Below are 111,367 nucleotides of genomic sequence, written 5' to 3'. Positions count from 1 at the left end.
CCGACGACGACGGGGAGCGTGGCGACGCCGGCGGACGCGTCGCTTTCGACGTCGGGGACGTTCGGGATCTCGGCGTTGACGAACGTCGCGAGGAACAGGTAGCCGAACAGGACGCCGGCCGTCGGGGTGACCGGGGCGTTCGTGAACGCCATCGGCATCCCGACGATCGTGACGGACCAGGCGAGGGCGACGACGGCGGAGTTGACGATCAGGACCTCCTTGAGCCGCCGGACCCGGCTGCCGAGGGCGGCGAAGTAGTCGAGCGCGTACAGCACCCAGAACGCGCCGGGCAGCAGCGTCAGCCCGAACGCGAGGGGACCGCCGGTCACTGCGACCGCGACGGCGACGCCGTAGGCGAGCGCGCCGGCGACGTACAGGACGCGCTGATGACGGCGGACGAAGGCGGTGCGGTTCGGCGCGACCGCCGCGTCCGTCTCGAGGTCCGCGAGCCGGTCGTTGACGTACACCGCGAAGGTGACGAGGCCGACGACGAGCGGCGAGAGGTTCACCGGGAGCGACAGGACGATCATCACGAGCGCGACCTCGGCGGCCGCGACCAGCGCGAGATACGTCGAGCTGTACAACAGGGCGTTTCGAAGGCGCTCGAGCACGGTCCGGGCTCGAGCGACGGTCGAACGGTTCCGAAGCGCAGTCGGTCCAGTCGACCGTGACTGGGTGGATGGTTGGGATGCCATACCGGCCTCAAATATCGTCCAATTGATATTAACGGCACCGGGAACCTCTCGGGTTCCGGACCGGTTTGGCGGCGGCAGGAAGGGGCGTCGGCGGTGGTCTCAAGACGGCCGCGGTCGGATCGGGACGTGAACGGTGACGACCGTTCCCGTCGGGTCGGCGTCGGCGAACTCGACCCGACCGCCGACGATGTCGACGCCCCACGTGATCAGCGAGAGACCGAGCCCGCTTCCGTGGCGCAGCGGCGTTTCGGTTCCCTCCTCGAGGACCGCGAGCTCCTCGTCGTCGATTCCGGGGCCGTTGTCGGCGACGACGACGCGCACGGCGTCGTCGTCCGTCTCGATCTCCACGTCGATCCGGATGTGTGGGTCAGGGTCGACGTTGTGCTCCGCGGCGTTCTCGAGCAGGTCCTCGAAGACGACGGTCAGCAGTCCGTCGACGTAGACGTCCGACGGCACGCCGTCGTAGTCGACCGTGACGTCCGGCCGCGCATCCCGCGCCGACGCGATCCCGTCGCGCAGGATCGAGTCCAGCGAGAGCGGCCGCCGGTCGGTCCGGTCGCGGTCGAACAGATCGATGGCGCGGCGGACCTTCTCGCTGAGCTCCTCGATCTCCAGCGCGTGCCCCGCGATCCGGTCGGCGACCCGGCCGTCGTCATCGATCTCCTCCGCGTGGCCGAGGATGAGCTGCGTGGTCGTTCGGACGTTGTGCCTGAACACCCGGTTGAGCACGGTGAGCCGTCGTTGGCGTCGCAGGTGGTCGCTGACGTCGTGGAGGGTGATCGACCGGCCGATCGTGCGCCCGGTCCGGTCGACGATCGAACACTCCGAGACGTCGTAGGCGCGCGTGCCGTCGTCCTCCCGGAGCACCATTCGGTCGGTCGGTTCGGGCTCGTCGACGACCGCGGCGACCTGGGGGAAGGCGTCGGGGAACGCCCGTCCGAGAACGTCGTTCGGATCCGCCCGGAGGAACGCCGCTGCGCGGTCGTTCAGCTCCACGACGTAGCCGTTCGAATCGAGGACGATCGCGCCCTCCTCCATCCGGTCGAAGGCCAGCCGCCGCGCGTACCTGATCGGCGCGGGATTCGTCCCGAACAGGCGAAACCGGGTGAGCGCGCCGAGGTAGGCGACGCCGGAGACGGCGAAGCCGATCGGCGTGGGATCGACGCCGTAGGTCGGCAGGGCGTCGAGGAGATAGAGCGCGTTCGTCAGCCAGGGCACGACGAGCCCGACGATGAGCGCGACGCTCTGGGCGCGAAACGCGAGGACGTCGCTCGTGATCAGTTCGAGGAGCGGGATCGTCCCGAGCAGCCCGAGGAGGTAGGTGTACCCTGCGGCGATCCAGAACCACGGGCCGGGGGTCCGCTCGAGCATCGTCACGCCGTTGATATCGACCAGCGTGGAGCCGACGTACATCAGATCGTGGGCGACGTTCGTCGCTCCGATGACCGCGATACACAGGGGCACGATGGAGGCGACCGCGACGTACCGCGACTGGACGTACTCGTGGTGCCCCGAATACTCGAGCGAGAAGAACAGCCACGCGACGGGAATGACCGCGATCCCGACCCAGGAGACGTCGACCCAGAAGGCCTTCGCGGCGATCCCGGTCGCGTCGATCCGGAACAACAGGGTGACCGACCACCAGCACTGGCCGGCCAGCAGGACGGCCAGGGGAACCGATCCCGGGGTCGGCCGCTCGCGCCAGGCGATCAGTCCGCCCGTCATCCCGATCGCGACCGTGCAGATCAGCGCGGCCTTCAGGACCGTCAGGGGGATCACGGTGGCTCTGGGTAGTGGTGACACCAGCCGGTAATCAAGATTGTGGACCTGGACGGCAGTTCACGACGAAATCGGATCGCTGGACGACGTTCAGTACCGCCGGGACGGGCCCGACGTTCCAGTTCCTCGCGACGGGCCCGACGTGCCGGTCGATTCGTCCGGTCGACCGCCTCGGACCGCGAGCTCCCAGTCGAACACCCTTATACCGATCCCGCCCGCAGGTCCGGTATGAACGTTGTACCGGACACCAGTGCGGTCATCGACGGCCGCGTGTCCGAACGCGTCGCGGACGGAACCTACGAGGGGGCGACGGTCGTCGTCCCGGAGGCCGTGGTCGGCGAGCTGGAGTCGCAGGCGAACGACGGCCACGACCCCGGCTGGGACGGCCTCTCCGAGCTCCAGCGGCTCGCCGAGCTCGCCGACGAGGGGACGATCTCGCTGTCGTACGTCGGACGGCGCCCGCGGGCGGCCGAAACGAGCGCCGCGAGCGAGGGTGACGTCGACGCGATCATCCGTGACGTCGCCGAGGACCACGACGCGACGCTGCTGACGAGCGACGTCGTCCAGGCCGAGGTCGCGCGGGCGAAGGGGATCGACGTGGCGTACGTCGAGCCGGTCACGCGGGGCGTCGTCGAGGAGCTGCCGATAGCCGACTACTTCACCGAGGAGACGATGTCGGTCCACCTGAAGGCCGGCACCAGGCCGAAGGCCAAACGCGGGACCCTCGGCGAGATGCGCTACGAGACCATCGAGGAGGAGCCCACGAGCGAGGAGCGGATGAGCGAGTGGGCGACCGCGATCGTCAACCTCGCGCGGGGGTCGAACGACGGCTTCGTCGAGCTCTCCGAGGAGGGAATGGACATCGTCCAGTACCGAAACTACCGGATCGCCGTCGCCCGGCCGCCCTTCGCGGACGGCATCGAGATCACCGCGGTCCGGCCGATCGCCAAGACCGTGCTCGAGGACTACGAGTTCGCCGACGAGCTCCGCGAGCGGTTCCTCGAGTCGAAACGGGGGGTTCTCATCTCCGGATCGCCGGGTGCCGGGAAGTCGACGTTCGCACAGGCGGTCGCGGAGTTCCTCAACGACAGCGACTACGCGGTCAAGACGATGGAGAAGCCGCGTGACCTCCAGGTCGGTCCGGAGATCACCCAGTACGGCGCGCTCGGCGGGGACATGGCGAACACCGCCGACTCGCTGCTGCTCGTCCGGCCCGACTACACGATCTACGACGAGGTCCGGAAGACCGACGACTTCGAGGTCTTCGCCGATATGCGGATGGCCGGCGTCGGGATGGTCGGCGTCGTCCACGCCTCCCGCGCGATCGACGCGCTCCAGCGGCTCGTCGGGCGCGTCGAGCTCGGGATGATCCCCCAGATCGTCGACACCGTCGTCTACATCGAGGCCGGCAAGGTGCATACGGTCTACGACGTCGACACCGAGGTGAAGGTCCCCGAGGGGCTCACCGCCGAGGACCTCGCGCGCCCGGTCATCCGGGTTCGGGACTTCGAGACCGGCCGGGCCGACTACGAGATCTACACGTTCAACCGCCAGGTCGTGACGGTGCCGATCGGGGGCGAGGGCGAGGACGGAACCGAAAGCGGCGTCTCGCGGATCGCCAAACAGGAGATCGAACGCGAGATCCGGTCGGTCGCCCGGGGCCACGTCGACGTGGAGCTGCAGGGACGCGACACCGCGATCGTCTACGTCGAGGAGGACGACATCTCCTACGTGATCGGGAAGGGCGGCGGCCGGATCTCCGACATCGAGAACCGTCTCGGCATCGACATCGACGTCCGAACACACGACGAACGACCGAACGCGAGCGGCGACGGCGCCGGCGGAGCGGGCGGCGCTGGGACGGCTTCCGACGCCGGCGGAGCGGGCCCGCTGGGCGGCGATCGCGGGGCGGTCGTTCAGCCGGAAATCACCTCCCGACACGTCGTGATCCCCGTCGAGGAGGACGTCGGCGAGACGGTGGAGGTGCGCGCGGACGACGAGTACCTCTTCACCGCGACCGTCGGACGGGGCGGGGAGATCCAGGTCTCCCGCGGATCGGCGATCGCCGAGGAGCTCGAGGACGCGATCGACCGGAAGCGCACGATATCGGTCGTCCCGGCACGAGGCTGATTCGGGCGTTCACACCGGCGAGGCGCGTTCTCATCGGGCCGACCGAACCGTGCGGTCGCCCGACGTCGTCGATGGACGGACCGGAATCGTCGTGGCGGGGTTCGACGAACGACGTCACGAACGCCTCCGAAACGGCAACGCTTTTTTCGAGGTGGCGGGAAGGGTCCGCATATGTCAAACGAGCTGAAGCGTGGTTTGGAGGGCGTTCTCGTCGCCGAATCCGAGCTGAGCTACATCGACGGGGAGGCCGGCAAGCTCGGATACCGCGGCTACGCCATCGAGGACCTGGCGACGCAGGCCAGCTACGAGGAGGTGCTGTATCTCCTGTGGCACGGCGAGTTGCCGACGCGGGCGGAGCTGGAGGCGTTCAGCGAGAACCTCGCCGCGGAGCGATCCGTCGACGACGAGGTGCTCGCGGCGGTGGCGGATCTCGCCCGGTCGGGCGCCGATCCGATGGACGCGCTGCGGACGGCGGTCTCGATGCTGCCGACCTACGACCCCGAGGCGGACGCCGATGCCGAGGATCTGGCGGCCACCCGGCGCCAGGGCCGGCGCATCACGGCGAAGATCCCGACGATCCTCGCCGCCTTCGACCGCGTCCGGCGCGGCGAGGAGCCGCTCGATCCCGCCGATGACCTCGGCTACGCGGGGAACTTCCTGTACATGCTGACTGGCGCGCGGCCGGACGACGTCGCCGAGGAGACCTTCGACATGGCGTTGACGCTGCACGCCGACCACGGGCTCAACGCCTCGACGTTCGCCTCGATGGTCATCGCCTCGACGATGGCGGACATCTACTCGTCCGTCATCGGCGGGATCGGGGCCCTCTCGGGGCCGCTCCACGGCGGCGCGAACGAGGACGTCATGGAGATGCTCGAGGAGATCGACGAGAGCGGGACCGACCCCGTCGAGTGGGCGACGGCCGCCCGCGAGGAGGGACGGCGCATCCCGGGCTACGGCCACCGCGTCTACCGAGTGAAGGACCCGCGGGCCGAGATCCTCGAGCAGCGGCTTCGCGACCTCTCGGCGTCGAACGACGACACGAAGTGGCTCGATTACACGACCGCCATCGAGGAGTACCTCGCCGACCAGGGGCTCCTCGAGGAGGGGATCGCGCCCAACGTCGACTTCTACTCCGGCTCCGTCTACGACCACCTGGGGATCCCGACGGACATGTACACGCCCATCTTCGCGATGGCGCGGGCCGGCGGCTGGATCGCCCACGTCCTCGAGTACCAGACCGACAACCGCCTGATCCGCCCGCGCGCCCGATACACCGGGCCGACCGACGTCGAGTTCGTTCCGATCGACGAGCGGTAGGAAGCGCCGCGGTGGGTTTAAGCCCGTCACCCGCCCCTGCTACCGTATGCACCACGACTGTTCGTTCCTCGACGAGCTCGACCTCGAGGGGTCGGTCTCGCGGGGCAGCTCCGACCGGCGGAACCACGCGAGCGACTTCGGCACCCGGGAGGGACAGGCGGTCGAGCCGGACGCGGTGGCGTTTCCCGAATCGACCGCCGACGTTTCGGCCATCCTGGCGGCGGCGAACGAGCGCGGCGTCCCCGTGACGCCGTACGCGGCCGGAACCGGCCTGGAGGCGAACGCGACGCCCGTCCACGGCGGCGTCAGTCTCGACATAACCCGGATGGACGCCGTCCTCGATATCCGACCGGACGACCTGCAGATCGACGTCGAACCGGGCGTCATCGGCGAGGCGATCAACGAGGCGGTGGCGGGACGCGGGCTCTTCTTCCCGCCGCTTCCCTCCTCGGGGTCGATCTCGACGATCGGCGGAATGATCGCCACCGACGCCTCCGGCCAGCAGACGGTGAAGTACGGCGAGGTCGCCGACTGGGTGCTCGAGCTCGAGGTCGTCCGCGCCGACGGAACGGTGTTGACGGTCGGCAGCAAGGCGGCCAAGACCTCGAGCGGGTACAACCTGCTGAACCTCGTGATCGGCAGCGAGGGAACGCTCGGGGTCGTCACGCGGGCGACGCTCCAGCTTGCCGGTCGTCCCGAACAGATCAAGGGCGGGCGAGCCGTTTTCCCGACCCTCGAGGCCGCCACCGAGGCGATCTCGGACGTGATCACCTCGGGGGTCGACGTCGCCAAGCTCGAGCTGATCGACGAGCGGACCGCGCGGATGGTCAACGCCTACGCCGACGTCGAGCTGCCGGAACGGCCGATGACGTTCGTCGAGTTCCACGCGAACCACGGGATCGACGAGGAGATCGACTTCTACCGGGCGATCGTCGAGGCCCACGACGTCGCGGAGTTCGAGATCGCAAGCGGCGACGAGATGGCCGAGCTCTGGCGCGCCCGCGAGGAGATCGCCTACGCGAGCGAGGAGTACGACCCCGACCGCGAGATCGAGGGATCCGGCGACGTGACGGTCCCGATCGGGCGCTATCCGGAGATGATCGCGGCGGTCCAGTCGGTGGCCGAGTCGTACGATCTGTTCATTCCCTGCTTCGGCCACGCCGGCGACGGGAACCTCCATTACGGCGTGTTCGCGGACCACGACGATCCGGAGGAGGTCGAACGAGTGCGGGCCGCCCACGCCGAGATCGTCGACCGGGCGATCGAGCTCGGCGGGACGGCGACCGGCGAACACGGGATCGGCGTCGGGAAGCGGAAGTTCCTCGAGCGGGAGCATGGAGCGGCGGGCGTGGAGACGATGCGCGCGGTCAAGGAGGCGCTCGATCCGAACGGGATCTTGAATCCGGGGAAGGTGCTGCCGAACGCGAACGCTCAGGCGAGCGCATCGGCGACCGACGGCGGCACGAACGGTCGAACGAACCGGAAGTAGTACGGGCTCACGAAGCCCTCGATCAGCCCCGCGAGCAGCAGGAGGATTCCCACCCCGACGAGCACCCGGAAGGCGCGCTCGAGGTCGTCCGCGAGGGTGACGCGGGAGTCGGTCCCGCGCCAGGTCCGCCAGCCCGACCGGCCGAGCTGCAGGCCGACGGCGCCGGCGATGAACAGGGCCGGGATCTCGAGGAGTCCGTGCGGGATCACGAACGCCACGAGCTCGAGGAGGTCCGTCTCCAGCCGGAAGGCGATCCCGAAGACGAACCCGTTGAACCAGAGGGCGACGAGGGTCGGGACCGCGAGGACGACGCCGGCGAAGGCGGTCCCCAGCGCGACCGTCCAGTTGTTGGCGAAGAACTCCGCCGCGGCGGCGGGCGGGAGATGCCCCTCGAGGCGGGCCGCGATCGAGGCGGTGACCACGTCCTCGAACGGGCCGGCCGCCACCCACCCGAGCGCGAAGCTCGCGACGGCGACCGCGACGACCAGGGCGTGCGTCGGGAGGGTGGCCCGTACGAACCCGGTCATCTCCGACCAGCCGCGGCCGACGCCGGCACGGACCGACTCGCGGAGGGGAACGTCCGGCGGGGCGGCGGGGTCGACCGTCCCGCGCCATCGACCGAACAGGCCGGTCTTGACGAGGTCGAGCCCCGGGGCCACCACGAGCAGGCTCGCGAGGCCGACGAGGCTCGGGGCCTCCACCAGCGCGAGGGCGCCGCCCGCCGAGGCCACGACGAACAGCGCGGCGATCGCCACGGCGTAGTAGCCGAGCGCGTCGGCCGGGTTCGCCCGGATGTATCCGAGTCCGGCATCGACCCCGCCGAGCACGCCGACGTCGTCGACGACGATCGCGACCGGGGCGAACGCGAGGACGGCCCGGGTGCAGAGCACGATGACCGTCCAGCCGAGAAGCGCCGCGAGGGCCGCGAGCACGCCGAGCACCGGGTGGATGATCGAGGCGACCGCGACGGCGATCGCGGCGCCGAGGGTGGCGGCGACCCAGATCGCGACCTCGAGCAGGTACGCCCCGAGGACCGATGGCCAGTATGCGCGAACGCCGCCGATCCCGGCGAGCGTGCCCCGGTCGTCCCGCAGCCGGGCGAGACAGGCAGCGTACTGGCCGGCCGAGACGCCCGCCGAGAGGACGACCGAGAGCACGATCGTCGCCACCAGCGTCACGGCGACCACGCCGAGGACGACGGGATCGGCGACCGGATCGAGAACGGTGCCGAGGGAGTCGGTCCATCGCTGAAACGCGGCCGGGTCGGCTTCCGGGTCGGGCATCGATCCGAGATCCCCCTCCGCGAGCGCGGTCCGAACGCGTTCGATCCGACCGGTCATCTCGAGGTACGCGTAGGCGGCCACGAACCCGGCGGCCGTGACCGCGCGCGTGATGACCGGGATCGCGGTTCCGAGCACGTAGAAGGGCAGGAGGTCCGCGGGACGTCGCCGATAGGCGGCGACGGCGTCCGTCAGGGCGGTCGACAGATCCATATCGGGCGAACGGCGAGGGGATACTTAAAAGGAAGCGCCGGCTGCGAACGCCCCGACCCGGATGACGGCACGGCGACGACCGTCGGACGTCCGGATCGGGTCGCCGCAATCGTGCGGTTACACTTTCACCGTGCCAGCCTGACCTTTTTATAATCGGAACCGTACCCTACAGATGCACGTCACACGCGTGCATTCCCCCTTTCCCCATTTCCCCACATCCCCCAGGCCAGCCAGCGGCGCGTCGGCGATCGGACCCGAAACCATTAGCGGTCGCGGCGTCCAGATGGGGACGATGCTGTCGATCGACGACGTCCGTGCCGCCCGCGATCGGGTCGAGGAGGTCGCCCGGCGAACCCCCCTCGAGCGGTCGCGCACCTTCTCGGAGCTGACGGGCGCGGACGTCCACCTCAAGTTGGAGACGTTTCAGCGAACCGGCGCGTTCAAGATCCGCGGGGCGACCAACCGGATCGCCACCCTCTCGCCGGCCGAGCGCGAGGCGGGCGTGGTGACCGCGAGCGCGGGCAACCACGCGCAGGGGGTCGCGCTCGCGGCCACGCGCGCCGGCGTCGAGTCGACGATCGTGATGCCCGAGTACGCGCCGGTCTCGAAGGTGAAGGCCACCCGCGGGTACGGCGGGGAAGTCGTCCTCCACGGGATCGACTACCAGGAGGCGCAGGCGCGGGCCCACGAGATCGAAGCCGCGGAGGACCGGACGTACGTTCACGCCTTCAACGACGAGACGGTGATGGCCGGCCAGGGGACGATCGGCCTGGAGATCGCCGAGGACTGCCCCCAGGTCGACACCGTGGTCGTGCCGATCGGCGGCGGCGGGCTCATCGCGGGGATCGCCACGGCGGTTACCGCGGAGCTCGACGACGTCCGGGTCGTCGGGGTCCAGGCGGAGGGCGCCGCCTCGGCCGCCCGGTCGCTGGCGTCCGGCCGGGTCGAGACGATCGACAGCGTCGACACGATCGCCGACGGGATCGCGACGCGGTCGGTCGGCGAGATCCCCTTCGAGGTCATCCGGGAGCGCGTCGACGAGGTCGTGACCGTCTCGGACACGGAGATCGCCCACGCGCTCACGCTGCTTTTGGAGCGGTCGAAGGTCCTCGTCGAGGGGGCGGGCGCGGTGCCGCTGGCGGCCGTGCTCGCGGAGGCGTTCGCGTACGAGGACGACGAGACGATCGTGGCCGCGCTGTGCGGCGGGAACATCGACATGAACCGACTGACGACCGTCATCATGCGCGGGCTCATCGAGATGGGCCGGTATTTAAAGGTGAAGATGGCGCTGAAGGACCGGCCGGGCGAGCTGGAGCGCGTGGCGAGCATCGTCTCCGACCACGGCGCCAACGTCTACGCGGTCCACCACGACCGGACCTCCCGGGACGTCGCGGTCAACGCCGCGGACCTCGAGGTGGAGATGGAGACCCACGACGCCGAACACGCCGCGGAGATCGTCGCCAGTCTGGAGGCGGCCGGCTACGAGGTCGAGATCCTCGCCTGATGAGAGTCTCGCCTGATGAGAGTCTCGCCTGATGAGAGTCTCGCCTGATGAGAGTCTCGCCTGATGAGAGTCTCGCCTGATGAGAGTCTCGCCTGATGAGATCCACGGCGTTGAAGTCACGACCGAACGAACGGCGCGTGTGACCGACGACGACCGCGTCCCCGGAACGCCGGCCACGCCCGCCGCCCGCGCGAAGTCGGCGGCGCTGTGGGGGCTCGTCGGCGGGTTCACGTTCCTGGTCGCGATACAGGGCTACCGGCTGGTCAGCGCCGGTGGACTCCCGGTCGGGATCGGCGGCACGGTTCTCATCGCGGTCGCGGTCGCCGCGGTCGTGACCGGGATCGCCTACGCACTCGAGCACCGCCTGCGGGCGAAAAGAAGGGTTTAACAGTCGGACGGCAGTAGGACGATCCGAGCCGGGATGGCCGAGTGGCAAGGCGCACGCCTGGAAAGCGTGTTCCCTCACGGGATCGAGGGTTCAAATCCCTCTCCCGGCGTTTTCTTCCGCGAACGCGACCCGAACCGGTGAGAACGGCCGCCCGTGGCAGCCGGACGGCCGCAGGGGTCATTCCTCGCCGTCGCAGCCGTCACTTCTCGCCGTCGGTGATGTTCTCGAACAGTTCGGGATCGGTTCCGAACTTGAGCACGTTCGTCAACGCGTGGTTGCGGAGGTTGTTGATCACCTTGCCGTGTTCCTTGTAGAACTCGTGGATCCACTTGGACTCGGCCTCGCTGCTGGGGAACATCATCACGGCGCGCCACTGGTAGGCGCCGTCACACAGGAAGTAAAACAGGGTGCTCTTGTCCTCCCGAATGTGTTCCATCGCGTCGCGCCAGCCGTCCTCGAAGTGTTCGGGGTTGAACTGGAACTCGAACAGCGAGAAGCTGAAGTACGCCTCGTTCGGAAGGATCGCCTCCCGGAAGACGTTCGCGTCGCGCATGTTTCGGATCGACTTGCTCACGGTGACGTGTGAGACGTCGATTCCGTGTTCCTCCTCGAGGACGTCGGTCAGCTCCCGGGCCGACAGCTGGGGGTCCCGAGCCAGCTCGCGGAGGATCATCACGTCACGTTCCTTGAAGTCCCACTCCGGTTCGGTGTCGGTCATCTCACGTAGGGAGTGGCGAGGCCGGGAGGTGGAGAAGCTTTCGGTCGGATCGCCGTCCGGTTCGGCCGGTTCGGGGCCGCTTCCGGCAGTCGCCGCCGCGTTCTCGTCGGGACCGTCGCCGGCGGCGGCCTCGTCGGCGGCGTCCGAGGCCCCGTCCTCGGCGGTCATCGGCCGAACACCGCCCCGCCGACGGCGCCGCGATGGGATACCGAATGGTAATTCATACCATAAAATACGTTGAGGGTGGTAAATAATTTCCCGTTGATCGACCGGTGCGGTAATGGGTGGTCGAGCCGTGGATCCCGCCCCCGCCGAGCGCCGTCGTGGGGGAGCGGAGCGACGACAATAATTAACAATGTGTACGACGATGGGCCGGTATGAACGGTGACGGACCGCCCGCGAGGGTCGATCACGTCGGCATCGCCGTCGAGGACGTCGAGTCGGCGGAGCCGCTGTTGGCCGCGCTCGGCTGTGAGCGACTGATAGACGACGTCGTCGACGACCGGTTCCGATGGGCCTACTACGAGCTGGGCGACGGCTCGCGGATCGAGCTCATCGAGCCGGTCGCCGAGGAGTCGTTCCTGACGGACTTCCTCAACCGACACGGACCCGGCCTTCATCACGTGACGATCGAGGTCGCCGACATCGACGCGATGACCGCGACGCTCGAGGCGGCGGGCTTCGAGGTCGTCGACCGCGAGGAGTACGCGGAGTGGACGGAGGCGTTCGTCTCCCCGCGGAACCCGACCGGGACGCTGTTTCAGCTGATGGAGTACACCGCGGCCTACCCCGAGAACCGGGGATACGCGCCCGCGGACCTGTTCGTGGGCGACGACCGGCTCTCCCGGGAGTGACCGGCGAAGCGGATCCGGACGAGAGCGGCAGGTCGAGGACGCGATCGGAAACGACCGGGATCCGGTCGCGGAGTATAGATTGGAAAGAATTCCCGAAAGTTTAAATTACTATGTAAAATATGGTGTCCCGTTGGCGACGATCATCGTCAGACACTCACACTCACGTGCCGACGGCGGCACGAGGGGGGCCATCGCGCCGCGCGAGACGACGGCCGGCGGGGCCACGCGATCCGCGACTGCGCCGACGGACCGGCCCGCACCGCCGACGGACCGACCCGCACCGCCGACCCACACCACTCGGAAGTTCCACATCACCCACGAATCCAACACCCATGAAACGACCGCTACTCACCACGGACTACCTCGATCGTGCAGTCACGCTCTACGGCGACGACGTCGGCGTCATCGCCGAGGACGGCACCGAGTTCACCTACAACGAGCTGAACGACCGCATCAACCGGCTCTCGAACGCGCTGCTGGAGTGGGGCGTCGAGAAGGGCGACCGCGTGGCGCTTCTGTCCCCCAACTCCCACCGGTTCATCGAGACGCTGTACGCGACGATGCAGATCGGCGCGCTGTTCGTCCCGCTCAACTTCCGGCTGCAGCCGAACGAGTACGACTACCTCGTCGACGACAGCTCGCCCTCGGTGCTGATCGCGCATACGGGATTCACCGAGAAGGTCGACCACCTCAAGGAGACCACCGCCGAGGCGGGAACCTCGGTCGAGCAGTGGGTCGCCTACGACGGGGCCGCCGCCGGCGAGGGCTGGCACGGCTACGAGGACGTGCTCGCCGATCACTCCCCGGAGAAGCCGGATCGGCCGGATCTGTCGGAGGAGGACGACGCGACCATCCTCTACACGAGCGGCACCACCGGCGACCCGAAGGGGGTCGTCCACACCCACCGGATCCAGCACTACCACGCGCTGATCCACTCCCATCACGTCGAGTTCGAGGACGACGACACGCTGTTGTGGACCTCGCCGATGTTCCACATCAACGGCTGGGGACACATCTACGGCCTCACCGGGATCGGCGGCACCCACGTCATCCTCGAGCAGTTCGACCCCGGCACCGTCTTCGAGCGGATCGCCGACCACGACGTGAGTTACCTCGGCGGGGCGCCGACCGTGTTGAACATGCTCCTGGACTACTACGAGGACGCCGACGTTCCGTCGACCGGCGAGAAGCCGGTGCGCGTCGAGACGGCGGCGAGCCCGCCGCCGAAGAGCACGATCCGCGAGGTCGAGGACGAGCTCGGCTGGCGGATCATCCACGCCTACGGCGCCACCGAAACCGGACCGATCGTCACGACCAGCAACTCCCAGCGGAAGATCGAGCAGGGCGACAAGTACGACATCATCAACAAGCCCGGCTTCGCCACGCTCAACACGGAGATCCTCGTGGTCGACCAGCACGGCGAGCCGGTCCCGACCGACGACGAGACACAGGGCGAGGTCGTCGTTCGCGGCAACCAGGTGCTGGACCGCTACTGGAACAAGCCCGACGAGACCCACCGGGCGTTCCACGACCGGCGCGACGGCTGGTTCCACACGGGCGACATCGCCACCTGGGACGACAACCGGATGCTCACGATCGTCGACCGGAAGAAGGACGTCATCATCTCCGGCGGGGAGAACATCTCGACGATCGAGGTCCAGGACGTCATCTACGAGCACCCGGACGTGCAGGTCGCCGCGGTCATCGGCGTCCCCCACGAGAAGTGGGGCGAGACGCCGAAGGCGCTGGTCGTGACCGAGGAGGGGTCGGAGCTCGCCGAGGACGAGCTGATCGAGTTCACCCGCGAGCGGCTCGCTCACTACAAGTGCCCGACCAGCGTCGAGTTCCGCGACTCCCTCCCGCAGACCTCGACCGGGAAGATCCAGAAGTACGAGCTCCGGGAGGAGTTCTGGGACGACGAGGAGAAGAACGTCGGGTAGCGCGGCCGCACGCACCGTCGTCTTGCGTCGCGACGCCGCCGCGGTCAACGTGGATGGTTCGGGGATCGATTTCAGGTCCACCATCGGGACGACGACCATACCGGACGGAGAGTGACGAAAAGCGGTCCTAGCGGTCGTCGTCACGTGTGAGCCGAGCGCGACGGCGGTCGAACTCCTCGTCGTCGATCTCGCCACGGGCGTACCGCGCTTGGAGGACGGCGAGTGCGCTATCCGCGGCGGGGGCGTTCGATCGCGACCGGGATCCCAGCCAGTAGATGAGACCGAGCGGGACGGCGACGAGGAGCGTCATCCACAGGAGCCCGAACAGCATCATCCCCCAGCCCCATCCACTCCATCCGACCATATGGCCGCCGGTCCCCATTCCGTCGTGCCACCCCCACAGCAGTGCATCCGGAACGGTCGCGTGCGTCAGCGCCAGTCCGCCGAGGACGGCAAGAGCGAGTGCTCCGACGACGATGAGTCCCAGGGAACGAATCCCGCGTGCCTGAATTGGATTTTGCATGATCGTACTCCCAAAGAAGTTCGGCGTGGTTAGCCGAGGACGTATTCGAGGGCGGGGTAGCGCTCGACGAGCGCCACGCCGTCGATCTCGTACTGCTCGATGTACTGGTCGAGCCCGAGGATGCGGCCCGCGGCGAACGCGGCGACCGCGAGGAACACGAGCATATACGCGAAGTCCCCGTTGATGAACCCGTGACCCATGTCCCAGTTGCCGAAGTAGAACATGAGCATCATGAGCGCGCCGAAGAACGCCGCGAGGCGGACGAACGCACCCACGAGCAGGCCGAGGCCGATGAACAGCTCGCCCCACGGGACGGCCACGTTCGCGAACTCGACGAACCACGGCGTCGAGCCCATCCACGCGAACATCCCCGCCAGCGGGTTGCCGTTCGTCGCGGCGACGTTCGACAGATAGCCGCCGGCGGAGAACTCGCCGATGATCTTCGTGAATCCGGAGTACGCGAACGCGTATCCCATCATCAGACGGAGCGCGAGCACGAACCACGCGCTGAGGCTGTGAACCTTGCCGCCGACCGTCAGACCGCCGACTCTGCTCTCGAGCTGGTTCATGCCGGAGTCGAGTGTGGACATAATTATTTCACCTTCAACTATCAGTAGGCGGGGAGAGACGATATAATAGCGAGCCGGCGTTCCGAGTCGGAAAATCGGCAGGCTATATTACGCTCCCGTCGTGAGTAGCTGAGTGTGACCGAGGAGCCCGACCCGTCGGCGGTCTTCGCGACGCTCGACGACGAGTACGCCCGCGATATCCTCGTGGCGACGAAGACCGACCGGCTGTCCGCGAAGGAACTCAGCGAGGAATGCGACATGTCGCGCCCGACCGTCTCCCGGCGCGTGAACCGGCTCCTCGAACAGGGCCTCCTCGAAGAGTACACGCACGTCGATCCCGGTGGCCGGCACTACAGCGAGTACGAGGCGCGCCTCGAACGCGTCGAAGTCCTCCTCAACGTTGCGGGCTTCGACGTTCGGATCGACGTCCGGCCGGACCCCGCCGACCGGGTCACGTCCATCTTCGAGGAGATGCGGGGAGACTGACTCATGGAACACACCCTATTCGTCATCGGCAAACTGTTCACCACCGTATTAGCGCTGGTCATCGCGTACCAGGCCTATCGTGGCTACCAACGGAACCACACGCAGTTGCTCCTGTACGTCGCCGCCGGCTTCGCGCTCGTCGGGCTCGGCGGCCTCCTCGAGGGCGCGCTCTTCGAGGTCCTCCGGGTGTCGATCTTCGAAGCCGGATTCGTCGCGGCGCTCGTCACCGCAGCCGGGATGCTGTCCATTCTGTACGCCCTCTACGCCCCTAATCCCTGAACGGCACTGTTTTTGAAAGAAGGACGAACCGATGGAAGACCCGGTACCGGTCAGACCGGGACGAACCGGTAGAAGACCCGGTCCTGGTCGGTCGGACCGTCGATGTCGACGATCTTCAGCCGGACCGGATCGCCGATCTCGAGGTCCTCGTAACTCGCGTCGTCGATCCGCGCCGACAGCCGCACGTCGCCCAGATCGACGACGCCGGCGACGAACGGCGTGTCGTCGGTCATCCCGATCGCGGCGGTGCCGCGGACCTCGGTAAAGGAGTGCAGCGTCCCCTCGTGGGGAAGCGACGTGTACGAGAGGTCGTCGCTCAGACACTCGGGACAGACGATCCGGGGTGGGAAGTGGACCGCGCCGCAGTCGTCACACCGCGTCGTGGTGAGCTCGCCGTCCCGGAGGTTCCCGTAGAACTCGTGGATCCCGGTGTGCTCGGCGTCCTGGAGGTCGTAGAAGTCGAGCAGCCGCGGAAGCTCGACCTCGTTCGGGATCGAGACCGTCTCGCGGGGCGGATCGTCGCTGGAGGACCCGTCGTTGGAGGACCCGTCGTTGGACCGGTCGTCGCGCGTCATTGCGGATCCCTCCCGAGGGTCATCACGCTGTGAACCGACCCGCTGCCGCTCAGGTTGTGTATCAGGCCGGTCTCCGGGTCGCCCGCGACCGCGCGCTCGGCGGGCACGTCGCCGGTGAACTGGCGGTGGATCTCCAGCGCCTGGCAGACGCCGGTGGCGCCCAGCGGGTGGCCGCAGCCGAGCAGACCCCCGCGGGGGTTGACCGCGACGTCGCCGTCGAGCTCGCTGCGCCCCTCCTCGATGAAGGCGCCGCCCTCGCCCTCCGCAGCGAAGCCGAGCTGTTCGTACTCGATCACCTCGCTGATCGAGAAGCAGTCGTGGACCTCCGCGACGTCGATCTCCGCGAGCGGGTCCTCGATGCCGGCCTGGTCGTAGGCCTTCTCGGAAGCCTCCCGCGCCTGCGGCCAGGTCGTCATCGACGGCAGGTTGTTGATCGAGTTGCTCGAGAGACAGGACTGGCCGCTGCCGGTGATGTAGGCGGGCGTGTCGGTCACCTCGCGTGCCTTCTCCTCGCTGACGAGCAGGACGCCGGCGGCGCCGTCCGTGATGCCGCTGCAGTCGAGCAGGTTCAGCGGCGGCGCGATCGGGTACGACTCGAGCACGTCGTCGACGTCGACCGCGTCGCGGTACTGCGCGAAGTCGGTCGCGGCGGCGTGGGTCTTGTTCTTCGCGCTCACCATCGCGAGCTGCTCGCGGGTGGTCCCGTGTTCGTGCATGTGTCGCTGGGCGAACTGCGCGAAGTGGGAGGGGCCGTTGAGCCCGTTGACGCCGTCGAACTCCCGGTCGAGCACGTTCGTCATCGTCGACTGCATCTCGGGCATGTACTCCTTGCCGAGATTCATCTTCTCGACGCCGATCACCAGCGCGACGTCGATCTGACCGGCGGCGATCGCCAGCCACGCGTACCGGAGCGCCGCCTGACCGCTCGCACACGCGAGCTCCGTCCGGGAGATCATCTCCGCGTCGATCCCCAGCAGCTCCGCGACGAGCGGGGCGACGTGGCTCTGGAAGGCGAACCGCTCGGGCTGGACGGCGCCGACGAACAGCCCCTCGACGTCCGACCGGTCGATGCCGTCGACGTCGTCGAAGGTCGCCTTGCCGGCCTCCTGGGCGAGGTCCTTCCAGGTGGCCTCCCGTTCGCCCCACTCGGTCAGGCCGCCGCCGACGATCGCTGCGTTTCCGGACATGGTCACTGGAACTCCGGTTCGCGGTCGTTGCGGAAGGCGTCCACGCCCTCGATCACGTCGTCCGTCGTCGTCAGCAGGCCGAAGCCCTGGCTCTCCATCGCGAGGCCGGCCTCGAGGCTGGCGTTTTGCCCCTCGTTGATCACCTTCTTGGCGACCTTCAGCGCCGTCTTGGGCCCGGTCGCGATGTCATCGACGAACTCGCCGACGACGTCCTCGAACTCCTCGCCGGGGACGGCGCGGTTGAGGATGCCCCAGTCGGCCGCCCGCTCGGCGGAGATGTGGTTGCCGCGGAAGACGAGCTCCTTCGCGCGCGTTTCGCCGACGATCCGGGTGAGCCGCTGGGTGCCGCCGCCGCCGGGGATCAGCCCGAGGTCGATCTCGGGGCTCCCGAGCGTTGAACGCTCGGAGGCGATCCGGAGGTCACACGCCAGCGAGAGCTCGAGCCCGCCGCCCAGACAGAAGCCGTCGATCTTCGCGATCGTCGGGCGGGGGAACTCGTGGACGGTCTCGATCGACTCCTCGACGTCCATGATCTCGGTGGGCGCGTTCGTGAGGAAGCCGGTGATGTCGGCACCGGCGGAGAACTGGTCGCCGGCTCCCGAGAAGACCACGCAGGAGACGTCCTCGACGGGCGCGTCCTCGAGTGCGCGCTGGACCTCGGCGAACATCTCCTCGGAGAACGCGTTCAGCCGCTCGGGGCGGTCGAACTCGATCGAGAGCACGCCGCGGTCGTCGAGGTCGACGTTGAGGAACTGGTAGGGCCACTGACCGTGGTAGTCGTAGAAGCCGACGCCGGCGTCCTCGCCGGTCTTGCCCGCCTCGACGAGCTCGACGAGGTGGTCGGCCGGCTCGTAGCGCGCCTCGCCGTACTCCTCGTGGAGCGACCGGAGCTTCTCGAGGACGACGTCGAGGCCGATCCGGTCGCCGAGCCGGCAGACGCCGATCGGGAACCGGCCGCCGAGCCGGATGCCGAGGTCGACGTCCTCCGCGGTGGCGACGCCCTCGCCGATGAGCCTGGCGGCCTCGTTTATCATCCGCGCCTCGACGCGGAGGGTATCGAAGCCCTCGCGGTCGTGGAAGTCGTAGGTCGTCCCCTCGCCGTCCTCGTACTCGTAGAAGCCGGTGCCGGTCTTGCGGCCGAGTTCGTCGTTCTCGACCTTGCGCTCGATCGGCGGCGGCGCCTCGTACCGGGAGTCCTCACGGAAGTGGTAGCCGATGTCGATCCCGCTGTAGTCGGACAGCTCGAAGGGCCCCATCGGATAGCCGCGCCGGTAGACCATCGCCGCGTCGGCCCCCTCGATCGTGGTCGATCCCTCCTCGAGCATCCAGGCCGGCTCCTCCATAAAGGGTACGAGGACGTTGTTGACGACGAAGCCGTGGACGTCCTTCTTGACGTCGATGGGGGTCTTGCCGACCGAGTCGGCGTACTCGTGCATCGTCTCGATCGTCTCCGCGCTGGTCTCCTCGCCGTGGACGACCTCGATGAGGTCCATCCGGATGGGCGGGTTGAAGTAGTGCGTCCCGACGACCTGCTCGGGCCGGTCCGTCGCGGTCGCCATCTCGGTGATGGAGAGCCCCGAGGTGTTGCTCGCGAGGATGGCGTGGTCGGGGGCGTACTCGTCGACCTCGGCGAAGGTGTCCTTCTTGATCGACATCCGCTCGGGAACGGCCTCGATCACGAGGTCGGCGTCCGCGACGGCGTCCTCGAGGTCGGTAGTGCCCTCGACGCGCGCGAAGACGTCCTCGGCGGACTCGTCGATCCGTCCCTTCTCCGCGAGCTTCCCGAGACTCCACTCGATCTGTTCGAGCCCGTCCTCCACGAGCTCGTCCTCCAGGTCGCGGACGACGACGTCGTAGCCGCCGATCGCCGCGACCTCGGCGATACCGTGTCCCATACTGCCCGCGCCCAACACCGCGACGCGGTCGATAGTCTCGACGGTCATCATCCGTACTTCGTTAACACACGCCTTCAAACTTGTGGTTAAAATACACAGTATGAAATATATCCGCGTTTCTGGGATATACTGTTAAGCAGCTGCGGGCATACAGGATGCTATCGGTCGGCGCTTCAGCCCAACGAACCGACGCGAAAACCGACGTGGCCGGAGTCGACCGACCGATGACGTCACACCCCGAGATGCGTCTGCCGCAGCTCGTCGTCCTCGCGGAGCCGATCGGTCGTGACCTCCTCGACGAGCCGTCCCTCGTCCAGGATGTAGTGGCGATCCGCGATCGACATCGCGGTCGCGACGTTCTGTTCGACGATCAGGACCGTCACGCCGCGCTCCTCGTTGATGCGGGCGACGACGTCCTCGAGCCGTTCGACGATCTGCGGGGCGAGCCCCTCGCAGGGTTCATCGAGCAGCATCAACTCCGGGTTCGACACGAGCGCGCGGGCGATCGCGAGCATCTGCTGTTCGCCGCCGCTCATGTTCTTCGCGTGCCGGTCGCGCATCGCGTCGAGCTCGGGGAACAGATCGAACATCTCCTCGGCCGGAAGCGGGTCATCGGCCGACGAAGCGGCGATGTGGATGTTCTCGGCCACGGTCAATCTGGGGAACAGCTGTCGCTCCTCGGGGACGAAGCTGATCCCCAGGTCCGCCCGGTCGTAGCTGGCGGTCTCGAGGAGCTCGGTGTCGCGATAGCGGATCGACCCGCCGATGATCCGGGGCAGGTCCGCGCCCATGATCGCCCGCATCGTGGTCGTCTTGCCCGCCCCGTTGCGGCCGAGCAGTCCGACCGCCTCGCCCTCCTCGATCTCGAAGTCGACGCCGAAGAGGATCTGGCCGGTCTCGTATCCGGCCTCCAGATCCGACACGTCGAGGAGGCTCACGGCGATCCCTCCTCGTCGCGTTCGCCGAGGTACGCCTCCTGTACCTCGTCGTCGTCGCGGATCTCGGCGGGCGTGCCGGTCGTCAGTACCTCGCCACGGTGCAGAACCGTGATCCGGTCGCTTCGTGAGAGGACGATGTTCATGTCGTGTTCGATCAGCAGCAGCGTGAGCCCGAGCTCGGACTGGATGTCCTCGATGAGGTCGGCAGTGGTCTCCGTCTCCGCCGCGCCGAGCCCGCTCGTGGGCTCGTCGAGCAGGAGCACGCTCGGGTCGGTCGCAAGCGCCATCGCGATCCCCAGCCGGCGTTGGTCGCCGTGCGAGAGGTTCTTGGCGGTTTCGTCGGCCAGATCCTCGAGTTCGGTCAGCTCGAGGACCTCGCGGGCGCGCTCGGTCGCGACGTCGCGGCCGCGCCCGAGGAGGTCCAGCGAGAAGGCCCCCTGCTCGGCGGTCTGGGCGACGATCCGGACGTTCTCGTGGACGGTCTGTTCGGTGAACAGCTGGTTCGACTGGAACGACCGGACGAGCCCGTCGTGTGGTCGGGCGTGCTGGGGCGTCTCGGTGATCTCCTCGCCGTGGAGGTAGACGGATCCCGCGGTCGGCTCGAGCGCGTTCGTCAGGACGTTGAAGAACGTGGTCTTGCCCGCGCCGTTCGGACCGATGATGGCCCGGAGCTCGCCCTCCGGAACGGCGAGGTCGACCCCGCCGACCGCGGTGAGCTCGCCGAACCGCTTCGTGAGCCCGCGCGCGCCGAGGGCCGCCTCGGCCGGGTCGATCGACTCGCGGTCGGCCGTCGATGCGTCCGGGTCGGTCGTGGATGGGTCGGTCGTCGCTGAATCGGTCATTCACTGATCACCTCGGCGAGTCGGTCGCGGATGCGGTCGGCGATCGACCGGACGAATCCCCACAGTCCCCGCTGGGGCGAAAGCACGATCACGACCACGAACAGGAACCCGAAGAAGAACCGCCAGTAACCCAGGATCGGGCCGACGTCGACGGTCCCAACGAGCGGGATCGCCACCATCTCGAGGTTCGTGAGATATTCCCGGGCGAAGAACCAGGAGAACGCGCCGGCGATCGGCCCGAAGAAGTAGCTTATTCCCCCGAAGATCGACATCAGGATGACCTCCGCGCCGGTCATCATCCCGAAGTTCTCGAGTGACGCCCCGGAGTTCCGGATCACCAGCAGCGTGCCGGCGACCGCGGAGAAGACCCCGGAGAGGGTGAACGCCCAGGTCTGATACCGGGCGGTCGAGATCCCCATCGCCCGCGCGAGCTCCTCGTTGTCGCGGATGGCGACGAGGGTCCGGCCGAACGGGGACCGGACGATCTGCCAGAGCGCGAGCATCGCGATGACGAAGACCAGCGCGACGAAGTAGTAGAGCTCGAACTCGCCGCCGCCGAGCTGGACGACGCTTCGACCCCGGAAGCTCTCGATCCAGGCCGGCGTCGTGTCGGAGCGCAGCCCGTCCGCCCCGCCGGTCAGCCCGAACGGATCGGCGTTGACGACGAAGTGGATCGCCTCCGCGAACGCGAGCGTCAGCATCGCGAAATAGATCTCGCCGTAGCCGACGATGAGCCGGGCGATCCCGTAGGCGATCAGTCCGGCGACGATCACGCCGATCGGCGCGGCGACGAAGTACGGGAGATCGAAGTGCCGGATCCCGATCGCGACCCCGTAAATGCCCGTACCGAGGAAGATGGCGTGGCCGAACGAGAGCAGGCCGCTGTAGCCGTACAGGAGGTTGAACGCGGCCGCGAACAGCATCCATATCAGCATCGCCGAAGCGATGTAGCTGCTCCCCAACAGGGCGTCGTGGGCGATGACCGGCCGCAGCAGGACCACCAGCAGCAGGATCCCGATCGGAACGCGATAGCGGCTGAGAGCATTGCGCAGTCGGTCGCGACCGGCGGCTGCCGGTTCGCTCGCGTCGCTCATTCGAGTAACCCCTCCTCGCCGAAGAGGCCGCGCGGGCGAACGAGCAGGACGCCGATCATCACGAGGAACGGCATCAGCCCGCCGATCCCGGAGACGTAGAGCCATTCAAGCCCGGTCACGGTCGTGACCGCACGCAGCATCACCGGGGTCACGAAAACCGCGACGCCGATCAACAGTGCGCTCACGACGCTCCCGAAGATGCTCCCGAGCCCGCCGACGACGATGACGACGAACGCGAGGATCACGAAGTCCATCCCCATCCCCAGATCCATCCCGACCTCGGCACCCCGAAGCACGCCGCTGAGTCCGGCGATCGCCGTGCCGAGGAAGAAGACGATGGTGAAGCGCTTGGGAATGTCGATGCCGAGGAACTCGGCCATCTGCTGGTCCTGGAGTCCGGCCCGGATCGAGAGGCCGAAGTCGGTGCGGTACATCAACAGGAAGAGGCCGACGACGACGACCGCACCGACCGCAGCGGTGAACAGCCGCGTGGTCGCGATCTCGAGGAAGCCAACCTGCACTGAGGCACGCAACACGGCCGGGGGATCGAAGCTGAGGGGCGTGCCGCCCCACTGCGCGCGGGTCGCCTCCTCGAGCATCAGTTCGATCCCGAAGGTGGCAAGCAGGCCGATGAGCGGGTCCTCACCGTACAGCCGGCGGAGGACCGTCACCTCCATCAGCACGCCGATCAGTCCGACGCCGATCGGGACGGCGATCAGCGCGACCCAGAAGGGGAGCTCGAACAGCGCGACGACCTGATAGGCCCCGTAGGCCCCGATCATGAAGAGCGCGCCGTGTGCGAAGTTGACGACGCCGAGCAGCCCCAAGATCAGCGAGAGTCCCAACGCGATCATCATCAGGATCATCCCGTAGACGAGTCCGCCGACGAGGTTGCTGATGAACAGCCCCGGGCGGACGGCGAGAGTAACGATGACCACCGCGAGGAGCGCGAGTCCCGCGATCAGCCACGGGACCGAGGGGAGCTCGTCGGGCGTCGACGCGAGTGTAGCGGCCGACATCGATCCCTACAGCTCACACTCGGCGCTCGGTTCCCCGGCCGCCTCCTCGCCGGGCATCCGGTCGATGACCTCGAACCAACGGTTGGGGTCGGACTCCATGTCCTCGACCGCCCGCCCCGCGCTGGCGTAGACCGGCTGGACGAGCTGGTGGTCCGCGGCGCGCCAGTAGAGCGGTTCCTCGGCGGGCTGGAGCGCCTGGACGCGCTCGCTTTCGACCTCGTGGCCCTCCAGCTCGTTTTTGATCGCCTCGCCGTCGGTCGAGTCGGCCCGAACGGCGGCGCGCACGAGCTGGTCGACGGACGTGTAGCCCATGTAGTGTCGGACGTACGGCTCGTGTTCGGAGATCTCCCGGATCTCGGCGATCCAGTCCTGTGGAACGTCGAGGGAGGGCAGCCACCCCTGGCTGGCGACGTCGATCGCGGCGGCGGCCTCCTGGCTGACGCCCCAGAGGTTCACGTCCTCGAGCTGGTGCATCGCGATCGTGTAGTCCTGCTCGAGCCCGACGCTGAGCAGCTGGTTCATCGACGTGCGCTGGTCGAGCCCGGCGACCAGCAGCGCGATCCCGTCCGGGTTGGCCTCGTCGGCCGTGTTGAGGTAGGACGTGTAGTCGTCCGCCGGGAACGGAACGGCCGAGGAGCCGATGACGTTCGAGCCGTTCTCCTCGAGGATCTCCGTGAAGGCGGTCTCGGCGGTCTGTCCCCACGTGTAATCCGAGTAGAGGATGTACCAGTCGTCCGCCTGTTCGGCCATCTGGGGCGCGGCGACGGACGCCTGCATCGAGTTCCCGGAGTAGGTCGCGAACATGTACTCCGAACACTCCGCGCCGGTGATGTCGTCGGAGGCGCCGTGGGGACAGAACGGGACGCGATTGCTCGATCCCCACGACCCCATCGCGATCCCGACCGCGGAGGAGACGCCGCCGTAGGCGGCGTGGACGCCGTCCTCGACGACCATCCCCTCGAGGCGCGACACGGCGACCGACGGGTCGACCTCGGTGTCCGCGGTGACGAGGTCGATCGAGACGTCGAGCTCCTCCTCGAGGTGGCGGATCGCCAGTTGTCCGCCGTCCCGCTCGGCCTCGCCGTTGGGCGCGAACGCGCCGCTCAGGGCCGTCGGACAGCCGATCGTGATCTCGAGCGTGTCGCCCGTGCTCCCTGCCGTCGCGCCGTTGCCGTTGCCGCCACCGTTTCCGTTTCCACCGCCGTTGCCGTTACCGCCGCCGTTGCCGCCGCCATTGCCCATACATCCGGCGAATCCGAACGTTCCAGCCGCGGTTGCGGCCCCGCCGAGACGTCGCAGCACTTGTCGCCTGTTAGATCGTGACATTCTGAACGCCTATTCCGGATGCCACAATAAATAACTTTGGTAACTATATTCCGATTTGCGGACAGAGTGTTAACCGAAGGGGCGGGGAGCCCCGAATATCGAACGATCGTGCACTCGTTCGCGCCTCTCTACTTCCAACGAAACCATTGATCGCGATGGAACCGAACGACCGGTCAGGGATCCCGGACGGCGCGAGACGGCGATCATCCGAAGACACGGGGGCCAACCGGGAGAGCCGCATCGCCGGGAGCGCATCGCGCCTATCCATCACCGGTCGACCACCGGCCCGGGAAGACCGCTAACCGGCCCGGGAAGACCGCTACTCTCATTGCGTGCGCGGGCGGATCCGAGCGCGTGTACTGGCTCGAACTCGCCGGGGAGGAGGACGCGTTCGCGACCTACGAGGCCGACTGTCTGACGCCGGGCGCCGAGCTCCTCGCGCCCGGGATCGCTCGCGCCGGCCGAGTCGGCGAGGAGGTCAGGCGGCTCGCATACACGCGGGCCGCCCACCGGGCGATCGGTCGAAGCGACGCGACGGTCGAGGGGGCCGTCGCCGCGTTGCAAGCGGCGAGCCTCGACCGGACCGGCAGCGTCGCCGTTCGGGCACGCGACGTGCGCGGCACGGCCGACGTCTCGACCGAGCGCGCGGAGCGCGACCTCGGGCAGGTACTGGTCGACCGCGGGTTCACCGTCGACCTCGACGACCCGGACCACGTCCTGCGTGCGCTGTTCGCGGCCGGGGATCGCGCCGACCACCGGTCCGTGTCGGGCGCCGACGGGGAGTCGGCGGCGGTCTGTGCGCTGGGCTGGCGGACGGTCGTCGCCGACCGGGACTTCGCGCCCAAGCCGACGGACCGGCCGTTCTTCCAACCCGGGAGCATGGCCCCGGCCGACGCTCGAGCGTACGTGAACCTCGCCGGGGCCGGTCCGGGGCGGACGCTGCTCGATCCGATGTGCGGCACCGGCGGGATCCCGATCGAAGCGGGGCTCGTCGGCGCCCGCGTCGTGGCGGCGGACGCACAGCCGAAGATGGTCGCGGGGACGCGTCGGAACCTCGACGCGCTGTTGGGCGGCTCGGGAGCCGGAACCGGCGAGGCGGCCGCCGCGATCCCCGACTGGGACGTCCTTCGGGGGGACGCGACGCGGTCGCCGGTCGCCGACGACGCCGTCGACTGCGTCGTCTTCGATGCCCCGTACGGGCGACAGTCGAAGATCGAGCGCCACGATCTGGCCGATCTGGTGGCGGACGCGCTCGCCGAGGCGAACCGGACCAGCGACCGGGCGGTGCTGATCGCCGACCGCGACTGGCGCGCGGCGGCGACGGACGCCGGCTGGCGCGTCGCGGCCGGGTTCCGGCGGCGCGTCCACCGGTCGTTGACGCGACACGTGCTCGTGTTGACCGACGATCCGCCGACGGAAGCGTCCCGATAGTGAAACCCGACGCCGGAATTCCGGACGCCTCGGGTCGACTGCCGGGGCGTTTCACTTTCACCGACGATCCGGGGAACGATTAAGTGCGCTGGGTCACGTGGTGTAGACGATGACCGGGGACCCGGACGGGATGCTCTCGTGGGACGAGTCCGTCTTCCGCGACGAGCACGTCTTCGAGATCGATTACGTTCCGGAGACGTTCAACCACCGCGAGAGCCAGGTCGAGAGCCTGAAGTACGCGCTCCGGCCGGCCGCACGCGGGTCCCGACCGCTGAACACGATGGTCCGCGGTCCTCCCGGCACGGGAAAGACGACCGCGATCCAGAAGCTGTTCGGCGAGCTCGCCGCCCGGACCGACGTCCGGACCGCACACGTCAACTGCCAGGTCGACTCGACCCGGTACGCGGTCTTCTCGCGGCTCTTCGAGCACCTCTTCGAGTACGAGCCGCCCTCCTCGGGGATCTCCTTCAAGAAACTGTTCGGCCAGATAACCGACCGGCTGATCGACGAGGACGAGGTGCTCGTCGTGGCGCTGGACGACGTGAACTACCTGTTCTACGAGAACGAGGCCTCCGACACGCTCTACTCGATGCTGCGAGCCCACGAGACCCACTCGGGCGCGAAGATCGGCGTGATCGTGGTCTCCTCGGACCTCGGGCTCGACGTGATCGACGAGCTCGACGCGCGCGTCCAGTCGGTGTTCCGCCCGGAGGAGGTCTACTTCCCCGTCTACGACGTGACCGAGATCGCCGACATCCTCGGCGAACGTGCCGCCCGCGGGTTCCACGACGGCGTCCTCGACCGGCCGGAGCTCGAGCAGGTCGCGGAGCTGACCGCCGAGAACGGCGACCTCCGCGTCGGGATCGACCTCCTCCGGCGGGCGGGACTCAACGCCGAGATGCGCGCCTCGAAGACGATCGCGGCCGAGGACGTCGAGAGCGCCTACGAGAAGTCGAAGTTCGTTCACCTCTCGCGGTCGCTGCGGGGCCTCTCGGCCTCCGAGCGTGCGCTGGTCGAGGTGCTCGTCGAGCACGAGGGCGAGCGCGCCGGCGAGGTCTACGAGGCCTTCGAGGACGAAACGGGGCTCGGCTACACCCGCTATTCGGAGATCATCAACAAGCTCGACCAGCTCGGCGTCATCGAGGCCGAGTACGCCGGCGTCGAGGGACGCGGCCGGTCGCGGACCCTCACGCTGGCGTACGACGCCGAGGCGGTCCTCGACCGGCTGGAGTAAGCAACTCGCGACCCCGGCCGGAGTGACGACGCTTTTCTACGCGCGGGTCGAGAGCACGCGTATGAAGACGACCGGGGGCACGGACGCACAGAAGCGGCGCGCCGGCGAGTCGGCGGCGGCGGCGGTCGAGGACGGCGACGTCGTCGGGCTCGGGACGGGCTCGACGGCGGCGTACGCGATCCGAGCGATCGGGCGGGCGGTCGATTCCGGGCTGGACGTCCGCGGCGTACCGACCTCCTTCGGCGCACGGGCGCTCGCGCGCGATCACGGAGTCCCGATCGTCGAGTTGGACGCGGTCTGCGGGCCGGACAGTCCGGGGATCGACCTCGCGATCGACGGGGCCGACCAGGTCGTTCTCGGGGACGATAGCAACGACGGTACGATCGACGGGAGCGCGACCGACGGAAGTGCGACCGGCGAGGCCGAGACGGACGGCGCCGGCAACGCGTCCGGTGCGCTCATCAAGGGCGGCGGCGCCGCACACGCCCGGGAGAAGGTCGTCGACGCCGCCGCGGACCGGTTCCTCGTGGTCGTCGACCCTTCGAAGCGAACCGACGCCCTCGACGCCGACGTGCCGGTCGAGGTGCTTCCGGAGGCGCGGACGACCGCCGCCGCGGCGATCCGCGATGCCGGCGGGGAGCCGGCGCTGCGACGCGCCGAGCGCAAGGACGGGCCGGTCGTCACTGACAACGGAAACCTCGTCCTGGACTGTTCGTTCGGCCGAATCGCGGATCCGGACCAGCTGGCGGAAACGCTTGCGACCGTTCCCGGCGTGCTCGAGCACGGGATCTTCGTCGACCTCGCGGACGAGATTCACGTCGGAACCGCCGACGGCGTGACGGTTCGGTCCGTCTGACGCGGGACGGCGTGACAGTGCGATCCGGCTGACGCGGGACGGCGTGACGGTTCGATCCGGCTGCTGTGACGTCGCGGTCGCTCGCGGCGAGCCGGCTGCGAAAATACTGAAGGAAGGGGGACCGAGATTACAGGTCGCGCGGCTGGACCGTCTTCCGGTCGTTGGCTTCCGCGCGTCGCGCGGCGTCGGCGAGCAGCTCGTCGACTTCCTCGTCCAGCGCCTCGTAGAAGTCGGAGGCGACGTTCTTCTCATCCAGCGCGTCCTTGACCGCTGCTTTGACAATGAGGTCTGCCATGCGATCGGAGTTAGCCATCGATACTTAATAAGCGTTCCTGAATTCGCCCGATACGAGCCGCGTAAGGGCCGTTCACAGGATTCAAGAGCCTCCGGAATACACACGGTCGCGGATCGATCCGGGAGATCGGTTCCCACCGCCGCACGATCCCGACCGAACCGCCTCCGTCACGCCAGTTCGAGGCGATCGAGAGCACGCAGTTCCGCCGCGACCGAGCACGCAGGCCCGGCGCGACCGTGACCGACAACTACGAGCCGATCGGGGCCGCAACGGCGGATATGCGCGAGGTACTCGACGCGCTCGCGGCCGGCAAGATCGGCGTCCGGGAGGCGGAATCGCGGCTGGCCGGGTACGCGACGACCGATGCCGGGCGGTTCGACGCCGCCCGCGAGACGCGCCGCGGGATCCCCGAGGCGATCCTGGCGGAGGGAAAGACCGCGGCGGAGACTGGCGAGCTCGCACGGACCGCCGTCGAGACCGCGGGACGGGCGATCGTGACCCGGATCGAGACGTCCGTCGCCGAGTCGGTCGCCGCGACCGTGACCGAGGCGGTCCCCGACGCCGAGATCGACCACGACGAGCGAACGCGAACGCTCGTCGCCCGTGCGCCGGAGTTCGACCCGCCGGCGTTGGACGCTCGCGTGAGCGTCGTCACGGGCGGGACGAGCGACGCCCCCGTCGCCGGCGAGGCCGCGATCATCGCCCGCGAGGTGGGCGCCGACGTCGAGCTGATCGAGGACGTCGGGGTCGCCAGCCTCGTTCGGATCGTCGACCAGATCGACCGGGTTCGCGGCGCCGACGTCGTTATCGTCGCCGCCGGCCGGGAGGGCGCGCTCCCGACCGTGGTCGCCGGCCTCGTCGACGCGCCCGTGATCGCGTTGCCGGTCTCGACGGGCTACGGCGTCGGCGGGGAGGGGGAGGCGGCGCTCCACGGCGCGCTCCAGTCGTGTACGGTCGTGACCGCGGTGAACGTCGACGCCGGATTCGTCGCCGGCGCGCAGGCCGGGCTCATCGCGCGCGGCGTCGCGGCGGCACGCGGCGAGCGGACCGACGGAACGACCGGCGGTGGGACCGACGGAACGACCGGCGAGCGGGCCGACGGAACGACCGGCGACGAGACCGACGCCGGGAACGAGACCGAGCCGGCAGACCGATGAGCGACGGCGACGACGCCCAACCGACCGACGGCGACGACGGCCACCACGTGTACGTGCTCGAGTGTGCCGACGGTACCCTGTACACCGGCTACACGACCGACGTCGACCGGCGAGTCGCCGAACACGAGGCCGGCGAGGGTGCCAAATACACCCGCGGTCGGACGCCGGTCGATCTCCGGCACGTGGAGACGTTCGGGACGCGATCGGCGGCGATGTCCCGCGAGTACGCGATCAAGCAGCTGTCCCGCGTCGAGAAGGAGCGGCTTCTCGTGGACGGCGGAGGCGACGGAGGGGACGACGGAGAGCCGCCGCCGACGTCGAAGCAGTCGGATCCGATCGATTAACCGATTGCCCTCCGGAGTGGGTGGTATGCCCACGCTCTGGCTCGTCGATCGGGAGTTCGACTCGAAGGGGCTCGTCAGGCTCACCTACGCGACGACCGACGGGGAGCGGACGTACACGAAGGAGCTGGCCGAACAGCGGCTGTACGCGAGCGGCGGGGTGACCGCCGCGACCGAGGTCGACGAGGACGCGCTCGAGGCGGCCGCGGAGGCGGAGCGGGAGCGGTTCGCCGCCGAGGCGCAGCGAATGGCCGCCGACCACGATCCCGACGAGACGGTCTGAGGAGAGGGACGCAAACGGTCCACTCCGAGTCTTTAAACCGAATCGGGCGCCAAGGGAGGGTCAATGGAACCGACTTCGCTCTCCGGGCTCCCGTCGGGAGTCGGGGAGGCGCTGGAAGCCGAGGGCGTCGCGGAGCTGTATCCGCCGCAGGCCGAGGCCGTCGAGGCGGGGCTGCTCGAGGGGGAGAACCTCGTGGCGGCGGTGCCGACGGCCTCCGGCAAGACGCTGATCGCCGAGCTCGCGATGCTGTCGGCGATCGAGCGCGGCGGAACCGCCTTATATATCGTCCCGCTACGCGCGTTGGCCTCGGAGAAGCGGGCCGAGTTCGAACGGTTCGAGGAGTTCGGGGTGACCGTCGGCGTCTCGACCGGCAACTACGAGTCCGACGGCGAGTGGCTGGCCACCCGGGACGTCATCGTGGCGACCAGCGAGAAGGTGGACTCGCTGATCCGCAACGGCGCGCCCTGGATCGACGACCTCTCCTGCGTCGTCAGCGACGAGATCCATCTAGTCAACGACCGCTCACGGGGACCGACGCTGGAGGTGACGCTCGCGAAGCTGCGCCGGATCAACGAGGGGTTACAGACGGTCGCGCTCTCGGCGACGGTCGGGAACGCCCGGGAGATCGCCGACTGGCTCGACGCCGCCCTGGTCGACTCCGACTGGCGACCGATCGACCTCCGGGTCGGGGTGCACGCGAACGGCGCGATCGACTTCGACGACGGCAGCCGGACGGACGTGCCCGTCGGCGACCCGCCGACCGACGACCAGACCGCGGCGCTCGTCGACGACGCGCTCGACACCGTCGAGGACGGCCGCGGCGGCTCCTCGCTCGTCTTCGTCAACTCCCGGCGCAACGCCGAGTCCGCTGCCCGGAACCTCGCGCGCGTCACCCGGCGGCACCTCGAGGAGGCGGAGCGGGAGGAGCTCGACGCGCTCGCCGAGGAGATCCGGTCGGGTTCGGAGACCGACACCGGCGAGTCGCTCGCCGAGGTGATCGAGGCCGGCGCCGCGTTTCATCACGCCGGTCTCACGTCGGACCAGCGCGCGCTCGTCGAGGACGCGTTCCGCGACCGACTGATCAAGTGCATCTGCGCGACGCCGACGCTCGCCGCCGGCGTGAACACGCCCGCCAGGCGGGTGATCGTCCGCGACTGGCGGCGGTACGACGGGGAGTTCGGCGGGATGAAGCCGCTCGACGCCCTGGAGGTCCACCAGATGTGCGGTCGGGCCGGTCGACCGGGGCTCGATCCCTACGGCGAGGCCGTGCTGCTCGCGAACGACGCCGAGCAGTCCGAGGAGCTGTTCGACCGGTACGTCTGGGCCGACGCGGAGCCGGTCCGGTCGAAGCTCGCCGCCGAACCGGCGCTTCGCACCCACGTCCTCGCGACGATCGCAACCGGATTCGCGTCGACACGGGAAGGGCTCTTCGAGTTCCTCGCGAACACCCTCTACGCCGAACAGGCCGACGACGACCGTCATCTCCGCAGCGTGACCGACGGCGTGGTCGAGTACCTCGTCGCCAACGAGTTCCTCGAACGCGAGCGCGACGGCGGCCGCGAGGCGCTGGCGGCGACGTCGATCGGTCACACCGTCTCGCGGCTCTATCTCGACCCGATGAGCGCGGCCGAGCTGATCGACGGCCTGCGTGCGGCCGGCGGGGGCGGGAGCGCCGCGAGCGACGGCACCGATACACTCGACGCTGATGGCGTCCGATACGCTCCGAGCGAGGATCCGGACGAACAGGCGGACGGCTTCGTGACCTACGGCCGCGTCGACGGCGACGGGAAGGGAGGCGACGGCGAAAGATCCGATGACGGGGCGGCCGCCGCCGCAGCTGGCGACGCCGGGATCGACCTCACGCCGCTGGGGCTCTATCACCTCGTGAGCAGAACGCCGGACATGTACGAGCTGTACCTCAAGTCCGGCGACGAAGAACGGTACACGCAAACGTACTACGAACGCGAAGCCGAGCTGCTCGGGGCGGCCCCCTCGGAGCACGAGGAGGTTCGCTTCGAGGACTGGCTCGCCTCCCTGAAGACGGCCCGCCTCCTCGAGGACTGGGCGACCGAGGTCGACGAGGACCGAATCGCCGAGCGGTACCAGGTCGGCCCGGGCGACGTTCGCGGGAAGGTCGACGCCGCGGAGTGGCTGTTGCGCGCCGCGGAAACGCTGGCCCGCGAGATCGACCTCCCGGAGGCGGCCGTCACGTCGATCCGGGACGCGCGAAAGCGCGTCGAGTACGGCGTTCGCGAGGAGCTGTTGGAGCTGGCCGGCGTCCGAGAGGTCGGACGGAAGCGTGCACGCCGCCTCTACGAGGCCGGGATCGCGTCCCGGGACGACCTCAGGGAGGCCGACAAGGCGACCGTTCTCGGCGCGCTTCGGGGCCGCGAGCGAACCGCCGAGACGATCCTCGAGAACGCGGGCCGCGAGGACCCCTCGATGGACGACGTTCGTCCGGACGCGTCGGCCGCCGCCGCGGCGACGGCGGGTGCCGGGACCGAGGAGGACGAGGACGGGCAGTCGAACCTCGGTGATTTCCGATGACCGACGATCGATCGAACCGAGCGAGCGTGGCGGACGACGACGGACCGACCGCAGCGGACGACGACGAACCGGCCGCGACAGCAGGCAACGGCGGACCGCCTGGGACGGCGACCGGCGACTATCCGGTGCCACACCTGCTCGCCGGCGGCCTCGCCGTCGAGAAACTGGATTCGTTCCTCGGGACGGTCCGGACGATCCGCGAGGAGACGGGAACCGTGGTCCAGGTCGTCGACGCACGGTACGTCGTCTCCCGAACCCACCTCGACCGGGCGGTCGCACGCGCCGAGCGAGCCGTCGACCGCGACGAGGCGGTCGCGAGCGACCGGGCCGTCGAGGTCCTGTTGTACGCGGCCGGCCGGCGACAGATCGACGAGGCACTCGAGATGGGCGTCGAGGAGGGTGAGACGGCCGCGATCGCGGTCGTCTACTCGCCGGACGCGGCGTCACCGGGAACGGCGAGGTCAGGGGACGGGACGACGTCGCAGGCGGACACGACGCCACACGGGGTCTCGCAAGCCATCGATCGACTCGCGCAGCGGTTCGACGCCGTCACGATTCACCCGCCCGGCGACCGGGAGGAGGTCGAAACGTGGCTCGCGGACGTGACCGACTCGGAGCGCGTTCGGTCGTTCCACGACGTCACGGAGACCGAACTCGAGGCGACCCTGGGCACGCTCGCCGACGTGGTCGAGGAACGCGTGGCGTTGCTGGACGTCGAGAAGTGAGGGTTCCGGACTCGGCTAGTCGCGTCGAACGACCGAGTGTTCGAGCCGACCGACGCCCTCGATCTCGATCGCGACCGCGTCGCCGTCCGTCAGCGGACCGACGCCCTCGGGCGTCCCGGTCGCGATCACGTCGCCCGGTTCGAGGGTGAGATAGGTGGTGATCTCGGCGATCAGCTCGGGGATCTCGAAGATCATCAGATCGAGCGAGCCGTCCTGTCTGCGCTCGCCGTTGACGAACGACCGAACGGACGCGTCGTCGGGGACCTCCTCCGGCGTCGCCAGAACCGGACCGATCGGGGCGGCGTTGTCGAAGGCCTTCCCGCGGACCCAGTTTTGCTCCCGGCGCTGGTCGTCGCGGTTGGAGACGTCGTTGACGCAGGTGTAGCCCGCGATCACGTCCTCGGCGTCCGCCGCGTCGACGTTGCGACACTGCTGGCCGATCACGACGCCCAGCTCGGCCTCGTGTTCGATCGACTCCTTGCCGGCCGGGAGCGTGACCGTGTCGCCGTGACCGGCGAGCGCGTTCGGCGGCTTTAAGAACAGCAGCGGCCGGTCCGGCACGTCGTTGCCGAGCTCCTCGGCGTGTGCGGCGTAGTTGCGGCCGATGCAGACGATCTTGGTCGGCTCGCAGGGCGGCAGCACGTCGACCGCATCGACGTCGTACGTCCGACCGGCCGCTTCGATCGTTCCGCTCTCGTCGTACTCGCCGACGCGGGTGCTTCCCGCCGGGTCCCGGAATCGGATCCGTTTCATACGGGCGCGTGGAAGCCTCCCCCGTTATACTTTCCGTTCCGCGGGGCGGGTGCTCCGTTCCGCCGGACGCGCCCCGTTTCCGTGCTGCTCCCGTGTCGTTGCTGGCCGAGGTCGAACGCACCGCTCCCGAGTCGGGCCACACGAGAATCGTGAGTAGTCCATCCTGGATTCGAACCAGGGTCGTTGCCCCCAGAAGGCAACAGGATTGGCCACTACCCCAATGGACTGCGTCGGCACCAATTGGTATCCCGTCGATGGTTATGAGTGTTGCGAAGCGATCCGATCCGGTCGCTCCGACGGACGGACCGACTGAGAACGGTCACGGGAAGGCGACCCGAGCGGCCAAGAGCGAACCGATCCGAGCGACCGGAACCGACATCGACATACCGGAGCGGTCACCAGCGACGGGTATGTACGTCGGACGGTTCGTCGTCGTCGCCCCGGGGATCGGCGCCTACCGCGTCTCCTCGCGATCGTTTCCCAACCGCCAGGTCGTCGACCGGGACGGCACGCTGACCGTCTCGCCGACCCCGGACGCGCCGCCGACGGAGAACCCGTACATCTCCTACAACTGCGTCCGAGCGGTCGACACGCCCGCCGGCGACCGGCTCGCGGCGATCGGAAACGGGTCCCACGTCGATCCGATCGCGGAGAAGCTCGAACTCGGATACCCCGAGCGGGACGCGCTCGCGGAACCGTTGCTCGCCCTCGATTACGAGAAGGACGACTACGACACCCCGCGCATCGCGGGCGTGGTCGGCGCCGAAACCGCAACGATCGGCACCGTCCGCCGCGACGCGCTGCTCGTCGAGGCGGTCACCGAACCCACGATCGTCGCCACCTACGAGGTCGACGCGCCGGAAGCGCATCCCCTCGAGGCAACCACGGCGGACGAGGCCGCCAGCGAGGTTCTCACGGCGGCGTTCGAACACCCTGTCTGTGCCGCCGGCGTTACGGTGACCGCGGACGGCGTGTCCGTCGCCGTGGATAACGGGTCGGACGCCGACGCCGAGACCTGATCGTCCGGAGCCGATCCGTCCGGAGCCGATCCGTCCGGAGCCGATCCGTCCCGAGTCGAACAACCCACGAATCCAGTTCGACCGGCTACTGGTCGAACTCGTCCTGAACGATCTCGAGCGCCCGCTCGCGGTCGTCCCATGCCACGAAGAGGGCGACCGACGTGGCGCTCGTGATCAGGTCGACGATGTTGATCCCGGCGGCCGCGAGCGGCGCGACGATCTCCTGGATGATCCCGGGCTGGTTTGGCAGCTCGCCGCCGGTCAGCCGGATGACGGCGATCGGGTCGTGGACGGTGACCGACGAGAGCGTGTCGTCCTCGACGACTCGCTCGTGAAGCACCGCCTCCGCGTCCTCCGAGCGCTCCCGGTCGACGTAGAACGTGACCGAGTCCATCCCTGAGGCCACGGCGTCGACGTTGATCCCCTCGTTTCGAAGACCGTCGGAGAGCTCGGCCAGGATTCCCGGTCGATTGCGGATCGCTCGACCAGCGACGGTGACGCAGGCGAGCGGCTGTTCCTGCATATCGATCAGGTTCTCGAACTCGCCCTCGATCCGCGTGCCGCCCCCGAGGAGGTCGCCGTGTTGGTAATGCACGACGCGAACGGCGAGGTCCTCGTCCTTGTACGAGAGCGCGCTCGGGGCGACCACCTCCGCGCCCCGGAACGAGAGGTTTCGGAGCTCGTCGACGGTGATCCGGCCGACGTTCCGGGCGCCCTCGACGACACGCGGATCGCCGGTCATCACGCCCTCGACGTCGGTGACGATGACGACCTCGTCGGCGTCCATGTAGTTGCCGAGCATCACGGCGGTCGTGTCGGACCCGCCGCGGCCGAGGGTGGTGACGTTGCCGAGGTGGTCCTGCGCCAGGAAGCCCGTGATGACGGGAACGACTCCGTCGAGGTCGGCCGCGAGCTGTTGTGCCCGCTCGCGGGTGGCTTCGACGTCGAGCTCGCCGACCTCGTTCGTGATCACCGGCCAGCGGTCGCTGCCGGGCTCGAGGAAGATCGCGTCGACGCCGCGCGCCGCGAGGGCCGCCTTCAGCATCCGGACGCTCGTCCGTTCGCCCATCGAGACGATCTCGGCGCGGTCCGCCTCGTCGGCCTCGAAGGTGATCTCGTCGAGGAGTTTATCGGTCGTCGACCCCATCGCGCTGGCAACGACGGCGATCTCGTGGCCCGCCTCGACCGCCGTCGCGATCGAGTCCGCGGCGCGGTTGATCCGGTCGCCGCTGCCGAGGCTCGTGCCGCCGAACTTCGCGACTACTCGCATGCCGATCCCCCAGCGTGGGTCGCGTGATGGTCAGTCATAGGCGGCCGTAACGGAGGGTCCCGCATAACTGTGTCTGTCTCGGTCGGCGTCGAATCCGTCCGGAGCGGGGATTCCGGATCGATCGAGGCTGGGGTCCGGTCCGAAGCCAAACCAACCTGAAACCGGATCCGATCCCGTCGACCGCGGAGTTGAAACCCGCGAGGATGCTATTCCGGATCGATGGAGACTGGGGAGGTGCGAACGCGCGCAGCAGACCTCCCGCGGGAGCCGGGAGTCTATCAGTTCCAGGCCGGCGAGACGACGCTGTACGTCGGGAAGGCCGTCGATCTCCGAAGCCGGGTCCGGTCGTACGCCGACCCGCGATCGGCACGCATCCGCGGGATGGTCGACCGCGCGGAGACGATCGACTTCGCGGTCACCGACACCGAGACGCAGGCGCTTCTGCTGGAGGCGAACCTGATAAAGCGCCACCAGCCCCGGTACAACGTCCGGCTGACCGACGACAAGTCCTACCCGCTCGTCCAGCTCACGGACCACGACGTCCCGCGGATCGCCGTGACGCGGGACCCCGAGGAGGGCGCGATCGCGTACGGACCCTACACGGACAAGGGACGCGTCGAGACCGTCGTCAAGGCGCTCCGGGAGGTCTACGGGCTACGCGGCTGTTCGGACCACAAGTACGAGGGACGGGACCGTCCGTGCCTCGACTACGAGATGGGCCTCTGTTCGGCGCCGTGCACCGGCGAGATCGGCGTCGAGTCCTACCTCGAGGACGTCGAATCCGTCCGTCGGTTCTTCGACGGGGAAACCGGCGTCCTCGCCGACCCGATCGAACGGGAGATGGAGGCGGCCGCGCAGGAGACGGCGTTCGAACGGGCGGCGAACCTCCGCGACAAGCTCGAGGCGGTCCGTGCGTTCCACGGGGACGGAGAGGCGGCCGTCTCCTCGCGGTCCGCCGACGGGACGACGGACGTGCTCGCGGCCGCCATCGAGGGGGACGCCGCCCGGGTGGCGCGGCTACACAGCGAGAACGGCCAGCTCGTCGACCGGAGCCGCCACCGACTCGACCGTCCGTCGGTCGAGACGGGACCCGGGGATGGCGCGGTCGACGGAGAGGCGAACGATTCGGACGCGAGCGTCGACGGCACGTCCCCGGCCGCCGTGCTCTCGGCGTTCCTCACCCAGTACTACGCCGAACGCGACCTCCCGGACGTCGTGCTCCTCGCGGAACGGCCGACGGACGACGACGTCGTGAGATGGCTCGAGGCGCAGGGCGTCGCGGTGCGCGTACCGAGCGCCGGTCGCGAGGCCAGGCTCGTCGAGCTGGCGCTGAAGAACGCCCGGCGACGAAGCGGCCGGGACGACGAGCTGACGGCGCTCGGGGAACGCCTCGGCATCGATCGTCCCGAGCGGATCGAGGGGTTCGACGTGAGCCACTCCGGCGGCCGGGACGTCGTCGGGTCGAACGTCTGCTTCGTCGACGGGTCGGCGGAAACGGAAGCCTACCGGCGCAAGAAGCTGCCCGACCGCAACGACGACTACGAGAACGTCCGGGAGCTGGTCCGGTGGCGGGCGACCCGCGCCGTCGAGGAACGTGACGACCGGCCGGACCCGGATCTGCTGCTGGTCGACGGCGGCGAGGGGCAGCTCGGCGCCGCGACCGACGCCCTGTCGGCTGCCGGCTGGGACGTGCCGGTGGTCGGCCTGGCGAAGGCGGAGGAGATCGTGATCACGCCGGACGGGCCCCGGGACTGGCCGTCCGACGCGCCGGAGCTGCACCTGCTCCAGCGGGTCCGCGACGAGGCACACCGGTTCGCCGTCCAGTACCACCAGTCGCTTCGGGACGACGTGTCGACGGTGCTCGAGGAGGTTCCGGGCGTCGGGCCCGAAACCCGGCGGCGGCTCCTCAGACGGTTCGGGTCGGTCGAGAACGTCCGGGCGGCGTCGATCGCGGACCTGACCGACGTCGACGGAATCGGAGAAGCGACGGCCGAGACGATCCGCAGCCGGTTGTGAGGTCCGTTTCCGAGACCGGAAGTGACGACTGGCGAACAGGCGGCGCTGGGCGAATCGCGGAACGACGCGCCGCGCACCCGCAGCCCGTTCCGCGGCGACGGTCAGGTGATGGGCCGGCTGCGTCGTGATCGCTTATAAACCTCGGTCCGACGCAACCGTTCGTGCGCACAAAACGAGGCCGACCGGCGCCCGGGGCGACCGGCGGCGGGGTCGATGACGGGCGGCTTTTAGGGCGGGACGACCCAGGAGGGGTATGAGCGCACTCGACGAGTTTCTGGCCGGCGAGCGGCTCGAGGACGTCGTGTTGTTCGTGAGCGACGACTTCCTCGACGACGACTCCCGGCTCCGGTCGATCGGAACGGAGCGGGAAAACGGCGTCCTCCTCGTGGTCGATGGGGAGCGGGGCCGGTCGGCGTTTCAGGCCGGGACCGGGATGGACGCGATGGGCTTCGCGAAGCAGGCGATGGGAACCGACGGAACGATCGCCAGGACGCTCGACGGGGCGACCTGTCCGGCCGCGGACGACGCGTCGGCGGGCGGTCCCGACGAGGACCACGCGATCAGCTTCATCTTCGCGTTCGCCGAGGCCGAAAACGAGGAGGTCGGCGGGCTGTACGCCGAGGGCGACGTGGTGCACGCGTACGCGCAGTGCGAATGTGGCGAGAGCTTCTCGCACAAGTGGGTCGTCGGCGAACGGGAGTAGTGCCGGCGAACGACAGGAGCGCCGGCAACAGGAGTAGCGTCGACGAACGACAGGAGCGCCAGCAAGCAGAGTAGCGTCGACGAACGACAGGAGCGCCAGCAAGCAGAATAGCGGCGACGAATGTGTCGGTGTTAGGAAGGCGTCCGGGCTGGATTACTCGGCGTCGGCCTCGTCGTCGGCGTTCTCGGCCGCCTCATCCGCGACGGCCTCGAAGGCGCCGAGAATGACCTTGCGTGCGGCCTGTCCCTCGGTCGTCCAGTGGTTGGCGTAATCGAGCATGTCGTCGTAGATGTCGGGCTTGCAGCCGGCGGCCTTGGGATGGCCGCCGCCGTTGACGCGGCCGGCGACCTCGTGTGCGCGCTCGAAGCCGTCCGACCCGCGGATGGACGCGGAGCCGGCGGGCTTGACGATCACGGCCGCGTCGGCGCCGTCCTCGCGAAGCGTCTCGGCGACCTCGTTCTGTGAACAGCGGCCGTAGGTGACCGCGACCGACCAATCGCCGACCTCGTGGACGACCGCTCGATCGACGGCGGCCTCGATCCGCTCACGTTTCTCCACGCGCCGGTGGTCGAGGAACCGGTCGACCGTCTCGGGGAGGTCAGCGCCGTAGGCGCCGACCACGGTGACGTACTCCTCCGCGCCCGTCCAGTAGGCGTAATCGGCGAGGTCGTCGGAGCGGGGATCCTCCTTGATCCAGAGGTCGTGGTCGCGGGTGACCGCGGCCAGCTCGGTCCACCGGTCGCCGAACTCGTGGGGGAGCGACCGGAGCGCGACGTCGGCGGTGCACTCCTCCTCGGAGTCGCCGACGACGAGGTCGACGCCGGCCGACCGGACCGCCGCGGCGGTCTCGTCGTCCCACTGGTGGTGGTCGAACCACCGGATCGAGGCGGTCCGATCGACGAGCTCCGTGAGGGGGTCGGCGATCCACTCGAAGTCGTCGGGGCACAGGTCGCAGACGAACAGGTCGATTCCCGGATCCGCGTACTCGAGGACGCGCTCGAGGGAGTCGTCGATCGAGTAGGGACCGGCCGCGAGAAGCGCGACCGTCGAGCGTTCGTGTGGATCCTCGACGCCGTCGGATGGCTCGTCGGGGTCGTCAACACCGTCGGACGCGGTCGCGTCTCCGGCTGGCTCGTCGTCGTTCCCGGCTGCATCGGCGTCGTTCCCGGCTGCATCGGCGTCGTTCCCGGCTGCATCGGCGTCCGAATCGTCCCCGAGACGGTCCGCGATGTCGGCCTCGAAGTCGGCGACGTCGAGGGCGGCGTCGTACTGCTCACGCACCATCGCGGCGCAGGCGAGTCCGTCCGCGTCGGCGTCGGCGATCACGACCGCCTCGGCTCCCGTCAGGGCCTCCTCGGCGCGGCGCTCGGCGCGCTCCTCGTCGAGCGAGTCGGGATAGAAAAAGCCCGCGCCCGGAAGTCGGGTCCGGCGGGACAGCGGGATCGAGCCGTCGTCGATGAGTTCCTCGTCCATACGCGAGCGACGGGCGGGAGGTGGAAAACTCCGCGGTTCCGTACCGATGGGTCGGGCGATCGGTTCGGTCGAAATCGACCGGAACGGGTGGGTCGGTCGGCGGACCGGCCCGTCACTCTCCGGACAGCTGTCTGACGGTGAGGACGGGGACGGGACAGGTCCGGACGACGCGCTCGGCGACCGAGCCGATCAGGAACCGGTTCTCGCCGTGCCGGCCGCGGGTGCCGGTCGCGACGACGTCCGCGTCGACCTCGCGGGCGTACGTCGAGATCTCGGCGGCCGGGCGCCCCTCCCGGACGGCGGTCTCGACCGGCACGACGGCGTCGTGCTCGACGGCCTCGATCGCCTCCCGTCCCCGGGAGTCGAGCGCGTCACGGAGGTCGTCCCGGACCTCGTCCGGGGAGGATTCGACCTCGCCGCTGTCGATCACGTACAGCGCGTGGACCGTCGCGTCGAAGCGGTCGGCCAGATCCAGCGCGACGTCGACGGCGCGACGCACGCTGTCGGAGCCGTCGGTGGCGATGACGATGGTCTCGAACATACGCGACGGTTCAGCCGCCCCGTGCTTAAAAGGGCCGCTCGGCACGTCCGGACAGGGGGGTTTTTGAGGGGCGAGACGAACCGGTAGGACATGGCGACCCTCGACATCGACCTGGTGTTGGCCCCCGTGGACGGCAGCGACGAGTCACAGCAGGCGGTCGAGTACGCGATCGCGATCGCCGAGGAGTACGACGCGACCGTCCACGCGGTGTACGTCCTCGGCGAGGACGTCGCGCGGGGGATCGAGACCGGGGCCGTCGATGAATCGACGGTCGCGACCGACACGGAATCGTTCACCGAGGCGATCTTCGACCGGGCCGACGGGACGGGCGTCTCCGTGACGACCTCGATCGCGTACGGCTTCTCGACGAAGGTGAAGACGACCCACCCGGGAAGCGTCATCCTCGACACCGCCGAGGAGGTCGACGCCGACTTCCTCGTGGTCCCGCGGGAGCCGGTCTCCGGGGATCCCGGCGAGGTGCTCGAGAAGGCGGCCGAGTACGTCCTGTTGTACGCGAGCCAGCCGGTCCTGTCCGTTTAACGGCCCTCGCTACTCGTCGGCCTCGTCGGCGTCGGCCGTCCGTTCCGGGCGGTTGAGCCGGAGCGACATTCCGATCTCGAAGCTCTCGGCGTCCGAGGTCTCGAAGCCGATCTTCTCGTACAGCGAGACCGCCGCGTGGTTCCATCGCTCGACGGTGAGCCAGACCGCCTCGACGCCGTCCGCCTGGCCGTATCCGAGCAGGGCCTCGATCAGGCGGGTCCCGATGCCGGCCTCCTGGTACTTCTGGAGGACGAAGATCGCGAGCTCGTACTCGTCGGCGTCGTCGCCGGCCGGAACGAGCGTCGCGTGGCCGGCGACGTCGTCGCCGTGCCACGCGAGGACGTTGTAACAGTCCGCATCGAGGATCGTCGAGAGCCACTTCCGGATCTCGTCGGCGTGTCCCGGCGGGATCCCCTGTGCACGGTCGGCCGAATCGAACGCCTCGTACATCGCCGCGAGGGCGTCGCGCTCCCGCTCGCTGCCGTCGTAGGCGCGGACCTCGATCTCGCGGTCCTCACGGTCCGTGAACGCGATCGGCGGCTCCGGGTAGTCGTCGGCGACCTCCTCGGGGAAGCGGTCGGGCGTCATCGGACGAGCGTGACGGTCGTCTTGGCGTTCAACAGGACGAACTCGGCGATGCTGCCCAGCGTGATCTTCCCCATCGGACTCGTCTGGCCGCCGCCGAGAACGATCCGGTCGAACCCCTCGCTTTCGGCGATGTCGATGAGCCGGCTTCCGGGGTCGCCCTCGACGAGACGGACCTCGACGTCGATGTCGGCCTCGAGGTCCGCGAGGACGGACTCGACGTGTTCGGCGACCTCCTCGGGAGTCCGGTCGGAGTCGGGGTTCTCGAGCACCGCGACCACGAGGTCGTCGTCCGCCGCCACGGCGCGGTCGACCGTCCGTTCGAGCGCGCGAAGCGAGTCGTCGCTACCGCCGATCCCGAGCAGGACCTTCATGTCCGGCAGTCGACGCCCCGTCTAGAAAAACGTTGTTCGTCGGGGGACGGGGTCAGCCGCCGCCGGTCCGTGGTTCGCCGAGCCGGTCCGTGGTTCGCCGAGCCGGTCCGTGGTTCGCCGAGCAGACTCACGGTGTGTCGAGCCGACTCACGGTCACGGTGCGTCGAGGATCGACCGCGAGGAGTTGAGCACCACGAGGAGGCTGCTCGAGCCCATCGCCAGCGCGGCCAGCAGCGGGTTCAACAGGCCCGCGACCGCGAGCGGGATCGCGACCGCGTTGTAGACGAGCGCCCAGCCGAGGTTGGCCCTGATGCGGCCGTTCGTCCCCGCGATCAGCGCGAACAGCTCCGGGATCGCGGCCAGTCGGTCCTCCAGCACCACGGCGTCGGCGGCGTCGATGGCGAGGTCGGTCCCGCCGGAGACCGCGATCCCCAGCGTCGCCGCCGCGAGCGCGGGCGCGTCGTTGCTGCCGTCGCCGACCATCGCGACCGACCGCGTCGCGGCGAGCCGGGAGACCGTCTCGGCTTTGGCCTCGGGCGGGACGCCGGCGAAGACCTCCGCGACCGCCGGGTGCGCCTCGAACCGGGAGGCGGCCTCGGGCTCGTCGCCGGTCAGCACGACGACGTCCATCCCCCGGTCGGCGAGGTCGGAGACGACCGACTCCCAGCCGTCACGGACGTCGTCCCCGACCTCGATCGCTCCACGGACCGCGCCGTCCCAGCCGACGAGCACGGGGACGTTCCCCCGCGAGCGAGCCGCCGTAACGCCGGCGTCGACCGCGTCGGGGATCGTCCAGTCGTCGAACAGGGACGGGTGACCGACGCGGTGGGGCACGCCGTCGACCGTCCCGACCACGCCACGGTCCCGAACGTCCGGGTCGACGTCGCCGGAACGGTTCGCGTCGGCGTCATCCGAGCGGTTCGCGTCGGCGTCATCCGAGCGGTTCGCGCCGACGGCGTCCGCGAGCCGTCCGCCGTCGGCGGCCGGATCGGTGGGTCCGGGAGGCGTTTCGGGGGACGCGTCCGCCCGGTCGAGGGATTCCGTCGCCCTGTCGGGTGAATCGGCCGCTCGATCGACGATCGCGGTCGCGACCGGATGCGGGGAGGCACGCTCGAGCGCCGCGGCCCGGGCGAGCAGATCGGCGGGATCGGTCGAATCGGCCACGTCGACGTCGAGAACGCGCATCTCGCCGTCGGTGAGGGTGCCGGTCTTGTCGAGGACGACCGTGTCGATCGATCCCGCGCGTTCGAAGACGGCCGCGGAGGCGATCACGATCCCCCGTTCGGCGGCCTCGCGGATCCCGGCGGCGACCGCCAGCGGCGTCGCGAGCCCGAACGCGCACGGACACGAGACGATGAGCACGGTGAGCGCGACGAGGGCGGCGCTCGCGGGGGCCGCGCCGGTCGCCAGCCGGAGGAGGCCGACGACCACGGCGACGGTGACGACGAGGGGGACGAAGACGGTCGCGAGGCGGTCGGCGAGTCGCTGGGCCCCCGAGCGCGCGCTCTGAACGTCCCAGAGCAGCTCGACGAGCCGGTCCAGGGTGCTCGTCGCGTCCGGGCCGACGCGAACGACGAGCGGCGCGTCGGTGACGACCGTCCCGCCGCGGACGGCGTCCCCCGGGCGTTTCGTGTCCGGGATCGACTCGCCGGTGACGAGCGCCTCGTCGACGGCGGCGGTCCCCTCCACGACCGTGCCGTCGAGCGGGACGCGCTCGCCCGGGAGGACCCGGAGGCGGTCGCCGGGGTCGACGTCCTCCAGCGGAACCTCCTCGCCGCCGGCCAGCCTGGCCGTGTCGTCCATCGCGGCGGTCAGATCCGAGAGAAGGCCGGTCGCGCGGCGCTTGATCCGGGTCTCGTAGATCGCGCCGCCGGTGACCACCAGAATGACGGCGATCGTGACGTCGAAGTAGAGGTCGGTCCGCCCCACGAGCATCGCGAGGGTGCTGTAGGCGTAGGAGCTGCCCGCGGCGAGCGACACGAGGAGGTCCATGTTCGGCTGCCGGGCGCGAAGGCTCACGTACGCGCCGCGGAGGATCGGGAATCCGGTATAAAAGAGCACGACCGACGTGAACACCCAGATCTGCGCGAACAGATACCGGCCGGAGAGGCCGCCGAGGTCGACGAGGGGGTCGTAGCCGAAGTAGGTTGGGTATAAAAAGAGAACGTACCACAGCATCGCCATCATCCCGAACAGCCCGCCGCCGACGAGGAACCGGACGACGTCGACGTCCTCGCCCCCACCCGCCGGGCGGTCGCGGCGGTCGGTCGCCTCGTAGCCCGCCGTCGAGAGGGCGTCCGCGAGGTCCGCGTCGTCGATCCGGTCGGGGTCGTGGTCGACGCGGACCGTGTCGGTCGCGTAGCTCGCGGTCGCGGCCGCGACGCCGTCGGCCCGGCCCGCGGTCACCTCGAGGAACCGTTCACACGTCGCGCAGTGCATCCCGTCGACGTGGAGGTACGTCGTCTCGAGGTCGTCGCCGAGATCCGGATCGGTTGAGTCGGTCGTGTCGGTTGGATCGGTTGAGTCGGTCGATTCGGATCGCGGATCGTCGACGGCCGAAGCAGGCGACCCGACCGCGGCGTCGACGTCGTCGGCGGCCGCCTCGAGGTCCGCCATCCCGCCCAGCGACCGGGAGACCTCGAGGCAGCCGCGACAACAGAACGCGCCCTCGACGTCGGGATCGGTGACCGGATCCGCGGGCGTGGGGAGGTCACAGAGGGTACAGGTGGCCATCTCGAGGACTCCTCGGGACGTCTTTTAAGTAGGTGCTCTCGGGGAGGTGGAGTCTCCCGAAACTATGCGGCCGACGCCTCGCCCTCGGACCCGCGGTGGGTCGTCCCGGTCTCGCCCGACGTCGCACGGACGAGACTCCCGACGATGATGAGCACGTTGACGACCGCGAGCCCGACCGCCGGCTCGCCGCGGGAGACGGCGAAGACGACCGCCGTCGGGGTCGCGAGGAGGCCCAGGAGCACGATGCGCTGCGGCGGAAGGTCCATACGTCGAAGATGGAGGGCCGGGAATAAATAGACGTGGGGCGATCCCAGGCGACGGGACCACCCTGCGGATATAAGTGGCCGAATTTGGTAACTTTTGCCTATGGGTACGACAGACGGCGAGCAAACGGCGGCGGGGCTACTCGAGGACCCGAAGTCGTTCGACCCGAAGGGAACCCTCGCGCTGATCCTGGTGTACTTCTGCATCCTGGTGACGATGTGGGTGTACATCTACTTCGTGGAGTTCCTCGGGAACGACCTGATCGTGGTGGGGTGACCGATGCACGTCCACAGCTACGAGAAGATCTGGCTGGCGCTGGGGCTCGGGCTGATCCTGCTGCTCATCGGCTCGGTCACCTACGGCGCAGTCGGGCCGGGCGTTTCGATGGTCGCCGCCGACCAGCCGACGGTCGACCCGACGGCGCTCGATGAGGACGACCGGTTCGCCGAACCGCGCGTCGAGCAGGTCGGCGAGAACGAGTACGAGGCGTACGTCGTCGCCTTCCAGTTCGGCTTCGAGCCCGACCCGATCGTGCTCCCGGCGAACAGCACGGTGACGTTCATGGTGACCTCGCGGGACGTCACCCACGGCTTCGAGGTGGTGGGCACGAACGCCAACACGATGGTGATCCCCGGCGAGGTCTCGACGCTCACCGTCGAGACCGGCGGGCCGACGGAGTACGGCGTCATCTGTAACGAGTACTGCGGGGCCGCTCACCACGGGATGGAAGGATCGATCGAGGTCGTGCCGCAGGAGGAGTTCGAGGAGTCGGCCGGCGGGTCGAGCGACGGGGACGGAAGCGGAGGTGACCAATGACCGCGACCGCCGACGCGCCGGCCGCCACGGCGGACGACGGGACCGCGCCGGACGATGGGACCGGCGGGTCCGAACCCGGCACGGAAACCTTCTACGACCGGTTCCCCGAGGCGGCGCGGATCGTCCGGGCCACGTTCCTCGGCGCGTTCCTGGCGTTCGCGGTCGGGACGACGTTCGGGATCATCCAGACGCTCCACCGGACCGGGATCGCCCGGCCGTTCAGCTCGGTGGACTACTACACGTTCCTCACGGCACACGGCGTCTTCCTGGTGTTGAGCTTCACCATCTTCTTCCTGGTGGGCGTGTTCACCTGGGCGCTCGTGCGGAGCCTGGACCGCCCGCTCGTGAACACGCGGTTCTCCTGGGCGTGGTACGGACTGATGGCCACCGGGATGACGCTGACGGGGCTCACGATCCTCGCCGGATTCACGAGCGCGGTCGACGTGAGCGCGGACGTGCTCTTCACCTTCTACGCCCCGCTGCAGGCGCACCCCCTGTTCTACGGCGGGCTCGCCGTCTTCCTCGTGGGGACCTGGCTGGCGGGGCTCGACTGGTGGCGGACGTTCCTCGCCTGGCGGCGCGAGCACCCCGACGAGCGGATCCCGCTGCAGGCGTTCATGGTGTTGACGACGACGATCATGTGGTACGTCGCGACCTCCGCGCTGGCGATCTCGGTCCTGTTCTTCCTGCTGCCGTGGTCGCTGGGGCTGATCGAGACCGTCAACCCGACGCTGACCCGGACGCTGTTCTGGTTCTTCGGCCACCCGGTCGTCTACTTCTGGCTGATGCCCGCGTACCTGCTGTGGTACACGGTCCTGCCGTCGATCGCCGGGGGGCGGCTGTTCAGCGACCCGCTGGCGCGCGTGGTGTTCGTGCTGTTCCTGCTGCTGTCGACGCCGGTCGGCATCCACCACCAGTACCTCGATCCCGGCATCGCCGAGGGGTTCAAGTTCGTCGCGATGACGAACACGATGTTCCTGCTGCTGCCGAGCCTGCTGACCGCGTTCACGGTCGTCGCGAGCGTGGAGTACGGGGCCCGGGTACGCGGCGGCACCGGACTCTTCGGCTGGCTGCGCACGCTGCCGTGGCGCGATCCGGCCTTCACCGGGATGATGCTCGCCGGACTGATGTTCGCGGCCGGCGGCTTCTCGGGGATGGTCAACGCCGGGATGAACATCAACTACCTCATCCACAACACCATCTGGGTCACCGGCCACTTCCATCTCACCGTGGGGACCGCCGTCGCGTTGACCTTCATGGCGGCGACCTACTGGCTCTGGCCCCAGATCACCAACAAGCCGATCTACAGCAGACAGATCGGTCTGGCGCAGGTCGTCCTCTGGTTCGCCGGGATGGCGCTCATGTCCAACGCGATGCACGCGCAGGGGCTGCTCGGCGTTCCGCGCCGGACCGCGGAGCCGACGTACAGCGGGTTCGAGTACGGGAGCGCCTTCGGCGGCTACGGGGAGCTCAACCTCCAGGTTGCCATCGGCGGAACGATCCTCTTCGCCTCCGCCGTGCTGTTCCTCAGCAACGTCGTGCTGACGATGGGGAACAGCCGGACCGACGGGCTCGCGGAGACGCTCGCCGAGCCGATCTCCGGGTCCGAGGACGCGCCGCTCGTGCTCGACAACATCCGCCTGTGGGGCGGGATCGCGGTGCTTCTCGTGCTCTTGGCGTACGCCCTCCCGATCGTCGCGATCGTCCAGCGTGGCGGGCTGTTCGGCCCCGGCGGCGAGGCGTATCCGATGGTCCTCGACGCACTCGCGATCCTCGCGGAGCAGGCGCCCGACGTGCTCGTGGAGCGGATGCCCGACGTGCTCGGCGGCGGCTGGGCCGGGGGGTGGCCGTGATGGTCGACCTGTCGGTCACTCGCGGCGGCCTGCTCGTCGCGCTCGCGGTGCTCGGCGTCGGGCTCTACGAACTCCGGACGCTGTTCGAGTTCCTCGGCGTGAGCGTGCCGATCGTCCCGTACCTGCTCGCGGTCGTCGTGCTCGTGTTCGGCATCTACGGCTACGTCTCCTTCTTCGACAAGTGGGGGGCGGGATCGGCGGAGCTCGTCGAGACCGATTCGGAGTAGCGGAACGCGGAGATCCGTCTCCGCGACGCGGACGGCCCATCACGGGGCCCGACGGGGACGAAGGTTCCGTTTCGTGAACCGGTCGCGCAGATCGGTGTTCCAACGTCCTGAGAATCGGCGTCGTTGGTTTAAGAGTATGGGACGTACCGTTACGTGTATGTCACCTGAACGATCGGTCTCACGGCTCGACGGGGCGATCAAGCTCATCGGCGCGGTCCTGCTCGGGGTGGCCGTGGTCCTCGGCGCCGCAGTGACCGCGATCTCGGTCGTCGGCCTGGGCGCCATCTCGGTCTCCCCGGTGGGGATCGGGACGGTCACGTTCGGCGCGCTCCTGGTCGTCATGTTCCTGCTCGCCGGCCGGAAGACCGGCCGGGACGGTCGGCGCGGTCGGTCGTCGACGGACCGAACCGCATAGCCGGCCGTCGACGGACCGGACGATCGCGTCGTCGTCGGACCGCATAGACCTTTGTAGGAGCCGATCGAACCCGCGGCCGTGTACACCGACGTGCTTCTCGCGACCGACGGCAGCCGGACGGCCAGGGAGGCGATGGACCACGCGATCGCCCTCGCGACGGCCCACGACGCGACGCTGCACGCCGTCTACGTCGTCGAGACGCGAACCGCCTACGACAACGCGATCGTCGACCCCGAGACGGTCCGCGAGAACCTCCGGCGCGAGGGCGAGGCGGCCACCGAGGCGGTCCGGTCGGCCGCCGGAACCGGCCTCGAGGTCGTCACCGATGTTCGGACCGGGATCCCCCACGAGGAGCTGCTCGCGTACGTCGCGGCGGAGGGGATCGACCTCGTCGTGATGGGCTCGACGGGCCGCTCGACGATGAAGGCCGTCCTGCTCGGCAGCACCGCCTCCGCGGTGGTCGAGGGAGCCGAGGTCCCGGTCGTGCTCGTCGGCGACGCGACCGAGTCCGAGGACGCGGGAACCGACGCCGAGGCGGAGCCGTCCGGTGACGACGACGCGTCGCGTCCCTTATAAGGGCTTCTCGACCGCAAGCCCGCTCTCACCCGATCGTCAGGACGCGATCGGACTCCGTGACGATCTCGAGCAGGTCGGTCATCGTCGACATCGGACAGTACTCGCTACCCTCCTCGTTCCGGAGATCCAGGCAGGTCCCGCAGGCCTCGAGGTCGCCGCCCGCGTCGACGAACGCCGCCATCCGGTCGCGGACGTCGAACGTCTCGTGGGAGATCTCCTCGCTCTCGACGCCGGCGCCCAACAGGAAGACGGAGACGTCGCGACCGTCCTCCAGCGCCGTGATGCCCAGCCGGAACGCGTTCCAGACTCGCTCGGGGTCGTTCGTTTCGATCACGATCCCGAGCCGCTCGATCGACGACGAGTCGTTCCCTTGTACCATAGTAGTGTATTATAACCCCAATACTATAAACACACTGATGCAGCATCGATTCTCGAAGTCGAATATTCGGAAGAGAATGCGGGACACGTCCGCCGGCGTTTATATCTCTCAGCGACGGACCGGCTGCTCGGTCCGGGCGGTCAGCTCCGCCGGGTCGAGCCGGAAGAACTCGAAGTCGATCGCCTCCGGCGGCGCCCCGAAGATCTCGACGAAGGGAATGTGGACGCGCTCGAGCCCCTGGAGGGTCTCGAGGGCGACGTCCTCGTCGGTGGTCGTCACGAGCCGCCCCTCGGCGACGACGCTGTTCCAGCGCCCCTGGCGTTGCCCGTAGGTCACGAACGAGACGGGCCGGTCGGTCGGGTCGCCCTTGCCGCTGTCGGCGCCGGTCGCCAGCCGGAAGTAGAACGTCTCGTCGGTCGCGTCGTAGCCGTAGGAGACGGGGACCGAGTGCGGGGGATCGTCGGCGCCCGCGGCGAAGGAGAGGACGCCGGTGCCGCCGGTGCCGAGGAACTCGTCGCGCGCGTCGTCGCCGAGCTGGATGACGTCGGGGGCCATACTCGATCTACGGGCGGCTTCGGGAAAACCGTTCCCCGCGTTCGAACCGTTCCCCGCATACGGAGCGATCGTCGGTTCCGGCGGGATCCCTACAGCCCCCAGCCGACCGCGATCCCGACGGTCGTCACGACCGCCAGAAGGAGCTGAAGCGGGCCGCCCACGCGGAGGAAGTCGCCGAACCGATAGCCGCCGGGTCCGTAGACCATCAGGTTCGTCTGATAGCCGACCGGCGTCATGAAGGACGTCGCGCCGGCGAAGGTGACCGCAAGCAGAAAGGCGAACTCGTTGGCCCCGAGCCTGGCCGCCGAATCGACGGCGACGGGGATCATCAACACGACGGTGGCCACCGGCGTGATCACGTTGGCGAGCAGTCCCGTCACGACGGTGAACAGAAACAGGACGGCCAAAAGCGGGAGGACGTCGGCGGTCGAGACGAGCAGCTCCGAGAGCATCGCGGCGCCGCCGGTCCGGTCCATCGCGAGCCCGAGCGGGATGACGCCCGCGAGCAGGAAGACCACGTTCCAGGAGACGGCGTCGTAGGCGTCGGCGGTTCGGAGACAGCCCGTCACGACCATCGCGAAGACGCCCGCCAGCGCGGCGATCACGATCGGGAGGAAGCCGAGCGCCGCGACGCCGACGACGCCGGCCATGATCGCCACCGCGGCCGGTGCGGTGTCGGAGATCGGGGCGATCGTCGCGGCGTCGGCGCTCGCGAGCCGGTCGACGGCGGTCTCGTCCGCGACCAGGAGGTCGCCGGCGTCGGTGAAGTACCGGATCGAGGCCGGCGTGGTGCGGACGAGCAGCAGGTCGCCGGCCCGGAGGGACAGCTCGGAGAGTCCGGTCCGGACGAGTTCGCCCTCGCGACGGACCGCCAGGACGGTCGTATCGTGGTATTCGGCGAGCCCGGTCTCGGCGATCGTCTCCCCGACGTACCCCGACGCGTCGGGCACGAGCGCCCTGGCCAGCGTCCCGTCGGTGTCGGTCCCCTCGAAGGTCTCCTCGGTGACGTCCTGCCCCAACAGCTGTCCGAGGCCAGCCGTCTCGCGGAGCCGGTTGATCGCCTGGAGCGTGCCGTGGACGACGAGGCGGTCCTCGGCCCGAACCGGCTCCGCCGAGTCGGGTCCGGCGTAGGCCTCGCCGTCGCGGCGCAACTGGAGAATGCGGACGTCCCCGCCGGTTCCGGCGGCCGCATCCGTTCCGAGCGCCGCATCAGTTCCGAGCGCCGCATCCAGCTCGTCGAGCGGTCGCCCGACGACCGGCGAGTCCGGCCGGACGCGCATCATCGCGAGGTTGTCCTCGAGGTCGAACTCGTCGATCGGGTCGGCGTCGACCGGCACCCGTTCGGGGATCAGCCGCCGACCGATCGTGAGCAGGTAGGCGATCCCCACGCCGAACACGACGAGGCCGAGTCCCGTGAACTCGAACATCCCGATCCCGTCGCGGCCGTCGATCAGGAGCCGGGCGAAGTCGCTGGCGAGGATGTTCGTCGAGGTGCCGATGACCGTGAGGGTGCCGCCGAGGATCGCCGCGTACGAGAGGGGCAACAGCAGCTTCGAGGGGCTGGTGCGCGTCTCCGCGGCCAGGTCGGTGATCATCGGGATGAAGACCGCGACGACCGGCGTGTTGTTGATGAACCCCGCGAGGGGACCGGCCGTGCAGACGGTCGCAACGAGCGCCCGGAACTCGCTGCCGCCGACGCGGTCCGCGAGGTGGATCCCGAGGCGGCGGACGAGGCCGGTGTTCTGTATGCCCGCGCTCAGCATGTACATCGCGATGATGGTGACCGTCGCCGGGTTGGCGAACCCCGAGATCGCCGACCGGGCGTCGACCCCCGTCCACGGTTCCAGCAGGACGAGCGCCGCGATGACGCCGATCGCCGTGACGTCGTTGGGGAGCGCCTCGGTGACGAAGAGCACGAGCGCCGCGAGGATGAGCGCGAACACGACGGTCGCCCCCGAGACCCCGGGAACGGTCACCGTCCCGAGCGCATCAGGGATGAGCGCATCAGGGATGAGCGCATCAGGAATGAGCACGTTCGGGAGCGCCGGGAGGCTCACCACGCCGACCACGTCGAGGACCGCCGCGGAGTCCATACCGCATCGTGGGTGGTCGACGACTTGACTGTTGGTGCGCGAACACGCCGGCGAGAGCGGGCAGGCGAGGGAGGGTCGTCTCCCGATGCGTCCCGGTTCCGATTCCTCGGTACGGGCTCGATCACTGTCTGACCGCGACGACTAGGAACGTCTCCGGCCGCTCCGCGGCACGAACCACGTCGAAGCCGGTCGCGGAGAGCGCGTCGGTCACGTCGCCCGGAGCGAATCGCTCCGCGACCGGCGGGCCGGCCTCGCCGTCGCCGTCGGCGGACCAGTCGGCGACCACGAGCCGGCCGCCGGGGACGATGACGCGGGCGAGCGTCTCGAGGGCGTCCTCGCCCGCGAACTCGTGGTAGGTCATCGTCGAGAACGCGCCGTCGAGCGCGTCCGCCTCGAAGGGCAGGTCCGCCACGTCGCTCGTCACGAACGCGACGTTTTCGGGGGCGCCCTTCTCGCGGTAGTAGTCGTGCATCTCGGCCTGGACGTCGACCGCGTGGACGGCGCCGACGTGTGGGGCGACGTCGTCGGTATAAAACCCCGTGCCGCTGCCCAGGTCCGCGAGGACGTCGTCCGGGGCCGGGTCGATCGCCGCGAGCAGCTCCTCACGCGAGAGGTAGCGATAGCGCTCGCCCGCCTCCTCGAGCTGGGCGGCACGGTCGACGTCGAAGGTGTGAAATCCCATACGAGAACTGGACGCCCGACGGACAAAACGGGTGTGGTCCCGACGATGGCCCGGACCCCCATCGGAAAGCGGCGAACGACCGTGGACGACGATCAGTCGTCGCCGCGCGTCCCGGCGACGGCGGCGTCACGGGCCGAGTCGCGGCTACGCCAGTAGCCCTGGAGGTACGCGCCGACGAACATCCCGGCCAGCGCCCAGAGGATGGTCACGTTGCCGACCCCGAGGCTGGCGTAGGCGGCGCCCGGACAGATCCCGGACAGCCCCCAGCCGGCGCCGAAGATCGCGCCGCCGACGAGGACGTTCCGGTCGAAGGACTTCAGACGACGCTCGAAGCTATCGCCGGTCAGCGGCGCCCGGTCGAACAGCCGCGGCGCGACCAGGTACGTCAGTCCCGTGACTGCCGCGCCGCCGAACATCACGAACACGAGCCCGAAGTCCTCGAACTGGAGGAAATCCAGCACGACCTCGGGACGCGCCATGTGGCTGTACGCGAGCCCGAACCCGAAGATCAGGCCGCCGACGAGGATCAGCGGCATGAACGCCGGATGGCGGTTGGCGGCGGCCATCAGGGGCTCACCCCCATCGCGGCGACGACCTGTGCGACGCCGATCGCGACCAGCAGGAACGTCGCGACGCCGACCAACGACGTCCGGGAGGCCGACCCCACGCCGCAGACGCCGTGGCCGGAGGTACAGCCCTTGCCGATCCGGGTGCCGATCCCGACGAGGATCCCGCCGCCGAACAGGCGCCAGACCTGCACGTCGGTCGTGTACGTCCAGGCGTCGCCGAGGGTTGCGGCGTAGATCGCCGCGCCCAGGACGATGCCGAACGTGAACACGAGCCGCCAGTCGCGCGAGCCGACGTACCGCCGGAACCGGGAGCGATCGGAGACGTACGACAGGGTCGACTCCAGGAACGTGCTCGCGCCGGCGCTGATGCCGGTCCCGAGGTAGATGATGCCGGCGCCGAGCCCGACCAACAGGCCGCCGACCGCGTATCGACTGACCCCGTTGGGAAAGAGCTCGGCGAACGTCTGCAGGGGGAGTGGATCAACGACCATCGGCGTCGTCAGTCACCCGCGAGCGAGCCCTGGCTGGCGGCACAGTTGTTCGGCCCGAGCTCCAGGGTGAACGCCTCCTCGTCGTCGACGTCCTCCCGGCCGAGGTTCGCCGCGATGATGTCCTCGTAGTTGGCCGGCCGCGGCGGCATGTCCGAGAGGACCAGCTCGACGAACGCGTCCTCGTCCATCGAGAGCGCGTCCATCCGCCGTTTCAACTCGCCGATCGGTGCGGTGTAGGTCCCGTCCGCGGCCGGCTCGGCGGCATCGCTGAAGTGGGCGCCCCCGATCAGCGTGTCGTCGGGGAGCGTCAGCACGCGCTCGTGAAGCGACTCGTGGAGCAGACGGGCCGCGTCGGGCGCGCCATCGTCGCCCTCCTCGAGGTCGGGCCGGGCGACGCTCTCGATGAAGAGCCCGTCGCCGGTCGCGAGCAGGCTCCCGTCGACGAGGTAGGAGGTCATCCCGGTCGTGTGTCCCGGCGTGTGGACCGCCTCGATCTCGGCGTCGCCGACCGCGAAGACGTCGCCGTCCGCCGCGGTCGTCAGCTCCTCGGCGTAGGTGACGCCGCGGTCGACAGCGGCCTCGGGGATCACGCCCTCGACGTCCGCCGCGTCGAGGTCCCGGACTCCCGAGACGTGGTCGGCGTGGATGTGCGTGTCCAGCGCGTACGTCAGCTCGACGCCGAGGTCGTTCGCGTCCGCCAGATAACGGTCGGTGAACGCGCGCAGGGGATCGATGACCGCGGCCTCGCCGCCGTCGTACAGCAGGTAGCCCAGACAGCCCGAGGAGGGACGCTGGTACTGCAGCAGCGTCCCGGCGCCGTCGTAGCCCTCGACTTCGACGGTCTCGTAGATCCGGGCCCAGGCGTTCATTCCGCCCGCGACGTGGCGCACGTCGTAGCCGCGGTCGGCGAGCGTTCCGGCGACGAACTCGCTGGCGCCGCCCTTCGCACAGATGACGGTCACCTCGCGGTCGTCGGGGACCTGTCCGAGGGCGTCGGGATCGATCTCGTCCTCGAGAAAGTGGAAGTACGGGACGTTGATCGAGTCGACGCTCCCGCCGTCGATGTGCCACTCCTCGTACTCGGAACTCATTCGCGCGTCGAGGAGCGTGACGTCCTCGCCGGCGTCGATCCGGTCCTTCAGCGCGTTCGGTTCGATCGTTTCGACGTCCGCGTCGGGCGTCGGGAAGTCTTCCGGGTTCATTGCGTGTACCCCGAAATACCGGTCCGTCGAACATAAGACTTTGCATAGTAATGCAGTTATTATACAATATAAAGAGGTTTGATGGCGACGGCATAGCGCCGGAATGAGCCGTTCGGTCGTCCGATCGAACCGGTCAAAAGGCTCATTCACGACCACCGGGCCGCAAGATCACCGATCATCGTCGCCTCCGACACGGATCGTCGGCTCTCGGTACGGAAGCCGACGAGCGTGTTTCTCCGAACCGTATGTTGTGGTGAATGTTCAATACTCTATCGGATCGAACGGCCGGGCGACGGGGACCGGCGCCGCGACCCCGGCCGGCGTTCGGGAGGAGACTTTTAAGTAGCGTCCGGTAACGACCACGTGAATGGCGCTGCTGGAGAACCTCGTGGTGGTGTTTCTGGCCGGGCTGGTCACCGCGCTGGCGACCGGCCTCGGCGCCCTCCCGTTCCTCTTCTTCGAGGAGATCGGCGACCGATGGACGGTCGCGCTCTGGGGGCTCGCCTCCGGGATTATGGTGTCGGCGTCGCTGTTCGGACTGATTGACGAGGGGCTCGCCGAGGGCACCCCGGCCGAGATCGCGGTCGGAATGGCCGCCGGCGTCGTCCTCGTCGTGATCGCCCACGAGGTGTTGCTCGACGCCGAGATCGACCCGCGCGAGTACGAGCAGGCCGACTTCACGAAGCTCGTGTTGATCCTGGGCGTGTTGACCGTCCACAGCTTCCCGGAGGGGATCGCCGTCGGCGTCTCCTTCGCCGACCTCGGCCTCGCGGGCGGGCTCGAGCTGCTGGGGTTCACCGTCCCGCTGCTGGCGGTCTTCATGACCGTCGCGATCTCGATCCACAACGTTCCCGAGGGGACGGCGATCGCGATCCCGCTGCGGGCGATGGGCGTGTCGAAGGGGAAAATGGTCTGGTGGGCGGTCTTCTCGAGTCTTCCCCAGCCGATCGGCGCGGTGATCGCGTTCGCGTTCGTCCGGACCGCCCGGAAGTTCCTCCCGTACGGGTTCGGGTTCGCCGCGGGCGCGATGATCTATCTGGTCCTCTCGGAGTTCATCCCGGAGGCGCTGTCGATCGGCGAGCCGCTCCCGTACGGCGGGAGACGCGAGCTCGTCGCCGGCGTCGTCGTCGGGATCGCGGTGATGGTCCCGCTCGCGTTTATATGATGTCCGCCATCATTTATACGGGATCGACCTCATGGAGGAACGTCTGGAACTCCATCGTGCGCCCGTCCGGGTCCTCGGCGAAGAACTGATAGATGTCGTACTCGTCGTTCCGCCGCGGCTCCCCCCGGGCCCGGTCGGCGAGGCGGTCGTAGAAGTCGTCGACGCCCGCGCGCGTCTCCGTGACGAAGGTGAGGACGCCGTCGGTCTCGGTCTCCTCGCCGGCACAGAAGCCGAAGAGGAGGTTGTCGTACCGACAGATCGTACAGGCGGACTGCTCGAGCCAGATCTCGGCGCCGACGGTCTCGACGTAAAAGGACGCGGTCGACTCGTAGTCCGTACACCGGAAGAACACGATCCCGGACATACGGTCCGGTCGAGGGCGGCCCGGAAAAAGGTACTCGCGGTGACGTCGCGATCAAGTCGACCGGAATCGCAGCCGGATCAAACGACGTCGTCGGGGTCGTGCGCCGCGGCCATCCGGGCGGCCTCGTCCGCGTAGCGCTCGCGGCGGTCCGGGTCGTCGACGGCGCCGAGGTTTCCGGGATCGACCGCCACCGCGGCGGTCGTGTCGCGGACGTCGGTGAAGCTCGTCAGCGCGCGCTCCTTCCGGAAGTACCGCGTCCCGTCGGGAGTCGCGTACACGAGGATGACCAGGTTCTGCTCGTCGTCGGAATAGGTCCGCTCGACGAGCCACACCCGGACGGACTCCCCGTCGGAAGCGTCGGTTCCCTCCGCGGCGGTTTCAGGGTTGGCCATCGTCACCACTCCGCCGAGAGGGCCTCGAGCAGTCGGTCGACCTCGCGTTCGGTGTTGACCGCGTGCACGGAGGCGCGGACCGCCTCGGGATGCGGGAGGTCGCGAAGCCGGATCCCCTCGTCCGCGAGTCGTTCGACGGTCGCCTCCGGGTCGTCCACGTCGACGGTCACCAGCCCCGATTCGGGCTCGGCGGGGCTCAGGAGCCGGTCCGGGGGGACGCCGTCCGCGAGCCGCCCCGCGAGCTCGTCGATCCGGTCCTCGATCCGGTCGATCCCGACCGACTCCAGCGTTTCGATCGCCTCCCGAAGCGCGACGTGGGGCGCCGGGTTCGCCGTGCCGACCTCGAAGCGACGGGCGCCGGCCGCGAGGTCGTAGGGGTCCGCGGTCGGCGTCTCGACGCTCCGGTAGCCCAGCGATCGCGGGTGGAGCTGGTCGACGACGTCGTCGTCGACGTAGAGGAAGCCGCCGCCCCACAGGCCGAGCAGCCACTTGTGGCCCGCCGCCGCCACGGCGTCGGCGCCCCAGTCGGCGACGTCCATCGGCGTCTGGCCGGGGGTCTGGACCGCGTCGACGAGCGCGAACGCGCCCGCCTCGTGGGCGACGTCGACCAGCTCCGCGACGGGGAGCCGGGTGCCGTGGGTCCAGGTGATCGCCGAAAAGCAGGCGAGCCGCGCGTCCGCGACGGCCTCGGCGTACGCCTCGCGGTCGATCCGCCCCTCGGCGGTCGGAACGACGCGCACCTCGACGCCCTCCCGCTTGAGCCGGTCCCACGGGAGGATCCCGGCCGGATGTTCGAGGTCGGTCCGAACGACGACGTCCCCTGGCTCCCAGTCGATCGCGTTCGCGATCGCGTTGATCCCGGCGGTCGTGCTCTCCGTGAGCGCGATCTCCGTGGGGGCCGCGCCGACGAACGTCGCGACCGCCTCGCGGGCGTCGTCGACCGCCTCGGCGGCCGTCATATAGGGATTGGTTCGGGCCGGCGCGTCGTACTCGAACTCCTCGAGGAACGAGCCGGCCGCCTCGACGACGTACCGCGGACTCGGGCCGTGAGCGCCGTAGTTGAAGTAGTCGGCCTCCTGGAGGGCCGGTACGTCCGCCCGGAGCTCCAGCGGCGTCATCGGAGCGCCTCCGCGGTCGGCAGCACCGATCCTGCCGGTTCGGCGCTGCGTCCGATTACCGTCCCCGGTCCGAGGAACGCACTCGGTCCGACGCGTCTCCGCGATCGTCCTCGTACGACCGCACTCGTCGTCACGTCCATACGTCACGGTTCGATCGGTGGACCCATTAATCTTGTGAGAAACGTACAATATTTATACGACATACGTCGCTAGTCGGGACCCGTCATCGCGCTCGGCCGACGAGTGGCGAGTCGGGCGGCGAGTTAGGTGACGAATCGGGCGGCAGGTCGGCCGACGAATCGGGCGGCAGGTCGGCCGGCGAAGGCAGCGACCGGTCGGAGACCTAGCTCTCGGCGGGAACCGTCGCGTCGGCCGACTCGTACTTCGTCTCGAACTCCTGGATGAGCTGGCCCATCTTGGCGTACCAGTCGTTGAGCATCCGCTGCATGTCGTCGGCGATCTTCGAGGGATCGGTCGGCGAGTAGACGTGGTAGTAGCCGCCCTGGTCGTAGTTGACCTGGTCCTTCCGGATGAACCCGGTCTGCAGGAGCCGCTGGATGGCGCGGTAGGCCGTCGACCGCTCGCGGTCGACCGCCTCCGCGACCTCGTCGACGGTCAGGGGTTCCTCGGCGCGCACGAGCGCCCGGAAGCAGTCCTTATCGAGCTGTTTGAGGCCGTGGAAACACTCGAGCAGGCCCTCACACTCCATGTCCTGCTGGAGTTGTTCCGACATCGAATCTGGCATCGTATGTGTACGGCTAGCCGCCGAGCGCTTAAAAGGCTTGTGTAGAGATCGCACAAGCCTGTCTGCGGCCATCGACCGTCGACCGTCGACGGTATCGGCAGCGAGTTCCGGTTTTAAATCGGCTCGACCGTCCCGAAAGTCACGATGCGGACGACCGAGCGGACAGATCCCCCGTTTCCGACTGATCGATCGCTGTCCATTATATTGTTCTATACTCCCAAAACTCTTAATTGCCGTCGGCGCCTATCGGACGATGATGGCAACGAGATCACCAGCCGACGCGAACGGGATCGACCGCGACGAGCCGGTACACGTGAACGGTCGGGAGGCGCTCGACGACGTCGTCGCCGACGGCGGCGTCGTCCTCGTGGACTTCCACGCCGAGTGGTGCGGCCCCTGCAAGATGCTCGAGCCGGTCGTCGAGACGCTCGCGGCCGAGACGGACGCGACGGTCGCGAAGGTCGACGTCGACGACAACCAGGCGCTCGCGAGCGCCTACGGCGTGCGCGGCGTCCCCACGCTCGTGCTGTTCGCCGACGGCGAGCAGGTCGAGGAGGTCGTCGGCGCACAGCCCGAGGAACGGCTCCGGTCGTTGATCGACGAGTACGCCGACTAGCGACGGAACGCCCGAACGGCGGCTCGCGGCAACCCCATCGACCGACGAACGGGGTTCGGCTACCGATCGTTCGCCTCGGGTTTTCGGCCGCGATCGTCCATCCCTTTTAAGTACCATCGACGAACGGCCAGCGACGGGACCGTTTCGACCGATCCGATCGGCTGACCCGCTCGGTCGAGCCGGGACACACGCGATCGCGACCGAAACGGAAGCTGTCATTCCATAACTTATGAGTGAGTTATAAATGGTGGGGGAGGAGTTACCGAAATATAGTATTGTACATCTGACCCACAACCATTATATCCCAGTAGCCGGTACGCTGAGATGAGCAGAAATGTGCGAACCACGAACGACCGTCGTGCGGTCGGCTCGACGAACGGAGGAGCAGCGATAATGGCGGGACTGACGGTTCCGAGTTGGGACCCGGTCGCGGCGAGGCTGATCGGGACGGTGCTGCTGGAAGCGATCGTCCTCTACGTCGGATACGCGGGGCTCGAACGGCTCGTCGGTCCGGCGCTTATGAACGCGCTGGTCGGGGGTGACGGCGTTGGGAGCGAGTGACGTTCCGATCGATGGCGTCAGCGACGGCGGCGGTCTCATCGGCGTTGACGGCATCGGCGGTCTCATCGGCGTTGACGGCATCGGCGGCCTCATCGGCGTCGACGGCATCGGCGGCCTCGTCGGCGTCGGGAGCCTCGGCGGCGCCGGCGAGTTCACCGTCTTCGGGACCGGCCCGGAGATGGCCGCGCTGTTCGTCGGCTTCGGGCTCGTCGTCGGGATCCTCTTCGGGTTCTTCGGGATGGGCGGGTCCTTTCTGGTGACGCCCGCGCTACTGCTGTTCGGTTATCGGCCCAGCGTCGCGGTCGGCAGCGGGATGGCCTTCGTCTTCGGAACCGCGGTGATCGCCACCCTGAAACACCACGACCTCGGCCAGGTCGATTACAAGCTGGGCGGACTGATGATCGTCGGCACGACGGTCGGCATCGAGATCGGCCGGCTGACGGTCTTTCGCCTCCAGGACATCGGCCTCGCCGGCGGCGTGATCAACGCCGTCTACGTCCTGCTGCTCGGCGGGATCGGCGCGATGGTCACCCGGGACGCGCTCTCGGACGACGGGGACGGAGAGGGGGAGGAGGATGACGCGGGATCGAACGAGGGCTCAAGCGAGAGCCACGGTCACGGCCACGACCACGGCGACGCAGACGGGGGCGACCTCTCGAACCATACCCCACCGGCTATCGCAAAGCGGATCCAGGAAACCGTCCGCATCCCGCCGATGGTCACCCTTCGCGGCGACGTGCGCGTCTCCGTGTGGGTGATCACGGCCGTCGCCCTCTCGACCGGGTTCCTCTCGGGCCTGCTCGGCGTCGGCGGCGGCTTCATCCGGATGCCCGCGATGATCTACGCGATCGGCGCGCCCGTCCCGGTCGCGGTCGGCACCGACCTCTTCGAGATCGTCTTCTCGGGCGGGATCGGCAGCTACCTCTACGGGCAAAGCGGCGGCGTCGACCTCGGGATCGTCGTCCCGCTGCTGTTCGGCAGCGCGCTCGGCGCCCGGGTCGGGTCGGCCGCGACCGCGGTCGTCGATTCGGACGGCATCACCGTGTACTTCGGCGGTATGCTGCTGGCCGGCGCCGTCGCGGTCGCGGTCGGCGAGATCGGCGGCCTCCTCGGGATCGCGCTGCTCGAAACTGTCGGCCTCGTGTTGGTTCTGGGCGCCGCGGTGGCCGTCGCCGGCGCGATCGTCGTGACGACGCTGCGGCGGCTGCGGACCGGTTCCCGGACGGCCTCCGTCGCGGAGTGAGGATCGTGGAGCGAGATCGGCGGAGCGCGCCGCCGACGTCGGTCCGCCGACGGGAAAGCGATCGACGGGGAACGCTTTTGACCGCCGGTCGGGTTAACCAGGGTATGAGCGAGGACCAGGAGCCGACGCCCGGATCGACCGACGGCTCCGCGGCGACCGACGAACGCGGGACCGCCGAAACCGACACGGACGGCGATCCGGACTCGGCCGAGGAGGGAGAACCGAGTTCGACCGGGGAAGGAGGACCGGCTCCGACCGGGGAAGGAGGACCGGCTCCGACCGGGACCGGAGGGCCGAATCCGGCCGAGGAGGATGGCTCGGAGCCGACGGAGGCCGCGAGCGAACCGGGCGCGGACGATGACGTCGGCTCGGTCGTGGACGATGACGCCGAACCGGCCTCCGACGCCGCCGGATCCGAGGCCAACGAGACCGGCGATGGCCCCGAGCCGACCGGGACCGACGTCCCCGAGGACGTCCGGAAGTACGAGCGGTTCACGAAGATGGACGGCGCGCAGTACGACCGGGTCAACGAGTTCCTCCGCGACCGGACCTACATCACCGCCCGCGAGTGGGCGATCGCCCGGCTGTGTGCCGACTTCCGGACCGAGACCGGCGTCGAGATGACGAAGATCGGCGAGAACCTCCCCGAGCTGGTCCCCTTCATGACCGACACCTACACGCCGCAGGCGGTCAACCAGGCGCGCCACTCCTTCGAGGAGAAGGTGACGAAGGCGGGCGCGACGTTCCTCTACGGCGCGATGTGCGGCTTCTTCACCGCCGAGGACCTCGACGAGATGATGTACGAGGTCACCGAGATCGCCAAGTTCCTGATGGAGGTCGAGGGCGTCGACCTGGCGGTCGAGGACGAGCTGGAGGCGGAGGAACGGATCTCCAGCGTGATGCGTGAGGTCCGGGAGTCGAGCCAGCGGATCCGCGGCGAGGAGGTCCGATGCCCGGAGTGCGGCCACGTCCACGCGGCCGACGCCGAGGAGTAGGGGACGTCCCTCAGACGTCGTCCCGCGGATCGCCCTCGAAGGTGTACTCGGCCGAGTTGTCGCGCGGCTCGTAGCCGAGCACCTCGCGGGCGCGCTCGATCGAGTAGTACTTGCGGTCGTTATCGGAGATGCCGTAGACGATCTCGAAGCCGTAGTCCGCGCGGAGACAGCGGTCGAACAGGTGCGCGCAGTCGCGGTGGGAGAGCCACATCGCCTGGCCGCGCTCGTACTCGCGGGGCGGGTGGCTCCGGGTCAGGTTGCCGATCCGGACGCAGACGACGTCGATCCCGTACTCGTCGTGGTAATACCGGCCGAGCAGCTCGCCGGTCGCCTTCGAGACGCCGTAGAGGTTCGAGGGGCGGGGAAACTCCGTCCCGTCGAGGCGGTAGTCGTCGTCGGTCCGGTACAGTCCGGGCGTCCGCTCGTCGGTCTCGTAGTGGCCGACGGCGTGGTTCGAGGAGGCGTAGGCGACCCGGTCGACGCCGGCGTCGACCGCGGCCTCGAAGACGGCCCGCGTGCCGTCGATGTTGTTCCGGAGCACGCTCTCCCAGGAAGCGTCGGTCCGGGGGTCGCCGGCGAGATGGACCACCGCCTCGACGCCCGCCATCGCCTCCCGGAGCGCGTCCATATCGGTGACGTCGGCCACGTACAGGTCGTCCGCGTCGACGCCGTCGGGGATCCGGTCGGCGGCGAGCGGTTCGCGGTCGAGGAGTCGCCAGTCGTGATCGTCGCCGATCCCCCGGAGGATGGCCTGTCCGACCCGTCCTCCCGCGCCCGTCAACAGGACTGGCTGCGCCATTCGGATGTGTGTGGGCGGGTGACGGGGAAATATCGTGCGGTTCGCCGACCCGTCACTCCAGCTTCTCGCGGGAGATCGTGACGCCGGTCGGCGCGAGGATGAGCTGGTCGTCGCCCTTCTGAACGATGTCGCCGTCGACCTCCTGGGCGACCTGGCGGAGCTCGTCGACGATGTGTTCGACCGTCCGGTCGGAGGTGGAGTGTCGGGTGATGTCCGCGATGACGAGGTCGCCGTCGTAGACGGCGTCCTTGATCGGGACGACGTCGCCCTTGTCGGCGATCTCCGCGATGTGAACCTGCGTCCCTGCCTCGCCTCGGGCCTCGGCGAAGTCGTCGAGGTCGAGTTCGACGTAGTCCTCGACCGACCGGTTGCCCCCGCCGCCGAGGATCTTACTCATAATTCCCATACACCCTACTGCCGCCGAGAGGACATTAGTTCTTACGTCAGACATACCCCGATCGGCCGCCGGAAAACGGCGTCGTCGAACGCGGCCGAAGAACGCACACGGAAGCCGCAGCCAAGAACGCACACGGAAGCCGCAGCCAAGAACGCACACGAAAGCTACAGCGGAAACGCGAACGCGAACCGCGACCACCGATCGGAATCCGCCGGCATCCAAGCGGTTTTGCCCCTTCACCCCGGCGGGGGAGGTATGCAAGCAGTCGTCTGTCCGGAGTTCGCGGCGTCGACGATCGAGGACGTTCCCCGTCCGGAACCGGCGCCGGGCGAGGTCGTGGTCGCCCCCGACCGCGTCCAGTTCAGCGTGACCGAGTGCCAGCTCTTTCACGGCCGGGAGGTCGCCCACTCCGAGACGATCGCCGACCGGATCGCGGCCGGCGGCGCCCGGCTGTTCGGCCACGAGTTCTGCGGGCACGTCGACGCCGTCGGGGACGGCGTGACGTCGCTGTCGGTCGGCGACCGCGTCTACGCGCCCGGCAAGATCGCCTGCGGCGAATGCGCCTACTGTCGAGCCGGCGAGCCCTTCCACTGCGGAAACCAGACGGGAATCGGCTACGATCGTCCCGGTGCAGTCGCCGAGTACGTCGCGGTGCCCGCCGAGCCGCTGTGTCGGCTCCCGGAAGGGGTCTCCGACGCTGAGGGAGCGGCGATGCAGCCGATGGCGTCGGCCCTGCTGGCGACGGTGGACGCGGGGATCGAGCCCGGCGACGTCGTGGCCGTCGTGGGAACCGGCGTGATGGGGTATCAGGTCGGCCAGGCCGCGGCCGCCCTCGGCGCGAGCGAGGTCGTCGCGGTCGACGTTCGCGAGCGTCCCCTCTCGATCGCGGCCGACCGCGGGATGATCCCGATCGATGCCACCGAAACGGACCCCGTCGCGGCAGTGCGGGACGCGACCGACGGGGTCGGCGCCGACGTCGCGGTCGCGGCGGCCGGGGGGCGCCAGTCGCACGCGACCGAGGGGTCCGACCCGCTGGCGACCGCTCACGCGCTCGCCGCGCGGGGCGGCACGATCTGCCAGGTCGGCCACATCGAGGGCGAGCTCACCTGGCGGCCGCGGGACACGCGCTCGAAGAAGCTCACGTGGGTGAACCCCCGTACCGGAAGCGTCCCGCTGGGACCGAACCGGACCACCGGCGAGCTCGCCGCCGAGTGGGTCGCGGACGGAACCGTCTCGATCGAGGAGTACGTTACACACGAGCTGACGGGGCTGGAGTCGTTCGAGGAGGCGATCGAGATCACCCTCGAGAAGGACGCGTACGACGCGCTCGGACCGGCACAGATCGTGATCGAACGGTAACGAAGCGAGGACGAACGAGCGGTCGCGGATCGAGGAAAAACGGAATCGGGTCGGGCGGGCCGAGATCGGTCGGACGACGGTTCAGGGTCGGATCGACGGGGTGAGCATAGGTGGCGTAACCGACGTGGTTACATCATGCCGCCCATGCCGCCGCCCATGCCGCCCATACCGCCGGCGCCGCCGGGCGCGCCGCCCTCCTCGTCGCCGCCGGCGGTGGACAGGTCGCCCGCGGAGATGATGTCGTCGATCTTGAGGACGAGGTTGGCGGCCTCGGTGGCCGAGGAGAGCGCCTGCTCCTTGGCGTGGGCCGTCTCCACGACGCCGGCGTCGAAGGTGTCGACGACGTCGCCCGTGAAGGCGTTCAGACCCGCGCGGGAGTCGCCGGACTCGTGGGCCGCACGCAGGTCCACGAGCAGGTCGATCGCGTCGAGGCCCGCGTTCGCGGCGAGGGTGCGCGGGACGAGCTCGAGGGCGTCGGCGAACGCCTCGACGGCCAGCTGCTCGCGCCCCTCGATGGAGTCGGCGTGGTCGCGGAGCCGGCTGGCGAGCTCGACCTCGATGGCGCCGCCGCCCGCGATGGTGCGGCCGTCGGAGACCGTGGTCGAGACGACGTCGATGGCGTCGTTGATGCCGCGCTCGAGCTCGTCGACGACGTGCTCGGTCGAGCCGCGGAGCAGGAGCGTGACGCCGTGGGCGTCCTCACCCTCGACGTAGAACAGCCCGTCCTCCTCGTCGCGGGAGACGGAGCCGACCGCGACGTCGTCGGCCGACAGGTCGTCGAGGTCGGTGACGATGGGCGCACCGAGCACGTTCTTCAGGAACGAGAGGTCGGACTTCTTCACGCGGCGGACGGCGAGGATGCCCTCCTTCGCGAGGAAGTGCTGGGCCATGTCGTCGATGCCCTTCTGACAGAAGACGACGTCGGCGCCGGACTCGACGATGCGGTCCACCTTCTCGCGGAGCTGCGTTTCCTCCTGGTCGAGGAACTGCTGGAGCTGGTCGGGGTCCTCGATGGAGACGGACGTGTCGGCGTCGGCCTCCTCGACCTCGATCGGCTCGTTGAGCAGCAGGACGTTCGCGGACTCGAAGTCCGTCGGCATCCCGTCCTGGACGGGGTCCTTGTCGATGACCGCGCCCGAGAGGAGCTCGGACTCGCCGGCCGGGCTGCCGGTCTGGGTCTCGATCTTCAGGTTCTGGAGGTCGACCACGTGGGAGCCGTCGTCGGCCTCCACGGTGATGGCCTGGACGGCGCGGACGACGAGGTCCGCGAGGACGTCCTTCTCGAGCTCGGCGCCCTTGCCCGTCATCGAGGTCTCGGCGACCGCTTTGATGAGGTCGGTGTCGTCGGGGTCGACCGGCTCGGCGATCTCGTCGACCTCCTGGCGGGCGTACTCGCTCGCCAGGTTGAAGCCCTTGATGACCGCCGTCGGGTGGATGTCCTGCTCGAGGAGGTCCTCGGCGTTCTTGAGGAGCTCACCCGCGATCGCGACGGCCGTCGTCGTGCCGTCGCCGGCCTCGTCCTCCTGCGTCTCGGCGACCTCGACGATCATCTCGGCCGTCGGGTTGTCGATGTCCATCTCCTTGAGGATGGTGACGCCGTCGTTGGTGATGGTGACGTCGCCCATCGAGTCGACGAGCATCTTGTCCATCCCCTTCGGGCCGAGCGTCGATCGAACCGCCTCGGCGACGGCGCGCGCCGCCGAGATGTTGTACTCCTGCGCGTCCTTGTCCTTGACGCGCTGGGCGTCCTCGCCCATAATGATCATCGGCTGGCCTTGCTGCATTCGCTGACTCATAGACAAGGGAGGATTGATTGTGATTCTATATAAACCCATCGTCACCGGTTCGACGGTGGGGAAACGAAGAGGGATGAATTCCGAGACAAAACCGACTGATTGCGTCGCCTTGAGACGAAATGAACGCTGGATGATGACGAACCTCCGCGATCCCGGAACGCCCTGAGATCCCCTCGTTTAAGTATGGTAACTACTGTCACGATCAGGGCGTCGTCGAACGGGCGGGACCAGCAAAACGGTCGAATCGGATCGATCGGAGAGCGGTGGGCGGGACGAAGCGGTCAACGCCGTCGAGTTACTTATAAAAGGCCGCGAACGGGCGGGAAACGAACGACGGACGAACGAATCGGAAACCGAAGGACGGACGAACGAATCGGAAACCGAAGGACGGAGCAACGGATCGGGAATCGAACGACGAGCAGGGAGCGAGAGTCGAACGACGGGCAGGGAGCGAGAGTCGAACGACGGGCAGGGAGCGAGAGTCGAATGACGGACAAACGAGCCTACTCCGTCTCGTCGGCGTCGAGGATCTCCGAGTCGATCTCCTCGTCCTCGGGCTCCGGCGGCTCCTCCTCGGCGGTGAGTTCCCGCTCCGCGAGGCGGTTCTCCAGCTGGCGGCGCTTGTTTCGTCCCTTCTTCTCGCGCCCGGATTTGGTGTCTGGCATCGTCAGTTGTGGTAACAGCCCACATACTTAAGAACGTTTGCACGGATCGTCGGGATCGACGGTCCCGACCCCGGGCCGCTAACGACCACCTTTTTAAATCATCCAGTCGTCAGTTAGGCCGTTGATGACCGATCCGAAGGACACGATCACGATCGAGAACGTCGTCGCGTCGACGGGGATCGGCCAGGAGCTCGACCTCGAGAGCGTCGCGATGGACCTGGAGGGCGCGGACTACGACCCCGAGCAGTTCCCCGGCCTCGTCTACCGCACCCAGTCGCCGAAGTCGGCCGCACTCATCTTCCGGTCGGGAAAGATCGTCTGTACCGGCGCGAAGTCGACGGACGCGGTCCACGAGAGCCTCCACATCGTCTTCGACGAACTGCGCGCCCTCGAGATCCCGGTCGCGGATGAGCCGGAGATCACGGTCCAGAACATCGTCACCTCCGCGGATCTGGGCGACGACCTCAACCTGAACGCGATCGCGATCGGCCTCGGGTTGGAGCACATCGAGTACGAGCCCGAGCAGTTCCCCGGCCTCGTCTACCGGCTCGACGACCCCGACGTGGTCGCGCTGCTGTTCGGATCCGGCAAGCTCGTGATCACCGGCGGCAAGGAGCCGGCGGACGCCGAACGCGCCGTCGACGTCATCGTCGAGCGGCTCGAGGAGCTCGGGCTGTTCGGCTGAGCCCGCGTGATGGTCCCCCTCCAGCTTCAGAGCGGCGTCAGCCCGATCGCCGTCCTCGGTACGCTCGTCCTCTTCTCGCTCGGGCTCGCCGTGACGGCCCACGTCGCCGCCCGAAACGTCGTCGCCGACCCGGACCCGAAACGGGCCCTTCTGGTCGGTCCCTGGCCCGCGATCGTGAGCATCGTCGGCGGCACGCTCACGCTCCCGGCCACGATCACCCTTCCCGTCGCGATCGCGCTCGACGCCGCGGCGATCCGGTGGGCCTACGGCGGTCCGCCGCGCCGCACCGCGACCATCACGGTCATCCACTTCACCGTCACCGTCCTCGTGACCGTGGTCGTCGTCGCCGCCTCGATCATCTGGGCGAGCCGCCCGACGTGATCGAGCAATCCACGCGGACCTTTTTGTCCGTTGCCGCGCCATCGGACGATGGATGTCCAGCCGAACCCGAATCGCTCGCGTCGTCCCGACGCCGGTCCGACGAGCCCTCTGGAACGGCGAGGAGGCCCGCCCACGCACGCCGATCCGCCTCGTGCTCGCCATCGCCGTGTTCCTCGCGATCGCGATCGGCGCCAGCATCGCGGTCGGAGCGCTGTCGCTGCCGACCCCCGAGGGAACCGCGGCGCTCGTCGTCGCCGGCGCGGGGAGCCTGGCAGTCACGGCCGTCGGCTGCACCGTCGCCGCCCGGGTCGTCGACCGGCGCCCGCTCGCCGATTACGGGCTTCGGATCGACCGCGGGTGGTGGATCGACTGCGGCTTCGGGCTCGCGCTCGGCGCCGCCCTGCAGGCCGCGATCTTCCTCGCGGGCTGGGCCGCGGGGTGGTACGTCCCCCGCGAGACGCTGGTCTCCCGGTCGGGCGAGCCGGTCCTCCTCGCGTTCGCGGGGGTGCTGGCGTTCTTCCTGGCGGTCGGGATCTACGAGGAACTGCTCGTCCGCGGCTGGCTGCTGACGAACCTCGCGGAGGGGTTCCGGGTCGTCGGCGACCGGTTCGCGGCCGCGCTGGCGACGGTCCTGTCGGCGGGCGTTTTCGGGGTTCTTCACGCCACCAACCCCAACGCGACGGCGCTCTCGACCGCGATCATCGGCCTGGCCGGGGTGTTCCTCGCGCTCGGCTACCTCCTCACCGGGGAGCTCGCGATCCCGATCGGCGTGCACGTGACCTGGAACCTCGTCCAGGGCGCGGGATTCGGCTTCGGCGTCTCTGGCGTCTCCCTGCCGGTCACCGCGATCGAGACGCGGGTCGTCGGACCGACGGTTCTCACGGGCGGCCGGTTCGGTCCGGAGGGCGGCCTTCTGGGCCTGGGCGGGGTCCTTCTCGGTTGTGCGGCGATCGCGTGGTGGGTCCGCCGGCGGACCGGGGGGATCCGGCTCCACCCGGCCGTGACCGACCCCGACCTGCGCAAGGCCGACTCCGAACTGCTCGGGGCCGAGACTGGAGGCGACGGGAAACGGACGGCGGAGTGAGCGAACGAGCGGCCGACGGCGGGTTAGAGAACGAGCGGCCGACGGCGGGTTAGAGAACGAGCGGCCGACGGCGGGTTAGAGAACGAGCGGCCGACGGCGGAACGAATTGACGAGCGCCGAACAGCGGAGCGACCGGATCGCCGGTGATCACTCCACGAGGCGCTCGATCTCGGTGACGAGGATCCCGCTCGCGCCGACGTCCTTGAGGTCGGTGATGACCGAGAAGACGTCGCGCTCGTCGACGACGGCGTGGACCGCCACGGTCCCGTCGCCGTTCTCGTCGGCCTCGACGTCCATCACCGTCGGGCCGTCGAGACCGGGGAGGACGTCCTTGACCGCCGGGAGCTCGTCTTTCGGAGCGTTCATCATCAGGTAGCGCTTGTCCTCGGCGGCGAGGACGGATCGGAGCGCGGTCACGACCTGCTGGACCTTCGCGTCGTCGACGACGTCCGGACGGGCGAACAGCCGCACCGAGGAGTCGAGCACCTCGTCGATGACCGCGAGGCGGTTCACCCGCAGCGTCGTGCCGGTCGAGGTGATGTCGACGATCGCGTCGGCCATCTCGACGTGTGGGGTGAGCTCGGTCGCGCCGGTGACGGTGACGATCTCCGCGTCGACCCCGGCCGACTCGAAGTACGACCGCGTGATCGTGGGGAACTCCGTCGCGACCGTCCGTCCTTCCAGGTCCGCGACCGACTCGATCCCGCCGTCCTCCGGCGCGGCGAGGACAAGGCGACAGGACCCGTACTCGAGGTCCAGCAGGTCGACGAGGGCGTCCTCGTCGACCGTCTCCGCGTCACCCGAAGCCCCCCCGGTCGAACCGTCCACGTCGGCAGCGGCCGCGGTCTCGACCACGCCGCCGGATTCGGTGGCCTGATCGAGCCCGGTGATGCCGAGATCGGCAGCGCCGTCGCGGACGTACTCGGGAATGTCGGCCGCGCGCGCGTACAGGATCGAGACGTCCGGGTCGACGGTGTCGGCGTACAGCTGCCGGTCCGCCGTCCGCTCGACGTGCAGTCCGGCGCGTTCGAGCAGCTCGATCGTCGGCTCGTGGAGACGGCCCTTGTTGGGGACGGCGATGCGCATACCCGACCAACGCGGGGCGGGTGGAAACCGTTTTCGTCACGAGCGGGTTCCGCGATCGTCGTCCGCGACCACGTCCTCGAACCGCCGTTCGCGTCCACGCCCTCGAGCTGCCGTTCGCGTCCACGCCCTCGAGCTGCCGTTCGCGTCCACGCCCTCGAGCTGCCGTTCGCGTCCACGCCCTCGAGCCGCCGTCCACACCCACGCCCTCGAGCTGCCGCCGGATCACCGGCGTCCGTCAACGGTCCCATCGCGGTCAACGCCGATCACGTGAACCGCGGTCGGGTCGAAGCGGACGGATACGACCCCCGAAAGCGGGTCACGCGTCCGGCCGACGAGCGACCGGTCGTTCCGGCGAAGGTGAACCCGCGTCGTTTCGCCGAGGAATTCGGCGCTCTCGACCGTGGCTCGGAGGGCGTTCGCGGCGCCCTCACGGCTCGAGTCCGGATCCTCGAGGAATCGAAGGTCCTCGGGACGAACGCAGACGGTGAGACGGTCCCCGACGCGAACGGAGCGCCGTCCGTCCGACCCACCACCGTCGTCGACGGACCGATCCCCCAGGGCGACCCGGATCGACGTGTCGTCGACCGCGAGCGTGGCGAGACGATCCCCGGCGGATGCTTCCACGGATCGATCGACGGCGTCGGCTTCCGGGGTGACGTCGCGCACGGTCCCGGAGAACACGTTGTTGTCGCCGACGAACTCGGCGACGAACCGGGTCGTCGGCCGGCGATAGACGCGTCTGGGGGTATCGACCTGTTCGACCTGCCCCGCGTTCATCACGGCGACGCGGTCGGAGACGGCGAGCGCCTCCTCCTGGTCGTGGGTGACGTAGACGGTGGTGATGTCGAGCTCGCGCTGGATCGACCGCACCTGCATCCGGAGGCGCTCGCGGAGCTTCGCGTCGAGCGCGCTCATCGGTTCGTCGAGCAGCAGGACCTCCGGACCGGGGGCCAGCGCCCGGGCGATCGCGACGCGCTGGCGCTGGCCCCCCGACAGCTCGTCCGGGTCGCGGTCGGTCATCCCGGGCAGGTCGACGAGGTCGAGCAGCTCCGTCACGCGCTCCTCGCGGGAGACGTCACCCGGCGGGTCCGCAAAGCGGAGCCCGTAGGCGACGTTCTCGCCGACGGTCATGTGCGGGAACAGCGCGTAGTTCTGGAAGACGACGCCGACGTCCCGGTCCTCGGGCGGGACGCCGGCGACGTCCCGGTCGCCGAAGCGGACCGTCCCGGAGGAGGGGGCCTCGAAGCCGCCGATCAGCCGGAGCGTGGTGGTCTTCCCGCACCCGGATGGACCGACGAGCGTGAAGAACTCGCCCTGCCGGACCCGGATCGAGACGCCGTCCACCGCCGCGGTGTCGCCGTACCGGCGCGTGACGTCGGCGAGTTCGAGGGCGATCGGGGAATCGGCACTCGGTTCGGCGTCCGGTTGGGCGACTGAGTCGGCGTCCGGTTGGGCGACTGAGTCGGCGTCCGGTTGGGCGACTGAGTCGGCGTCCGAGTCGGTGGCTGGTTCGGCGTCGGAGTCGGAATTAGAGACCACCGTGATCACCTCCGAGTCGGTCGATAACGACGAAGCTCGCCGTGGTGACGAGCAGGAGGACGACGCCCATCGCGGTCGCGGGACCGACCCGGCGCCCGATGAACCGCTCGATCGCGATCGGCATCGTGTACTGGTCGGTGCCGGTCGCGAGCACGACCGTGGCCGAGAACTCGCCGACCGAGATCGCGAACGCGAACGCCGCCCCGGCGACGACGCCCGGCCAGACGAGCGGGAGCTCGACGTCGAGAAGCGCCCGGAGGCGGGAGGCCCCGAGCGCCCGCGCGGACTCGGCCAGCGACCGGTCGAGCGACTCGAGTCCCGGCGCGACGGTCCGCACCACGAACGGGTAGCCGGCCACGGCGTGGGCGGCCACGATCGCGACCGCGCCGCCGACCGCGATCCGCGTCCCCGCGACCTCCACGCCGAAGACGAGCCCCCGGAGCAGCCCGAGTCCGACGACGATCCCCGAGACCGCGAGCGGGGCCATCGCCGCGGCGTCGACCAACTTCCGGCCGCGGTACTCGCGGGTCGTCAGCACGGAGACGACCACGCCCATCGGGAGCGCGACCGCGAGCGCCGCGAGCCCGAACAGCAGCGAGTTCCGAACCGCGTCCCACGGCTGCACCTGAAACGCCGCCCCGGTGCGCTGTCGCTCCAGCAGGAACCGGTAGTGTTCGAGGGTGACGCCGTCGGGGCCGGTGACGCTGGCCCAGAGCATACTCGCGATCGGCGCGAGAAACACCAGCGCGGCGACCAGGGCGTAGACGGCGAGCCCGGCGCGGGGCAGGAGTTCGCGGAGGGTGCCCGACCGGAATCCCGACGGCGGTCGAAGCGACCGCCGGGGGAGCGGACGGGCGCCGCGGGACCGAACCGTGTGGGCGGCCTCGTACCGGAGGTAGCCGTACAGCAGCGTCAACGAGATCGCCAGCTCCACGAGCGCGAGCGCGGCCGCCTCGGCGTACTCGAGGTCGCGAACCAGCCGGTAGACGAACACCTCCACGGTCGCGAGCTCGAAGCCGCCGAGCGCGAGCACGATCGGGAAGCTCCCGAAGGTGAACACGAACGAGAGCGCGGCGCCGAGGAGGACCGCCGGGTACACCTGCGGCGCGACCACGTCGACGAACGCCCGAAGCGGGCTCGCGCCGAGGCTGCGTGCGGTCTCGACCGCGCTCGCGTCGACCGACTCCCAGGCGGCGGTCGTCACGCGCGTGACGAGCGGTGCGTTATAAAAGGCGTGGGCGATCACGATCGCCTCCAGCGTGTACAGGAGCTCGACCCGCGGGAGCCCGATCGCCGCGAGGGCGGCGTTCAGCGTGCCCGACCGGCCGAACGTGGCGACGAACCCGGCCGCGACCATGATCGACGGGAGGACGAACGGGAGGATCGTCACCGACCGCAGGACCCGGCGACCGGGGAACTCGAAGCGGGCCAGCAGGTACGCGCCCGGAAGCCCGAGGGCGACGCTCGCGAGCGTCGACAGGGCCGCCTGATAGGCGGTGAACCCCACGATCCCGAGCCGGCGGTCGGGGCTGACGACGTCGCGAAGGACCACGGTCGGGGACTCCCCAGCGAGCAGCCGCGCGAGGTCGCCGAAGTAGAACGGATCCCGAAGGATCTCGAGAAACGCAGCGAACGTGAGCGTGCCGTCGAGACGCACCGCCTCGATCAGGACGGTGGCGACGGGGTAATAGAAGACGACGACGAGGACGAGAACCGTGGGGATCGCCAGCGCCACGAGGGCGTGACTGCCGAGTCGCCGACGAATCCGCTCGCCGAAAGCGAGGAGGGAGGTGGGTGCGTTCACGGGCTGGCCCTCCGTCGATGCGGGGATCGTCGGCCAGCAGGGGTAACGTGGAAGCGCCGCTGGCCAGCAGGGGCGACGTGTCCGGCCCTACGGGCGGCGTCGGCGACGAGCGCGTCAGTTGCCACCGGCGAACTGGCGTTCCCAGTCGTCGATCCAGCCATCGAGCGACCCTTGCAGTTCCGCATACGTGAAGGTGACCGGTTCGGGCGGCTCGTGGGCGAGGTCGGCGTAGTCGTCGGGAAGCTCCGCCGTCTCGGTCGCGGGGAACTGGACGTTCCGCCGGGCGATCCCGCCCTGGATCTCCGGACGGAGGACGAACGACATGAACTCCCGGGCGAGCTCGGGGTCGGCCGCGTCGGCGAAGGTGGCCATCCCCTCCGGGTTCGCGTAGCCCTGGTCGTTGAGAAACCGGATCTGATGCTTCTGGAGGTCGGCACCGCTCTCGGCGGCGAAGACCTGGTCCGTGGAGTAGGAGACGACCATCGGCGCCTCGCCGGCGGACCACGCGTCGTAGGCGTCGCTCCACGTGCCGAGCACGCGGACGTCGTTGGCCTGCAGGTCCGCCCAGTAGTCGAGATAGTCGTACTCGCCGTCCGCGCCGAACTCGTGGATCGTGTGCAACAGAAAGGCCCGCCCGGTGTCGCTACCGGGAGCCTGAGCGATCAGGTCCCCGCGGTGCTCCTCCGCGAGCAGCCCCTCGAAGGTCTCCGGAGCCTCGGTCGCGGTGCCGTCGTACACGAGGCTGATGTAGCCCGTGTCGTAGGGGATCGCCCGGTCGTTCGGGTCGAAGTCGAGCCCGGGCTTGACGTCGTCGCGTCCCTCGACGTCACCCGCCTGGGCGAACAGCGTCCCCTCGGCGTTCTCGTCGATGTGGACCATATCGTCCGGGTTGAGACCGAGGTACAGATCCGCCTCGACGTCGACGCCCGCGTTGTGGCGCTCGATGTAGTAGTTGAGCCCGTTCGGCGGCGTCTGCCAGACGAGCTCCGCGCCCGTCTCCGCCTCGAAGGCGTCCTTGAGCCAGGCGCCGGGACTCGTCGAGGGGGCGTCGATGAACGCGCCGTAGGTCCCGACGACGAGGGTCCGATCGCCGTCGGCGTCGCCGCTTCCGGAGGACGTCGCGGTCCCGTCGGGACTCCCATCGCCGGTCCCGTCCCCGTTTCCGCTTCCGGTCTCCTCGGCCGGTCCCTCGAAGGAGGCGCATCCCGCGACCCCCACGGCGGCGGCGGTTCCGGCTGCCGACAAAAACGATCGACGGCTCGCGCGGTCTCTGTCCATTACCCGGTTGTTTTCCCGAGTGGTACTTAAGCGGAGCGTTCGGCGGATCCCGACGCGGACCCCGAATCGGCGTGACCGGTACGAATATGTCGATGACGACCCAATACGGGACCGATGGTGGGGACACGCTCAGGGGTAATGGCGGGCTCAGGGACGGGACGCGAATCGAAACCGGGGACCACGACGACCAGACGCCGGCTGCTCGCCGCGGCGGGCGCCGCCACCACGGTCGGGCTCGCGGGCTGTCTCGGCGGCCGGGATGGCGCCGTGCCGGCGCCGGCGGTGACCGACGACCGGATCGAGGAGGACTGGCGGCTCGTCGACGAGACGAGCGGGACGATCCTCGAAACCGAGGTCGGCCCGATCACGGTTCGAGCGCTCGAACACACGACGATCCACGAACACGTGGGGATGGCGGAGGCGATCGCGGAGACGTTCGAGGCGGAGGGGTCGCCGGTGGTGTTCTTCGCGACCCGTGTCGACCTCCGGCCGGGCGTCGATCGGCTCCCGCTCGGTATCGGTCGGGACCGCGTGATGAGCCAGGTCCGGACCGCGGCCGACGACGCGTTCCGCAGCCAGCTGCGTGACGCGGGGCTGGAGGACGTCGAGCGGACGGGCGAGTCCACGATCGAGGTCGAGACCGGCCACGAGGCCACGCAGTACACCTATCGGGGGTCGTTCCCCCTCTCGACCGAAATCGAGGCGCCCGGCGGAACGACCCAGCCGGTGTCCGGCTCCGTCGAGATGGAGGGCCGCGTCGCGGTCTGGCACGACGGGACCGACGTCCTGCTCGCGGGCGGCGCGTACCCGGTCGAGCGGGTCACGGCCGCGATGAACGAGGCGCTTCCCGAACGCGCGCCGGACGCCGACACGCTCATCGAGAACGAGACGCTTGCGGCCGACCCGACCGCCTTCGAGGAGGACGTCGGGGCGCTCATCGTCGCGGTCGAGTGAGGCCGGCGCCGGCTCACGATCGGCGAGGCACGAGCCGGTATCAGGGACGCGACTGGACGCCAGCGTCGACGGTCGTGGCGACGGCTCCACCGCCGCATCTTATAAACCCTCGTGACGCAGGGACACACGATGGTCAAGCGACGGTACGTGCTCGGCGCGCTGCTCGTGATCGCGGCGGTCGTCGCCGCGGTGTTGCTCTGGGAGGTCGCCGGGACCGTCTTCTTCGCGATCACCGTCGCGTACGTGCTCTCGCCGGTCCGGCGGTCGCTCCGGCGGCGCGGCGCGTCGCGGCGTGTCGCGTCCGTCGCGGCGACGGTCGTCGGGTTCCTCGGAACGCTCGCCATCCTGGCGCCGCTCGGGATCGTGCTGTTCCTCCGGCTGGACGCCGTGATCGACTACCTCAACGAGGCGCCGGAGACGATCCCCATCGCGGTCGGGAGCTGGTCGACCACGATCGTGACCGCGGACCTGATCGACGCGGCGATCGCACGGCTGCTCGCGGCGGCGACGGCGATCGCGACCGCGATGCCCGTGTTGCTCATCAAGTTCGCGCTGTTCGTCTTCGTCGTCTACTCGGTGCTCTACTACGAGCAGCGGACCCGGAAGACGATCCTCGCGGTCGTTCCGCCCGACTACCGCGACCTCGCGGAGGCGCTCCGTCGGCGGGCACAACGAACGCTCTACGGGATCTACGTCGTGCAGGCGGCCACGGGGATCGGAACGTTCCTGATCGCGATCCCGGTGTTTTTCGTCTTCGGATATCCTTCGCCGGTGATGCTCGCCGCGGTGGCGGGGATCCTCCAGTTCGTGCCGGTCGTGGGGCCGATACTGCTCATCGCGGCGCTGGCGGCGACCCACGTCGTGGCAGGGGAGCCGCTGCTCGCGGTCGCGATCCTGGTTATCGGCGGCGGCGTGATCGGCTGGATCCCGGATCTCGCGATCCGAACCAGGCTGGCGGCCGAAACCGCCGAGCTCGCCGCGAGCCTCTACTTCATCGGCTTCGTCGGCGGCGTCCTGACGGCGGGACCGATCGGCGTGATCGCCGGTCCCCTCGCGGTCGCGACCGTCTCCGAGATCGCGGCCCAGCTCTCCGAGGAGTTCAACCGGCTGCCGGTGAGCGAACGGCGGTAAGCACCGCAGCGAACGGCGGCGACCGCGTTGACCCGCGATGTCGGTCGCGGACAGCGAACCGACGGGGCGAACAGCGAACCGACGGGTATTCCCGCGCGCGCGAGCAACGAGGGGCTGAATGAGCAAGGACTACATCGAGGTCCGGGGCGCCGAGGAGCACAACCTCAAGGACCTCGACGTCCGGATCCCGCGCGAGCAGTTCACGGTCGTGACGGGGCTGTCGGGGTCGGGGAAGTCGTCGCTGGCCTTCGAGACGATCTACGCCGAGGGACAGCGCCGCTACATCGAGTCGCTGTCGGCGTACGCGCGCAACTTCCTCGGCCAGATGGACAAACCGCAGGTCGAGAGCGTCGAGGGGCTCTCGCCGGCCATCTCGATCGACCAGAAGAACGCCGCCAACAACCCGCGGTCGACGGTCGGGACCGTCACCGAGCTGCACGATTACCTCCGGCTGCTGTACGCCCGGATCGGGACCCCGCACTGCCCGGAGTGCGGCCGCGAGGTGGGCGAACAGTCGGCCCAGCGGATGGTCCGGCGGATCCTCTCGCTGCCGGAGGGCACTCGTGCGAAGATCGCCGCGCCGGTGGTGCGCGACCAGAAGGGCGCCTTCGAGGACCTGTTCGCGGACCTCTCCTCGCGGGGCTACGCCCGCGTCGAGGTCGACGGCGAGCGGTACGACCTCTCGTTCGACGAGCCCGAGCTCGACGAGAACTACGACCACACGATCGACGTGATCGTCGACCGGATCGAGGTCTCCGAGGACGAGCGGTCCCGGATCACCGACTCCGTCGAGACGGCCCTCGAGGAGGCCGACGGCGTCCTCAAGCTGATCGTCCCCGACCCGCCCGCGGATGCGGCCGCGAAGCTCGGCGGGTCGACCGCGCGGTCGACCGGGGACCTGGCGGGGGCGGCGGGATCCCGAGCAGCTGACGCCGACGAGGAGTCCGACGCGGAGGCCGGTGACCCGGCGGACGCAGCCCCGGCTGCCGACGCCGACCGCCTGGTCGTGGAGTTCTCCGAGGATCTGGCGTGCACTCACTGCAACAACGACTTCTCGGAGATCGAGACCCGGTCGTTCTCCTTCAACTCCCCGCACGGCGCCTGTCCGGAGTGTGAGGGGATCGGCTCGACCAAGGAGGTCGACGAGGACCTCGTGGTGCAGGACCCCTCGAAGCCGATCAAGGACGTCTTCGAGGCGTGGTCGTACGGGCGGTCGTACTACCGCACCCGTATCGACTCCGTGGCGGCGCATTTCGGCGTCTCCGTCGAGACGCCCTTCGAGGACCTCGATCCGGAGGTCCGCGAGCAGTTCCTCTACGGCACCGACGAGCAGGTCGTCTTCGAGCGGCAGACGAAGAACGGGACCCGCCGCAAGGAGAAGCGGTTCGAGGGCGTGATCCCGAACCTCCAGCGCCGCCACGTCGAGACGGAGTCGCAGTCGACCCGCGAGCACATCGAGGAGTACATGGCCGTCACCACCTGTCCGGCCTGCGAGGGGACCCGCCTGAAGCCGCAGTCGCGGTCGGTGCTCGTCGACGGGACGCCGATCACCGCGGTCAACCAGCTATCGATCGGCGAGGCCCGCGAACACTTCGAGGGGATGGAGGGGACGCTCTCCGAGCGCGACCGGACGATCGCCGAGGAGATCTTAAAGGAGATCCGCGCCCGGCTCGGGTTCATGGAGGAAGTCGGCCTCGAGTACCTCACGCTGGACCGGGAGGCGTCGACCCTCTCGGGCGGCGAGAGCCAGCGGATCCGGCTCGCGACGCAGGTCGGGTCCGGGCTCGTCGGCGTGCTCTACGTGCTCGACGAGCCCTCGATCGGGCTCCACCAGCGCGACAACGACCGGCTGTTGAACACGCTGGAGGGACTTCGCGACCTCGGAAACACCCTGATCGTCGTCGAACACGACGAGGAGACGATGCGGCGGGCGGACTCGATCATCGACATGGGTCCCGGCCCCGGCAAGCGCGGCGGCGAGATCGTCGCACAGGGGGACTTCGAGACCATCTGCGAGGCGGAGGAGTCGGTCACCGGCGACTACCTGTCGGGCCGGAAGTCGGTCCCCGTCCCGGCGGAGCGCCGCGAGCGCGACGGCGAACTCCTCGTTCGCGGCGCGCGCCAGCACAACCTCGCCGACCTCGACGTGGCCATCCCGCTCGGCGTCTTCACGGCGATCACGGGCGTCTCCGGATCCGGAAAGTCGACGCTGATGCACGACGTTCTTTATAAAGGGTTGGCCCGTGAGATGAACGACAACACCTCGGTCGACCCCGGCGACCACGACGCCATCGAGGGGATCGACGCGGTCGAGACCGTCCGACTCATCGACCAGTCGCCGATCGGCCGGACCCCGCGGTCGAACCCGGCGACGTACACGAACGTCTTCGACGGGATCCGCGAGCTGTTCGCGGAGACGAAGCTGGCGAAGCGGCGCGGCTACGAGAAGGGCCGCTTCTCCTTCAACGTCAAGGGCGGCCGGTGTGAGGAGTGCGGCGGCCAGGGAACCGTCACGATCGAGATGAACTTCCTCTCGGACGTCCACGTCCCCTGCGAGGAGTGTGGCGGCGACCGCTACAACGACGAGACCCTCGAGGTGACGTATAAGGGGAAGACGATCGCCGACGTCCTCGGGATGACCGTCGAGGAGGCCCACGAGTTCTTCGAGAGCCACGAGGGGATCCGCCGCCGGCTGAAGCTCCTGCTCGACGTCGGGCTCGGATACATGCGGCTGGGACAGCCCTCGACCACGCTCTCGGGCGGGGAGGCCCAGCGGGTCAAGCTCGCCGAGGAGCTCGGCAAACGGGACACCGGCGACACGCTCTACCTCCTCGACGAGCCCACGACGGGCCTGCACAAGGAGGACGAGCGCAAGCTGATCGACGTCCTCCACCGGCTCGTCGACAACGGGAACAGCGTCGTCGTCATCGAACACGAGCTCGACCTCGTGAAGAACGCCGACCACGTGATCGACCTGGGCCCGGAGGGCGGCGACGGCGGCGGCGAGCTGGTCGCCGCGGGCACCCCCGAGGAGGTGGCTCGCGAGGAGGAGTCACACACCGGTCGCTATCTCCGGGACATGCTTCCGGCGATCGACGCCGAGGGGCCGCGAAGCGACCGGCGGAAGCCGGCGGCAGCCGCCAGCGACGACTGAGAGGACCGCGTTAGTCGCCCAATATCACGGTCTCGATCTCCTCGAGACCGTCGAAGTCGGGATCGCCGGAGTAGAGCACGTCACACTCGTCGTGGAGTGACGCCGTGGCGAGATGGATCGCATCGGCGTACGAGAGTTCACGCTCGGACGGCTCGTAGTATTTAAACCGGAGTTCGGCGGCGTATGTCGCGACCTCGTCGACGACCGGGATGCTCTCGATGTGCTCGTAGTCACGGAGCGCGTCAACCGCTTGTTCCGCAGTCGCCGCGTCCTCGACGACACGAACGCGGGAGGACACCTCCGCGAGGATCGTCGGGGTGATGACCCCGCCGACGGTCGCGGAGTCGGCCCGTTCGATGACGGATTCCGCCTCGGCGGCGTGGTCGCCGCTGAAGAGGAACTCGAGCCACACCCACGAGTCGAGAAATATCACGCCTCGTCCTCGTCGAAGTGGGATCCCCACTCGTCCTTCGAGGCGCGGCGTAGCTTCGTCAGATCGACGTCGTGTTTCGAGAGCGCCTCCTTCACGGCCCGAAGCCGATCCATCGCAGGGGTCTTCGGACGAACGCGAATCGTCCCGTCCTCCTCGAGGACGAATTCGACTTCGGTTCCCGCATCGATGTCGAGCGCGTCGCGAATCCGTTTCGGGATCGTCACCTGTCCCTTGCTCGTGACGGTCGCGTCCTCTGAAACGGCCATATCTTACGATATATCTGTCCTTACTTATGGATATTTGCCTTACACGGCCGACAGAACCGTTTTGTCACCCCACGCGTGCGATCAGCTATATGAGTACCGACGCTGATCCGGACGTGATCGATCGGCTCGCCGAGCGAGCCCCGCTGCTCGACCGGTGTGCGGATCGATTCGCGGAGCGACGACCCTTTTCCGGCCGACTCATCGGCGTGTCAGCCCCGCTGACGCCGCACACCGGGCGGTTCCTCGAGGTGCTCGCGACCGGCGGCGCGACGGTGCTGGTCGCCGGGGAGGCGGGATCGACCCACGCCGACGTCGTGGCCGCGCTCCGCCGGCGTGCGGAAATCACGCCGGTCACCGCGGTGGAGGACGAGGTGGAAACACCGAGCGAGGAGTCGACAGCGGATGAGGCGGACGCACCGAGCGAGGAGGCGGCGCTCGAGACGGCCCGCCACGAGGTGATCGCCGCGGAGCCGGACCTGATCGCCGACGACGGCGCGAACCTCCTCGTGCCGCTGTGTCGTGACTTCCCGGACGTCGCCGCGGACGTGTCCGGGGCCTGCGAGCAGACGACGGGCGGGATCACCCGCCTGCGGCGGCTGGCCGAGCGCGAGCCGATCCCGTTCCCCGTCTACGACGTCAACGGGGCGCCGATGAAGCAGCGGTTCGACAACGTCCACGGGACCGCCGAGAGCTCGATCGCGGCGATCACGTCCCTGACGAACGCGATGATCGCCGGCTCGACGGCGGCGGTGATCGGATACGGACACTGCGGGCGCGGGATCGCCCGCAAGCTGCGGTCGCTCGGCGCGCGGACGACGGTGACCGAGATCGATCCGCGAAAGGCGCTGGAGGCGATAGCCGACGGCCACGACGTGCAACCGGCGGCCGAGGCGGTGGCGGACGCCGCGTTCGTGATCGCCGCGACCGGCCGGGCGAACGTGATCGGTCGCGAGCAGCTGACGGCGATGGCCGACGGCGCGGTCCTCGCCTCGATCGGCTCCGAGACCGAGATCGACCGCGACGTGCTGTCGGAACTGGCGGCGGACCGAACCCGGATCGAGCCCGGCGTCGAGCGGATCGCGTTCGCCGACGGGCGGACGATCCGGCTGCTCACGGGGGGTCGCGTGGTGAACCTCTCGGCGCCGGGCAGCGCCGGCAACCCGGTCGACGTAATGGATGCGACCTTCGCGCTGATGGCGCGGGGACTCGAGGCGATCGTCGACGGCGAGCCGACCGGAACCGGACTCGAACCCATCCCCGAGGCGCTCGATCGGGCGGTCGCCCGCGAGAAGCTGGCGACGATGGACGTGACGATCGATGGCGATGGAACGGACGACCGAATCGAACCCTGACCGCCGGCGGCGAAGCCGGACCGTCACTCCGAGGTATCGAGGTCGAACCGATCCGTCGCCTCGAGGATCCGTGCCGGCGGCGCGAGGTTGCGGCGGCCGCCCAGGGTGATCACGAAGAGGACGCCGACGCCGACCCAGTAGGCCGCCAACAGCGGGACGGTCACGAGAAGCATCGTCACGATGTCGGCCGGCGTGAGCACGGCCGCGAACGTCATCGCGGCGATGGTGGCCTCGCGCCAGCGGTTCCGGAAGGCGTCGTAGGGAACGCCCGCGGAGTTCAACAACACCATCAGGATCGGCACGTCCGCGAGCACGCCGATCCCGAGGGTCGTGAAGATGATGAGCCAGAAGAAGTCGTTGATCCGGTAGGTGATGACCATCCGGGCGCCGAGCGCGTCGGCGACGAGGTACGAGATGAGCCCGGGCGCGATGACGAGGTAGCCGAGCGCGAAGCCGCCGACGAGCCCGCCGGCGAGCGCGCCGGTCCAGACGAATATTCGTCGCTCGTGGCCGCGGACGAACCCGCGGTCCCGCAGGGCCGGCCACGCGTAGTAGACGACGAGCGGCAGGACCGCGAGCAGGCCGATCAGCACCGAGAACTTCACCATGAAGACGAGCGCCTCGACCGGGTGAAGCGTGATCACCGAGAGATCGCTCGCGTCGAACCGTGCGGGAAGCCGGTCGAGGAAGTCCGCTCGAACCCCGCCGAGCCCGCCGAGGTAGAGCCAGGTGAACACGGCGCCCATCACGGCGACGAACCAGCCGACGAGGCGGAACGACCGCGACCGGAGCGAGCCGACGATGAACTTCAGGTCGGTGTAGTACCCGCCGATGTCCTCCTCGTCGGTGTCCTCGGCGAAGTCGTCGAGGAAGGTCGTGCTGGCGCGGGAGGCGCGGTCGGTGAGTCCGCCGAACATCCCGTCGTCATCCTGGTCCGCGGGCTCGGCGCTCGCGTCGGCGCCGGTTTCGGCCGCAACCGTTCCCTCCTCCGCCGTCGAACCAGCCGTCGAACCGCCCACCTCCGAAGCAGCCGATTCAGACTCAGCCGCCTCCGAAGCAGCCGATTCAGACTCAGCCGCCTCCGAGTCGGTGGGCTCCTCGTCGGCGTCAGCGTCGGCGGTCGCCTCGTCGAACCGGTCGAGGATCGCCCGCGCCGTCTCGGGGTCGTCGTCCTCCATCGCGTCGTTCGCGAGCGCGAGCGCCTCCTCCTCGGAGAGGGCGGCGAACGCCGCCTCGGGGGCGGCCCGGATCCCGCCGGCGTCGAGCTCGCCGAGATCGATCGCGGTGGGGTCGCCGTGTCGGCCGTCCCCGCCCGTGCCGGTCGATCCCGGCGTGCCGGTCGCGTCGGCATCGAGGTCGCGGTAGACGGCGGCCAGGACGGCGAGGACGACGAACACGACGGCCACACAGGCGGCGTAGACGGCGATCGCGGTGGTGGGATCGACTCCGAGCCCCGCACCCGGCGGGTCGACCCGCCGGGAGCTACCGGCCCAGGCCAACAGCGCGTTCGTCGCCTCGCGGCCGCCGTAGGTGTAGTAGGCGTAGACGAGCCCGCCGCCGAGGACGCCAGCGCCGCCGACGAGGTTCCAGTGGCGGCGGGTCGAGGCGAACGGGTCGATCCGGTCGGAGGAGCGTTTGGCCGTGACGACGACCTTCGCGAGATAGAGGCTGAATCCGTACAGCGTCGTGAGCGGGATCGCCCACATGATCTGGGTGAACGGGTCCGGCGGCGAGAACATCGCGCCGAAGAAGAAGATCCCGACGACCGCGTGGCGCCACTTGTCGCGGAACGTCTCGTAGGGAACGATCTCGGCGTAGGAGAGCCCGGTTATCACCAGCGGCATCTGTCCCGCGAGGCCGAAGGAGATGGAGAGGAAGACGATGAACTCCGTCCACATCACGATGGAGTAGCTCGGGTTGAACCCCGCCTCGAGCCCGAAGGCGGCGAGGAACGAGAACATCACCGGGAAGAAGACGAAGACGCCGTAGGAGACGCCGGCGACGAAAAGCGCCGCCGCGAGCAGCCCGATCGACGCGAGCTTCCACCGCGGGATCGGGGACTGGGGCCACATCCCGCGGCGGCGGAGCCCGTCGCGGGCGTAGTAGATCAGCGCCGGGAGCGCGAACACCGCGCCGACGACCAGGCCGATCTTCGCCTGCAACAGGATGACCTCGAAGGGCGTCTGGGCGATGATCTCGAGCTCGGCCTCGACGTCGACCGGCATGTTCGCGACCGTGATCCCCTTGAGCCAGTCCCAGATGTAGATCCGAAGGGCGTAGAACGTCGCGAGGAACCCGATGAGAAAGACGACGAACACCTTCTGGAGGTCCTTCTGGATCGACCGAAGGACCACCTTCGCGGACTCCCACCCGCCGGTGAGCGTCTCCTGGGTGTCCTCGTCGAGGGCACTCGCCATACGGTGGCGAAAGCGCGTCCCGGTTATCAACCTTTTCGAAGCAAGCCGAGCCGGGAGCGACCGAGCACGTGGTCGTCGGACGACGCGGCCATCCAAAAAGGCCTATAATAGCCCGGGGGCGAACAACCAACGAATGGGTGAGGATCCGCCCCGCGAGGAGTCGTCGAACGACGACCGGTCGGCGAACGGGGACGGCCCGCAGCCGGACGGGGACGACCCGTCGGGGAACGAGGCCGCCCCCGCCCCGGATAGCGACGGATCCGAGCCGACGGACGAGAACGGCGCCGGAGAGCACGGTTCCGGCGGGACCGACGGCGACGACGGTCGTGTCGGCGACGACGCGGGAGCCATCGACGACCACGCAGGAGACAGCGACGACGCGGGAGACGTCGGCGGCGCTGACGGGTCCGACACCGACGAAGAGGATGATACCGGTGGGAAGGACGACACCGGCGAGGAGCCCGACATCGACGGGGAAGACGATGCCGACAACGAGGACGATGCCGACAACGAGGACGGGACCGGCGACGGTGCGGGAGATGATGAGGACGCCAGCGACGAGAGCGACGACGATGACGTGACGACGGCTGACGAGACGGAGACGAGCACCACGGACACGGCGGGCGACGGAGACGATGACTCTGACGTCGACGAGATCGACGCTGACGACGGCGGTGACGAGGACGCCGACGTGGACGAGGAGGATGGAGATACCGGGACCGAGGGCGAGACCGACGACGAGGATACGGAGTCCGCGGGCGAGACCGACGACGAGGATACGGAGTCCGCGGGCGAGACCGACGACGAACCCGAATCCGACGCCGCGAACGAGTCGGCCACGGGCATCGAAGCCCCCGAAACGGACGAGGAGATGCCGCTGGCCGACCACATCGAGGAGATGATGCGGCGGCTGGGGATCGTCTTCCTCGTGGGCGGGCTGGCGCTGATCCTCGCATTTCCGTCCGCCAGCGAGCTGATAAACTACTTCTGGTCGTATCACATTCCGGAGCCGAACGTGAACCGGCCGCGGCTCTACGGACCGCTCGAGCTCGTCCTGACACGGATCAAGGTCGCGGGGCTGGCGGGCGTTTTCTTCGGCCTGCCGGTGTTCGTCTACCAGACCTACCGATTCATGCGCCCGGGGCTGTACCGCAAGGAACGACGGTACTACCTGGCGGCCGTCCCGACGAGCCTGATCCTCGGCGGGATCGGGATCCTCTTCGCGCACTTCCTCGTGCTGCCGGCGATCTTCAGCTACTTCACGACCTACACCTCCGACGCCGCGACGATCGCCTTCGGGCTCAAGGAGACGTTCAACCTCATCGTGGTGATGATGTCGTTCATGGCGATCGTCTTCCAGATCCCGCTGTTCATCATGCTCGCGATCATGATGAACCTCGTCACCCGGCAGTGGCTCGAGGACAAGCGGCTGATCTTTTGGGGCACCTTCCTGGGGATCGCGTTCCTGTTCAGTCCCGACCCGACCGGGATGGCACCGATCATCGTCACGCTCACGATGATCGCCCTGTACGAGGGAACCCTCGCGCTCCTGCGGTGGACCGGGAACTGACCGCGGTGGGAGTGGGGCCGGAACCGGAATCGCGGCGGAACCGGAATCGCGGCGCGACCGATGAGAGGGGAGGGTTCTTCAGTGATGGCGACCAAGGCGCGTCGTAATGGCTCAGGCCGGCAACCAGGATCTCACCGAGCGGTTCATCCAGTTCTACCGGAACTACTACCGCGAGGCCGTCGGCGAGTTGGCACAGCGGTACCCCAACGAGCAGCGGTCCCTCTACATCGATTACGACGACCTCTACCAGTTCGACCGCGACCTCGCGGAGGACTTCCGCAGCCAGCCCGAACAGCTCCGCGAGTACGCCGAGGAGGCGCTGCGGCTGTACGACCTTCCCGCCGACGTCAGCCTCGGCCGCGCGCACGTTCGGATCGAGAACCTTCCCGACAGCATCGACATCCGGGGCATCCGCGTCCACGACGACCACATCGGGACGCTCGTCTCCGTGCGAGGGATCGTCCGGAAGGCCACCGACGTCCGCCCGAAGATCACCGACGCCGCCTTCGAGTGTCAGCGCTGCGGCACGATGACCTACATCCCCCAAAGCGACGGCGGCTTCCAGGAGCCCCACGAGTGCCAGGGCTGTGAGCGGCAGGGCCCGTTCCGGGTCAACTTCGACCAGTCGGAGTTCGTCGACTCCCAGAAGCTCCGGATCCAGGAGTCGCCCGAGGGGCTCCGCGGCGGCGAGACGCCCCAGGCGATCGACGTCAACGTCGTCGACGACATCACCGGCAAGGTGACCCCGGGTGACCACGTCACCGCGGTCGGCGTCCTCCACATCGAGCAGGTCGAACAGGGCAACGAGAAGTCCGCGATCTTCGATCTGTACATGGACGGCGTCTCCATCACGGTCGAGGACGAGCAGTTCGAGGACATGGACATCACGAGCGAGGACGTCGAGGAGATCATCGAGCTCTCGAACGACCCCGACGTCTACGACCGGATGACCGACTCCATCGCCCCCGCGATCTACGGCTACGAGGAGGAGAAGCTCTCGATGGTTCTCCAGCTGTTCTCCGGCGTCACCAAACACCTCCCCGACGGCTCTCGGATCCGCGGCGATCTGCATATGCTTCTCATCGGGGACCCGGGTACGGGAAAGAGCCAAATGATCAGTTATGTAGAGAATATCGCTCCAAGATCAGTGTATACATCCGGGAAAGGATCATCCGCTGCAGGGTTAACCGCTGCGGCTGTTCGCGACGACTTCGGCGAGGGCCAGCAGTGGTCGCTCGAGGCGGGTGCGCTCGTCCTCGCCGATCAGGGGATCGCGGCGATCGACGAGCTCGACAAGATGCGGTGTGTCACGGGTGACGCGCTGATCCACCTCGGCGATGGACGAACCACCAGAGTCCGGGAGTTCGCTCGGGAAGTCGCCGATGACGGGGCGATCGAGGAGTTGCCGAACGGACGAACGATCCGCGACGTGGACGCGACCGCGTGGACGATGACGGACGACGGAGATCTGGTCAGGCGACCGATCACGGCCGTTCACGAGTACGAGGCGCCCGACGAGCGGACCCGCGTCACGCTCGAAAGCGGCGAATCGGTGACCGCGACTCACGACCATCCGTTCTTCGTCTTCGAGGATGGCGAGCGGATCGAACGATCGGCAGCGGAACTCGCGGAGGGCGATTGGGTCTACGTGCCACGTGAGCTTCCGACCGCCGTCTCCGACGGCGGCACGGCCGTGTGTTCAACGTCCGCCGATCCGCCGGCGAATGCCGATGGAATGAGCCCGGCGTTCGCGGCCGTTCTCGGCTATCTCTCCGGCGACGGAAACGTGTTCTACGATCGAAGCCAGGGTCGGTACGGCATCCGGTTCACGAACACCGACGCGGAACTCCTCGATGACTTCGAGGCGGCGTGTCGCGAGGTCTTCGACGCGGAGCCGGTGCGACATCCGAGCGACCGCCGCGAACGCGGGCCGGATCGTGACCCACAGGAGACGGTCTACGTGCACGGGAAATCGGCCGCTGACGCGGTTCTCGATGCTGGGATGTGTCTGGAGACGTACGACGGGAAGTCGTTCCCGGAGGACGTCTCGGCCGGGGACCGTGCCGCGAAGGCCGCATTCGTTCGGGCGATGGCCGACAGCGAGGGACACGTCGACACGAACGCCGGCAACGTTCGGATCGCGTCGGCCAGTTACGAACTGCTCGTCGGCGTGAAAAGCCTCCTCCTGGAGTTCGGCGTGTCGGCACAGATCCAGACCAAACCGAAGGAAGACGGACGGGTAACCGTATATTACCTCACGATAACGGACGCCGACTCGCTCGAGTCGTTTGGTCGGCATATCGGGTTTACGGCGACGAGAAAGGACGATGCACTGACGACGGTCCGCCGAGCTGCGTCCGGCGATCGAACCATCCTCGACGTCATCCCGAACTGTGGTGACCAGCTCCGGCGGCTTCGCGAGTCGCTTCGGTTGTACCAATCCGAGTGTGGGATCAACGGAACGACCTACTGCAACTTCGAGAACGGCGACGCGAACGTCTCGATCCATCGAGCACGCCGGATCCTCGACCGGTTCGAACGGCGACGACGAACGGCCGAACGTGATCTCGACGGTCTGGAGTCGGACGCATCCTGGAGCGCGCTCACGGGCATAAAGGATCGATACCACGTGTCACAACGGGAGCTCGCCGAGGGGATCAAGTACCCACAGCAGCGAGTGTCGACGAACTGGGGCGACGATGAACCCCTCCGACTCGATATCGCGACACGATTGGCGACGATAGTCGAGGAAGTGGCCGAAACCGACCTCGACGAGCTGCGATCCCTCGTCAACGGGGACGTCAAATGGCGGCGAGTCACGGACGTCACGACCGTCACCGAGCACGGCGATGACGACCGGATCGAGGTGCTCCAGCAGGAGCTTGCGGGTCTGATCGGCGAGGAGGTATCGACGGCCGAAGATCGCGCGCGTGAACTGTGTCAACGGCCATTCGACGCGGGAACCTGGGCCGAACTCCGAAGCGAACTGGAAGCGTTCGGCGTTTCGATGGCGTCGATCGCGAGGGATATCGGCGTCGCCTCGTCGACGGTTTCACGCTGGTTCTCGGGTGCCGTTACGACCGATCGGTTCGACGAAGTCCGGGAAAGTGCCGCCGACCGGATCGAAACGCGTCGACGCGAGATCCGGTCGGTACTGACCGAGATCGAGGAGCGTCGTCGACCGAAGGTGTACGACCTGACCGTCGAGGGGACACATAACTTCCTCGCCAACGGGATGGTGGTTCACAACTCGGAGGATCGCTCGGCCATGCACGAGGGGCTCGAACAGCAGAAGATATCGATCTCGAAGGCGGGGATCAACGCGACGCTGAAGGCACGGTGTTCGCTGCTCGGGGCGGCCAACCCGAAATACGGCCGGTTCGACCAGTACGAGCCGATCGGCGAGCAGATCGACTTGGAGCCCGCACTCATCTCGCGGTTCGACCTCATCTTCACGGTCACCGACCAGCCCGATCCCGAACACGACAGCCGGCTAGCCCGACACATCCTGAAGACGAACTACGCCGGCGAGTTGAACACCCAGCGCGAGGAACTGACGACCTCGGAGTTCACGCAGGCGGAGGTCGACGACGTCACCGAGGAGGTGGCGCCGGCGATCGACGCCGACCTCCTCCGGAAGTACATCGCCTACGCCAAGCGGAACTGTTACCCGACGATGACCGAGGACGCGAAGGCGGTCATCGAGGAGTTCTACGTCGATCTCCGCTCGAAGGGGGCCGACGAGGACGCCCCGGTGCCGGTGACGGCGCGGAAGCTGGAGGCGCTCGTCCGGCTCGCGGAGGCGAGCGCGCGCGTGCGGCTCTCGGATACGGTGGACCGAAAGGACGCCGACAGGGCGACCGACATCGTCGAGTCGTGTCTGAAGGACATCGGCGTCGACCCCGAGACCGGACAGTTCGACGCGGACGTCGTCGAGACGGGGACCTCCAAGAGCCAGCGCGACCGGATCAAGAACCTGAAGACGCTGATCGCGGACATCGAGGAGGACTACGAGGAGGGAGCGCCCGTCGAGGAGGTGATCGACCGCGCCGACGAGGTCGGGATGGACCCCTCGAAGGCGGAGGACGAGATCGAGAAGCTGCGACGGAAGGGGGAGGTCTACGAGCCGACGCAGAACCACCTCCGAACGACGTAGATGGACCGCATATCAGCGATCAGGAACGTCGAGGACGCGCTGCGGCGGTTCGAGGACGGCGAGGCGAGCCTCGCGGAGACCGAACGACGAACCGTCGCCGTTCTGCGGACGTACGCCACCGAGTTCGAGGGGACCGACGCCGTCTACCGAGCACGGGGACCGGGGCCGGTCGACGGGACCGTCGTCGTCGCTCCGTCGACCGCGGCGGCGCGGGAACGGGTGCGGGAACTCGCCGAACGCGACGAAGCGGACCCGAGCGAGGCGTCCGACGAAAACGGGGATGCAGCGGTTCTCGAAACGGATGACGGCGAGGCCGACGCGAGGTCGCCATCGTTCGAGATCGAGCGACTCTGATCCGCCCGACGGCGATGGCGACGTCCGATCCCGCAAATATTACTATATCAATACTCTTAATTTAATATAATATATAGTGATTTTATGCTGTTGGTGATGGTGTATTCGCAGGGGGCGCGGACGGCGCTTCGAAACGTTTGTCGTTCCCACGAGGAGGTCGTCGTCCGGCGATTCGGGCGGGCCGCAGTGTTCGAGGAGACCGCGTACGGGGCGTTCCTGGCGTTGCGGCTGCGGGCAGCGCACGAGGGCGACGTGCAGGTCGAGCGAACGTCGCCGTTCAACGAGTTCGAGGCGGTCGAGGCGGACGTTCGTGAGGCGGCATCCGCATACGCGACGCGGGAGTCGCCCGCGACGCCGTACGCGAAGTTCGCGGCCGGGACTCGCCACCCGGATCCGGAGACGCTTCGGGATCGATCCCTATGAACGGTCGCGTCCGCTCGCCGCGATCGGTCCGCGTCCGGATCGGTGACGTCGTTCGATCCGGGACGGTGATCGACCTCCGCGACGTGGTGAGAGCGACCGACGACACGACCGCTCCGCTGGCGGACCGGTTACTGGACCGTATCCGTCCCCCGGCGACGGTCGACGACTGCTCGGTGACCGACGATGCGGCGGTCGACGCGGGTCGGCGGTCGTCAGCCGGGACGACGCCGGTCACGGTTCGGTGCGTCCGGCCGACGACGCCGACGGCCCTCGACCGCGTTCCGTCGGGCCGCTCGCTCCACGAGCTGCTGGCGATCGCGGCCCGTGAGCGCGGACATACCGCGTCGGTCGACGCCCGGCTCGCCCGGCGGCGCCGACGACTCCACGGGATCGATCCGCCCACGGTCGACGTCGCCGAGGCGAGACGTCGCGTCGCGGAGACCGGCGCGGAGATCGACCGGCTGCGCGAGCGGGCGGCGACGATCCGCGGCGAACTGACCGCTCGTCGCGAGCTCGGCGAGGACCGGGGTGACGTTCGCGAGGAGCTCGAGGGGACGTTGGCGGAACTCTCGGAGGCCGAGACCAGCCGCATCGCTGCGACGCAGGACCTCGATCGTGCACGGCGGGAGGCACGGCGAGCGAGGGATCGGCGTGAACGACGATTGGAACTGGCGGACGAGGTGGCGAACCTGGAGCGGAGCGCACGCCGTGAACTCGTCGAGGCGGTTCATCCGACCTTCCGGTCGGCACTCGAGCGGCTGCCGGTCACGGTACAGCCGGGGTCGTGGCCGACGGAGGTGCGTGGATCGTCCGTGGTCGCCGAGCTCGTCGCGATCGCGATCGCCGGCCGGCGGGCGCCGGTCGTACTGGTCGAGGGGATGGATGGCTCGACCGAGAAGGCGGACGGGTCGGTTGCGGGAACGGATGGAAACGGGTCGGGCGCCAGCGACGAGGGAGGTCTCGATCCGGAGACGCTCACGGCGACGGCCGGCAGAAGACGCGGCTTCCCGATCGTCCGAACGTGACGGTCGGCGTCACGGGGTCGAGGCGTCGTTTCCGGGCCACGACGGCGTCACGGGGTCGAGGCGTCGTTTCCGGGCCACGACGGCGTCACGGGGTCGATCGGAACGCACCGTCCGTACCTTTAGATGGGAACGCGCGGCAGCCGGCGTATGGACCTCACCTGGAACGTCGAACGGCGCGGCGGGCTGGCCGTCGTGACGTGTCTGCTGTGTAACGACGCGCCCGTTGACAGACGCGTACGACTCCGGAACGAGCTCGAGGGCCCGGTGTTGCCGCCGCGCCGCCGAGGTGTGCCCGAGCCCGGGTGGGACCGGGACGGGTACACCTGCCGGGTGGACGGAAACTCGACGGTCGGGGTCGGCTACGTCTGTGCGTCGCTCACGGCCGCCGACCGCCGTCCGATGACGATCGAGTCGGTCGAGGAAGTCGGTGACGGCGACGACGACACGGCTGCCGGGAGAACCGAACCGGACGATGCCGGCGTCGAAAACGCGGTTTCGAACGCGATCCGAACCCTCGGCGATCACCGTCCGCCGCGGGAAAGCGTGCCGATCAACGGCAACGGCGGCGACGGTGGCGAAAGGGGATCGCCGACGAACGGACCCGAAACGGCGAACGCAGGCCAGCCAGTAACCGAACGACGAGAAAGGGGGGCGACAGCACCGGGGCCGAGCGACGCCGACGCGAGCCGGGAAACGTCGACCGAGGACGAGGCGGATGCCGTGGCACCGATCGACGGGAAGCGATCGAACGACCAGCGGCAACCGATCGACGGGAAGCGATCGAACGACCAGCGGCAACCGATCGACGAGGAAGCGATGGCACGCATCGAAAGCCGGATCGACGCGATGGACGAGGATCTCGACCGGCTCCGCCGGCTCACGGAGGCCGACCTCGAGACCGCGGCGACGGTCGTGGCCGAGGCCGGCGACCTCGCGTCATTGGAATCCGACGTCGACCGGATCGCGGCGGACGTTGACGATCTCGGACGGCTCCGTGACCGGATCGACGAGGTGATCGAACGTCACGACCGTCTCGAGGTTCCGATCGAGTCCCTCCGGAGGATCGCGTGATCGTTGCGGTGGTCGGCGGGAAGGGCGGCGTCGGCAAGACGACGGTCGCGTACAACCTCGCGGCGGCCTGCGACGGGGTCGTCGTGGATGCCGACCTGGGGATGGCCGACCTGCCGAACGGGGACGGTGCCGATCTCCACGACGTGCTCGCGGGCGATGCCGACCCGCGTGCGTGTCTCCGTTCGGGACCCGTCACCGTCCTGCCGTGCGGTCGAACGCTCGCGGGGTCGCGGGCGAGCGATCTGACCCGTCTGGCCGCCGCGCTCCGAGCGGTCGAGCGTGACCACGGGGTCGTCGTGGTCGACTGTCCGGCGGGGCGTCGAGCCGACGTCGGCGTCCCGTTGGCGGCCGCCGACCGGTGTCTGCTCGTCGCCTCGCCGCGCTCGTTCGCCATCCCCGATGCCATCCGAACGCGCGAGCTCGCGCGGGAGCTTCGGACGGGTCTTGCGGCGATCGCGCTCAACCGAACGACCGGGTCGCCGACCGGATCGCTGCGGACCGACCGCGTGGCCGACGTGTTGGGTGCGCCGGCGGATCCGATCCCGGAGACTCCCGCGATGAGCCGGTCGGTCATCGAGGAGCGACCGGTCACGACCGGCCGCCCCGACGGCGAGGCGGCACGGGCGATGACCTCGATCGCGAAGCGGGTGACGGCCGGACCGACGACGAGCTTCCGGCGGCTGAAGCTGGGGGCCACGAACACGCCTCACGGCGGAGCGAGGTCCCCGTAACGGCCTCCGGAGATCCCGACGCCTGCGTGCGATGGCAGCCCTTCACAAGGGTTAAGGCGGCGTCGGTCCGTCTATGCACAACGATGCTAGAGGTTTCCGACGTCCGAAAGGAGTTCGGCGGACTCGTCGCCGTCGACGACGTCTCGTTCGAGATCGGCGACGACGAGATCGTCGGCCTGATCGGACCGAACGGGGCCGGAAAGACGACCCTGTTCAACACGATAACCCGCGTGTTGACCCCGGAGGAGGGGAGCTCGATCCGGTTCAACGGGCAGGACCTCCTCGAGGTCAAGACCCACGAGGTCGCACAGCTGGGGCTGGTCCGGACCTTCCAGATCGTCCGCGTGTTCAACGAGATGACCGTCCTCGAGAACGCGATCGCGGGCGCCACGTTCGGAACGACCGAATCGATCGACCGGGAAACCGCGGAGGCCAGGGCGATGGAGTCGCTGGAGTTCCTCGGGCTGGCCGAGGAGGCCGACCGGGAGGCGGGCGCGCTCCCGCTCGCCCAGAAGAAGCAACTCGAGATGGCGCGCGTGCTCGCCGCGGACCCGAACCTGATCATGCTCGACGAGATCGCCAGCGGACTCACGCCGAATGAGGTCACGGAGCTGTCCGAAAGCATCGAACGGATCCGGGACGAGCGGGGGATCTCGGTGTTTTGGATCGAACACATTATGGACGCCATCATGGGAACCGTCGATCGGATACTCGTCCTTCAAAGCGGCGAGCTGATCGCGGACGGACCGCCGGCGGAGATCCGCGACGACGAGGCGGTCGTCGAGGCGTACCTCGGGAGCGCTGTCTGAAATGATCGAGCTATCCAACGTCGACGTCTCCTACGACCGGATGCAGGTCATCTGGGACGTCTCCCTGGAGCTGTCCGAGGAGGACACGGTCGTCTCGCTGGTGGGCCCGAACGGGGCCGGGAAGTCCACGCTGATGAAGACGATGAGCGGCCTACACCCGGTCGATTCCGGGTCGGTCACGCTGTGGGGCGACGACGTCGCCGACCTCGATCCCGGCGAGATCGTCACCCACGGGTTCGTGCTCGTCTCCGAGGAGCGCAACCTCTTCGGCGAGATGTCGGTCCGGGAGAACCTCGAGGTGGGCGCCTACAGACGTCGGGAGAACATCGACGCGAAGATCGAGGAGATGTACGACCGGTTCCCGATCCTCGAGGAGCGGTCCGACCAGCGTGCCGGGTCGCTGAGCGGCGGCGAACAGCAGATGCTCGCGATCGCTCGCGGACTGATGGCGGAGCCGAAGATCCTCGCGCTCGACGAGCCGAGCGAGGGGCTCGCGCCGCAGATAACGAACCGCGTCTTCGACATCATCGAGGAGATCAGCGACGAGACGACGATCCTCCTCGTCGAACAACACGTCGACAAGGCGCTCGATCTCGCCGACCGCGCGTACCTTCTCGAGAACGGTCAGATCGTTCACGAGGACACCGGCCAGGGGATGCTCGAGAGCGAGCACGTCAAGGACGCCTACCTCTAGCCGGCGACGAACGCGCACCGCTATGTCACCGACGAACGCGCACCGCTACCCGGCGGCGAACGCCGGACCGTGACTCACTCGCGTTTTTTAGCCATCCGAACGCGGCGCTCCGAGTGCGACGGCTTCCGGACGTCCAACCCACCGAGAACGGGGACTCCCGAGCCCAACGGCCGAAACGCACCGGATCGCCCGGGGGGTCCGAGACGCCCAGAGTCACGGAAGACGCCCAAAGGCGGCCCGGATCCTGACGGTCAGGAGCGACCGTCGGTCGCGCCGGATGACGATGCGGTCCGATCGCGGAGACGATCCACGCCGTCGGAAAGGACCGGCATCAGTCCCTGCCGGAAGTAGAGGAACAGGACGATCAGGAGCGCGCCGAAGACCGCCGTCTCCCACTGCCCCACCGGCGAGAGGAACTCCTCGATGGTGAACACGACCGCGGCGCCCACGACCGGGCCGAACGTCGTGCGGATGCCGCCGATGATCAACATGATCAGCACCATCACGTCGACGGCCGCGAATCCGTAATCGCCCGGCAGGACGGTGCCCTGGAACTCGGCCATCATGATCCCGCCCAGCCCGATGATCGCCGCCGCGAGGAACCCGGCGACGGTCTTGTAACGGACCACGTCGATCCCGATCGAGGCGGCGGCGAGGTCGTCCTCACGGATCGCCTCGAAGGCGAGTCCGTATTTGCCCCCGATCAGCCTGACGTAGACGAGCTGTGCGAGGACGACGAGGACGATGAGCAGATACGAGAGGACCGCGAACCGGTTGATCCCGAGGATCGAACCGATCGAATCGAGACCGAGCCCGACGAACGAGTAGCCGGTGCTCCCGCCGGTGATGCCGCGAAGGCCGACGTACGCCTCGGTCAACGCGAGCTGCAGGTTCAGCGTGAGGATCGAGATGAGTATCACGCCGAGCCGTCGCTTCGCTGACACCCAGCTGACGAGGGCGCCGAGCGCGCCGGACGCGGCCATCCCGACCGGGATCAGCAGCCACGGGGTGATCCCGAGGACGTCCTGCGCCAGCACGGCCATCACGTAGGCCGCGCCGCCGGCGAGCGCGCCCATGAACAGGAACAGTTGGTCGGTGTGGCCGAACGCGATGTTCAGACCGATCGCCAACAGCGCGAAGATGAGGAACTGGTTGTACAGCCGGAGGTACGTGGTGCTCTCGAGGACGAACAGCGGGGCGACGGCCAACACGACCGCCATCACTCCCGTCCAGGCGCGATCCGTCCGCGGAAGCGGTAGCGACGTCATTCTTCCACCACCGGTCGGACCAGAAGGATGATGACTGCGGTCATAAACAGGATGATGCTTGCGAGGTACGCGCCGATGAAGAAGTTCGCGTACGTCGCGACGATCCCGAGCAGGATCCCCGCGACGGCGGTGCCCTCGATGCTTCGAATGCCGCCGACGATCGAGACGATGAGCGCGAAGATCGTGAACTGGAAGCCGTCGGTGACGCCCAGGGTCGCCGTCGTTCCGTAGACGATGCCCGCGATGCCCGCCACGATCGCCGCGAGGACGAACACGATCGCCCGGATCCGCCGCGGGTCGACGCCGATCAGCAACGCGCCGACCTCGTCCTGGAAGACGGTTCGGGCCGCCTTTCCGAGGAACGTGCCCCGAAGGAACGCGAACAGCGACGCGAGCACGACCGCCGAGACGGCGATGACGAGGATCGACGACCCCGGTATCGTGATGTCGATGACGTTGATCCGCGGCAGGCCGAGCGAAAGCGAGTACCGCGACGGGAAGAAGTTGGTGAGGATCCCCTCAAGCAGTATCGACAGGCCGAGCGTGACGAAGATCCCCAACAGGATCCGTTCCTCGCCGTCGGAGCGGTACACGAGCGAGAGCAGCGTTCGGTCGACGGTGACGCCGAGGATTCCGACCACGACGATGCCGAGGAGGAACGCCGGAACCGAACCGAGACCGACCGCAGTCGACAGATAGTGTGCCATCAGCGTGCCGAAGATCGCGAACATCCCGATCGCGAGGTTGAGCACCTCGCCCAACCCGAACACGAGCGTGATCCCGACCCCGAGCAGCGCCAGGAACATCCCGTACGCGATCCCGTCGATCCCGACCGCGATCAAAGTGCTAGTTGCTACCATATACTCCTACGCCTATTGCGATGTGGTGTCATCGTATACCTTACGGATCTCGTCGTTCGATCGGTGCAGTCTGGAGCCGTTCGGTGCGGTCGAAGCCGCGTACCTCCCCTTACGCGCCGTTCGGCGAACGTTCGGTCCCGGGCAGGGTCGTTCAGTTCCGGGCGAAAACGCGGCCAACCTGGGGGAAGGGCACGTTGCCGCGAGGGTTGGTTCCGTGGGGTTTCGGTTCGGGTCAGTACTCGCGTGCGGGAAGCGGATCCGAGCGGAACACTTCCGAGAGGCCCCAGTCGCGGTCGGAAGCGTACTCGGGGGCTTCGGAGGTGAACTGGCTGTAGATCTGGACCTGCCCGTCGGGCTCGCCGCCGTTCGTGTACTGGAGGGGTTCGGGATAGAGGGTCTCGAACTCGATGTCGCGAACCGCCTCGGTGATCGCCGCCGGGGTCGCCTCGCCGGCGTTCTCGATCGCGGCGGCGATCAGGTGCGCCGTGACGTAGCCGTAGCTGTGGTGGGTATCGAAGTCCTGGTCCGGGAACTCCTCGCCGAAGCCCTCGGCCACGCTGATGTACTCGTCCGTCGTGTAATCGGACATATGGTAGTGGAGGTACGCCTCCTGTGCGAGGTCGCCGAGCGCGCCCTGAATCACCGCGGGCGGGAACCCGGATCCGGAGACTACGTCCGGATCGAGGCCGATGTCGAACGCCTGCTGGGTGATCGTGAAGTTGCCCGGCGGGTGGCCGGTGGCGTTCAGGAACTCGATGTCGTCATCGAAGCTTCGGAGGTACGGCCGGAAGTCGGACGTGCCGACCGGCGCGACCTCGATCTGGACGTCGACGTCGAACTGTTCCTGCATCGCGGCCTCGATCGAGCGGCCCCACGCGTAGTCGCCGACGATCGCGCCGATGTTCTCGTAGCCGCGCTCCTCGATGAGCTGCGACTGCGCGATCATCGTGTTCGAGGCCGGCAGGAGGCCGACGCGGAAGGTGTGTTGACGCTGGTCGTTGATCACGGCGTCGGCGCCGGCCATATGGAGGAAGTTCGGGACCTCGAGCTCCTGCGCGGTGTCGGAGGTTCGGATCCCGACGTCGCTCGAGACCGCGCCGGTGATCGCGACCGCATCGTCCTGCTCGACGAACTCGCGGAAGTAGCTGTCCGCCTGTGAGGGGTCGCTCGCCGTGTCGTTCGAGACGACCTCCAGCTCGCGGTCGAGGACGCCGCCGTCGGCGTTGATCTCCTGAATGCCGTACTCCAGGCCGGCCTGGTGAGCCTGGCCCCACGGGCCGAAGTTCCCCGACAACGGCTGGATCGCGCCGATCACGATCGGCTCGTCGGAGCTGCCGCCGTCGCCGTTCCCGCCACCATTGCCGTTACCGTTTCCGCCGCCATTGCCGTTGCCGCCGCCGTTTCCATTGCCGCCGCCGTTACCGTTTCCGCCGATACAGCCGGCGAGGACGCCAACGGTCGTCGCGCTGCCGCTTGCCTTCAGGAAGGTGCGTCTGTCCATAGATACCTACCGTCAGTACGCGGCTATGATGATTTTAAATTATCGGTATATATTTGCCTTAACATGTTTTGCCTGAACCGGTAGTACGGAGCCATTCGGAAGGATCGACGCGGTCCGAGAAGCGGATGGCGACGAAAGCCGAACCGTTCGAACTCGACCGACGGTGGCCACTGGAACCGATGTCGGTGGTCTTCCCAGCGATCGGAAGGGAAAGTAACCGTTATACGCCGGGTGTCCTATGCTCGAACTATGCAACGACGCGCTGTAGCCGTGTACGCCGTGCTCTTTGTACTCGTGGGCGCGGCAGCGGGCACACTTACGGCGACCGCGGACGCCCCGGAGGTCTCGTTCGACAACCCGGCGTTCGAGGGCGGGGCAGGTGACTCCTTCGAGCACAACGGAACGACCTACACCGTCACCGAGGTGACCGAGGAGACTGAAGAGGGCGGTCACGGCGCGACGACGACCACGCTGACGGGAACGGTCGAGTGGAACCGGACCGTCGAGGAATCGGCGACGTGGGCCAACGACTCGGTCGTCGAGTACGACGGCAACGACTGGCGCGTCGTGATCGACGGCGACGATCCCGACGCGGTCACGCTGCGGGACGAGCTCGACCGGACGGCGATCCTCGAGAACGATTCGGCCGCCGACAACGAGACCGTCCAGAGCGACGGCGAGGAGTACGTCGTGGTTCGGGACGAGAACGGGTCCGCGACGCTCGTCCCGGCCGGGGAGTACTTCCCCGAGCCCGAGGAACGGCAGCTCGCGGAAGGCGAAACGATCGAATACGACGGTCACGACGCGACCGTCGAAAACGTCACCGCGAGCGAGGCGAGGCTCCGATGGGAGACCGTCGAAACGGCCTCGGCCGGACTATCCCAACAGGGAACGGTGACGCTCGGCGGGACGGACTTCGTCGTGATCTTCCAGGACAGCTCGACCGTGTCGCTTTCGAGTAATATGGAGTCATACGAGGCACAGCTGGCCGAGATCGACCAGTTCGAGCAGCGGATGTCGGGGCTGACCCGAGTGCAGTGGGTCTCGCTCGGCTTCGTGGTGTTCCTGATCGCGTTCGCGTTCATGCCGTCGCGGTACTGAGCACCGGCGCGTGATCGGGGCCGGAGACGTCGTTTCTCGACCGCCGCAGGAACGTCACGGCGTCGCATCGGTCGCCGTCGTCGACGACCCCTCTCGGTCACCGGAGCAGCGTGAGTACCGCGGCGATCAGCCCCCCCACAACGAGGGCCAGGACGGTGAATCCGGCGGCGATCCGGGGAAACACGAGCCACAGCGCGATGAAAAACGAGAAGGCAAGCCCGAACAGCAGCGCGATGAGGGCACCGCGAAACGGGTTCTGTACCGCCGCGACGAACACCCGCTGTGGAAGCGAGAGCTCCTCGATCCGAAGTTCCGGCGGCTCGTCGACGGTTTCCGGGGAGTCGTGTCCGCCCTCACGTCCCGCGTTCGCGGCGGCGGACCGGTCGCTCCCGTCCGGGTCGGCGTCGTCGGTCTCGGAGGTCACGTGCGTCGGTACGGGAGAAGGACGCCTGTAACTACCGATCGCTGACGGACGGGCTCGCGCCGCCGTGTACGGTATGTCGTTCACGAACGCGAACCGTGTGGGCACCCTCGGTGGCGTCGTCGACGACGAGCGCCCGTCCGACGCCCGCGGGAAGCGTGTCGCCGAGGTCGTCGGCGAGATAGGTTGGCTGCGCGACGCGCAGCGCATCGACGTCCCGCTCGTCCGTCAGCCGGTGGGCGATCACGAGGTCGGACTGTGAGACCGCCACCGGCGGAAGGGCGCTCGGACGCTGTGTCGCACAGACGACGCTCACGCCGGGTGCGCGACCGCGCGTGAAGAGGGTGCGAAACGCGTCGGCGGCGAGCCCCTCGAGGAACGCGTGTGCCTCGTCGACCAACAGCCAAGGCTGGACGTCCGAAGTGCCCCCGACGCAGTGGTCGTAGATGCCGCGAGCGAGCGCGTAGCCGATCGCCTTCGTCGCGGCCGGCGGAAGCGACCGGCAATCGACGACGGTGGGACCGCCGCCGATGAGGGATCCGACCGACGGCGCGTCGGCGTCGAAGACGTCCCAGGCGGCGAGCAGGTCGAGATGGTTCTCGACCGTGCGCTTCGTCGCCGCCGGAGCGTCCGCATCGGCGATCGCCTCGCGGATCGCGGAGAGTGATGTCCGGGAGGAACCGTCGGCGACCGCCTCGACGACTCGCCAAAGCAGACTTCCGGGCGGACGGTCCGGGTCGAGACGGGCGATCTCCGGCCACCGGTCCGGCGGGAGCGATTCGGGGTGGATCGTCGCCTCGAGCACGCGGCCGTCCGGAAGCGCCGCGATCCCCTCGAAAACGCCCATCGGGTCGAGCACGATCGGAGAGACGCCGACCGTCGCCGCGATCTCCTCCGCGAGGACGCCGAGCGTGTAGGATTTCCCGGTACCGCGTTTCCCGACCAACACGCCGGCGTGTGGGCCATCGAGGTCGATCCCGACCGGCGCGCCCGTGCTCCCGTCACGGGCCAGGAACGCGCCGAGACGGGCGATCGGTCCGCCGGATCCCGGCTCGCGGCCGAGCACGTGTGGCGTCGGCTCGGACGATACGTCGGACGGGACATCGGACGGACCGTTGGTGGCTGCCGATCCGGAGTCATACTGGTGCGTGCCCGAGACGCCGCAACTCACCCCCTCGGCTTCCCCGAACGGGCCGGACCCGTTCCGCTTGCCGAGAGGACCGGCCGAACGGGAGTTCGTCCCGGAACGAACGTGTGGGCTCGAGGGCAGGTCGCGTTCAGTCATCGAGGACGGTGGGGCGGCATCCGGGAAAAATCGCCGGACGAGGGTTTATATCCGAACCCGAGCCCAGACGGCCCATGATCGAAACGGCAGGAACGATGCTCCGTGACGGGATCGACGACCTCCGGCGTGACGAACGGGCGATCGAGGGGCTGCCGATCCGGCTCGTCATCGCGCTCGTGGTCGGCGTCGCGAGCCTGAGCGTGATGATGAGCATGGTGAGCGGGATCGAGGGGCTCGCCGTGATCGAACTCGACGTACAGCCGGAACCCGAGGTGACCACGACCGGCGAGCAGGAGATCGCGTTCACCGTGGTCGACCCGGACGGATCGCCGGTCGCCGACGCGACGATCGTCGTGCGCGGAAAGACCGCACGGATCGGATCGGTCGCGACCGCACGGACGGACGAAACCGGAACGGCGACCGTCACCGTAGCCCCGGAGCTCGGCCCGAATCAGGCCGACGGCACGCTCGAAGTCGACGTCAAACCTCCCGCAGGCAGCGAGTACACTGACGACCGGGAGAACACGAACGTGCTGGTCGTTGCGGACGGATCGTCGTGACTCGACCGGACCCGGCGCGATCGGACGCGGCTGCGGCGACCTCCGGAGCGGTCAGCGGCGCTCGTCCCAGTCGACCCAGTCGTGTTCCCATCCCTGTCGGGAGGAAGCTCCCGCGGCCGCCCGTTCGGCGTCCTCGCGGCGGGTACGGTTGCGCTCGATCCGGCCGCGTTCGCCGTCGGCGAGCATCGGCGGGAGGCGGACGGGACCGGCCCGCTCGAGGATCCGATAGGGGCGGTCGGGAGGATCGGACCGCTCCGCCCCGTCGGAGTGCTCGCCGGCGTCGGGGCGGACGGCGATCAGGGTCTGCGTGCCGGTGCCGCGGGGAAGCACGAGTCGACCGTCCGCGGCGAGTTGGTCGAGCAGGGCGCGGGGCGGCTCGGCGACGGCAGCTTCCAGGAGTATCCGGTCGAACGGGGCGTACTCGGGGAGCCCGGTGGTTCCGTTCCGCCGATCGACCAACACGGCGTCGTACCCGGCTTCGGAGAGGTTCGACCGGGCCAGACGGACGAGGTCCCGGTCGACGTCGATCGCGTGGACGCGTCTGGCGCCGACGACCTCCGCGAGAACCGCCGCCGTGTACCCCACCCCGGCGCCGACGACCAGCGTCTCCTCGCCGGGATGGGGGTCGAGCGCCGAGACCATCCGAACCACCGTCGAGGGCGCGAGCGTGCGCGTGCCGTGCTCCTCGCCGGCCCGGTCGTCGTACGGGGCCTCCGAGACGAACGTCTCACGGGGGACACGCTGGAGCGCCGAGAGAACCCGTTCCTCGAGCGGGCGATCGAGACGGTGTTCCAGGCTCTCGATCATGTCCGCCCGCAACGTCGCCTCGTCCATATCCGAACTCGGGCGTCGGGCGTAATGAACTGCACGCTCCCGATCGACTCCCGATCCGGAAGGTCGAGCGATGGCGGATCTCGGTCGGTCGGGAGACGAGCCGCGGTCGATCAGGAGTGGGGATCGGGCAGGGGGAAACCCCGGTCACTCCTGGTCGCCAACCATGGGAACGAACCGAACGCCTCCGTGGCGTTCACGTTCGTGACCGTCCGGTTGGACGACGAGTCGGACGAGCTCCTGGCGTCCCCGACGACCGACTGGTCCGACGACCCGCCCGCCGACCCGCGTCTGGTCGAGGATGGCATCCGGAATCCCGTCTGCGGCCGCACAGGTGAGGTAGGCCGCGTCGTAGGGCGCGTGTTCCGACCAGCCGTCACGTCCATCACCGACGCGAACGTGAACGGCGTCGTAGCCCAACCGATCGAGGCGGTCGCGGGCCGCAGCCGCGAGCTCGTCGACGTATTCGACGCTATAGACCGTCCCTGACTCGCCGAGGAGCTCGGCGACGACCGCAGCGTGGTAGCCGCAGCCGGTCCCGATCTCAAGCACGCGATCGCCGTCGGAAACGTCGATCAGGTCCGCCATCAACGCGACCATATGCGGCGCACTGATCGTTTGATCCGCGCCGATGGGCAGCGGACGGTCGGCGTAGGCACGTTCCATGGTCGCATCGGAGGCGAACTCGTGGCGGGGAACCGACCCGATCGCCGCGAGGACGGCCTCGTCGACGTCCAACCGCTTCCGGAGCCGTTCGACCAGCCGGTCGCGGGCATCGTCGGGTGACATACAATACCATAGATTACGACCGCTCCTGAAAGCTGTGGTCCGGACGATCTGACGGCGTCGCGGAACGGGCGCCGTGAGAGCGGCCGCCGCGAGAGCAGCTAACCGCGAACCGTCGGGATGCACGAGGGATGGAGCGAAACAAGCCGGGAGGACGGAGCGAAACAAGCCGGGAGGACGGGATCGAAGAGGACGGGAGCGACGGGACGTTCCTACCAGGCCGACCAAGCGGTCGAGGTCTCGTCGCGCGCGTACAGCCGCTTGACGTCCTTCGCGAAGGCCAGATCGCCCTCGTGGTCGAGCTTGTCGAACCGATAGTCGGGGGCGTTCTCCCGGATCTGGATCCCCTCGACGGTGAACTCCTCATCGCCGAACGTCTCGGTGGTACCGATCTCGAACTCGTAGTCGCCGGGAACGGTGACCGTGAGCGGACGTGTTTGCTCGCGATTGCCGTCGGCCGGATGCAGCGTCACCTTCACCGAAACGTTGTCGACGGCACGGGTCCACAACGTCCGAATCTCCTCGACGTCGGCTTCCTCGACGCGTTCCTCGGGGCCGACCTCGATGTCGGTCACCCGGGCCTGCAGCAGCGCCTCCGGGGAGTCGACGACGAACTCGCCGCCGACCTCGGCGTACGTGTCGGCAGGAACCTCCATCGTCGTCGTGAACGACTCGTCGTCCTGGGAGACGACGACGTCGATCGCGGCCGTCTCCGGCTCGGGGATCTCGGCTTTGTGCGTGTGACCGCAGTCGGTACATCTGACGGTGGCTTGCCCGCCGGGACTGAGCACCTCGTGGACCGTCGGCTCGTCGGTGGAACAGGAGGGGCAGACGAGACCGACGCGTTCGCGTGTGTCGCTCATTGGTGGCGCTAGCCCGTCGAGGCCTAAAAACCCGCGTGTGTCGGGCAGCGCGTGTGGACGGCTCGCGCGCGTCGGGAGCTCACGCGGTCGGGACGATGAGCCGATCCGGGAAAGGTATCACGCGGACGGCAGATCGATCGGTTCGCCGTCGACGTACACGGTCGGGTCCCGAAGGATCCCGTCGAGGTGCAGCGGGGCCTCAGTGTCGCCGCCGATGCTGGCGTCGTCGCCGATCGCGATGTGAACGGTGCCGGCGGCCTTCTCGTCGAGGAGGACGGAGCCGACGAGGTCGGTCACCCCGACGTTCGTGCCGATCCCGAGCTCGGCGAGGTTGTACGCGTCCCGACCGACCGTCTCGGCGCCGGCCTCGACCTGGTCGCGGATCGCGGGGTCGGAGATCTCGGTGACGTACCCGTCCTCGACCTCGAAGGTGAGCCGTTCGTCGTCCGCGAGCAGCCCGTGGGGCCGCATCGTCCCGTCGACGACGTAGGTGCCGTCGGCCGTCTCCGGGGAGACGAACACCTCGCCGGCGGGGAGGTTCGAGAAGTCGCCCGGCTCGTGGACCAGCCCGGTGTCGGTGTGCCACTCGCGGTCGCCCGGCTCGAACGTGATGTCGGTGCCGGCGGGCGTCGTGACGCGGACCGTGTCGGCGCCGGCGACCCGGTCGTGGACCGCCGCACAGTGGTCGGCGATGGCGGCGTAATCGGCATCGAGACCGGTCACGAACACCGATTCGGTGATCCCGGGCAGGGTGGCGCCGCGCGCGCCGGCCTCGCACGCGTCGCCGCGTGCACGCGTGTGGCTGATGCTCTTGGTCGTCGGCGCGAGGAACGCGTCGGTCGCCGCCATCGCCTCGGCGACGGCAGCGGGGGGTTCGCCGCCGTGTTGCTTGCCGGGCGGATACTGCAGGATCGTCGCGTCGTCGGTCACGTCGCGGGCGGCCGCGTACAGGGCCTCGCCGATCGGCCGGCGCTCGTCGTCGGTGACGATGACGATCGATTCGTCGGCGGCGAGGTTCAGACACTGTCCGACGGCGGTGCCGGCGGCGGTCGCGAGGTCGGCGTCGGTCACGTCGGTCGACATACGTTCCGGTCGAACGCCCAGCCCGTTAGCGTTTCCCTCTCGTGGCGCCGGGACGGCGGGCGCCGAACGAGAACGGGCGTGGACGAGAATAGGTGTGGCGAGAACGGGTGTGACGAGAACGGGTGTGACGAGAACGGGTGTGACGAGAACGGGCGTGGCCGGAGACGGACGCACCACACACCGACCGTCTCCGGTGGTCTCGTAACGATTATACGGGTCGCCGGTCGAATTTCGTACATGATCCACGTGGGCGTAAACGGATACGGAACGATCGGAAAACGCGTCGCGGACGCCGTCGCGGCCCAGCCGGATATGACGGTCAGCGGCGTCGCGAAGACCCGGCCGAACTACGAGGCCGAGGCGGCGGTCCGGCGCGGATACGACCTCTACGCGGCGATCGAGGACCGGGCGGACGCCTTCGCCGACGCCGGCCTCGAGGTCGCCGGCGACCTGGATGCGTTGGTCGAGGCCAGCGACATCGTCGTCGACTGTTGCCCGAGCGACATCGGCGCGAAGAACCGCCCCGTCTACGAGGACCACGACACGCCCGCGGTCTTCCAGGGCGGCGAGGGTGCCGACGTCGCCGACGTCTCCTTCAACGCACGGTCGAACTTCGAGGACGCCCGCGACGCCGACTACGTCCGCGTGGTTTCGTGTAACACGACCGCTCTCTCGCGGGTCATCGCCCCGCTCGAGGAGGAGTACGGCATCGAGAAGGTGCGGGTCACGCTCGTGCGACGCAGCGGCGATCCCTCCGAGACGGGCCGCGGGCCGGTCAACGACGTGCTCCCCGACCCGGTCTCGATCCCCTCCCACCACGGCCCCGACGTCAACACGATCTTCCCTGACGTCGACATCGACACGCTCGCGCTGAAGGCCCCGACGACGCTGATGCACACCCACAGCCTCAACGTCACGCTCGCGGCCGAGCCCGACGAGGACGCGATCCTGGATCTCCTCGCCGACGAATCCCGAGTCTTCACGATCCCGGAGACCGCCGACATCGACGGCGCCGGCAAGCTGAAGGACTACGCCCTCGATGCGGGACGTCCCCGCGGCGACCTGTGGGAGAACTGCGTCTGGGCGGAGTCCGTCGGGATGGAGGGCCCGGACCTGTACCTGTTCCAGAACGTCCACCAGGAGTCGGACGTCATCCCCGAGAACGTCGACGCGATCCGGGCGATGGTGACCGACGTGGACGCCGCGGAGTCGGTCGAGCGAACGAACGAGGCGCTGGGCGTCGGGCTCGAGAGCCTGTTCGACGTTCGCGGCGATCGCGAGGCGGTTCCGGTCGACGACTGAGCGATACGGCCATCGAAGTCGGTACATCGGTCGTCGAAACCATCGGTCGGTCCGATTGCCGGGACCATCGGTCGGTCCGTTGACTGCCTTTTCCGTGCCGACCGAAGATGTTCGTGGTCGCGTTGAAGGACGTCCTGCCCGTAGTGACGGCTGCACGACGAGAACGGCTCGCACACCGCGCACGGATCCATCACCGCCCCTTACCAGAGACCGACCCATGACCGATCCCGACGACACTCACGATCCCGACGCAGCCTCCGGATCCGACCCCGAGGCCGCCTGCTCGTACTGGGCCCCCGACGACTGCGAGGGGACGCCCCACTGTCCGCCGCGCTGTCCGCGGTTCGTGGACAAACACGGGACGCCCTGGACGATCCGCGAGGCAACTGACGCCGATCGGGACGGGCTCGTGGAGATGTACGAAACGTTCACCTCGACCGAGCGGGCCCAGGGACTCCCGCCGGTCAACGACCGGCAGATCCACACGTGGCTCGACCGGTTGTTCGACCGGGGGCTCAACGTCGTTGCCCACGGACCGGACGGGATCGCCGGCCACGCGGTGTACACGCCGACGTACGCCGCCGACCCCGAGCTCGCCGTCTTCGTCGGACCGGCCTACCACGGCCGGGGGCTCGGGACCGAGCTGTGCAAGCAGATCATCGCCCTCGGCGCGGCGAACGGTCGGGAGGCGATCGAGTTGACCGTCGAGCCGTCGAACTCCGTGGCCTGTGACATCTACCGGCGGCTCGGGTTCGAGGTGGTCGAGCGCAAGGCGCGGGAGATCGAGATGCGGCTGCCGCTGTCGACCGCGACGGCGATCGAGGTCCAACACCCGCCGGCGCTGCGGGCGGAGTGAGCGATTCAGGAGGACTAATCCGGAGACAGGGGACGAAGGGTCGGGACGGAGACCGGCCGGAACGGTTGAAAAGGGGTTCCCTCAAGCGTCGCGTTGCAGCTCCTCGACCGCGGGGAGCGGCTCGCCGGTGAGCGCGCGAATGTAGGCGCCGCCGGCGATGGAGACGTGCGAGAAGTCGCCCTCGTCGAGTCCGTAGAGCCCGATCGCCCGGGAGGTGTCACCGCCCCCGATCACGGAGAAACAGTCCGTGTCGGCGATCGTTTCGAGGACGCCGACGGTCCCGTCCGCGAACCGCTCGTCCTCGAAGACGCCGAGCGCGCCCTTCAGGAAGACCGCCGCCGAGTCCCGGATCACGGGCTCGTAGGCGTCGACGGTCGCCGACCCCACGTCGAGGTAGGCGGTCGTCTTCTCCTCGACGTCGTCGACGTCGATCTCGGTCCGGTCGCCGGTCTCGTCCTCGTAGGCGAGATCGACCGCAAGCTCGATCTCGTCGCCGCGCTCCTCGAGGAGCGTCTCGACGGTCTCGTGGGTCCGCTCCCACTGGTCGTCGAAGAGATCCATCCACTTCAGGTCGTGACCGACCGGGTAGCCGGCGGCGCGCAGGAAGAGCTCGCCGGCGACGCCGCCGAGCAGGAACCGGTCGACCTTCCCCTCGAGGGCGTCCATCACGTCGATGACGTCGGTCGCCTTCGTGCCGCCGATGATCATCGTCACCTGGCCGTCGAACTCCCGGGTCGCGATCGCGGTGTTGGCCTCGTACTCGGCCTCCATCACCCGGCCGGCGTAGGCGGGAAGGACGCGGGGGAACCCGACGAGCGAGGCGTGTGCTCGGTGGGCGGCGGAGTAGGCGTCGTTGACGTAGGCGTCGAAGTACGGCGCGAGCGACCGAACGAACTCGGTCTCGGCCTTGGTCTCGGGGTCCGCCTCGGGGAGTTCGTCGTCGGACATCCGGACGTTCTCGAGCAGCAGAATCTCGCCCGGGCCGAGTGCCTCGATCGCCTCGTGGGCGGCCGCTCCGTGGGTGTCCGCGACGAAGGCGACCTCGCGGCCGACGTGTGACGCCAGCAGTTCGGCGTGGCCCTTCAGGGAGACGAAATCGTCGTTTCCGGGTCGTCCCTGGTGGGCCAGACAGACGACCGGATGCCCCCGCTCGGCCAGCTCCCGGACGGTGGCGGCGTGGCGTGTGAACCGCCGGTTGTCCCGCGGCCGTCCCTCCTCGATCGGCGAGTTGAGGTCCAGACGCGCCAGCACGCGGGCGTCGGCCGGCAGGTCGTCGAGCGTCTTGAACGGTGCCATACGTGCCCGAACGGGGAGGGCTCACTTAGCCGTGGGGAAACGCGCCGGACCCGGGAACCGTTCACACGGTCGGCGGAGAACTGCCCCCGTTCGAGACGGCGGAAACCACGGCTGACAGAAGGCTTATCCGAGTCACAGCCCTGCCCTCGAACATGGACAGAGACGACCGCGACGATCCGTTCGGCGACCTCTTCGAGGAGATCGAGCGGATGATGAACCAGATGGCCAACGCGAACGGCGACCACGCCGACGACGCGGGCTTCGGCACGGAGACGCACGTCGACACGTACGTCGAGGACGATACCGTGCGACTGGTCGCGGACCTGCCCGGCGTCTCGAAGGACGACCTCTCCCTCCAGTGTGACGGCGAGACGCTGACGGTCTCGGCCGCCTCCGACCGCCGGGAGTACGACGAGCGGATCGACCTTCCGGTCCGGGTCGACGAGCGGTCGGCGTCCGCGACGTTCAACAACGGCATCCTCGAAGTGACCTTCGACCGCGCCGACGACTCGGCGTCGATCGACGTCAGCTAGCCGCCGATCAACGTCAGCTAGCCGCCGATCGGAGAGCCGCCGATCGTGTCGTGGAGCCGCCGTCGGCGGACCGCGGCGTCGCTCCTCGTCCACCGTTCCCGCGCCCCGGCGGCCTTTTCACCGATCGTCCCATAGTCCGCGACAGTGACCGTCACGACCCTCCATACA

Annotated in this window: 109 protein-coding genes, 2 tRNA genes and 1 pseudogene (2 of these 112 cut by a window edge); 56 read left to right on the top strand and 56 right to left on the bottom strand. The window is 68.7% G+C overall.

What is annotated here, in order from left to right; translation table 11 throughout:
- Together BLV25_RS04380 and BLV25_RS04375 are read right to left on the bottom strand one after the other, a co-directional pair.
- Nucleotides 1-695 carry the 5' portion of a UbiA family prenyltransferase gene (locus BLV25_RS04380; RefSeq protein WP_039400005.1) on the bottom strand. It extends 247 nt beyond the left edge of the window, so 695 of the gene's 942 nt are visible here — the first part of the coding sequence; the start codon lies at nucleotides 693-695; its stop codon lies beyond the left edge, outside the window.
- Between the two features lie 99 nt (nucleotides 696-794).
- Nucleotides 795-2,498 (bottom strand): sensor histidine kinase, encoded by a 1,704-nt coding sequence (locus BLV25_RS04375; RefSeq protein ID WP_218128602.1) that lies wholly within the window; start codon nucleotides 2,496-2,498, stop codon nucleotides 795-797.
- A gap of 204 nt (nucleotides 2,499-2,702) precedes the next feature.
- On the opposite strand from BLV25_RS04375, the gene BLV25_RS04370 reads away from it, so the two are divergent.
- The 3 genes from BLV25_RS04370 (at nucleotide 2,703) to BLV25_RS04360 (ending at nucleotide 7,413) form a co-directional block, all read left to right on the top strand.
- Complete coding sequence (locus BLV25_RS04370) at nucleotides 2,703-4,604, top strand: PINc/VapC family ATPase (protein WP_021073098.1); 1,902 nt, start codon at nucleotides 2,703-2,705, stop codon at nucleotides 4,602-4,604.
- Between the two features lie 171 nt (nucleotides 4,605-4,775).
- Nucleotides 4,776-5,924: a citrate synthase gene (gene citZ / locus BLV25_RS04365; RefSeq protein ID WP_021073097.1), complete on the top strand. Its 1,149-nt coding sequence runs from the start codon at nucleotides 4,776-4,778 to the stop codon at nucleotides 5,922-5,924.
- Nucleotides 5,925-5,970: 46 nt separating this feature from the next.
- Nucleotides 5,971-7,413 (top strand): FAD-binding oxidoreductase, encoded by a 1,443-nt coding sequence (locus tag BLV25_RS04360; protein WP_092731066.1) that lies wholly within the window; start codon nucleotides 5,971-5,973, stop codon nucleotides 7,411-7,413.
- Here BLV25_RS04360 and BLV25_RS04355 read toward each other — a convergent pair.
- Nucleotides 7,356-8,906, bottom strand: a complete 1,551-nt coding sequence (locus BLV25_RS04355) for a stage II sporulation protein M (protein ID WP_092731064.1) — start codon at nucleotides 8,904-8,906, stop codon at nucleotides 7,356-7,358. The genes BLV25_RS04360 and BLV25_RS04355 overlap by 58 nt on opposite strands.
- Before the next feature lie 292 nt (nucleotides 8,907-9,198).
- On the opposite strand from BLV25_RS04355, the gene ilvA reads away from it, so the two are divergent.
- The 3 genes from ilvA to BLV25_RS04340 all read left to right on the top strand — a co-directional run bounded on the left by ilvA (nucleotide 9,199) and on the right by BLV25_RS04340 (nucleotide 10,907).
- Complete coding sequence (gene ilvA / locus BLV25_RS04350) at nucleotides 9,199-10,410, top strand: threonine ammonia-lyase (RefSeq protein WP_092731234.1); 1,212 nt, start codon at nucleotides 9,199-9,201, stop codon at nucleotides 10,408-10,410.
- 79 nt (nucleotides 10,411-10,489) lie between these two features.
- Nucleotides 10,490-10,798, top strand: coding sequence for a hypothetical protein (locus BLV25_RS04345; RefSeq protein WP_394327112.1), 309 nt, complete (start codon nucleotides 10,490-10,492; stop codon nucleotides 10,796-10,798).
- A gap of 27 nt (nucleotides 10,799-10,825) precedes the next feature.
- Nucleotides 10,826-10,907, top strand: a tRNA-Ser gene (locus BLV25_RS04340).
- Nucleotides 10,908-10,997: 90 nt separating this feature from the next.
- Here the strand turns inward: BLV25_RS04340 and BLV25_RS04335 are convergent.
- Nucleotides 10,998-11,516, bottom strand: a complete 519-nt coding sequence (locus BLV25_RS04335) for a helix-turn-helix domain-containing protein (protein ID WP_039399992.1) — start codon at nucleotides 11,514-11,516, stop codon at nucleotides 10,998-11,000.
- 377 nt (nucleotides 11,517-11,893) lie between these two features.
- On the opposite strand from BLV25_RS04335, the gene BLV25_RS04330 reads away from it, so the two are divergent.
- Nucleotides 11,894-12,370 (top strand): VOC family protein, encoded by a 477-nt coding sequence (locus tag BLV25_RS04330; RefSeq protein WP_092731060.1) that lies wholly within the window; start codon nucleotides 11,894-11,896, stop codon nucleotides 12,368-12,370.
- Nucleotides 12,371-12,702: 332 nt separating this feature from the next.
- Nucleotides 12,703-14,310 (top strand): long-chain-fatty-acid--CoA ligase, encoded by a 1,608-nt coding sequence (locus tag BLV25_RS04320; RefSeq protein ID WP_092731056.1) that lies wholly within the window; start codon nucleotides 12,703-12,705, stop codon nucleotides 14,308-14,310.
- 127 nt (nucleotides 14,311-14,437) lie between these two features.
- Here the strand turns inward: BLV25_RS04320 and BLV25_RS04315 are convergent, their stop codons facing one another.
- The gene (locus BLV25_RS04315) at nucleotides 14,438-14,833 is read right to left on the bottom strand and encodes an SHOCT domain-containing protein (protein ID WP_092731054.1); all 396 of its coding nucleotides are present in this window, start codon (nucleotides 14,831-14,833) and stop codon (nucleotides 14,438-14,440) included.
- Between the two features lie 29 nt (nucleotides 14,834-14,862).
- Nucleotides 14,863-15,423, bottom strand: coding sequence for a DoxX family protein (locus tag BLV25_RS04310; RefSeq protein ID WP_021075005.1), 561 nt, complete (start codon nucleotides 15,421-15,423; stop codon nucleotides 14,863-14,865).
- A gap of 114 nt (nucleotides 15,424-15,537) precedes the next feature.
- Here BLV25_RS04310 and BLV25_RS04305 point away from each other — a divergent pair, with 114 nt between their 5' ends.
- Together BLV25_RS04305 and BLV25_RS04300 are read left to right on the top strand one after the other, a co-directional pair.
- On the top strand, nucleotides 15,538-15,888 hold the full coding sequence (locus BLV25_RS04305) for an ArsR/SmtB family transcription factor (protein ID WP_092731052.1): 351 nt from the start codon (nucleotides 15,538-15,540) through the stop codon (nucleotides 15,886-15,888).
- A 3-nt stretch (nucleotides 15,889-15,891) separates the two neighbouring features.
- On the top strand, nucleotides 15,892-16,167 hold the full coding sequence (locus BLV25_RS04300) for a DUF7521 family protein (RefSeq protein WP_021075007.1): 276 nt from the start codon (nucleotides 15,892-15,894) through the stop codon (nucleotides 16,165-16,167).
- Nucleotides 16,168-16,217: 50 nt separating this feature from the next.
- On the opposite strand, the gene BLV25_RS04295 is transcribed toward BLV25_RS04300, so the two are convergent.
- The 8 genes from BLV25_RS04295 to BLV25_RS04260 form a co-directional block, all read right to left on the bottom strand.
- Entirely contained in the window at nucleotides 16,218-16,742 is a 525-nt protein-coding gene (locus tag BLV25_RS04295; RefSeq protein ID WP_021075008.1) for a Zn-ribbon domain-containing OB-fold protein, read from the bottom strand.
- Entirely contained in the window at nucleotides 16,739-17,929 is a 1,191-nt protein-coding gene (locus BLV25_RS04290; protein WP_039399985.1) for a thiolase C-terminal domain-containing protein, read from the bottom strand. The genes BLV25_RS04295 and BLV25_RS04290 overlap by 4 nt, the downstream gene beginning before the upstream one ends.
- A 2-nt stretch (nucleotides 17,930-17,931) precedes the next feature.
- Complete coding sequence (locus BLV25_RS04285) at nucleotides 17,932-19,872, bottom strand: 3-hydroxyacyl-CoA dehydrogenase/enoyl-CoA hydratase family protein (protein WP_039399982.1); 1,941 nt, start codon at nucleotides 19,870-19,872, stop codon at nucleotides 17,932-17,934.
- A 182-nt stretch (nucleotides 19,873-20,054) separates the two neighbouring features.
- Nucleotides 20,055-20,762, bottom strand: coding sequence for an ABC transporter ATP-binding protein (locus BLV25_RS04280; RefSeq protein ID WP_021075011.1), 708 nt, complete (start codon nucleotides 20,760-20,762; stop codon nucleotides 20,055-20,057).
- Entirely contained in the window at nucleotides 20,759-21,604 is an 846-nt protein-coding gene (locus tag BLV25_RS04275) for an ABC transporter ATP-binding protein (protein ID WP_021075012.1), read from the bottom strand. The genes BLV25_RS04280 and BLV25_RS04275 overlap by 4 nt, the downstream gene beginning before the upstream one ends.
- Nucleotides 21,601-22,698, bottom strand: a complete 1,098-nt coding sequence (locus BLV25_RS04270; RefSeq protein ID WP_092731050.1) for a branched-chain amino acid ABC transporter permease — start codon at nucleotides 22,696-22,698, stop codon at nucleotides 21,601-21,603. Before BLV25_RS04270 ends, BLV25_RS04275 begins: the two co-directional genes overlap by 4 nt.
- Nucleotides 22,695-23,717 (bottom strand): branched-chain amino acid ABC transporter permease, encoded by a 1,023-nt coding sequence (locus BLV25_RS04265; protein ID WP_021075014.1) that lies wholly within the window; start codon nucleotides 23,715-23,717, stop codon nucleotides 22,695-22,697. The genes BLV25_RS04270 and BLV25_RS04265 overlap by 4 nt, the downstream gene beginning before the upstream one ends.
- A 6-nt stretch (nucleotides 23,718-23,723) precedes the next feature.
- Nucleotides 23,724-25,043: an ABC transporter substrate-binding protein gene (locus BLV25_RS04260; RefSeq protein WP_092731048.1), complete on the bottom strand. Its 1,320-nt coding sequence runs from the start codon at nucleotides 25,041-25,043 to the stop codon at nucleotides 23,724-23,726.
- A gap of 354 nt (nucleotides 25,044-25,397) precedes the next feature.
- On the opposite strand from BLV25_RS04260, the gene BLV25_RS04255 reads away from it, so the two are divergent.
- The 3 genes from BLV25_RS04255 (at nucleotide 25,398) to rpiA (ending at nucleotide 28,564) form a co-directional block, all read left to right on the top strand.
- The gene (locus BLV25_RS04255; protein WP_092731046.1) at nucleotides 25,398-26,474 is read left to right on the top strand and encodes a TIGR01177 family methyltransferase; all 1,077 of its coding nucleotides are present in this window, start codon (nucleotides 25,398-25,400) and stop codon (nucleotides 26,472-26,474) included.
- Nucleotides 26,475-26,583: 109 nt separating this feature from the next.
- Entirely contained in the window at nucleotides 26,584-27,708 is a 1,125-nt protein-coding gene (locus tag BLV25_RS04250) for an ORC1-type DNA replication protein (RefSeq protein ID WP_021075017.1), read from the top strand.
- Between the two features lie 61 nt (nucleotides 27,709-27,769).
- The gene (rpiA, locus tag BLV25_RS04245) at nucleotides 27,770-28,564 is read left to right on the top strand and encodes a ribose 5-phosphate isomerase A (protein ID WP_092731044.1); all 795 of its coding nucleotides are present in this window, start codon (nucleotides 27,770-27,772) and stop codon (nucleotides 28,562-28,564) included.
- A gap of 127 nt (nucleotides 28,565-28,691) precedes the next feature.
- Here rpiA and BLV25_RS04240 read toward each other — a convergent pair whose 3' ends face one another.
- Nucleotides 28,692-28,859, bottom strand: a complete 168-nt coding sequence (locus tag BLV25_RS04240) for a DUF1931 family protein (RefSeq protein WP_021075019.1) — start codon at nucleotides 28,857-28,859, stop codon at nucleotides 28,692-28,694.
- Between the two features lie 278 nt (nucleotides 28,860-29,137).
- Here BLV25_RS04240 and larB point away from each other — a divergent pair, with 278 nt between their 5' ends.
- From larB to cgi121, 5 genes are all read left to right on the top strand, one after another.
- On the top strand, nucleotides 29,138-30,016 hold the full coding sequence (gene larB, locus BLV25_RS04235; RefSeq protein WP_092731232.1) for a nickel pincer cofactor biosynthesis protein LarB: 879 nt from the start codon (nucleotides 29,138-29,140) through the stop codon (nucleotides 30,014-30,016).
- A complete protein-coding gene (locus BLV25_RS04230; RefSeq protein WP_021075021.1) occupies nucleotides 30,013-30,360 on the top strand; it encodes a GIY-YIG nuclease family protein in 348 nt (115 codons plus the stop codon). The genes larB and BLV25_RS04230 overlap by 4 nt, the downstream gene beginning before the upstream one ends.
- Before the next feature lie 25 nt (nucleotides 30,361-30,385).
- Nucleotides 30,386-30,640 (top strand): hypothetical protein, encoded by a 255-nt coding sequence (locus BLV25_RS04225; RefSeq protein WP_021075022.1) that lies wholly within the window; start codon nucleotides 30,386-30,388, stop codon nucleotides 30,638-30,640.
- A 63-nt stretch (nucleotides 30,641-30,703) separates the two neighbouring features.
- Entirely contained in the window at nucleotides 30,704-33,187 is a 2,484-nt protein-coding gene (locus BLV25_RS04220) for an ATP-dependent DNA helicase (RefSeq protein WP_092731042.1), read from the top strand.
- Entirely contained in the window at nucleotides 33,184-33,912 is a 729-nt protein-coding gene (cgi121, locus tag BLV25_RS04215; protein ID WP_092731040.1) for a KEOPS complex subunit Cgi121, read from the top strand. The genes BLV25_RS04220 and cgi121 overlap by 4 nt, the downstream gene beginning before the upstream one ends.
- A gap of 15 nt (nucleotides 33,913-33,927) precedes the next feature.
- Here the strand turns inward: cgi121 and BLV25_RS04210 are convergent, their stop codons facing one another.
- Nucleotides 33,928-34,665, bottom strand: a complete 738-nt coding sequence (locus tag BLV25_RS04210) for a fumarylacetoacetate hydrolase family protein (protein WP_021075025.1) — start codon at nucleotides 34,663-34,665, stop codon at nucleotides 33,928-33,930.
- A 154-nt stretch (nucleotides 34,666-34,819) separates the two neighbouring features.
- A tRNA-Gln gene (locus BLV25_RS04205) sits at nucleotides 34,820-34,892 on the bottom strand.
- Between the two features lie 183 nt (nucleotides 34,893-35,075).
- Between BLV25_RS04205 and BLV25_RS04200 the strand changes: the two genes are divergently transcribed.
- Entirely contained in the window at nucleotides 35,076-35,684 is a 609-nt protein-coding gene (locus BLV25_RS04200) for an IMP cyclohydrolase (RefSeq protein WP_039399965.1), read from the top strand.
- 85 nt (nucleotides 35,685-35,769) lie between these two features.
- On the opposite strand, the gene BLV25_RS04195 is transcribed toward BLV25_RS04200, so the two are convergent.
- Nucleotides 35,770-36,954 carry an aspartate kinase gene (locus BLV25_RS04195; RefSeq protein WP_021075027.1) on the bottom strand — a complete coding sequence of 395 codons (1,185 nt, stop codon included), beginning with the start codon at nucleotides 36,952-36,954 and terminating at the stop codon, nucleotides 35,770-35,772.
- A gap of 219 nt (nucleotides 36,955-37,173) precedes the next feature.
- On the opposite strand from BLV25_RS04195, the gene BLV25_RS04190 reads away from it, so the two are divergent.
- A complete protein-coding gene (locus BLV25_RS04190; RefSeq protein WP_092731038.1) occupies nucleotides 37,174-38,970 on the top strand; it encodes an excinuclease ABC subunit C in 1,797 nt (598 codons plus the stop codon).
- 253 nt (nucleotides 38,971-39,223) lie between these two features.
- Entirely contained in the window at nucleotides 39,224-39,673 is a 450-nt protein-coding gene (locus tag BLV25_RS04185) for a DUF5807 family protein (RefSeq protein ID WP_021075029.1), read from the top strand.
- 153 nt (nucleotides 39,674-39,826) lie between these two features.
- Here BLV25_RS04185 and BLV25_RS04180 read toward each other — a convergent pair whose 3' ends face one another.
- Both BLV25_RS04180 and BLV25_RS04175 read right to left on the bottom strand, forming a co-directional pair.
- Nucleotides 39,827-41,146 carry a DHH family phosphoesterase gene (locus tag BLV25_RS04180; RefSeq protein ID WP_092731036.1) on the bottom strand — a complete coding sequence of 440 codons (1,320 nt, stop codon included), beginning with the start codon at nucleotides 41,144-41,146 and terminating at the stop codon, nucleotides 39,827-39,829.
- Nucleotides 41,147-41,258: 112 nt separating this feature from the next.
- On the bottom strand, nucleotides 41,259-41,687 hold the full coding sequence (locus BLV25_RS04175) for a universal stress protein (protein WP_021075031.1): 429 nt from the start codon (nucleotides 41,685-41,687) through the stop codon (nucleotides 41,259-41,261).
- A gap of 90 nt (nucleotides 41,688-41,777) precedes the next feature.
- Here BLV25_RS04175 and BLV25_RS04170 point away from each other — a divergent pair, with 90 nt between their 5' ends.
- Entirely contained in the window at nucleotides 41,778-42,227 is a 450-nt protein-coding gene (locus BLV25_RS04170; RefSeq protein ID WP_021075032.1) for a universal stress protein, read from the top strand.
- Between the two features lie 9 nt (nucleotides 42,228-42,236).
- Here the strand turns inward: BLV25_RS04170 and BLV25_RS04165 are convergent, their stop codons facing one another.
- The 4 genes from BLV25_RS04165 to BLV25_RS04150 all read right to left on the bottom strand — a co-directional run bounded on the left by BLV25_RS04165 (nucleotide 42,237) and on the right by BLV25_RS04150 (nucleotide 46,185).
- Nucleotides 42,237-42,815: a GNAT family N-acetyltransferase gene (locus BLV25_RS04165; protein WP_021075033.1), complete on the bottom strand. Its 579-nt coding sequence runs from the start codon at nucleotides 42,813-42,815 to the stop codon at nucleotides 42,237-42,239.
- A complete protein-coding gene (locus BLV25_RS04160; protein ID WP_021075034.1) occupies nucleotides 42,812-43,186 on the bottom strand; it encodes a universal stress protein in 375 nt (124 codons plus the stop codon). Before BLV25_RS04160 ends, BLV25_RS04165 begins: the two co-directional genes overlap by 4 nt.
- A 153-nt stretch (nucleotides 43,187-43,339) precedes the next feature.
- Entirely contained in the window at nucleotides 43,340-45,919 is a 2,580-nt protein-coding gene (locus BLV25_RS04155) for a heavy metal translocating P-type ATPase (RefSeq protein WP_092731034.1), read from the bottom strand.
- A gap of 62 nt (nucleotides 45,920-45,981) precedes the next feature.
- Nucleotides 45,982-46,185, bottom strand: coding sequence for a hypothetical protein (locus BLV25_RS04150; protein ID WP_021075037.1), 204 nt, complete (start codon nucleotides 46,183-46,185; stop codon nucleotides 45,982-45,984).
- A 100-nt stretch (nucleotides 46,186-46,285) separates the two neighbouring features.
- On the opposite strand from BLV25_RS04150, the gene BLV25_RS17265 reads away from it, so the two are divergent.
- From BLV25_RS17265 to BLV25_RS04125, 6 genes are all read left to right on the top strand, one after another.
- Entirely contained in the window at nucleotides 46,286-46,459 is a 174-nt protein-coding gene (locus tag BLV25_RS17265) for a hypothetical protein (protein ID WP_021075038.1), read from the top strand.
- Nucleotides 46,460-46,462: 3 nt separating this feature from the next.
- Nucleotides 46,463-46,999, top strand: coding sequence for a cytochrome c oxidase subunit II (locus tag BLV25_RS04145; protein WP_092731032.1), 537 nt, complete (start codon nucleotides 46,463-46,465; stop codon nucleotides 46,997-46,999).
- Nucleotides 46,996-48,852: a b(o/a)3-type cytochrome-c oxidase subunit 1 gene (locus BLV25_RS04140; RefSeq protein WP_092731030.1), complete on the top strand. Its 1,857-nt coding sequence runs from the start codon at nucleotides 46,996-46,998 to the stop codon at nucleotides 48,850-48,852. Before BLV25_RS04145 ends, BLV25_RS04140 begins: the two co-directional genes overlap by 4 nt.
- Nucleotides 48,852-49,079, top strand: coding sequence for a CbaC protein (locus BLV25_RS04135; RefSeq protein ID WP_143114383.1), 228 nt, complete (start codon nucleotides 48,852-48,854; stop codon nucleotides 49,077-49,079). Before BLV25_RS04140 ends, BLV25_RS04135 begins: the two co-directional genes overlap by 1 nt.
- Nucleotides 49,080-49,236: 157 nt before the next feature.
- Entirely contained in the window at nucleotides 49,237-49,494 is a 258-nt protein-coding gene (locus tag BLV25_RS04130) for a hypothetical protein (RefSeq protein WP_021075042.1), read from the top strand.
- A 78-nt stretch (nucleotides 49,495-49,572) separates the two neighbouring features.
- Nucleotides 49,573-50,070: a universal stress protein gene (locus BLV25_RS04125; RefSeq protein ID WP_021075043.1), complete on the top strand. Its 498-nt coding sequence runs from the start codon at nucleotides 49,573-49,575 to the stop codon at nucleotides 50,068-50,070.
- Nucleotides 50,071-50,095: 25 nt separating this feature from the next.
- On the opposite strand, the gene BLV25_RS04120 is transcribed toward BLV25_RS04125, so the two are convergent.
- The 7 genes from BLV25_RS04120 to BLV25_RS04090 form a co-directional block, all read right to left on the bottom strand.
- The gene (locus tag BLV25_RS04120; RefSeq protein ID WP_092731026.1) at nucleotides 50,096-50,449 is read right to left on the bottom strand and encodes a DsrE family protein; all 354 of its coding nucleotides are present in this window, start codon (nucleotides 50,447-50,449) and stop codon (nucleotides 50,096-50,098) included.
- Nucleotides 50,450-50,557: 108 nt separating this feature from the next.
- Entirely contained in the window at nucleotides 50,558-51,004 is a 447-nt protein-coding gene (locus tag BLV25_RS04115; RefSeq protein ID WP_021075045.1) for a pyridoxamine 5'-phosphate oxidase family protein, read from the bottom strand.
- A gap of 89 nt (nucleotides 51,005-51,093) precedes the next feature.
- Nucleotides 51,094-52,980 (bottom strand): SLC13 family permease, encoded by a 1,887-nt coding sequence (locus BLV25_RS04110; RefSeq protein WP_039399953.1) that lies wholly within the window; start codon nucleotides 52,978-52,980, stop codon nucleotides 51,094-51,096.
- A 238-nt stretch (nucleotides 52,981-53,218) separates the two neighbouring features.
- The gene (locus BLV25_RS04105; RefSeq protein WP_039399950.1) at nucleotides 53,219-53,779 is read right to left on the bottom strand and encodes a class I SAM-dependent methyltransferase; all 561 of its coding nucleotides are present in this window, start codon (nucleotides 53,777-53,779) and stop codon (nucleotides 53,219-53,221) included.
- Between the two features lie 92 nt (nucleotides 53,780-53,871).
- On the bottom strand, nucleotides 53,872-54,345 hold the full coding sequence (locus BLV25_RS04100; RefSeq protein ID WP_021075048.1) for a YeeE/YedE family protein: 474 nt from the start codon (nucleotides 54,343-54,345) through the stop codon (nucleotides 53,872-53,874).
- Nucleotides 54,345-54,839 (bottom strand): YeeE/YedE family protein, encoded by a 495-nt coding sequence (locus BLV25_RS04095; protein WP_021075049.1) that lies wholly within the window; start codon nucleotides 54,837-54,839, stop codon nucleotides 54,345-54,347. Before BLV25_RS04095 ends, BLV25_RS04100 begins: the two co-directional genes overlap by 1 nt.
- Nucleotides 54,840-54,847: 8 nt before the next feature.
- Nucleotides 54,848-56,041 (bottom strand): MBL fold metallo-hydrolase, encoded by a 1,194-nt coding sequence (locus BLV25_RS04090; protein ID WP_021075050.1) that lies wholly within the window; start codon nucleotides 56,039-56,041, stop codon nucleotides 54,848-54,850.
- Between the two features lie 367 nt (nucleotides 56,042-56,408).
- Here BLV25_RS04090 and BLV25_RS04085 point away from each other — a divergent pair, with 367 nt between their 5' ends.
- Nucleotides 56,409-57,206, top strand: a complete 798-nt coding sequence (locus tag BLV25_RS04085) for a ZIP family metal transporter (protein WP_092731022.1) — start codon at nucleotides 56,409-56,411, stop codon at nucleotides 57,204-57,206.
- Nucleotides 57,207-57,219: 13 nt separating this feature from the next.
- Here the strand turns inward: BLV25_RS04085 and BLV25_RS04080 are convergent, their stop codons facing one another.
- The 4 genes from BLV25_RS04080 to BLV25_RS04065 all read right to left on the bottom strand — a co-directional run bounded on the left by BLV25_RS04080 (nucleotide 57,220) and on the right by BLV25_RS04065 (nucleotide 59,825).
- Nucleotides 57,220-57,570, bottom strand: coding sequence for a VOC family protein (locus tag BLV25_RS04080; RefSeq protein ID WP_092731020.1), 351 nt, complete (start codon nucleotides 57,568-57,570; stop codon nucleotides 57,220-57,222).
- A gap of 77 nt (nucleotides 57,571-57,647) precedes the next feature.
- Complete coding sequence (locus BLV25_RS04075; protein ID WP_092731018.1) at nucleotides 57,648-57,962, bottom strand: hypothetical protein; 315 nt, start codon at nucleotides 57,960-57,962, stop codon at nucleotides 57,648-57,650.
- Nucleotides 57,963-57,964: 2 nt separating this feature from the next.
- Nucleotides 57,965-59,080: an aminotransferase class V-fold PLP-dependent enzyme gene (locus BLV25_RS04070; RefSeq protein ID WP_092731016.1), complete on the bottom strand. Its 1,116-nt coding sequence runs from the start codon at nucleotides 59,078-59,080 to the stop codon at nucleotides 57,965-57,967.
- Between the two features lie 343 nt (nucleotides 59,081-59,423).
- Nucleotides 59,424-59,825 carry a helix-turn-helix domain-containing protein gene (locus tag BLV25_RS04065; protein ID WP_021075055.1) on the bottom strand — a complete coding sequence of 134 codons (402 nt, stop codon included), beginning with the start codon at nucleotides 59,823-59,825 and terminating at the stop codon, nucleotides 59,424-59,426.
- 256 nt (nucleotides 59,826-60,081) lie between these two features.
- Between BLV25_RS04065 and trxA the strand changes: the two genes are divergently transcribed.
- The 4 genes from trxA to BLV25_RS04050 all read left to right on the top strand — a co-directional run bounded on the left by trxA (nucleotide 60,082) and on the right by BLV25_RS04050 (nucleotide 63,240).
- On the top strand, nucleotides 60,082-60,441 hold the full coding sequence (gene trxA, locus BLV25_RS04060; RefSeq protein WP_092731014.1) for a thioredoxin: 360 nt from the start codon (nucleotides 60,082-60,084) through the stop codon (nucleotides 60,439-60,441).
- 393 nt (nucleotides 60,442-60,834) lie between these two features.
- Complete coding sequence (locus BLV25_RS17260) at nucleotides 60,835-61,002, top strand: DUF7512 family protein (protein WP_021075058.1); 168 nt, start codon at nucleotides 60,835-60,837, stop codon at nucleotides 61,000-61,002.
- A 178-nt stretch (nucleotides 61,003-61,180) separates the two neighbouring features.
- Nucleotides 61,181-62,245 (top strand): sulfite exporter TauE/SafE family protein, encoded by a 1,065-nt coding sequence (locus BLV25_RS04055; protein ID WP_092731230.1) that lies wholly within the window; start codon nucleotides 61,181-61,183, stop codon nucleotides 62,243-62,245.
- Nucleotides 62,246-62,349: 104 nt separating this feature from the next.
- On the top strand, nucleotides 62,350-63,240 hold the full coding sequence (locus BLV25_RS04050; RefSeq protein WP_092731012.1) for a DUF5806 family protein: 891 nt from the start codon (nucleotides 62,350-62,352) through the stop codon (nucleotides 63,238-63,240).
- Nucleotides 63,241-63,250: 10 nt separating this feature from the next.
- Here BLV25_RS04050 and azf read toward each other — a convergent pair whose 3' ends face one another.
- Nucleotides 63,251-64,039, bottom strand: coding sequence for an NAD-dependent glucose-6-phosphate dehydrogenase Azf (gene azf, locus BLV25_RS04045; protein ID WP_021075062.1), 789 nt, complete (start codon nucleotides 64,037-64,039; stop codon nucleotides 63,251-63,253).
- A gap of 52 nt (nucleotides 64,040-64,091) precedes the next feature.
- Nucleotides 64,092-64,445, bottom strand: a complete 354-nt coding sequence (locus BLV25_RS04040; protein WP_021075063.1) for a cell division protein SepF — start codon at nucleotides 64,443-64,445, stop codon at nucleotides 64,092-64,094.
- Nucleotides 64,446-64,691: 246 nt separating this feature from the next.
- Here BLV25_RS04040 and BLV25_RS04035 point away from each other — a divergent pair, with 246 nt between their 5' ends.
- Nucleotides 64,692-65,795, top strand: a complete 1,104-nt coding sequence (locus BLV25_RS04035) for a zinc-dependent alcohol dehydrogenase (RefSeq protein ID WP_021075064.1) — start codon at nucleotides 64,692-64,694, stop codon at nucleotides 65,793-65,795.
- 128 nt (nucleotides 65,796-65,923) lie between these two features.
- On the opposite strand, the gene thsB is transcribed toward BLV25_RS04035, so the two are convergent.
- A complete protein-coding gene (gene thsB, locus BLV25_RS04030) occupies nucleotides 65,924-67,579 on the bottom strand; it encodes a thermosome subunit beta (RefSeq protein WP_049817638.1) in 1,656 nt (551 codons plus the stop codon).
- A 515-nt stretch (nucleotides 67,580-68,094) separates the two neighbouring features.
- Nucleotides 68,095-68,256, bottom strand: coding sequence for a hypothetical protein (locus BLV25_RS17255; protein WP_021075066.1), 162 nt, complete (start codon nucleotides 68,254-68,256; stop codon nucleotides 68,095-68,097).
- A gap of 124 nt (nucleotides 68,257-68,380) precedes the next feature.
- On the opposite strand from BLV25_RS17255, the gene BLV25_RS04025 reads away from it, so the two are divergent.
- From BLV25_RS04025 to BLV25_RS04015, 3 genes are read left to right on the top strand one after another with little or no spacing between them, the layout of a single operon-like run.
- Nucleotides 68,381-68,941, top strand: coding sequence for a TATA-box-binding protein (locus BLV25_RS04025; protein ID WP_021075067.1), 561 nt, complete (start codon nucleotides 68,381-68,383; stop codon nucleotides 68,939-68,941).
- A 9-nt stretch (nucleotides 68,942-68,950) separates the two neighbouring features.
- Nucleotides 68,951-69,322 carry a DUF7473 family protein gene (locus BLV25_RS04020; RefSeq protein WP_021075068.1) on the top strand — a complete coding sequence of 124 codons (372 nt, stop codon included), beginning with the start codon at nucleotides 68,951-68,953 and terminating at the stop codon, nucleotides 69,320-69,322.
- A 52-nt stretch (nucleotides 69,323-69,374) separates the two neighbouring features.
- Entirely contained in the window at nucleotides 69,375-70,406 is a 1,032-nt protein-coding gene (locus tag BLV25_RS04015) for a CPBP family intramembrane glutamic endopeptidase (RefSeq protein WP_092731010.1), read from the top strand.
- A gap of 147 nt (nucleotides 70,407-70,553) precedes the next feature.
- Here the strand turns inward: BLV25_RS04015 and hisG are convergent, their stop codons facing one another.
- From hisG to BLV25_RS03995, 4 genes are all read right to left on the bottom strand, one after another.
- On the bottom strand, nucleotides 70,554-71,492 hold the full coding sequence (gene hisG, locus BLV25_RS04010) for an ATP phosphoribosyltransferase (RefSeq protein ID WP_021075070.1): 939 nt from the start codon (nucleotides 71,490-71,492) through the stop codon (nucleotides 70,554-70,556).
- 222 nt (nucleotides 71,493-71,714) lie between these two features.
- On the bottom strand, nucleotides 71,715-72,887 hold the full coding sequence (locus tag BLV25_RS04005) for an ABC transporter ATP-binding protein (protein WP_256335652.1): 1,173 nt from the start codon (nucleotides 72,885-72,887) through the stop codon (nucleotides 71,715-71,717).
- A 133-nt stretch (nucleotides 72,888-73,020) separates the two neighbouring features.
- Nucleotides 73,021-74,796: an ABC transporter permease gene (locus BLV25_RS04000; protein ID WP_394327113.1), complete on the bottom strand. Its 1,776-nt coding sequence runs from the start codon at nucleotides 74,794-74,796 to the stop codon at nucleotides 73,021-73,023.
- Between the two features lie 153 nt (nucleotides 74,797-74,949).
- Complete coding sequence (locus BLV25_RS03995; protein WP_092731003.1) at nucleotides 74,950-76,113, bottom strand: thiamine ABC transporter substrate-binding protein; 1,164 nt, start codon at nucleotides 76,111-76,113, stop codon at nucleotides 74,950-74,952.
- Nucleotides 76,114-76,251: 138 nt separating this feature from the next.
- Between BLV25_RS03995 and BLV25_RS03990 the strand changes: the two genes are divergently transcribed.
- From BLV25_RS03990 to uvrA, 3 genes are all read left to right on the top strand, one after another.
- Complete coding sequence (locus tag BLV25_RS03990; RefSeq protein WP_092731001.1) at nucleotides 76,252-77,067, top strand: hypothetical protein; 816 nt, start codon at nucleotides 76,252-76,254, stop codon at nucleotides 77,065-77,067.
- A gap of 129 nt (nucleotides 77,068-77,196) precedes the next feature.
- A complete protein-coding gene (locus BLV25_RS03985; protein WP_092730999.1) occupies nucleotides 77,197-78,198 on the top strand; it encodes an AI-2E family transporter in 1,002 nt (333 codons plus the stop codon).
- 118 nt (nucleotides 78,199-78,316) lie between these two features.
- Complete coding sequence (gene uvrA, locus BLV25_RS03980; protein ID WP_092730997.1) at nucleotides 78,317-81,352, top strand: excinuclease ABC subunit UvrA; 3,036 nt, start codon at nucleotides 78,317-78,319, stop codon at nucleotides 81,350-81,352.
- A gap of 10 nt (nucleotides 81,353-81,362) precedes the next feature.
- Here uvrA and BLV25_RS03975 read toward each other — a convergent pair whose 3' ends face one another.
- Both BLV25_RS03975 and BLV25_RS03970 read right to left on the bottom strand, forming a co-directional pair.
- On the bottom strand, nucleotides 81,363-81,785 hold the full coding sequence (locus BLV25_RS03975; protein ID WP_039399925.1) for a type II toxin-antitoxin system VapC family toxin: 423 nt from the start codon (nucleotides 81,783-81,785) through the stop codon (nucleotides 81,363-81,365).
- Nucleotides 81,782-82,051, bottom strand: a complete 270-nt coding sequence (locus BLV25_RS03970) for an AbrB/MazE/SpoVT family DNA-binding domain-containing protein (protein ID WP_092730995.1) — start codon at nucleotides 82,049-82,051, stop codon at nucleotides 81,782-81,784. Before BLV25_RS03970 ends, BLV25_RS03975 begins: the two co-directional genes overlap by 4 nt.
- 89 nt (nucleotides 82,052-82,140) lie before the next feature.
- On the opposite strand from BLV25_RS03970, the gene BLV25_RS03965 reads away from it, so the two are divergent.
- The gene (locus BLV25_RS03965) at nucleotides 82,141-83,403 is read left to right on the top strand and encodes an adenosylhomocysteinase (protein WP_176819434.1); all 1,263 of its coding nucleotides are present in this window, start codon (nucleotides 82,141-82,143) and stop codon (nucleotides 83,401-83,403) included.
- A gap of 23 nt (nucleotides 83,404-83,426) precedes the next feature.
- On the opposite strand, the gene tatC is transcribed toward BLV25_RS03965, so the two are convergent.
- A complete protein-coding gene (gene tatC / locus BLV25_RS03960) occupies nucleotides 83,427-85,820 on the bottom strand; it encodes a twin-arginine translocase subunit TatC (RefSeq protein WP_092730991.1) in 2,394 nt (797 codons plus the stop codon).
- A gap of 133 nt (nucleotides 85,821-85,953) precedes the next feature.
- On the opposite strand from tatC, the gene BLV25_RS03955 reads away from it, so the two are divergent.
- From BLV25_RS03955 to BLV25_RS03915, 9 genes are all read left to right on the top strand, one after another.
- The gene (locus BLV25_RS03955; RefSeq protein WP_394327111.1) at nucleotides 85,954-87,390 is read left to right on the top strand and encodes a twin-arginine translocase subunit TatC; all 1,437 of its coding nucleotides are present in this window, start codon (nucleotides 85,954-85,956) and stop codon (nucleotides 87,388-87,390) included.
- A gap of 106 nt (nucleotides 87,391-87,496) precedes the next feature.
- The gene (locus BLV25_RS03950) at nucleotides 87,497-91,546 is read left to right on the top strand and encodes an LAGLIDADG family homing endonuclease (protein WP_092730989.1); all 4,050 of its coding nucleotides are present in this window, start codon (nucleotides 87,497-87,499) and stop codon (nucleotides 91,544-91,546) included.
- Nucleotides 91,547-91,900 carry a DUF7854 family protein gene (locus BLV25_RS03945; protein WP_092730987.1) on the top strand — a complete coding sequence of 118 codons (354 nt, stop codon included), beginning with the start codon at nucleotides 91,547-91,549 and terminating at the stop codon, nucleotides 91,898-91,900.
- A gap of 84 nt (nucleotides 91,901-91,984) precedes the next feature.
- Nucleotides 91,985-92,323 carry a DUF7855 family protein gene (locus BLV25_RS03940; RefSeq protein ID WP_021075085.1) on the top strand — a complete coding sequence of 113 codons (339 nt, stop codon included), beginning with the start codon at nucleotides 91,985-91,987 and terminating at the stop codon, nucleotides 92,321-92,323.
- Nucleotides 92,320-93,348 carry a DUF7856 family protein gene (locus BLV25_RS03935; RefSeq protein ID WP_092730985.1) on the top strand — a complete coding sequence of 343 codons (1,029 nt, stop codon included), beginning with the start codon at nucleotides 92,320-92,322 and terminating at the stop codon, nucleotides 93,346-93,348. Before BLV25_RS03940 ends, BLV25_RS03935 begins: the two co-directional genes overlap by 4 nt.
- Before the next feature lie 147 nt (nucleotides 93,349-93,495).
- Nucleotides 93,496-94,419 (top strand): DUF7857 domain-containing protein, encoded by a 924-nt coding sequence (locus BLV25_RS03930; protein ID WP_092730983.1) that lies wholly within the window; start codon nucleotides 93,496-93,498, stop codon nucleotides 94,417-94,419.
- Complete coding sequence (locus tag BLV25_RS03925) at nucleotides 94,416-95,150, top strand: MinD/ParA family ATP-binding protein (protein WP_081758032.1); 735 nt, start codon at nucleotides 94,416-94,418, stop codon at nucleotides 95,148-95,150. Before BLV25_RS03930 ends, BLV25_RS03925 begins: the two co-directional genes overlap by 4 nt.
- Before the next feature lie 83 nt (nucleotides 95,151-95,233).
- On the top strand, nucleotides 95,234-95,959 hold the full coding sequence (locus tag BLV25_RS03920; RefSeq protein ID WP_021075090.1) for an ABC transporter ATP-binding protein: 726 nt from the start codon (nucleotides 95,234-95,236) through the stop codon (nucleotides 95,957-95,959).
- A 1-nt stretch (nucleotide 95,960) separates the two neighbouring features.
- Nucleotides 95,961-96,653 (top strand): ABC transporter ATP-binding protein, encoded by a 693-nt coding sequence (locus BLV25_RS03915; RefSeq protein WP_021075091.1) that lies wholly within the window; start codon nucleotides 95,961-95,963, stop codon nucleotides 96,651-96,653.
- A 251-nt stretch (nucleotides 96,654-96,904) separates the two neighbouring features.
- Here BLV25_RS03915 and BLV25_RS03910 read toward each other — a convergent pair whose 3' ends face one another.
- From BLV25_RS03910 to BLV25_RS03900, 3 genes are all read right to left on the bottom strand, one after another.
- Nucleotides 96,905-97,921 (bottom strand): branched-chain amino acid ABC transporter permease, encoded by a 1,017-nt coding sequence (locus tag BLV25_RS03910; RefSeq protein WP_049817636.1) that lies wholly within the window; start codon nucleotides 97,919-97,921, stop codon nucleotides 96,905-96,907.
- Nucleotides 97,918-98,781, bottom strand: coding sequence for a branched-chain amino acid ABC transporter permease (locus BLV25_RS03905; protein ID WP_039399919.1), 864 nt, complete (start codon nucleotides 98,779-98,781; stop codon nucleotides 97,918-97,920). The genes BLV25_RS03910 and BLV25_RS03905 overlap by 4 nt, the downstream gene beginning before the upstream one ends.
- 232 nt (nucleotides 98,782-99,013) lie before the next feature.
- The gene (locus BLV25_RS03900; RefSeq protein WP_092730981.1) at nucleotides 99,014-100,282 is read right to left on the bottom strand and encodes an ABC transporter substrate-binding protein; all 1,269 of its coding nucleotides are present in this window, start codon (nucleotides 100,280-100,282) and stop codon (nucleotides 99,014-99,016) included.
- Nucleotides 100,283-100,531: 249 nt separating this feature from the next.
- On the opposite strand from BLV25_RS03900, the gene BLV25_RS03895 reads away from it, so the two are divergent.
- Complete coding sequence (locus tag BLV25_RS03895) at nucleotides 100,532-101,383, top strand: hypothetical protein (protein ID WP_039399915.1); 852 nt, start codon at nucleotides 100,532-100,534, stop codon at nucleotides 101,381-101,383.
- A 97-nt stretch (nucleotides 101,384-101,480) separates the two neighbouring features.
- On the opposite strand, the gene BLV25_RS03890 is transcribed toward BLV25_RS03895, so the two are convergent.
- Together BLV25_RS03890 and BLV25_RS03885 are read right to left on the bottom strand one after the other, a co-directional pair.
- Nucleotides 101,481-101,807, bottom strand: a complete 327-nt coding sequence (locus BLV25_RS03890; protein ID WP_021075096.1) for a hypothetical protein — start codon at nucleotides 101,805-101,807, stop codon at nucleotides 101,481-101,483.
- A 31-nt stretch (nucleotides 101,808-101,838) separates the two neighbouring features.
- Nucleotides 101,839-103,089 (bottom strand): ATP-binding protein, encoded by a 1,251-nt coding sequence (locus tag BLV25_RS03885; protein WP_021075097.1) that lies wholly within the window; start codon nucleotides 103,087-103,089, stop codon nucleotides 101,839-101,841.
- A gap of 74 nt (nucleotides 103,090-103,163) precedes the next feature.
- Between BLV25_RS03885 and BLV25_RS03880 the strand changes: the two genes are divergently transcribed.
- Nucleotides 103,164-103,649 carry a carboxypeptidase-like regulatory domain-containing protein gene (locus BLV25_RS03880; RefSeq protein ID WP_092730979.1) on the top strand — a complete coding sequence of 162 codons (486 nt, stop codon included), beginning with the start codon at nucleotides 103,164-103,166 and terminating at the stop codon, nucleotides 103,647-103,649.
- Nucleotides 103,650-103,700: 51 nt separating this feature from the next.
- Here BLV25_RS03880 and BLV25_RS03875 read toward each other — a convergent pair whose 3' ends face one another.
- The 4 genes from BLV25_RS03875 to BLV25_RS03860 form a co-directional block, all read right to left on the bottom strand.
- Entirely contained in the window at nucleotides 103,701-104,483 is a 783-nt protein-coding gene (locus BLV25_RS03875) for a protein-L-isoaspartate O-methyltransferase family protein (protein WP_021075099.1), read from the bottom strand.
- Between the two features lie 144 nt (nucleotides 104,484-104,627).
- Entirely contained in the window at nucleotides 104,628-105,269 is a 642-nt protein-coding gene (gene pcm, locus BLV25_RS03870; RefSeq protein WP_092730977.1) for a protein-L-isoaspartate O-methyltransferase, read from the bottom strand.
- 209 nt (nucleotides 105,270-105,478) lie between these two features.
- Complete coding sequence (locus BLV25_RS03865; RefSeq protein ID WP_021075101.1) at nucleotides 105,479-106,129, bottom strand: HVO_0476 family zinc finger protein; 651 nt, start codon at nucleotides 106,127-106,129, stop codon at nucleotides 105,479-105,481.
- 117 nt (nucleotides 106,130-106,246) lie between these two features.
- Nucleotides 106,247-107,212 carry an aminopeptidase gene (locus BLV25_RS03860; RefSeq protein WP_092730975.1) on the bottom strand — a complete coding sequence of 322 codons (966 nt, stop codon included), beginning with the start codon at nucleotides 107,210-107,212 and terminating at the stop codon, nucleotides 106,247-106,249.
- A gap of 237 nt (nucleotides 107,213-107,449) precedes the next feature.
- Here BLV25_RS03860 and BLV25_RS03855 point away from each other — a divergent pair, with 237 nt between their 5' ends.
- Together BLV25_RS03855 and BLV25_RS03850 are read left to right on the top strand one after the other, a co-directional pair.
- The gene (locus BLV25_RS03855) at nucleotides 107,450-108,514 is read left to right on the top strand and encodes a type II glyceraldehyde-3-phosphate dehydrogenase (protein WP_021075103.1); all 1,065 of its coding nucleotides are present in this window, start codon (nucleotides 107,450-107,452) and stop codon (nucleotides 108,512-108,514) included.
- A gap of 217 nt (nucleotides 108,515-108,731) precedes the next feature.
- Complete coding sequence (locus BLV25_RS03850; RefSeq protein WP_143114382.1) at nucleotides 108,732-109,370, top strand: GNAT family N-acetyltransferase; 639 nt, start codon at nucleotides 108,732-108,734, stop codon at nucleotides 109,368-109,370.
- 81 nt (nucleotides 109,371-109,451) lie between these two features.
- On the opposite strand, the gene BLV25_RS03845 is transcribed toward BLV25_RS03850, so the two are convergent.
- The gene (locus tag BLV25_RS03845) at nucleotides 109,452-110,666 is read right to left on the bottom strand and encodes a phosphoglycerate kinase (protein WP_021075105.1); all 1,215 of its coding nucleotides are present in this window, start codon (nucleotides 110,664-110,666) and stop codon (nucleotides 109,452-109,454) included.
- 152 nt (nucleotides 110,667-110,818) lie between these two features.
- Between BLV25_RS03845 and BLV25_RS03840 the strand changes: the two genes are divergently transcribed.
- On the top strand, nucleotides 110,819-111,199 hold the full coding sequence (locus BLV25_RS03840; protein WP_021075106.1) for an Hsp20/alpha crystallin family protein: 381 nt from the start codon (nucleotides 110,819-110,821) through the stop codon (nucleotides 111,197-111,199).
- Nucleotides 111,200-111,343: 144 nt separating this feature from the next.
- Nucleotides 111,344-111,367: pseudogene (nucS, locus tag BLV25_RS03835) on the top strand (endonuclease NucS) (its annotated part continues 705 nt past the right edge of the window); the annotation flags it as partial.

It is taken from the genome of Halopenitus persicus (assembly GCF_900107205.1).
GTDB classification, from domain to species: domain Archaea; phylum Halobacteriota; class Halobacteria; order Halobacteriales; family Haloferacaceae; genus Halopenitus; species Halopenitus persicus.
Note: the sequence above shows the minus strand (reverse complement) of the source record. Positions and strands in the feature narration are given on the sequence as shown.

Coding starts and splice junctions, on each gene's coding strand:
- BLV25_RS04355 (WP_092731064.1), bottom strand. CDS start 8,906: ATGGATCTGTCGACCGCCCTGACGGACGCCGTCGCCGCCTATCGGCGA.
- BLV25_RS03895 (WP_039399915.1), top strand. CDS start 100,532: ATGCAACGACGCGCTGTAGCCGTGTACGCCGTGCTCTTTGTACTCGTG.
- BLV25_RS04065 (WP_021075055.1), bottom strand. CDS start 59,825: ATGCCAGATTCGATGTCGGAACAACTCCAGCAGGACATGGAGTGTGAG.
- BLV25_RS04310 (WP_021075005.1), bottom strand. CDS start 15,423: ATGTCCACACTCGACTCCGGCATGAACCAGCTCGAGAGCAGAGTCGGC.
- BLV25_RS04265 (WP_021075014.1), bottom strand. CDS start 23,717: ATGTCGGCCGCTACACTCGCGTCGACGCCCGACGAGCTCCCCTCGGTC.
- BLV25_RS04120 (WP_092731026.1), bottom strand. CDS start 50,449: ATGGTACAAGGGAACGACTCGTCGTCGATCGAGCGGCTCGGGATCGTG.
- BLV25_RS03920 (WP_021075090.1), top strand. CDS start 95,234: ATGCTAGAGGTTTCCGACGTCCGAAAGGAGTTCGGCGGACTCGTCGCC.
- BLV25_RS03985 (WP_092730999.1), top strand. CDS start 77,197: ATGGTCAAGCGACGGTACGTGCTCGGCGCGCTGCTCGTGATCGCGGCG.
- BLV25_RS04250 (WP_021075017.1), top strand. CDS start 26,584: ATGACCGGGGACCCGGACGGGATGCTCTCGTGGGACGAGTCCGTCTTC.
- BLV25_RS04145 (WP_092731032.1), top strand. CDS start 46,463: ATGCACGTCCACAGCTACGAGAAGATCTGGCTGGCGCTGGGGCTCGGG.
- ilvA (WP_092731234.1), top strand. CDS start 9,199: ATGCTGTCGATCGACGACGTCCGTGCCGCCCGCGATCGGGTCGAGGAG.
- BLV25_RS03965 (WP_176819434.1), top strand. CDS start 82,141: ATGAGTACCGACGCTGATCCGGACGTGATCGATCGGCTCGCCGAGCGA.
- BLV25_RS04135 (WP_143114383.1), top strand. CDS start 48,852: ATGGTCGACCTGTCGGTCACTCGCGGCGGCCTGCTCGTCGCGCTCGCG.
- BLV25_RS04185 (WP_021075029.1), top strand. CDS start 39,224: ATGAGCGCACTCGACGAGTTTCTGGCCGGCGAGCGGCTCGAGGACGTC.
- BLV25_RS04315 (WP_092731054.1), bottom strand. CDS start 14,833: ATGCAAAATCCAATTCAGGCACGCGGGATTCGTTCCCTGGGACTCATC.
- BLV25_RS04260 (WP_092731048.1), bottom strand. CDS start 25,043: ATGTCACGATCTAACAGGCGACAAGTGCTGCGACGTCTCGGCGGGGCC.
- BLV25_RS03935 (WP_092730985.1), top strand. CDS start 92,320: ATGAACGGTCGCGTCCGCTCGCCGCGATCGGTCCGCGTCCGGATCGGT.
- BLV25_RS03940 (WP_021075085.1), top strand. CDS start 91,985: ATGCTGTTGGTGATGGTGTATTCGCAGGGGGCGCGGACGGCGCTTCGA.
- tatC (WP_092730991.1), bottom strand. CDS start 85,820: ATGGCGAGTGCCCTCGACGAGGACACCCAGGAGACGCTCACCGGCGGG.
- BLV25_RS03930 (WP_092730983.1), top strand. CDS start 93,496: ATGGACCTCACCTGGAACGTCGAACGGCGCGGCGGGCTGGCCGTCGTG.
- BLV25_RS04220 (WP_092731042.1), top strand. CDS start 30,704: ATGGAACCGACTTCGCTCTCCGGGCTCCCGTCGGGAGTCGGGGAGGCG.
- BLV25_RS04040 (WP_021075063.1), bottom strand. CDS start 64,445: ATGGGAATTATGAGTAAGATCCTCGGCGGCGGGGGCAACCGGTCGGTC.
- BLV25_RS03905 (WP_039399919.1), bottom strand. CDS start 98,781: ATGGTAGCAACTAGCACTTTGATCGCGGTCGGGATCGACGGGATCGCG.
- BLV25_RS17255 (WP_021075066.1), bottom strand. CDS start 68,256: ATGCCAGACACCAAATCCGGGCGCGAGAAGAAGGGACGAAACAAGCGC.
- BLV25_RS03990 (WP_092731001.1), top strand. CDS start 76,252: ATGGCGGGCTCAGGGACGGGACGCGAATCGAAACCGGGGACCACGACG.
- pcm (WP_092730977.1), bottom strand. CDS start 105,269: ATGTCACCCGACGATGCCCGCGACCGGCTGGTCGAACGGCTCCGGAAG.
- BLV25_RS04225 (WP_021075022.1), top strand. CDS start 30,386: ATGCCCACGCTCTGGCTCGTCGATCGGGAGTTCGACTCGAAGGGGCTC.
- BLV25_RS04345 (WP_394327112.1), top strand. CDS start 10,490: ATGAGAGTCTCGCCTGATGAGATCCACGGCGTTGAAGTCACGACCGAA.
- hisG (WP_021075070.1), bottom strand. CDS start 71,492: ATGCGCATCGCCGTCCCCAACAAGGGCCGTCTCCACGAGCCGACGATC.
- BLV25_RS04115 (WP_021075045.1), bottom strand. CDS start 51,004: ATGGCCCCCGACGTCATCCAGCTCGGCGACGACGCGCGCGACGAGTTC.
- BLV25_RS03875 (WP_021075099.1), bottom strand. CDS start 104,483: ATGGACGAGGCGACGTTGCGGGCGGACATGATCGAGAGCCTGGAACAC.
- BLV25_RS04085 (WP_092731022.1), top strand. CDS start 56,409: ATGGCGCTGCTGGAGAACCTCGTGGTGGTGTTTCTGGCCGGGCTGGTC.
- BLV25_RS04335 (WP_039399992.1), bottom strand. CDS start 11,516: ATGACCGACACCGAACCGGAGTGGGACTTCAAGGAACGTGACGTGATG.
- BLV25_RS04025 (WP_021075067.1), top strand. CDS start 68,381: ATGACCGATCCGAAGGACACGATCACGATCGAGAACGTCGTCGCGTCG.
- BLV25_RS03995 (WP_092731003.1), bottom strand. CDS start 76,113: ATGGACAGAGACCGCGCGAGCCGTCGATCGTTTTTGTCGGCAGCCGGA.
- citZ (WP_021073097.1), top strand. CDS start 4,776: ATGTCAAACGAGCTGAAGCGTGGTTTGGAGGGCGTTCTCGTCGCCGAA.
- BLV25_RS04105 (WP_039399950.1), bottom strand. CDS start 53,779: ATGGGATTTCACACCTTCGACGTCGACCGTGCCGCCCAGCTCGAGGAG.
- BLV25_RS03970 (WP_092730995.1), bottom strand. CDS start 82,051: ATGGCCGTTTCAGAGGACGCGACCGTCACGAGCAAGGGACAGGTGACG.
- BLV25_RS04100 (WP_021075048.1), bottom strand. CDS start 54,345: ATGGCCGCCGCCAACCGCCATCCGGCGTTCATGCCGCTGATCCTCGTC.
- BLV25_RS03850 (WP_143114382.1), top strand. CDS start 108,732: ATGACCGATCCCGACGACACTCACGATCCCGACGCAGCCTCCGGATCC.
- BLV25_RS04180 (WP_092731036.1), bottom strand. CDS start 41,146: ATGGACGAGGAACTCATCGACGACGGCTCGATCCCGCTGTCCCGCCGG.
- BLV25_RS04300 (WP_021075007.1), top strand. CDS start 15,892: ATGGAACACACCCTATTCGTCATCGGCAAACTGTTCACCACCGTATTA.
- BLV25_RS17265 (WP_021075038.1), top strand. CDS start 46,286: ATGGGTACGACAGACGGCGAGCAAACGGCGGCGGGGCTACTCGAGGAC.
- BLV25_RS04330 (WP_092731060.1), top strand. CDS start 11,894: ATGAACGGTGACGGACCGCCCGCGAGGGTCGATCACGTCGGCATCGCC.
- BLV25_RS04155 (WP_092731034.1), bottom strand. CDS start 45,919: ATGGCCACCTGTACCCTCTGTGACCTCCCCACGCCCGCGGATCCGGTC.
- BLV25_RS04295 (WP_021075008.1), bottom strand. CDS start 16,742: ATGACGCGCGACGACCGGTCCAACGACGGGTCCTCCAACGACGGGTCC.
- BLV25_RS04170 (WP_021075032.1), top strand. CDS start 41,778: ATGGCGACCCTCGACATCGACCTGGTGTTGGCCCCCGTGGACGGCAGC.
- BLV25_RS03950 (WP_092730989.1), top strand. CDS start 87,497: ATGGCTCAGGCCGGCAACCAGGATCTCACCGAGCGGTTCATCCAGTTC.
- BLV25_RS03915 (WP_021075091.1), top strand. CDS start 95,961: ATGATCGAGCTATCCAACGTCGACGTCTCCTACGACCGGATGCAGGTC.
- BLV25_RS03880 (WP_092730979.1), top strand. CDS start 103,164: ATGATCGAAACGGCAGGAACGATGCTCCGTGACGGGATCGACGACCTC.
- rpiA (WP_092731044.1), top strand. CDS start 27,770: ATGAAGACGACCGGGGGCACGGACGCACAGAAGCGGCGCGCCGGCGAG.
- trxA (WP_092731014.1), top strand. CDS start 60,082: ATGGCAACGAGATCACCAGCCGACGCGAACGGGATCGACCGCGACGAG.
- BLV25_RS04165 (WP_021075033.1), bottom strand. CDS start 42,815: ATGACGCCCGACCGCTTCCCCGAGGAGGTCGCCGACGACTACCCGGAG.
- azf (WP_021075062.1), bottom strand. CDS start 64,039: ATGGCGCAGCCAGTCCTGTTGACGGGCGCGGGAGGACGGGTCGGACAG.
- BLV25_RS03885 (WP_021075097.1), bottom strand. CDS start 103,089: ATGACTGAACGCGACCTGCCCTCGAGCCCACACGTTCGTTCCGGGACG.
- BLV25_RS04050 (WP_092731012.1), top strand. CDS start 62,350: ATGAGCGAGGACCAGGAGCCGACGCCCGGATCGACCGACGGCTCCGCG.
- BLV25_RS04230 (WP_021075021.1), top strand. CDS start 30,013: ATGAGCGACGGCGACGACGCCCAACCGACCGACGGCGACGACGGCCAC.
- thsB (WP_049817638.1), bottom strand. CDS start 67,579: ATGCAGCAAGGCCAGCCGATGATCATTATGGGCGAGGACGCCCAGCGC.
- BLV25_RS03860 (WP_092730975.1), bottom strand. CDS start 107,212: ATGTCGACCGACGTGACCGACGCCGACCTCGCGACCGCCGCCGGCACC.
- BLV25_RS04275 (WP_021075012.1), bottom strand. CDS start 21,604: ATGACCGATTCAGCGACGACCGACCCATCCACGACCGACCCGGACGCA.
- BLV25_RS03955 (WP_394327111.1), top strand. CDS start 85,954: ATGGGTGAGGATCCGCCCCGCGAGGAGTCGTCGAACGACGACCGGTCG.
- BLV25_RS03845 (WP_021075105.1), bottom strand. CDS start 110,666: ATGGCACCGTTCAAGACGCTCGACGACCTGCCGGCCGACGCCCGCGTG.
- BLV25_RS04360 (WP_092731066.1), top strand. CDS start 5,971: ATGCACCACGACTGTTCGTTCCTCGACGAGCTCGACCTCGAGGGGTCG.
- BLV25_RS04370 (WP_021073098.1), top strand. CDS start 2,703: ATGAACGTTGTACCGGACACCAGTGCGGTCATCGACGGCCGCGTGTCC.
- BLV25_RS03840 (WP_021075106.1), top strand. CDS start 110,819: ATGGACAGAGACGACCGCGACGATCCGTTCGGCGACCTCTTCGAGGAG.
- BLV25_RS04240 (WP_021075019.1), bottom strand. CDS start 28,859: ATGGCAGACCTCATTGTCAAAGCAGCGGTCAAGGACGCGCTGGATGAG.
- BLV25_RS04210 (WP_021075025.1), bottom strand. CDS start 34,665: ATGAAACGGATCCGATTCCGGGACCCGGCGGGAAGCACCCGCGTCGGC.
- larB (WP_092731232.1), top strand. CDS start 29,138: ATGCGCGAGGTACTCGACGCGCTCGCGGCCGGCAAGATCGGCGTCCGG.
- BLV25_RS04320 (WP_092731056.1), top strand. CDS start 12,703: ATGAAACGACCGCTACTCACCACGGACTACCTCGATCGTGCAGTCACG.
- BLV25_RS04200 (WP_039399965.1), top strand. CDS start 35,076: ATGTACGTCGGACGGTTCGTCGTCGTCGCCCCGGGGATCGGCGCCTAC.
- BLV25_RS04075 (WP_092731018.1), bottom strand. CDS start 57,962: ATGGCCAACCCTGAAACCGCCGCGGAGGGAACCGACGCTTCCGACGGG.
- BLV25_RS04055 (WP_092731230.1), top strand. CDS start 61,181: ATGGCCGCGCTGTTCGTCGGCTTCGGGCTCGTCGTCGGGATCCTCTTC.
- BLV25_RS04150 (WP_021075037.1), bottom strand. CDS start 46,185: ATGGACCTTCCGCCGCAGCGCATCGTGCTCCTGGGCCTCCTCGCGACC.
- BLV25_RS04190 (WP_092731038.1), top strand. CDS start 37,174: ATGGAGACTGGGGAGGTGCGAACGCGCGCAGCAGACCTCCCGCGGGAG.
- BLV25_RS04290 (WP_039399985.1), bottom strand. CDS start 17,929: ATGTCCGGAAACGCAGCGATCGTCGGCGGCGGCCTGACCGAGTGGGGC.
- BLV25_RS04195 (WP_021075027.1), bottom strand. CDS start 36,954: ATGCGAGTAGTCGCGAAGTTCGGCGGCACGAGCCTCGGCAGCGGCGAC.
- BLV25_RS04130 (WP_021075042.1), top strand. CDS start 49,237: ATGTCACCTGAACGATCGGTCTCACGGCTCGACGGGGCGATCAAGCTC.
- BLV25_RS03855 (WP_021075103.1), top strand. CDS start 107,450: ATGATCCACGTGGGCGTAAACGGATACGGAACGATCGGAAAACGCGTC.
- BLV25_RS04095 (WP_021075049.1), bottom strand. CDS start 54,839: ATGGTCGTTGATCCACTCCCCCTGCAGACGTTCGCCGAGCTCTTTCCC.
- BLV25_RS03945 (WP_092730987.1), top strand. CDS start 91,547: ATGGACCGCATATCAGCGATCAGGAACGTCGAGGACGCGCTGCGGCGG.
- BLV25_RS03910 (WP_049817636.1), bottom strand. CDS start 97,921: ATGACGTCGCTACCGCTTCCGCGGACGGATCGCGCCTGGACGGGAGTG.
- BLV25_RS17260 (WP_021075058.1), top strand. CDS start 60,835: ATGGCGGGACTGACGGTTCCGAGTTGGGACCCGGTCGCGGCGAGGCTG.
- uvrA (WP_092730997.1), top strand. CDS start 78,317: ATGAGCAAGGACTACATCGAGGTCCGGGGCGCCGAGGAGCACAACCTC.
- BLV25_RS04270 (WP_092731050.1), bottom strand. CDS start 22,698: ATGAGCGACGCGAGCGAACCGGCAGCCGCCGGTCGCGACCGACTGCGC.
- BLV25_RS04285 (WP_039399982.1), bottom strand. CDS start 19,872: ATGACCGTCGAGACTATCGACCGCGTCGCGGTGTTGGGCGCGGGCAGT.
- BLV25_RS03865 (WP_021075101.1), bottom strand. CDS start 106,129: ATGAGCGACACACGCGAACGCGTCGGTCTCGTCTGCCCCTCCTGTTCC.
- BLV25_RS04090 (WP_021075050.1), bottom strand. CDS start 56,041: ATGAACCCGGAAGACTTCCCGACGCCCGACGCGGACGTCGAAACGATC.
- cgi121 (WP_092731040.1), top strand. CDS start 33,184: ATGACCGACGATCGATCGAACCGAGCGAGCGTGGCGGACGACGACGGA.
- BLV25_RS04035 (WP_021075064.1), top strand. CDS start 64,692: ATGCAAGCAGTCGTCTGTCCGGAGTTCGCGGCGTCGACGATCGAGGAC.
- BLV25_RS04080 (WP_092731020.1), bottom strand. CDS start 57,570: ATGTCCGGGATCGTGTTCTTCCGGTGTACGGACTACGAGTCGACCGCG.
- BLV25_RS04020 (WP_021075068.1), top strand. CDS start 68,951: ATGGTCCCCCTCCAGCTTCAGAGCGGCGTCAGCCCGATCGCCGTCCTC.
- BLV25_RS04070 (WP_092731016.1), bottom strand. CDS start 59,080: ATGACGCCGCTGGAGCTCCGGGCGGACGTACCGGCCCTCCAGGAGGCC.
- BLV25_RS04175 (WP_021075031.1), bottom strand. CDS start 41,687: ATGTTCGAGACCATCGTCATCGCCACCGACGGCTCCGACAGCGTGCGT.
- BLV25_RS04140 (WP_092731030.1), top strand. CDS start 46,996: ATGACCGCGACCGCCGACGCGCCGGCCGCCACGGCGGACGACGGGACC.
- BLV25_RS03900 (WP_092730981.1), bottom strand. CDS start 100,282: ATGGACAGACGCACCTTCCTGAAGGCAAGCGGCAGCGCGACGACCGTT.
- BLV25_RS04160 (WP_021075034.1), bottom strand. CDS start 43,186: ATGAAGGTCCTGCTCGGGATCGGCGGTAGCGACGACTCGCTTCGCGCG.
- BLV25_RS04015 (WP_092731010.1), top strand. CDS start 69,375: ATGTCCAGCCGAACCCGAATCGCTCGCGTCGTCCCGACGCCGGTCCGA.